Here is a 115,343-nt window from a genome sequence, read left to right as displayed (position 1 = left end):
GTTCGCGCTGGTGATCGGACTGATCTGATGAGCGAAGTCCTCATTCTCCCCGGATTATTCGGCTCTGGAGAGGGGCATTGGCAACATCACTGGCTGCAGGATCAGCCGGGAAGCCGTCGCGTCGCCCAGGACGACTGGGATCATCCAGACCTCGACAGCTGGCTGCCGCGATTGGAAGGCGCGCTTGAAGCGGCCGGTGATGCCTACTTGGTCGCCCATAGTCTCGGATGCCTGCTCGCCGCCCGGTTGGCCGGTCGAAGCGCTGCCCGGCGCGTGAAAGAGGCCCTGCTCGTGGCTCCCTGCGATCTGCCGGCCACGGAAACTCTGCATCCCGGGCATATCTCGTTCGGCGGCATGCCGACGGCGCCCCTGCCATTTCCGAGCATCGTCGTCGGCAGCATGAACGACGTTTACATGACGGTCGATCGGCTGGCTCTGTTTGGCCGCCTGTGGAAAGCCGAGACCAGGAATATCGGCCTTGCCGGCCACATCAATATCGCCAGCGGTTTTGGCCGCTGGCGAACCGGCTACCGGCTGCTGGATGCCTTGAAGAAGCGTGCCGGCGATCGAAGGCGCAATGTTTCTCCGCGGCCGGCTTTTGCGATGTGAACGGAAGCGGAATGTCCGATGTGATCGACGATCTCCTGCGCCTCAGCGAAGATCCGGATGCCGACCCGAGAAGCCGGCGCCGGCAAATTATGGAGCGCTTGGTGCAGACGCTGCTCGCCATGGTCGATGCCGAAATCGGGCCGAAAGAGACGCGACATCGCCAGTCGATCATCCATCTGATGACGATCATCCGCGACATGACGGGCAGGATCGCGGAGGCCGACGACCCGACATTTGCGGCGATCGTCAGGGAGGCCGCGATGCTGATCCGCAGCCTGCAGCGGCGCCGGACAGATGCTGCCAAGCAGCAATAGATTATTACAGCAATTTCGTAGTGGAGTTATCAGGGCGCCATGAACATGTCTCTTAATTCTCAGCCGGAGGCGGCTCTGCTCGCTGCCCTGGGTGGGCGCTGCATTGTGCTCATCGGCATGATGGGCTCGGGCAAGACATCGGTCGGCCGGCCGCTGGCGGCGCGGCTCGGGCTCGATTTTGCTGACGCCGATGCCGAAATCGAAGCGGCGCATCGTATGACGATCCCGGAAATCTTTGCCCGGCACGGCGAACCCTATTTTCGCGCCGGCGAGCGGCGGATGCTCGCGCGGCTCCTGGCCGAAGGGCCGAAAGTGGTGGCGACTGGCGGCGGCGCCTTCATGAATGCCGAGACCCGCGCGCGAATCGCGGAGCAGGGGGTGTCGATCTGGCTGAAAGCCGATTTCGACGTATTGATCCGCCGCGTGCGCCGGCGGGCCAACCGGCCGCTGCTGCAAATGCCCGATTCCGAAGGCGCCCTGCGCAAATTGATCGATGACCGTTACCCAATCTATGCCCTGGCCGACGTGACGGTGGTGTCCGACGACGGCCCGCACGAAATGGTCGCGGCGGAAGCGGTGCAGGCTTTGATGTGCTATTTGAACGTCCACCCTGCGCCGTAGGCCCGTGCGCTGGTCTTTCGGGCCGGCCCGAAGGGGAGCTCGTCGCAGACGAGCTCCCGTCGATACAGTGTGACGGGAAGCCGCTAAGCCGCTAAGCCGGTTTCCCTCAGAGCTTGCCTTTCCAGGGCACGAGGAACGCCTCCAGGAAGCGGATGGCGGCCGAGAAGGCGAAGGCGCAGATCGCGATGATGCCGATGCCGACGAAGACGACGTCGGTTGCCAGGAACTGCGATGCCGACATGATCATGAAGCCGATCCCGCGCGTCGAGGCGATCAATTCGGCGGCGACCAGCGTGCCCCAGCCGACGCCAAGGGCAATGCGGATGCCGGTGAGGATTTCGGGCAGGGCGGAGGGCAGGACGATATCGATGAACAGCTGCAGCCGGCTCGCGCCCAGCGAACGAGCGGCGTTGACGCGCTCGATCGGCAGCGAACGGACGCCCGCCTGGGCCGAGAGGCAGATCGGCGCGAACATCGCCAGCACCAGCAGCGTGATCTTCGACGTTTCGCCGATGCCGAGCCAGATGATCATCAGCGGCAGGTAGGAGAGGGGCGGAAGCGGCCAGTAGAACTCGATCGGCGCATCGAGCACGCCTTTCGCCCAGCGGTTCAGACCCATGAGCAGTCCGAGCGGAATGCCGGCGGAGATGGCGATGAGGGCTGCGACGACGATGCGGAACAGGCTCGCAAGGATGTGCTCGGACAGCGACGCGCCGGCGTAACCTTCGCGATAGATGGCGCCGATCTGTGTCAGCACCTCGTCCGGACGCGGCAGGAACAGGTGCGGCACGACACCCAGCGCGGAGACGAGCCACCACAGCAGCAATATCGCCAGGGCGGTGGCAACGCTGATCACCACCGTCGATTTCTCGCCGGCGCCGAAGCTTGCCATCTTCACCAGCTTGACGTGGCGGTTCTCTCTCTGCGCCGCAACCGGCGATGTCTGCGCTATATCGCTCATGCGGCACTCCTCAAATCTTCGCTGCTGTGGAGAATGGCGCGGATCTCCTCGCGCAGCTCGGCAAATTGCGGCGACGCCTTGATCGACCGGGCGTCGCCGGTCTCGGCGAAGCGACGGATGAAATCGAGATCGAAGCGAGCGACGACGCGCCCCGGCCGAGGCGACATGACGAGGACCTGCGTGCCGAGAAACAGCGCCTCTTCGATCGAATGGGTGATGAAGAAAATCTTCTTCGCCGTCTTGTTCCAGACGGAAACCAGCAGTTCCTGCATCTGCTCGCGGGTCAGGCTGTCGAGCGCGCCGAACGGCTCGTCCATAAGCAGAATATCCGGATTGGTCGCAAGAGCCCGGGCGATGCCGACCCGTTGGCGCATGCCGCCCGACAGCTCGTAGGGAAAGGCATTGGCGAATTCGTCGAGACCGACGAGCCGGAGCAGTTCGAGCGCGCGCGCTTGCCGCTCCTTGCGGTTGACGCCGGCAAATTTCAGGCCGAGCGCGACATTGTCGGCCACCGATTTCCAGGGCAGCAGCGAATCTTTCTGAAAGACGACGCCGCGATCGGCGCCTGGCCGTTCGACCGCGCGGCCGTCGAGCGTGATCCGGCCGTCCGACAGCGGAAGGAAACCGGCAATTGCGTTGAGAAGGGTTGATTTGCCGCATCCCGAGGCGCCGAGCGCCACCACCAACCCCCGTTCGGGAATATCGAAGGAAACGCGATCGAGCGCATGGACGGTTCGCCCGTCGCGGGCTGCGAAGAAAACGCTGGCGTGATCGACTTTAAGCATGGTGCCGCTCGCAGGTTCGATGCCGGCGCGACAGGCGCGCCGGCATCAGGGAGGATCAGTTGCTGACGGCGGTAAGCGCGTCTGCGGTGACGAAGGTGCCGTAATTTTCCAGCACGCCGGAGATCTTGCCCTGTTCCTTCAGGAACGATGCCGTGTCCTTGAGGATCTTGCCGGCGCCCGCCTTTTCGCCGCCGCCGAGCCAGGCGTCCGACGCCTGGACCTCGGGCGTCAGCAGCGTCAGGTTTTTGAGCGCCGAGGCCTGCTGCTCGGCCGTTCCGCCGAGAAGCTTGGCGAGCGACTTGGCGTTATCGCTGTCGGAACCCCAGGCGGCTTTGTCCGATGCGAAGGAAGCGTAGTATTTGTTGATGACCGAGGCGAAGCCCTTCAGGAATTCCGGGTTGTCGGCGGCAAATTTCGAGGTTGCCACCCAGGCCGAGAATGTCGGCGCACCCTTGTCCGCGACGTCCTTGGAGGTCACCAGAACCTTTCCGTTCTTCTTGAGTTCGGTCAGCGCCGGATCCCAGACGAAGCCGCCATCGATATCACCGCGGTTATAGCTCGCGACGATCTCGGGCTGCGGGATTGCGAAGACCTGGACGTCCTTCTCGGTCAGGCCGAGCGATTTGATCAGCGCCAGAAGCTGATAGTGGTCCGTGGAAACGGGCGCGGCGGCGAGCTTCTTGCCCTTCAGATCGTTCAGGCTTTCGATGCCCGAGCCGTTGCGGACGACGAGAGCCTCGTCGATGCCGGAGATGGAGGCGAGGTAGAAGGCCTTGACCTCCAGCCCGCGCGAGACCGCAGCCGCAAACGGGCTGGAGCCGACATAACCGACCTGGACGTCGCTGGACGCGATGGCGGCAAAGATTTCGGCGCCTGAATTGAACCTGCGGAAATCGATGTCGTATCCGGTATCCCTGGCGAATTCGCCGTTGGCGATCGCCACCGAAGACGGCAAGGCATCGGTTTGATAGCCGACGACGACCTTCTTGTCCGCCGCCTCAACGGCGATTGCCGTTGCAAGAGTGCCGACGCCCAAGGCAATCGCGGCAACCAAATTCTTGAAATTCATCCTGAGCCCCTTTGTTTGCGGGCCACTCGGCCCCTTGATCCACCTTCAAAAGGGTAATCGTCGAGAAGGGGCTGGCGGGAGGAATAACAAACTATATTTATAGACTATAGAGATAATTGTTTTCGTGATTCTGCCGCTTGAGTGATCCCCGGGTCGGGGTGCGACAAGAGCCGGCGTTTCGGAGCTTCGGGGAGAATGCGTTGATATACGATGTGATCGTCGTCGGTTCCGGTTTTTCAGCGATCGCTGTGACCTGCAATCTCATCGAGCAGCTTCCCGCTTCGGCGAAGGTTGCCGTCGTCGGCGACGATCCCGGTTTCGGGCGCGGGACGGCATATAGGACGGAGCTCTATCTCCATCGGCTCAACGTTCCCGCCGGCCGCATGAGCCTGCTGCCGCATCATCCCGACGACTTCGTCCAGTGGCTGAAGGCTCATGGACGCCAGCTGCAGGCCGGCGATTTCGCCTCGCGCAGCGATTACGGGCTTTATGTCAGGGATACGCTTGCGCGGCTGCTGCGCAAGCGGGAGGGGCGCTGCCGGGTCGATTTCATCAAGGCCAAGGCGACAGGATGCGTGGAGCGTTTCACGAGCACGCTCGCCTTCCACCTCGGCAATGGCGACGAGATTGCCGGGAGGAATGTGGTGCTCTGTCTTGGCGTCGGAAACGCGAACCTTCCGGTCGATCCGGCTGGCGTCCCGCCATTTTTGCGATCGCGGATCGTCGAGAACCCGTGGCGGCTCTCCTGGCTGAGGCGCGTCGCACCGTCCGATGTCGTCTGCATCCTCGGCTCCGGCCTGACGATGATCGATCAGGTTCTCGCGCTTCGCGCCCATGGCCACAGAGGCAGGATCGACGTGCTTTCGCGGCGCGGCTTGGCGCCGCTCGGACATGCAAGGACGCCGCCGGCGCCCCTGCCGATCGACGTTCACGCGCTTCCCGCCACGATCAGCGGCCTGTTGAAGATCTTGCGGGAAAAGAGCAGGGAGGTCGCCGACTGGCGGAGCGTGATGGACGGCCTGAGGCCGGTGACGCAGGCTCTCTGGCAACGGCTTTCGAACGAGGAGCGGGCACGATTCCTCAGCCATGCGCTTCGCTGGTGGAATATCCACCGGCACCGGGTCGCGCCCGACGTGTTCGCCGGGTTCGAGAAATTGGTCTCGGACGGAACCGTTCGCTTCCACGCGGGCTTCATGAGATCGCTCGAGGCCAGGGAAGGCAGGCTCATTGTTGGCTACAGGGTCAGGGCCAAGCGTGAGATCGCCGAGATCAAGACGGACTGGCTGGTCAACTGCACGGGAATGGAGCGCGCCGGGATCAGCCATTCGCCGCTTCTGAAGGAAATGAGCCGGTTTCAGCTGATCGTTCCCGATCCGCTCGGCCTCGGCATTCAGGTGGATGCGGCTTCCGAGGTGACTGCTCCGTCCCGGATCTCGCCAGCGCGGCTGTTTGCCGTCGGCGCCTTGACGGCGGGACAATTCTGGGAGATCACCGCCGTCCCTGACATCCGGCTGCAGGCGAAGGCGGTGGCCGAAGAGATCGTCGGGGCGAGACCCAATTCCGACGAATAGGCTGACAATCTCGGGATCGGCACGGTGCTGTTGAATTGCCGGCCGCCGACAGCTACAGTATTTGGTAGGCCATAATACGATTCCTGAATTCGGCTGCCGCAGTAAAGCTTGAGCCTGCGAAGTCAACCCAACACTGAGGTACGGTATGAGCGGTGCTCTGAAGGACGCAGCAATCAGGGTCGAGCGTCCTGCGAAGACATTGCGGGAACTGGCACTCGACAAGGTCCGCGAGGCCATCGTCAACGGATACTTCCGTCCTGGAGACCGGCTTGTCGAGCGCGACCTCTGCGCCCAGCTCGGCGTCAGCCGAACGGTGGTGCGCGAGGTTCTGAGACATCTGGAATCGGAAGGGCTCGTCGCCAATCTGCCGAACAAGGGACCGATCGTCGCCCAGCTGGATATCGAGGAAGCCAAACAGATCTATGAGATCCGCGGTGCGCTCGAAGGCATGGCGGCGCGGCTCTGCGCAGAACGCGGCAGCCCCGAGATCGTCGCCGCGCTCGATGAATCCCTGACCGCAATCCGCAACAGCTATCGCGACCACGATATGGCCGGCGTGCTGGCCAATACCTCTTCCTTCTATCAAACGCTGTTCACCATGGTCGACAGGCATGTCGCCTGGGGCGTCGTCAACCTCCTCACCGTGCGCATCAACCACCTGCGCTCGATGACGATCAAGACGGAACGGCGCGGTATCGAAGGGCCGTTGCAGATGTCGAAGATCGTCGATGCCATCCGCCGCGGCGACGGCGAGGGAGCCCAGCAGGCGGCGATGGATCATGTCGCAGCGGCAAGTGCCATTGCCGAAGCGGTGCTGTCCGCTCAGAAGCCCGCCGGATAGGTCAGGGCGCTGCTGCGGTCTTCGCAGGAGACGGTAGCGAGGCCGTGTGCCGCATCGCCATTTGTCGATGCCTGTTAATGTTCAGGGCCTCGTCGGCGGAACGTGATCGCGAATAGCGGAAGATTTCGGCAAAATCGCTGCCTGAGCATCGGCACGAATATGCGCGTTGCAAAACTCAGGCGCAAGATTCCAACTTTTGTTGGGATTTGCGCGACAGGTTATAGGCTTTCCGTGTCTTCCCGAACCTTTAGAATACGGTCGATAAGACCCCATTCCAATGCTTCTTCCGCCGTCATGAAACGGTCGCGATCCATCCCGCGCTCAAAGTCTTCATAGGAGCGTCCGCAATGCTCCGCGTAGAGCCGCGTCATGCGCTGCTTGGTCCTGAGGATTTCTTCGGCGTGAATCAGCATGTCCGAAGCCTGCCCTTGGAAGCCACCGGAGGGCTGGTGAATGAGGATACTGGCGTTGGGCAATGCAGCTCTTTCGCCGGCCTCGCCTGCCATCAGCAGGAACGATCCCATTGACCGGGCTGTCCCCATACAAAGCGTATGAACCGGCGCGCGGATAAAGCGCATGGTGTCATACATTGCGAGGCCGCTGGTCACGACACCGCCCGGCGAATTGATGTAAAGATTGATCGGCTTCTTTGGATTCTCGGCCTCAAGAAACAGCAATTGCGCGCAGACCAGAGCGGAGACGGTATCGTTAACCTCGCCGTTGAGGAAGATGATGCGTTCGCGCAAAAGCCGGGAGTAAATGTCAAAAGACCTCTCCCCTCTGCTGGATTGTTCTATCACCATAGGGACGAGTTGCATCGCTTCGCGCATCGGCGAACTCCAATCTTCCAGAAATCAAAGGGGAGAGCTTGCCGCGTCAGGCGGCGAGCATGAGGGGCGGACTGTTGCTGTTCGCGGCCGTTTCCGCCATCCGGTCAAGCCTCGCGTCGGTTAGCTCGTGGATAATGCGCAGGCGGGTGCCGCCGGTCGCGTTCGGGACGATCGTGAACGTCACCGTGCTTTCAAGGAAAGGTGGAGCGTCGTCGCGCAGGCTATAACGGACTTCCTCGCCAGGTGTGATAGTGGCCGGTTCGGGATCGGCTAAAGCGTCTTTTGGCAACCAGTTTTCCCGAAATTCGGGGATGCTGATTGCACGCCAGACCTTTTGCGGCGGTTCATCCAGATCGAATTCCAGTTCGATGCCGTCCTTCTGCTCGGTGGCCTTTCCGTCGTTCATTGGTCCATATCCTTCAGCAAGACCTTGAGAGCTTCGATGCGGGCAGGCCAGTAGGCACGATATTTCGCCAACCATTGTGCGATGAGAGCCAGTCCCTCCGGGTCGACTTCATAATTCACGAAACGCCCCTGCCGTTTTTCCCTCACGAGCTTTGCGCTCCGCAAAACCGAGAGGTGTTGCGACATTGCCGGCTGACTGATCTCCATGCCCGCGCGCAAGGCGCTGGCGTTCATGCCGCCCGCCGCCAGTTTCTCGAAGATCGCGCGGCGGGTCGGGTCGGCCAAGGCTCGGAAAATGTCATTCTCGATCATGCAGACACATAAGCATAGACTTATGCGATTCGCAAGTCTGCTTCGCCACGGGCTTTTCCGTTGTCCCGCAACACACCGGCCCAATTCCAAACGGAATTCGCGAGCATGATCCGCGCAATTCACGAGGATCCATACTCCCCGCTTGACACACCCAACTTTTCTCAATGTGATGGTATGCCATATTAAATAATATATAAGGCGGCATCATATGAACTGAGATGGCTGTCGCGGCCCTGTCGTCGGAACCTGTGCCCGGTCAACTGACAAGCCTTTGTTTTAAATAAATATTTTTTGGGCGTCATCTACGCATGAACGAACTTGACACTCTTATATTATGGTATACCATAATATGGAATCGAAAATTAAGGTATCTCATGACCATTCAAATTCGCAAGACGGGACTGCAAATCGAAACGACGCTGATCGAGGGCGGCAAGGCCGCGGCGGTGCCGCTGAAGCTGTTTACTGCCTTCGCGGTGGTGAAGAACCCTTGGGCGGGCCGCGGCTTTGTCGAAGATCTCAAGCCCGAGATTCACGCCGGCGCTCCGGTTCTCGGTGAGTTGCTGACCAGGATGATCATCGATGCCGTCGGTTCCGGTGATGCCGTCGAAGGCTACGGCAAGGCCGCCGTCGTCGGTTTGGACGGTGAGATCGAACATGCCTCCGCGCTCATCCACACGCTGCGCTTCGGCAATTTTTATCGCCAGGCTGTCGGCGCCAAGTCCTATCTCGCCTTCTGCAACACGCGCGGCCCCGCCAACGCGCCGGTCATGATCCCGCTGATGGACAAGAACGACGAAGGCCGCCGTTCACATTATCTGACCATCCAAACGGCGATCCCCGACGCGCCTGCCGCCGACGAGATCGTCGTGGCGCTTGGCGCTTCGGTGGGCGGACGTCCTCATCACCGCATCGGTGACCGCTATCAGGATCTGAAGGATCTTGACCAGGACGTCGCCAACCCTGCGGGCGTTTGAAAGGGTGGGCTCTGAGATGCTGACAGCCGGATCGATCTCAGGCGCCGCTGCAGCAAAGAGCGCGGCCGGTGACTTGCCTCGAAAGAAGACGGCAGGCGGAACGGCCTATCACGAGGCCGGCAGCGGTGAGCCGCTGGTCCTCATTCATGGTGTCGGCATGCGGCTCGAGGCCTGGGCGCCGCAGATCGCCTTTTTGTCGGCCGGCCATCGCGTCATCGCCGTCGACATGCCGGGACATGGTGAGAGCGCAAAGCTGCCGGCGGGCAGCCGTCTTGAGGAGTTCGTCGCCTGGTTCGGGCGGTTTCTCGACGAAATGGCGATCGACAGGGTGAATGTTGCCGGCCATTCCATGGGTGCGCTGGTATCGGGAGGGGCGGCGGCGACGTTCGGCGAACGGATCAGCCGTGTCGCTTACCTCAACGGCGTCTACAGGCGCGACCAGCAAGCAAAGGCTGCCGTGCTCGCACGGGCCGCGGCCATTCCGGTAACGGGCGTCGACAAGGAGGGTCCCCTGGCTCGCTGGTTCGGCGATGATGCAGACAGCGTCGTTGCCCGCGAACTGACGCGGAAATGGCTGAGCCTGGTCGATCCGGAAGGCTATGCGGTCGCTTACGCCGCTTTTGCCGGCGGAGACGACACCTATGCCGATCGCTGGAAAGACGTGGCTGGTCCGGCCTTGTTTCTGACAGGCTCCGACGATCCAAACTCGACGCCTCTGATGGCAGGGCAGATGGCGGCGCTTGCGCCCAAGGGCTGGGTCCGCATCGTCGAAGGCCATCGTCACATGGTGAACCTGACCGCGCCTGATATCGTCAATTCGCTGCTCGCCGAGTGGCTGTCGTTCGGGGAGGATGAACGATGACAATCCAGACTGTCGACCCAAGAGCATTGCGCGATGCCTTCGGAGCTTTTCCGACCGGCGTGACCGTCGTCACCGCCTGCGACGGGGAGGGGAATCCGATCGGTTTCACCGCGAACTCCTTCACCTCGGTCTCGCTCAATCCGCCGTTGCTGCTCGTCTGCCTTGCCAAGACCTCGCGCAATTTCGCCATCATGACCGGAGCGCCGCATTTCGCGATCAATGTGCTCTCGGAAACGCAGAAGGACGTGTCGAACACCTTTGCGCGGCCGGTCGAAGACAGGTTCGCGGCGGTCGAATGGGCCAAGGGATCGGCGGGCTGCCCGATCTTCTCGAATGTCGCGGCCTGGTTCGAATGCGCCATGGAACAGGTCATCGAGGCCGGCGACCACGTCATCCTGATGGGCCGCATCGAGGCTTTCGACAATAGCGGCCGCAATGGTCTCGGCTATGCCCGTGGCGGTTATTTCACGCCGACGCTCGCAAGCAAGGCGGTGTCTGCGGCAGCTGAGGGCAATATCGAACTTGCGGCCGTCGTCGAGCGCCGCGGAGAAGTTCTGCTGCTGGGCGACGATGTACTCTCCCTGCCAAGCGTCGATGCCCATGACGGCAACCCGACCGATGCTTTGCAAGAATATCTGGAGACGCTCACCGGGCTGAAGGTCAGCATCGGCTTTCTCTATTCGGTCTATGAGGGCAAGAGCGACGGCAAGCAGCACATTGTCTATCACGCCGTTGCCGGCGACGGCGAGCCAGCCGGCGGCAGGTTCGTAAAACCTGACGCCTTGGCTGCAGCAAAGTTCAAGACCAGCTCGACCGCCGATATCGTCAACCGCTTCACGATGGAAAGCTCGATCGGCAATTTCGGCGTCTATTTCGGCGACGAGACCGGCGGCAAAATTCATCCCATTCCAGCCAAGGGCGCAAAAGCATGAAATTCTCCCTCTTCGTCCATATGGAGCGGCTCGACGCCAGCCAGAGCCACAAGAGCCTCTATGAGGAATTCGTCGCGCTCTGCGAGATCGCCGACAAGGGTGGCATGCATGCGATCTGGACGGGCGAGCATCATGGCATGGATTTCACCATTGCCCCCAATCCGTTCGTGACCATTGCCGATCTCGCCCGCCGCACGTCGCGGGCAAGGCTCGGGACGGGAACGGTGATCGCCCCATTCTGGCATCCGATCAAGCTTGCCGGCGAAGCGGCGATGACCGACATCATCTGCGACGGCAGGCTCGATATCGGCATTGCCCGCGGCGCCTACTCCTTCGAATATGAGCGTCTGCTGCCCGGCCTCGACGCCTGGGGCGCCGGCCAGCGCATGCGCGAGCTCATCCCGGCGATCAAAGGAATCTGGAACGGCGACTACGCCCATGATGGGGAGTTCTTCAAGTTCCCCGCGACCACCTCGGCGCCGAAGCCGCTGCAGCAGCCGAACCCGCCGATCTGGGTTGCCGCGCGCGATCCGAATTCGCATGAATTTGCCGTCGCCAACGGCTGCAACGTTCAGGTGACGCCGCTCTGGCAGGGTGATGACGAGGTCCAGTCGCTGATGGACCGCTTCAACGATGCCTGCGCCAAGAACCCCGATGTCGAGCGGCCGAAAATCATGCTGCTGCGCCACACCTATGTCGGCTCGTCGGAAGAAGACGTCGCCCAGGCCGCCCATGAACTCAGCGTCTACTACAACTACTTCTTCGCCTGGTTCAAGAATGAGAAGCCGATCAGCCAAGGCCTGATCGAGCGGATCCCGGACGAGCAGATCCGCGCAAACGCGATGCTGTCGGACGACGTCATGCGCACGAACAATGTCGTTGGCAACGTGCAGACCGTCATCGACCGGCTCAAGGCCTATGAAGCCCTCGGCTACGACGAATATTCCTTCTGGATCGACACCGGGATGAGTTTCGAGCGCAAGAAGGCGTCGCTCGAGCGTTTCATAGCCGAAGTCATGCCGGCATTTCAGGAGTAGGACCATGCGGCGTTTCCAGCATTATATCGACGGCGAATTCTCGGACGGCGAGGCTTCCTATCCGAGCATCGATCCGGCGTCCGGCACGGTCTGGGCGGAAATGCCCGAAGCGCGCGAGAATGATGTCGACCGAGCTGTGAACGCTGCCGACAGGGCGCTCTCCGAAGGCCCCTGGGCGAAGATGACGGCCACCCAACGCGGCAAGCTGCTTTACAAGCTCGCCGACCTGGTTGCCGCCAACGCCCCGATTCTGGCGGAGCTGGAGACGCGCGACACCGGCAAGATCATCCGCGAAACATCCGCGCAGATCGCCTATGTTGCCGAATATTATCGTTATTATGCCGGCATATCAGACAAGATCGAAGGCTCTTACCTGCCGATCGACAAGCCCGACATGGACGTCTGGCTTCGCCGCGAGCCGATCGGCGTTGTCGCCATGGTGGTGCCATGGAACAGCCAGCTCTTCCTGTCGGCGGTCAAGATCGGCCCGGCGCTTGCGGCCGGCTGCACCATGGTGGTCAAGGCCTCGGAAGACGGGCCGGCGCCGCTTCTCGAATTCGCGCGGCTGGTACATGAAGCGGGCTTTCCCGCCGGCGTCCTCAACATCATCACCGGCTTCGGCGCCTCCTGCGGCGCGGCACTTGGCCGTCACCCGAAGGTCGCGCATGTCGCCTTCACCGGCGGCCCGGAAACCGCGCGGCACGTCGTGCGCAATTCGGCCGAAAACCTCGCCTCCACCTCGCTCGAACTCGGCGGAAAATCACCCTTCATCGTCTTTGCCGACGCCGACCTCGAAAGTGCGGCCAACGCCCAGGTCGCGGGCATCTTCGCGGCGACGGGGCAGAGCTGTGTTGCCGGCTCGCGGCTGATCGTCGAGCGCAGCGTCAAGGACAGGTTCGTCGCGCTGCTGCGTGAGAAGGCGGAAGCGATCCGGATCGGCGCGCCGCTCGATATGGCGACCGAAGTCGGCCCGCTTGCCACCAAGCGCCAGCAGGACAATATCGGCGCCCTTATCGAGAGATCGATCGAAAGCGGCGCCCGCCTCGTCACCGGCGGACGCAAGATCGATGGCGACGGCTATTATTTCCCGCCGACGATCCTCGATTGCGACGAAGTCGCGTCGCCCTCGCTGATCGAGGAATTCTTCGGGCCGGTCCTCTCTGTCGTCTCGTTCGAGACCGAGGCCGAGGCGCTGAGGCTTGCCAACGACACCCGCTACGGCCTGGCTTCCGGCATTTTCACCCAGAACCTTACCCGGGCGCACCGGCTGATGAAGGGCATCCGCGCCGGCATCGTCTGGGTCAACACCTACCGCGCCGTCTCGCCGATCGCGCCCTTCGGCGGCTTCGGCCTTTCGGGCCACGGCAGGGAAGGCGGCATGGCCGCGGCGCTCGATTATACCCGCACCAAGACGATCTGGCTCCGGACCTCCGACGATCCGATCCCCGATCCTTTCGTGATGAGGTGACGCGATGTTTTACGAGGTCCGCACCTATCGGCTGAAGAACGGAACGATCCCGCAATATCTCAAGGTGGTCGAGGAAGAAGGGATCGAAATCCAGAAGAGCCATCTCGGCACGCTGGTCGGCTACTTTTTCTCGGAGATCGGGACGATCAACGAGATCGTTCACATCTGGGCCTTTACGAGCCTGGACGACCGGGAGGCGAGACGCCAGCGGCTTCTGGCCGATCCCCGATGGCAGACCTTCCTGCCCAAGATCCGCGACCTGATCGAGGTGGCGGAAAACAAGATTATGAAGCCGGCAAGCTTCTCTCCCGGGGAGCGAGGCGCGCTGACGGCATAAGGCATACCCGTAGGACAAACCACAACAGGGATAAGGGAACATGAAAACGACATTTGCTTTCGCGGCGGTTGCCGCATTCGTGGCGGTCTCCGCGTCAGCGCACGCCGACAGCATGGTCTTCTCGAGCTGGGGCGGAACGACCCAGGATGCGCAGAAGGCGGCATGGGCAAGCCCGTTCACCGAGAAAACAGGCATCACCGTCGTGCAAGACGGCCCGACCGACTACGGCAAGCTCAAGGCCATGGTCGAGGCCGGCGAAGTCAACTGGGATGTCGTCGACGTTGAAGGCGATTATGCAGCCCAGGCCGGCAAGAACGGCCAGCTCGAGAAGCTCGACTTTTCCGTCATCGACAAATCGAAGCTCGATCCGCGCTTCGTCACCGACTATTCGGTCGGCAGCTTCTATTATTCCTTCGTCATCGGATGCAATGTCGATGCCGTCAAAGCCTGCCCGAAGACATGGGCCGACCTGTTCGACACGACGAAATTTCCCGGCAAGCGCACATTCTACAAGTGGTCGGCTCCCGGCGTGATCGAAGCGGCGCTACTTGCCGACGGCGTGCCTGCCGACAAGCTTTATCCGCTCGATCTCGACCGCGCCTTCAAGAAGCTCGATACGATCAAGTCGGATATCATCTGGTGGTCTGGCGGCGCCCAGTCGCAGCAGCTGCTGGCCTCTGCCGAGGCGCCCTTCGGCAGCGTCTGGAACGGCCGCATGACGGCGCTTGCGGCGACCGGCATCAAAGTTGAAACCTCCTGGGAGCAGAACATCACCGCTGCCGATGCGCTCGTCGTGCCGAAGGGCGCGCCGAATGTCGAGGCCGCGATGAAATTCATCGCGCTGGCAACCTCGGCAGAACCGCAGGCTGCCCTTGCAAAGGCTACGGGATATGCGCCGATCAACCTCGACTCCGCCAAGCTGATGGACCCGGAAACCGCCAAGACGCTGCCGGATCAGCAGACCGCAAGCCAAGTCAATGCCGACATGAACTACTGGGCTGATAATCGCGATGCCATCGGCGAGAAGTGGTACGCCTGGCAGGCGAAATAGTCCGAAACTGGAGATGAACGGGCACGGCGAAAATTCGCCGTGTCTCCTGCAGCGGCGGTACCCGTCCATTGGACCTCGCCGCTGCGGAAATTGACGGGTGGGAAGGACTGTCATGTCGACGTATAGCGACGCCTCCGGCGCAATCATGCCTCTGCCGAAGATACGCAGGGCAACAGGACTTGGCGGGGTCGTTCCGGCTCTTGCCTTCGTGGGCGTCTTTTTTGTCGCGCCGGTGGCGATACTGCTTCTGCGCAGCGTATTGGAGCCCGTTCCGGGCCTTGGAAACTATGCCCAGCTGATCGGCTCTGCCACCTATCTCAAGATTTTCGCCAATACCTTCATCGTCTCAGGTTTCGTCACCGTGATTTCGCTTGCGATCGGATTTCCCGTCGCCTGGGCGCTGGCAATCATGCCCGGTCGGCTGAGCACGGTCATCTTTGCGATCCTGCTGCTCTCGATGTGGACCAACCTTTTGGCCCGCACCTATGCCTGGATGGTGCTTTTGCAACGCACCGGGCTCATCAACAAGATGCTGATGGGAATGGGCCTGATCGACCAGCCGCTGGCGCTTGTCAACAATCTGACCGGCGTGACGATCGGCATGACCTATATCATGCTGCCTTTCATCATCCTGCCGCTCTACGGCGTGATCAAGAAGATCGATCCGTCGACGCTGCAGGCGGCAGCCCTTTGCGGCGCCAATCGCTGGCAGTGTCTGATACGTGTTCTCCTGCCGCTCGCCATGCCCGGCATGGCGGCAGGCGCACTCATGGTCTTCGTCATGTCGCTCGGCTATTTCGTCACGCCGTCGCTTCTCGGCGGTACCGCCAACATGATGCTTGCTGAGCTGATCGCGCAGTTCGTGCAGTCGCTGGTCAACTGGGGTATGGGCGGTGCGGCGGCGCTGGTGCTCCTGGTCGTGACGCTCTCGCTTTATGCCATGCAGCTGCGTTTCTTCGGCAATCAGAACCCGGGAGGACGTTGATATGCTGCTCAATTTCGACCGTCTCGGCTGGTGGAAATACGTCCTGCTCGCTATCACGCTTCTGACCGCAGCCTTTCTGCTGCTGCCGATCGTCTTCATCGCGGCACTGTCCTTCGGTTCCTCGCAGTGGCTGATCTTTCCGCCGCCGGGCTGGACCTTCCAGTGGTACAAGGAACTCTTCGCTGATCCGCGCTGGCTGGAATCGGCTTTGACGAGCTTCAAGATCGCCGTCATCGTCACGGTTCTGTCGGTGCTGCTCGGGCTCGTCACATCTTTCGGCCTGGTGCGCGGTTCGTTCATGTTCCGCGATGCGCTGAAGGCGCTATTTCTGACGCCGATGATCCTGCCGGTCGTGGTTCTCGCCGTTGCCCTCTACGCCTTTTTTCTCAGGATCGGCCTTGGCGGCACCTTGATCGGCTTTGTCATTTCGCATCTCGTGCTGGCACTGCCCTTCTCGATCCTATCCATATCAAGCGCGTTGGAGGGCTTCGACAAGTCGATTGAGGACGCGGCCGTGCTTTGCGGCGCCTCACCCTTGGAAGCGAAGATCAGGGTCACTCTTCCGGCGATCAGCCATGGACTGTTTTCGGCCGCCGTCTTTTCGTTCCTGACATCCTGGGATGAGGTGGTGGTGGCGATCTTCATGTCCAGCCCGACCCTGCAGACGCTGCCGGTGAAGGTATGGGCGACGCTGCGGCAGGACCTGACGCCTGTTGTCGCTGCCGCATCGACCCTTCTCATCCTTTTGACGATCATGTTGATGGCGCTGGTTGCCGTCGTACGTAAGGTACTGAAACAATGAACGAACCATTCCTTCAGATCCGCGGAATACGCAAGGAATACGGCCCAGTGGTCGCCGTGCACGACGTCAATCTCGATGTCCGGCGCGGTGAATTCCTGACTTTCCTCGGTCCGTCCGGATCCGGCAAGAGCACGACGCTCTACATCCTGGCCGGCTTTGAAAACCCGACCAGAGGCGACATTACGCTCGAGGGCAAGACGCTGCTCGCCACGCCGTCGCACAAGCGCAATATCGGCATGGTGTTCCAGCGCTACACCCTGTTTCCGCATCTGACGGTCGGCGAAAACATCGCCTTTCCGCTGAAGGTCCGGCGCAAGTCCAGGGCCGAGATCGACAGCAAGGTGAAGGAGATGCTGCGCCTCGTCCGGCTCGAAGGCTTCGAGGATCGCAAGCCGGCGCAAATGTCCGGCGGTCAGCAGCAGCGTGTCGCCCTTGCCAGGGCTCTTGCCTATGATCCGCCGGTGCTGCTGATGGACGAGCCGCTGTCGGCGCTCGACAAGAAGCTGCGCGAGGAAATCCAGCATGAGATCCGCCGCATCCATCAGCAGACGGAAGTGACGATCCTTTACGTCACGCACGACCAGGAAGAGGCGCTGCGGCTCTCCGACCGCATTGCCGTCTTTTCCAAGGGCGTCATCGACCAGATCGGTACGGGCCCGGAGCTCTACGCCAATCCCAAGACGCGCTTTGTTGCCGAATTCATCGGCGACAGTGATTTCATTTCATGCGACCTGGTGTCGTCCTCCGACGGACAAGCCACCATAGCGCTCGGAGGCGGAACCATCTTCAACCAGATTCCGGTGCATGGAAAAGGGACCTCCGGCGCAAGGGCGGCGCTGATGCTGAGGCCGGAGCGCATTCGGTTGTCGCGCGCGAGAGCCGCCGGCGCGGGCCTTGCCGCGACGGTCAGCGACATTACCTTTCTCGGCAACAACATCCACGTCTCGACGGAGACGGCGACAGGCGAGGCGCTTTCGGTTCGCTTGCCGTTCGGTCATGAGGCTATTGCCGGGCTCAATCGTGGAGATATAGTCCATCTCGATTTCGATCCCGGCGCCGCTCACGTATTCTGTTGAAAGTTGTCCCATGAAACTCAATGATCCCTCGCTGTTCCGCCAGGCATGCCCCATCGCCGATCGCTGGATCGAAGCGGAAGGTCGCGCGTCGGCAATGGTCCGCAATCCGGCGACAGGTGAGGTGTTGGGTGCGGTCCCTGATTTCGGTGCGACGGAAACCGAAGATGCCATCCAGGCCGCCGCCTTCGCCCAGAAGCTTTGGGCGAAGAAGACCGCCGGAGAGCGCGCTGCCGTTCTCAAGACTTGGCATCGCCTGATGATCGAAAACCGTGACGATCTGGCAATGATCCTGACGCTGGAGCAGGGAAAGCCCTTGGCTGAAGCCAAGGGGGAAATCACCTATGGTGCGAGCTTCATCGAATGGTTTGCCGAAGAAGCACGACGCATCAACGGCGAGATCGTACCGGGGCATCAGCCGGACAAGCGCATCCTTGTGCTGCGCCAGCCGGCCGGCGTGGTGGCGGCGATCACGCCGTGGAACTTTCCGAACGCGATGATTACGCGCAAGATTGGGCCCGCGCTTGCCGCCGGCTGCGCCGTCGTTCTCAAGCCAGCGCTGCAGACACCATTCTCCGCAATCGCGATCGCCGTCCTCGCAGAGCGCGCCGGCCTGCCGGCGGGGCTCCTCAACATTGTCACGGGTGACGCAGCCGCAATCGGCGGGGCGCTGACCGCCAGCCGCGACGTTCGGGTCCTGACGTTCACCGGCTCCACCCGGACGGGCGAGCTGCTTTACCGGCAATGCGCGCCGACGATCAAGAAGCTCGGCCTCGAGCTCGGCGGCAATGCACCCTTCATCGTATTCGATGACGCCGATCTCGACGCGGCGGTCGAAGGAGCAATCATCGCCAAATTCCGCAACAACGGCCAGACCTGCGTCTGCGCCAACCGGCTTTATGTCCAGGACGGTGTCTACGAGGCATTTGCAGCCAAGCTGGCCGAGGCCGTTTCGCAGTTGAAGGTCGGCAACGGTCTGGAGCGCGACGTCGTGCTTGGCCCGCTCATCGACGACAATGCCGTTGCCAAGGTCGAAAGCCATATTCAGGACGCCGTGGCAAAGGGTGCCGGGATCGTAACGGGAGGCAAGCGCCACGCGCTTGGCGGCCATTTCTTCGAGCCGACCATTCTGCGTGACGTTGCTGCCGGCATGCAGGTGGCGCGTGAGGAAACCTTTGGGCCGCTTGCGCCGCTTTTCCGGTTCCGCGACGAGCAGGATGTCATCGAGCAGGCAAATGACACCGAATTCGGACTTGCCTCCTATTTTTACGCGCGTGATCTGTCGCGGGTCTTCCGCGTGGCCGAGGCGCTCGAATATGGAATGGTCGGGGTCAATACCGGTCTCGTGTCCACCGCCGAAGCGCCGTTCGGCGGCGTCAAGATGTCGGGTCTTGGCCGCGAAGGCTCCAGGCACGGATTGGACGAATATACCGAGCTCAAATATGTATGCCTAGGCGGCATTGCCTGATTTCGATCGGCGACTGTGCTTCGCCGCAAAGAAAGATCGGCATGCATCTCGTCAGCATCTCGATGTATCTCACATCCCGGCCGCTCGCGGAGGCGACGGCCGAGCTCTGGTCGTTCCTGAGGCATTATCTCTCGCAAGCAGGTCTCACTGGCCTGCCTGAAGCACTCGATCAGACGGTTCCCTATGACGAAGTCTGGCTGAGGCCGGATCTTCTTCTGTCGCAGGCATGTGGCTATCCTTTTGCCACGAGTCTGCGCGGCCGGGTGCGGCTGGTGGCCACTCCCATATATAGCCATCCCGGCTGCGATGGGCCGCTGATGCGCAGCTTCATCGTTGTCCGGAAGAATTCTCCCGTTCGCGTGCTGGAGGATTTGCGCGGTACCACCGCTGCGATCAACGCTCCTGACAGCAACTCCGGGAGCAATCTCTTTCGCGCCGCCGTCGCTCCGCTTGCGCGCAACGGCGGCTTCTTTGGCCGGATAATCGAAACAGGCAGCCACGGCGGCAGCATTGCCGCCGTTATCGAGGGCAGGGCAGAAAGCGCGGCCATCGATTGTATCACTCTTGAGAATATCCGCCGGTTCGATCCCGCCGAGGTCGAGGGTATCCGTATCATCGCCGAAACGCCAAAGGCTCCCGGTCTGCCATTCATCACGCACGGCAATGCATCGAGCCAAATAATCCTCCTCCTCCGACGTGCTTTGGATGCTGCCATCAGAGAGCCGTCATTGGCGACCATGCGCGCCACGCTTGGACTCGTTGATTTTGCCGTCCTTTCCGACGCCGACTACGAGCCGCTTTTATCGTTAGCTGTCGACACGTTGCCCCAACTGAGAGCGTGAGTTTTTCAATGCCTATTGGCCTCGGCGGAATGACGCGGGTGCCGCGTCAGCCCCGGCCACTGCGATAATACCGATTTCCACGGCGAATTCCGGCGCGGCAAGTCTTGCCTCGACGGTGGCGCGCGCCGGCGCATGGCCGGATGGCACCCAGTCGTCCCAGACGGCATTCATGTCTTCGAATGTCGACATGTCGGCAAGCCAGATCGTCGCGCTGAGGATTCGTGTCGGATTGCTGCCAACGCCGTCCAGGAGTCGAGTGATCCGTGTCAGGATATTGGTCGTCTGCTCGCGGATGGACGCGCCCGGCGCGTCGACTGCGACCTGGCCTGCGAGGAAGACGAAGCCGCCACAGGTGACGGCCTGGCTCATCCGTTTTCCGGTCTCGTAACGTTCGATCTGCATGCTCGCCTCCTTCATCAATCCCTGTGCGCAATCTTCTGGCGTTCGGCGCGTCGCTGCAGCCATTGGATGGTGGCGAGGAACAGCGTCGAAAAGAGGATGAGGAGAGTGGCGACGGCGGCGATCGTCGGGCTCAGCGTTTCCCGCACGCCGCTCCACATCTGCCGCGGCAGCGTGCGTTCCTCGGAACCGGCGATGAAGAGCGCAATCACCACTTCGTCGAACGACGTCACGAAGGCGAAGAGGGCGCCGGAGGCCACGCCCGGGGCGATGACCGGCAGCATGATGCGCAAGGTCGCCTCGACAGGGGTCGCGCCGAGACTGGACGCCGCCCGCATCAGATTGTGATCGAAGCTTGCAAGCGTGGCGGTGACGGTGATCACCACGAAGGGCGCTCCGATCGCCGTATGCGCCAGCACCAGCCCGGTCAGGCTGTTGAGCAGCCCGACGGCAGCGAAGGCGTAATAGATGCTGACCGCCGACACGATGACCGGCACGATCATCGGCGAGATCAGAATGGCGGTCAGCGTTGCCCGCGCCGGACAGGAGGGCCGGCTGAGGCCGATCGCGGCAAGCGTGCCGAGAAAGGTCGACAGGACAGTGGCGCAGACGGCGACGATGCTGCTGTTCCTCAGCGCCAGCTGCCAGACGTTGGAATCGAAGAATTCGCGGTACCATCTGAGCGACAAGCCGGGCATCGGGTAGGTGAAGAACGGCTCGGCGTTGAAGGAGAGCGGCACGATCGCGACGATCGGCGCGATCAGGAACAGGATCACCAGGCCGCCGGCCAGCCACAGGAGGATGGAAAACAGTCGCGGGAAAGACAGGAAGTTGGTCATCAGCCTATCCTCAGCCGGTCGATGCCGACGATGCGATTATAGACGGCGTAGAGGATGAGCACCGCCACCAGCAGGATCGTGCTCAAAGCCGCCGCCATGCCCCAATTGGTGACCTGGTTGGAATAATAGACGATGAAATAGCTCACCATCTGGTCTCCCGGCCCGCCGACCAGCGCCGGCGTGATGTAGTAGCCGAGCGCCAGGATGAAGACGAGCAGGCCGCCGGCACTGACTCCCGGCATGCTCATCGGCAGGTAGATGCGGAAGAAGGCCGATATGGGCGGCGCGCCGAGCGACGAGGCGGCCCTCACATAGACCGGCGGTATGCTCTTCATGACGCTGTAGATCGGCAGCACCATGAAGGGCAGCAGAATATGGGTCATGGCGATCAGGACGCCGATGCGATTGTAGATCAGGTCGAGGGGTTGCGACGGATCGACCAGGCCCAGCCAGATGACCGCCGAGTTGATCACGCCGCGCCCCTGCAGCAGCACGACCCAGGCGCTGGTGCGCACCAGAAGCGAGGTCCAGAACGGCAGCAGCACCAGGATCAGCAGCGTATTGGCAACGGCGCCTTTTGAGCGGGCGATCAGGGCGGCGAGGGGATAGCCGAGGAACAGGCAGATCACGGTGACCGACGCGCTGACGACGAAGGTGCGGATCAGCACATCGACATGCACGGCATTCTCCGCCGAGACCCTGCCGATCGAGCCCGAGGCGTCGCGCTCCAGATCGAGCGAGGCGAGCAGGTAGTAGTCGGTGAAGGGCGGCGACGCGTTCTTGATGATCGTCCAGTAATGCGGGGTCTCCCATTTGGGATCGATGGCAACGAAGGCGGCCTTGTAGGGCGGCTCGGCGTTGCGGATGGTGCGCGCGGTCTTCAAGAGCATCGAGCGCATGCCCGTCTCGTAATAATTGAGACGTTTGGCCACCTCGGCGATCTGATCGCGGGGTGATTGTTTCAGATCGGCAGCGAAGGCGGCAAACAGCGCTTCGTCCGGCGCGGATCCTCCATCCCAGGCCGAAAGCGCTGACATCGTGTAGGGCAGGGCGGCGGACGCCGCCCTGTTGTCGACCGCGCGGGTCAACAGCAGGGCGATGGGCAGGACGAAGACGAGCAGCAGGAAGACCAGCAGAGGCGCGACCAGCAGCAGCGCTTTCAGCTGCGCCTTGCTTTTCGCATTGCCGAGGCTATTCACCCGTATGTCGGCGGCAATCATCGAGCCGTCGCCTTCATTCATTGTCGCGGTCACCATCGCTCATGCCTTTTGCGGTAGAGAAAGGGGCGGACGAAGCCGGGGGACTATTCGCCCGCCCGACGAGGTTACTGTGCGAGCCACTTGTTGAAGCGTTCGGTCAACTCCTCGTCATGGTCGGCCCAGAACTCCGAGGAGACGACAAACGCGTTCTTCGTATTCTCCGGTGCTGTCGGCAGATCGGCGAGAATGTCCGGCGGAACCTTGGCGATGGCCGCCTTCAGGGTCGGGCCATAGGAGATATATTTCGACTGCTGCGCCATCACGTCGGGATTGACGGTGAAGGCGACGAATTTGTCCGCCAGTTCCTTGTTCTTCGAACCTTTCGGCTCGGCCCAGAGATTGAAGTCCATTCCTTGGCCGTCCCAGACGATCTTGAAGTTCTTGCCGCTGTTCTTGACGGCATCGTAGATGCGGCCATTCCATGCGGTGGTCATCACGACTTCGCCGTCGGCGAGAAGCTGCGGCGGCTGCGCGCCTGCCGTCCACCAGACCTTCACATCCTTCTTGATCGTGTCGAGCTTCTTGAAGGCGCGGTCGACGCCCTCCGGCGTCCCGAGCACGTTATAGACCTCGGCGGGTTTGACGCCGTCGGCAATCAGGGCGAATTCCAAGGTGGTCTTCGGCGACTTGCGCAAGGCGCGCGGCCCAGGGAACTTGGCCGTATCGAACAGATCGGCCATCGTCGTCGGCCCGCCATTCGGGAATTTGGCGGCATCATAGGCATAGATGGTGCCGAAAACGATCGTCGCGACGGCGCAATCCATCGCGGCGCCGTCGATGAAGGCGTCCTTGCCGCCGAGCTTCGAATAGTCGATCGTTTCCAGCCAGCCTTCGTCGCAGCCTTGCAGCGCATGGCTGGGTTCGACATCGACGACATCCCAGGTCACCTGGCCGGTTTCGACCATGCCCTTAAGCTTGGCGGTCGAGCCGTCCCATTCGTCCTGGAGAATCTTGGTGCCGGTTTCCTTGGCGAAGGGCTTGAAGAAGGCCTCCTCCTGGCTCTTCGTATAGGCGCCGCCCCACGATGTGACGGTCAGGGTGTCCTCGGCAAATGCGGCTCCGGCGGTCGCAAGAGCGATGACGGAACTGAGAAGCATGCAGTTTAAACGCATCATGATGGTTCCCCTTTTTGTTGCTGCGTTTACGAAAGAATGAGCACCTGGTTCAGGAGAGCGCGAGCGCCCGGCAATCCTCCGACGCCCAACCGATGATGGCGGTCGAACCGAGCGAGCGAACCGGTATATTCTGCGCGGCGGCGACCTTGATGAAGACGTCGTCGCAGCCGCAGGCGGCGACACGTAAGCGCACATGGTCGCCGTGATAGATGATTTCCTTCAGCATGGCGGTGAAACGGTTCGCAAGGTCTGCCGCCGGCGCCAGCTGGATCCGCTCCGGCCGCAGGACGAGGGTTGCCCGCGCGCCTTCCTTCAAGCCTTCTCCGGCCTGGCCGATGATGATCGAGCCGTCAGGTGCGCGGATCCGGCAGAGGGTATTGTCGATCGCGACGACTTCGCCCGATATGGCATTGTTCTCACCGATAAAGGTTGCGACGAAGGGATTTGCCGGCGTTTCGTAGAGCGCATGCGGGGCCGCGATCTGCTGCAGAATGCCATCATTGAACACGCCGACCCGATCCGACATGGTCAGCGCCTCGCCCTGGTCGTGGGTGACGTAGACGACATTGATGCCGAGGCGGGCGTGCAGATGCTTGATCTCCAGCTGCATATGTTCGCGCAACTGCTTGTCAAGCGCGCCCAGCGGCTCGTCCATCAGAACCAGCTGCGGCTCGAAGACCAGCGCGCGGGCGAGCGCAATGCGCTGCTGCTGTCCGCCTGAAAGCTGGTTGGGCCGCCGCGTTTCAAAACTCGCCATGCGCACCATGTCAAGTGCGCGGCGAACCCGCTCGGTAATCTCCGCCTTGCCGAGCCGGCGCATCTTCAGCGGAAAGGCGATGTTCTCTCCGACCGTCATATGCGGGAAGAGGGCGTAATTCTGGAAGACCACGCCGATATTGCGCCGATGCGGCGGAACGCTGTCGATCCTGTTGTCGGCAAGGGTGATGGTCCCGCTGCTCGGAGCCTCGAAGCCGGCCAGCATCATCAGAGTGGTCGTCTTGCCGGATCCGGAAGGGCCGAGAAGGGTCAGAAATTCGCCCTTGGCGACGTCGAGATCCAGCCCGCGTACGACATAGCTGACGCCGTCATAGGATTTACGCACGCCTTCGAAAGCGATGAAGCGTTCGCTCATGAATTCCTCCTGTTGGCATCGGCCAGGATCCCTGCCTCTTTGTCTCGATGCCGGGTCATATTGTCTAGGTCAATTTCCCTTTGTCAAGACACACAAATAATTTTGTATGGGAACGGCTGCGGGCCTCGAAAATATCGAGAAAGCGTGTTATGTCGCAGGAAATCAAGCTGAATGGCGACGGCGGCGTTGCGTTCAGTCGTGGAACCGTACACGTATTTTCAGGAATTGTATGTCTGAACGATCGGAAATGAACCAGACAAACCAGGAGCGGGAAACGCGCATGCCGGCCTATCTCGAACTCGCCCGCGAGCTCGAGGCAAGGATCCGTTCGGGCGCCCTGCCGCTCGGCAGCCAGCTGCCGCCGCAGCGCGACCTCGCCCGGGAGCGGTCGCTCAACGTCTCGACCGTCACGCGCGCCTATCGCGAATTGCAGAACCTCAATCTTGTCATGGGCAGCACCCGGCGCGGTACGATCGTCACCGGCGACGGCGCCATGCCGCGGGTCGACCGGGCGGCGAGCCCGGCCGGCATCATCGACCTGACGGTCAACCGGCCGGCCGTCGACGATTTTCAGCAGCGCCTCGCCCAATCCCTCCCGGCTCTTTCGTCCGACCCGCGCTTCCGCCAGATGCAGGAATACCAGCCGCCGGAGGGACCGGCCTGGGCGCGCCTGGCGGCGAGAAAATGGATATCGCTCAACGGCTTCGACCCGTCCGAAGACGATATCGTCGTCACCAGCGGTGCCCAGCACGCTCTTCTGGCTGTCATCAGCAGCCTGATCGAGCCCGGCGACACCATCGTCTGCGATCGGCTGACCTATTACGGCCTGATCGCGCTTGCCCAGATGTTCCGCTTCCGCATTATCGGCATCGGTAGTGACGAACACGGCATGTCGGCGGCGGAGCTTGACGATATCTGCAGCCGAGAGCGGGTGCGCGCCGTTTTCACCGTCCCCTCCATGCACAATCCGACCGTCGTCACGATGAGCGAGGCGCGCCGGCGGGAACTGGTCGAGGTCGCGGAAAAACACGATCTCGTCATCATCGAGGACGATGTCTACGGACCGATGCTCGGGACCCGCGCAAGCGCCCTGATCACGCTGGCTCCGGCCAGGACCTACCATATTTCCGCATTGTCCAAGGCTTTGGCGCCGGGGCTGCGCGTCGGTTATCTGACCTGCCCGCCCGGGCGAGCGCTGCTGTCGGCCGAGGCGGTGCGTACCACCGCCTGGATGCCCTCTCCACTGCCGCTGCTGCTAGCGACCCGCTGGCTGGAGGACGGCACGGCCGAAGCGATCCTGAAGGCCCAGCTTACGGAGCTGCGCGCGCGCCATGCGATCGTCACGACGATCCTTGCCGGCCATTCCTTCTCCGCCGATCCGCGCTGCATGTTTTTGTGGCTCCGGCTGCCGGCGCCATGGCGGTGCGAGGATTTTGCCGCCAATCTGCGCGCCCATGGGGTTGCCGTCATGGCCGCCACCGCCTTTGCCTGTGACCGCCAGCCGGTCGAGCATGCCGTTCGCGTCAATGTCGGCTGCGCGTCGTCGCGGGACGAACTTGCAACGGCGCTGCGCATCATTGCCGCCACGCTGAACGATCGTCCCCGCGCTCTGGCAGGCCTAGTCTAGGCGATGAACACGCCGCTTCCCCACCTTCAGCCCTTGCCCGACGCCGAGCGCCGGCATGTGGCTGTGGTCGGTGCCGGACTGGTCGGCCTCTGCACGGCCCTCTGGCTGCAAAGAATGGGGCACCGGGTCACGATCATCGATCCGGCGCCGCCCTTGGGCGATGCATCCTACAGGCAGGCCTGTTCCTACGGGAATGCCTGCACCTTTGCCCCGCACGGCGTCGTTCCCGTCGCGACGTCAGGCGTTATCTGGAGTGTGCCGGGAATGCTGCTCAATCCGCTTAGTCCGCTGGCGATCGTCTGGAGATACCTGCCGCAACTGGTCCCTTGGCTGCGCGCCTTCCTGGCATCGAGCACGAAAGCAGAGGTCGAGCGGATCGCCGGCACCCTGGCAGCGCTGCTTTCCCACGCCGAAGCCGCCTGGCAACCACTTGTGATGCAGGCAGGCGCCGAAGGGCTGAAGCGGCATGACGGCTGCCTGTATCTCTATAAGACCGAAGCGCAATTCCGGGCGGCTGACGCTGAAAACGCGCTGCGTGAGCGTCATGGCGTTGCCATGGACCGGCTGGAGCGGGTCGATATCCAGAACATGGAGCCTAATCTTGCACCGCTCTACCACAAGGGCGTGCTGTTCCGTGACGCCTATGTGTTTCCAGTCCCAAGCAGCTCGCCTTCGCGCTCGCCCAGGCTGTTATAAACGGCGGAGGAGAGATCGTCCGCGGCGAAGTCTCGGGGATCGAGCCGCGTGACAATGGCATCTGCCTGCGGATCGCGGATAAGGAATTCCTTGCGGACCATGCGGTCGTCGCCGCCGGCGCCCATTCGCGCAAGCTGACGGCATCGATAGGCGATCGCGTCCTGCTCGACACCGAGCGCGGTTATCACGTCCTGTTCCCGCAAGCGGGCCATCTGCTGTCGCGCCCGGTCTGCTATCCCGAACACGGCTTCTACATGGTGCCGATGGCGGATGGATTGCGCGCGGCCGGAACCGTCGAACTCGGCGGCTTTACCGCTCCGTTGAACCCCAAGCGGACCGCGATGATCCGTGACGGCGTGAAAATGCTCCTGCCGGCAGCCGGACAGGGCAGCGACGAGTGGCTGGGTTTTCGCCCGTCGATGCCGGATTCACTTCCGGTGATCGGCAGCTCCCGCCGTTTGCCCCGCGCCACCTATGCCTTCGGCCACGGCCATCTCGGTCTGACGCTGTCGGCTCTGACCGGCTATCTCGTTTCCCAACTGGTCGCGGGACAGACCCCGGCTATCGATCTGGCGCCCCTGCGTCCCGACCGGTTCTGAACCGGTTTCATCTGAATTTTCCTCATTTCGCCGATATCCGCGTTTGAGCTTGCCGTGCAGAAGCTTGCGGGACGCTTCCTTGCCTTCGACCGCCGTATCGAAGAGGTCGATCTTCATCTGTCCCTTCGTCCCCATGCGTCCCCAGCAACGCGTGAGCGAGCTGCCGCCGAACAGGGTCGGTTCGACCGCCAGAAGATAGAAGCGCGCTATGTTTCGCACCGGATCTACATGAAAGAGCAATGTCGGATGGGTCGCCGGGGTCATGCCGCAAGAATCTCGTACGGCGGCCGACGCGTCCAATGAATATGCTGAATCGATCGGGCGGCAGCGATTCTTTCGTGTGATGTTTCACTGCGTGGAGCTGATGGCGCGCTGCGCCATCCTCAGAACCGATGTTCCGCTCCCTCGACCGGATTTGCCCAGACCATCATACCAGGCGCAAACGGCGTCTCGCCTTCGGCGCGCACGACCATCTCACCGAGGTCGGGAACGTCGAGGTAGAGGATTGCATCGGCGCCGAGCCGTTCGATGTGGCGGACTCTGCCCTGCCATTGCCCGGCATTTTCCGAAAGCCGGATATGTTCCGGCCTTATGCCGTAGGTCGTGCAATTCAATCGTCGCGCCGTCTCGCCGCCATAGAGGTTCATCTTCGGGCTGCCGATGAAGCCGGCGACGAAAGGGGTCGCCGGATTGCGATAGAGCTCCATCGGACTGCCGACCTGCTCGACCGAACCGCCGTTCAGCACGACGATTTTGTCGGCCATCGTCATGGCTTCGACCTGGTCGTGGGTGACATAGATCATCGTCGATTTCAGCCGGGCGTGGAGATCGGCGATCTCAAGACGCATCTGGGCTCTGAGCGACGCGTCGAGATTGGAAAGCGGCTCGTCGAACAGGAAGACCTTGGGATCGCGGACGATCGCCCGGCCGATGGCGACGCGCTGCCTCTGGCCGCCGGAGAGCGCTTTCGGCTTTCGCTCCAGCAACTGGGTGAGCTGCAGCGTTTCCGCAGTCGCTGCGACCTTGGCGGCAATTTCCGCCTTTGGACGGCGGGCGAGTGAAAGGCCGAAGCCGATATTCTCGGCAACCGTCATATGCGGGTAGAGCGCATAGCTTTGGAACACCATGGCAATGCCCCGCTCGGAGGGTTCGGCATAGGTCACGTCCTTGCCGCCGATGGTCAGCATGCCTGATGTCGTCTCCTCCAGGCCGGCGATGATGCGCAGCAGCGTCGATTTTCCGCATCCCGATGGGCCGACGAATACGACGAATTCGCCGGAGGCCACCTCCAGATCGATACCTTTGATGACTTCAAGGGCGCCAAAGCTCTTGCGAACCTGTTTGAGTGTGAGTTCAGCCATTCTGCTACCCTTTGACTGCGCCTGATGTCATGCCCGCGACGATCTGCCGGTTGAAGAAGATGAAGACGATCAGCGGCGGGATCGTCACGAGGAGGATGTTCATGAAGAGGAGATTGTACTGGCTCGAATACATGCTCTGGAAATTATAGAGCGTCAGCTGCACCGTCACGTTCTCCTTGCCCGGCAAGTAGTAGAGCGGGTTGGTGAAGTCGTTGAAGATCGCGATCGATTGCACGACGATATTGGTCACGGTCACCGGCTTCAGAAGCGGCAGGACCACCCGGAAGAAGATCTGCCGGGGTTTAGCGCCGTCGATCAGCGCCGCCTCATCGAGATCGCGCGGGATGGTCGAGATGAACGAGCGGTAGAGCAATACCGAAAAGGAGAGGTTATAGGCGACCTGGATCAGGATCATCCCTGTCATCGTCTTGAAGAGGCCGATCTCCTGCAGCAGGCCGATCGTCGGAACCACGGCCGGCGGCATCATCAGGCCCATGAAGAGGGCAACCGATGCGACCTTGTTCCAGGAGGTCCTGCGGCGCTGCATCACATAGCCTACCATCGCCGACAGCAGGATGAGGATTGTGACGGAAGCGACGGTGATCAGCGTCGAATTGAAATAGGCAAGCACAAGCTGATAATCGCGCGCCTTGAAGACGGCCACGAGATTGTCCCAGAAGAGCCATCGCTCCGGCAATTCGAAATCGAGACGGGAGGCTTCGGATTTCGATTTCACCGCCTGCAGAGCGACGAAAACGAAAGGCATGACGAAGATGACCGCGGCAACGGCAAGCGATATCGCGCCGGTCATATAGGGACGGATGCTTCTCATTCTTCGACCCCGCGCCTGTTGAACCATAAAGTGAGTGGCAGGATGATTGCGGCAATCAGCGCGAACAGGATGACGTTGCCGGCGGTCGACAGACCATAGAAGCCTGCCTGATATTGCTTGTAAATGACCGAGGCGATCACGTCGGAGGAGAAACCAGGCCCGCCGCGGGTCATCGCCCAAATCAGGTCGAATGAGCGAAGGCCGCCGATCAGCGACAATGTCACCACCGTGACGGTGGCTGGGCGCACAAGCGGCAGGGTGACCCGGAAAAATTGCTGCAGGCGCGTCGCTCCGTCGATTCTTGCCGCCTCGTAGTAATCGGGGCTGATCGCGGCGAGACCGGCGATGAAGATCAGGGTAGCGAGGCCGACACCCTTCCACAGGTCGACCAGGGCTACCGAAAACAGGGCGAGCGCCGGATTGGTCAGCCAACCCGGTCCAGGAATGCCGAGCGTCTCGAGCGTGACGTTGATGATGCCCTTCGTCGGATGCATCATCACTGCGAAGGTAATGCCGATGCCGATCGTCGAGACCAGGACAGGAAAGAAGACCAGTGTTCTCAGGAAGCCGCGGGCGAAGATATTGCCGGTCAGCAGCACGGCCAGCAGCAGCCCGCAGACCGTCTTCAGCCCGGAAGTCGTCACAGCATAGATCAGGGTGTTGATCAGTCCCTTGATCAGGAACGGCTCGGAGAAGAATTGCTGAAAATTTTCGAGCCCGATGAATTCGGCCGTCGACAGATCCCAGCGCGTCAGGCTGAACCAGAGAGACGAGACCGTGGGAACCAGAAACAGCACGCCGTATATGATGGCAGCCGGAATGAAAAACCACAGCGGGTAGGGCGACTTGCGCGAGCGGGGGCGTGTCTCGGTCATGACTACCTCTTCGATCGGGTGGAACCTCGCCCCATCAGGCGCGAGGTTAAATGGCCCGAAAGACCGCTACCAGTTGGGCAGACCGAGCTGCTTGGCCTGTTTGCGCACATCATCGTCATAGAGCTTCGCCGCGTCGGCGGGCTGGCGGATGCCGGAGCCGACTTCGACGGTGATCTGCTCGAGTGACGGCCCTTTGACCGGCGAAACGAATTCCAACGCCGGCGTCGTTTTGCCCTCCGTCTCGAAGTAAGGGAGCATGTCCTTTACGACAGGGGGCACATCGGCGGGCAGACCGCAGCCATCGACCAGCGAGGGACCCTGAACCGTGTTGGTCTCGACCATGATCTTGCAGCCCTCGCCGCCCCCGGCGAAATCCACGAACTTCTTCGCTTCTTCGATATGCTGGCTGGCGGCGGGAATATAGAGGGCAGGCGGCATCCACACCGTCAGGCCATTGACAGCGGCGTCGTCGCTCGGCTGCGCAAAGAAACCGACATCGCCGAGGTTTTCCGGATAGTTCTGCTTGAGCACGCCGACCGCGAAGCTCAGCATCGGGTAATGCGCCGCCTCGCCGGTCGCGACCATTCTCAGGCCGTCGTCATAGCTTGCCGCGCCAAAGTCCTCGTTCATCAGGCCGGCGTCGTGAACATCCTTCAATCGCTCGAAGCCTTTTATGGCCGCCGGCGTCTCGGCATATTTCGCCTTGTTGGCGGTATAGTCGGCGGCGAAATTCGGCACGGCGGCATGCAGATTGTAATAATCGGCCAGAACGAAGAGCTGCGAGGTCCAGGTGTCTCGATAGGTCTGCGCGACGGCGACTTTGCCCGCAGCCTTTATCTTTTCGTTGTTCGCCATGAAGTCCGCCCATGTCTTCGGAACGAAGAGGCCGAGGTCCTGATAGATCTTTCTGTTATAGAGTATCCCGCCCGCCATCGCTGTGCCGAAGGGAACGCCGTAAAGCTTGCCACCGGCGCGGACGACGGATTTGAAACCGTCATCCACCTTTGCCTGCGAGGGAAGGCCACTGAGGTCGACAAGCGTCTGGGCAGGCTTCAGCGCCTGCAGCAGCGAGCCGGAATTATAGAGGAACACGTCTGGCATTTCGCCGGTCGCCAGACGCGTCTTGACGATGTTGTCACCTTCACCGCCGCCCGGCCGCTGTTCGATTTCGATCGTTATATCAGGCGCCTTGGCCTGATAGGCGGCAACCAGCGCTTCGGCGGCTGCAACCGTATCGGGACTGTTGTCGATCAGGAATGACAGGGTGACTTCCGCATGCGACGGGTTGGCCGCTGCCAGCGCCAGAAGCGTGGATGCGCCCGCGAGAATGAGCCTTATCCGATGTGTCATGACGTTCCTCCTCTGAACGGTGTGACCTGTATGCTCCTCAGGAATCGGGTAGGGAAAAGACCAGCCGGTGCGTGCCCGGGGGAAGAACCGTCTCCTCGATGACAGGCTCCCCATTGAGCGACGGGTTCTGGTGCCGCCGTCCGGGCCGGAAGCGGCCGACGCAGCCCTCCGGCAGGGTCAGCACATAAGTGACCTCGCTGCCGGTGCAGCGCCAGCCGGCCTCTATGCGCCCCTGGCTGATGTCGTGATGGGCTGATACCGGGGAAAGCGAGGGGATCGGCGCGGGATCGACGATGACCTCAGCAAATCCCGGCGAGTCCGGGCTTGGCGAAATGCCGGCGACGCATTCGAACAGCCACTGGCAGACGGCGCCATAGGCGTAATGATTGTAGCTGTTCATATCGGGCTCGTAGATGGTGCCGTCCGGCGCCATCGAATCCCAGCGCTCCCAGATCGTCGTCGCTCCCTTCGAGACCTGGTAGAGCCAGCCCGGCACGTCCTCCTGCAGGAAGACCTTTTCGGCGAGGTCGTCCATGCCGAGCTTCGTCAGGGCCGGCAAAAGGGCTGGCGTGCCGATGAAGCCGGTGCCGATCTTGTAGTCGGCATCGATGATCACCTGCCGGAAATGCTGCCGGGCCGCGTGATCATGCTCGACCGGTATCAAGTCGTAAAGGAAGGCGAGTGAATAGGATGTCTGGTCGTTGTGGGCGAGCCGCCCCGCCGGGGTGATGAACTCGCTGGCGAAAGCCTGTCTGATTTCTCCGGCGCGCCGCTTCATCTGCTCTTCAAGCGCGTCTTCACCGAGAACGGCGGCAATCTTTGCCAGAAGATCTGTCGAGATGAAGTGGTAGAGGGTGGCGGCGCAATCGTCGGCAATCGTCGGGCGCGGCTTCCTGTTGTCGCCGACCGGCTGCAGCCAATCGCCGAAGGTGAAGCCGCGCGCGCCCCAGTGCGACGGCGGGTGCACGATCGGACCGTTCGAGATCGACCAGACGAAATCGACCCAGCGCACCATTGAGTCCAGGCACTCCGAAAGAACCGCCCGGTCGCCGTAATGGGTGTAGAGAACCCAGGGGATGACGACGATTGCGTCGCCCCAGCCGGTCGAGCCGGCATAACCCGGAAAGTCGGCGGGATGCAGACGCGTCGGGTCCGGCGAGAAATGCGAGATGGCGCCGTCCTCGCGCTGGTCGGCCATCACATCGCGCAGATACTTCCTGAGGAAGGACTGGTTGTCGCTCAGCCAACATGCCGTTGCGGCAAACACCTGGGCGTCGCCCGTCCAGCCCAGACGTTCGTCGCGCTGCGGGCAATCCGTGGGCACTTCGACGAAATTGGCCCGCTGCGACCAGATGGTATTCTGGACAAGTCGATTGACGAGAGGGTTGCCGGAGGTGAAGCCGCCGGCCGGCTCGGGCACTGAGGAAATCGGGATGGAGGCGATCGAGAGAATCTCGGCGTTTCCAGTGATCGTCACCCGGGCGTAGCGAAAGCCATGGAAGGTGAAATGCGGCGCGTAGGTTTCGTCGCCGTCTCCGCGCAGCGTGTAGAGCGTGTGCGCCGCGGCCGTGCGATAATTGCGATTGTCAAAATGGCGATCGGGGCCGAGGACTTCCGAATGCTCCACCCGTACAGTGGCGCCGGCAGTGCCGCGGACCGTATATCTGACATAGCCGCCGGCATTCTGGCCGAAATCATAGACGGTCCTACCGTGATCGTCGATCCAGCTTTCTACCGGGGCGAGCGGCCGTAATTCCCGAACCGCCGCCGTTTCATGGGCGACCAGCAGTCCTTTGTCGAACGGCAATCGCTCTGTAGCGTGCGTTTCCATGGCGTCTTCCAGTCGTGCGTCGTAAATCTCGCCGAAATAAATCCCCGACTTTAGAATGGGCAGAGGACCGCTCTGCCAGGTCGCATCGGTGAAAAGAATGGGGCCGCTGGGGCCGACCAAGTCCGCAATGGCGCCGATCCTGTCGCCCCAGCAGTTGGGAATAGCCTTGGCGCCCCACATGATGGGTGAGCGGTACCATCCGTCGGCGAGCCAGATTTCTATCCGGTTGGGGCCGGGTTTCAGCAGTTTCGAGATGTCGTAGCGCTGATAGGCAATGCGGTCGTCGTAATTCGTCCAGCCGGGCGTCAGCACGTCGTTCCCAACGCGGGTGCCGTTGATGAAGCAGCGATAGAGGCCGAGCGCCGAGATGAAGAGTTCGATCGGAAGGCCGGCACCTTCGTGATCGAAGGTCTTGGAGACGAAGCTTGCGGCCGTTCCCTGGCCGCGGTCCGACAGCGGTGCGATCATCTCTCCCGACCAGGCGCGAGAAACAGAATTGCCGTTAATGGCTGCCGGCTGAAAGGTCATCAAGTCCTCCCGATGAAGTGTAGAACGTTCTCCATATAACGTTCTACATTTTCTTCGGAAGCGCAATAGAAATTTCATCGCCAGTCTGCCATGGTGATTCTGCGGGCGGATTTGACGGTCCGCAGCCGCGAGCGCAGAGATTTCATGCCAGTCGAAAACAAACAAAAGCTGCAACGAAACGAGCGCGTGACGATCCGCACAGTGGCCACCCATGCCGGCGTATCGGTCGCAGCAGTGTCCAAGGTGATGCGCAACGCTTACGGCGTCAGCGAATCGTTGCGGGCCAAGGTAACTGACGCGATCGAGGCGCTCGGATATCGTCCCTCGCGGGCGGCGCGCGGATTGCGCGGGCGCAGCTTCACCATCGGCGTGCTTCTGATCGACATCCGCAATCCCTTTCTGCCGGAAGTGATTGCTGGGGTGAACGGAGTGCTGGCGCCTTCGCATTATCAGGCGATGATCGGCGTCAGCGACGCGCGCGTGCAGTTGGAGACGTCATTGATCGAGTCGATGATCGACTACAAGATGGACGGCCTCATCCTCGTTGCACCGCGCTTGCCCTCCGAGATCATTGCAAAATTCGCCGTCCAGATCCCCATCGTCACTGTGGGTTATCACGATGCCGGCGCCACGGCCTTCGACACCGTCAATGCCGACGATCAGCGCGGCGCCGAGATTGCGGTGGAGGCGCTGCTGGCCTGCGGTTATCGCGACATCGAAATGCTCAGTCTCGGCGAGCGTGAAGGGCACGCGGTTTCCGTCGTCCGCCAGCGGGAGATCGGCTTTCGCCGGGCGATGCAGCGGGGTGGGCTCGGCGCGGCGCCGATCGGAAAGATTCCTATCGCTTCACCGAGGCGGGAAGACGCGATGCGAAAATTCCTGGCGAGGAAGGACAGGCCGCGCGCCGTGTTTTGCTGGAGCGATCTCGATGCGATCACGCTTCTGAGTCTGGCGATGGAGATGGGCGTGCGCGTGCCCGAGGACCTCGCCGTCGTCGGATATGACAACTCCTCGACCGCAGCACTTGGCCTCGTCAATCTTGCTAGCATCGACCAGTCGGGCAGGGAACTCGGCCAGATTGCAACCCGGGTCCTCATCTCCCGGATCGAGGGCCGCACCGCTCAAGAGCATATTCTCCAAGTGCCGTCGCTGGTCAGCCGCGACAGCCTGACCCGGTCCAAGGATACGAAACACGACGGATGAAGAGGCCGGCAGCAGCTATCGAGCTTGCCGGCCCATCGGTTCAGGCCGCTTGAGAAATCCTCGAGGGACGTGTGGCCGCGGCCTTCTCGACCATGGCGGTGACCTCGGCCCGCCGCGCACCCGACAGCGGCAGGCGCGGCATCCGGACGCGTTCAGAGCCGCGGCCCATGATCTGCTCGGCGAGCTTGATCGACTGCACGAGGTCGTGCTCGGCATCGAGATGCAGAAGCGGCATGAACCAGCGATAGATCTCGCGGGCCTTCTCCCAATCGCCGCGTTCGGCGGCGGCAACAAGCTGCACGGATTCCTCCGGGAAGGCGCTGGTCAGGCCCGAGACCCAGCCCTTGGCGCCGAGCATCAGACCCTCGAGGGCGACGTCGTCGAGGCCGGCAAAGATATCGAAGCGATCGCCGAAGGCGTTGATGAGGTCGGTGAAACGGCGCGGATCCGGCGCACTTTCCTTGACGGCCTTGATATTCGGCACGTCGGCCAGCACCTGCAGCACATCGACGCCGATATTGACGCGATAGGCCGGCGGGTTGTTGTAGAGCATGATCGGCAGCGAGGTGGCTTCGGCGACGGTGCGGAAATGCGCGATCAGCTCCTCCGGCTTCGGCACATAGACCATAGCCGGCAGCAGCATCAGGCCGTCGGCGCCGAGCTTTTCGGCGTCGCGGGCATAGGCGACGGCGCGCCGCGTGTCGAATTCGGAGACGCCTGTCACGACGGGAGCGCGACCGTTGACGACCTCGACGGCGGCTTTGAGGATCGTGCGCTTTTCATCAGGATCGAGCGAATTGTTCTCGCCGCATGTGCCCATGACAATCAGCCCGTTGACGCCGTCATTGACGAGTGCGTCCTGGACGCGCTGGGTCGCAGGCAGATCCACGGAAAGATCTTCGTTGAACTGTGTCGTTACGGCGGGAAATACGCCCTTCCATCCTGTCGTCATCGCTTGAACCCCGTTGAAGTCAGGAGCGTTATATACAAACTGTCGACAAGACTCAACCGGCTTTATCGGGACCGTTGCGGAAACCGGCCGAAACGCAATACAAGGCTTCAGGACAGAGGCAGGACATATGCAGAATGACACGGAAAATGTGCGGGTGCGCGGCTCCGGCACGCAGAGCGTCTATGTGACGCTGCGCCGCGAGATCCTGTCGATGGCTTTGGAGCCCGGCAGCCCGCTCGATGAGGTCCGGCTGTCGGAGCGTTTCGGGATGTCGCGGACGCCCATTCGCGAGGCGCTGCTGCGGCTTGCCGCCGACGGCCTCGTCACGACCTTGCCGAACAGGAACACGATCGTCGCGCCGATCGATTTTGCAAGCCTGCCCACCTATTTCGAAGCGCTGACGCTGATGTACCGGGTCACGACGCGCGGGGCGGCCGAGAGGCGGAACGGCGAAATCATGAAGAGCATCCGGCTGCACCAAAAGCATTTTGCCGATGCTGTCGCCGCGCGCGACGCCTATGCGATGATCGAGGCGAACCGCGAATTTCACGTGGCGATCGCCGAGCTTGCCGGCAATGCCTATTACACGGCCTTCTTTGCCAAACTGCTCGACGAAGGCCGGCGCATCCTTCGCCTTTACTACTCGACCTTCGACGACCGCCTGCCGCGCCAGTATGTCGACGAACACGAGGAAATCATCGCCGCGATCGAAGCTGGCGATGCCGAGCGGGCCGACCAGCTGGCCATCGCCCACGCCGGCCAGATCGTCCGCCAGATCCAGGACTACCTCGCCCGCAACCTCGACCGGCCAATGGCGATCAGCTTGTCCTGAAGCGGCTGGCGGGCGGCAACAATTCGTTTGAACACTTGTTGGGACTGAATGCGAGGCGCAGCATAGGAGTGGCGCAAGCGACTAGCGGCGTACTTTTGAGAGCTCGCAGCGAAAAGCGTCGCTCGGTTGCAAAGCCTTTTGCCTCTCTCGGTAAACTGAGTTAAGTCGAGTTTTCGTGCACGTACTATTGAAGATTTGGAGCATCCGGGTGTCTACGAAGCAGCGCATCATATTAGCGGCCAAAGCGGTCCTGCCAAAGCCCGTGGTTGAGGCGATCAAGAGCCGTAGAGCACCTAGCCGCAAGAACCTGGTTGCATGGGATGGAACGAAAGTTCAGTCCGATGTGGAGCGGTTCCGATCCTCGCGGATGGTTGCGGATCAGATTGAGGGAATGCTCTCCCCATTTTCGATGGCCGCAATGGATAGTTTGCTATCACTTCAAGCATCAAATCCCGAAATCTCAGGGGACATTGTTGAATTTGGGACCTATAAGGGGCGCTCCGCTGCAATCTTAGCGCCGCGGGTCAGGCCATCAGAAAAGTTTGTTCTGGTTGATGTGGCCAATTACCTGGAAGTGGAAAAAATACGGGCGATAAATCCCGGCATGGAATTTGTTCTCTGCAGGTCGGAGGAGTTTCGCTCGCGCTACCCGGACTATAAGAAGCTCCGGAAGAATTGCCGGCTTATTCATGTCGATTTTAGCCATGCTTATAGAACCACATTTAAAGAAATCAAAATGTGCAATGAACTATTGTCGCCAGGTGGCATTGCTGTTTTTGACGATTACACAAATCTGAATTATTCTCAGGTTCTCCCGGCAATATATAAATATATTTACACAGCAAATCCAGATTTGGCTGTATTTATGGTGACGGATATTAAAGCCTACGTGTGTAGGAAAAAGTATTTGAATTATTATTTATCCTTTGTTCTGCAAGGTGCAGTGCCGTCGATGGTGGCGCGAGGCATTGAAGATGCGATGATATCGCGGACCGACTGGGACAAGGAATACCGCGCCATCTATTTGCGTACGCGTAGTCCCAGCGAAACAGGTCCTCATTACGGCGAAGAAATTTACGGAAGACTTTACGAAGGCCCCTAAGCCTATAAACTGAGGCTCCATTTCAATTGGAATTGGACTAAAGCTATAATGGCCACGTCTTCCGTGAAGAGTGTTCGAGCACGGAACCAGACTGGGTCATGCCGCCCAAAGGGAACCGACATCCGGCCTGGGATTGTAAGGGTTGCATTCGCGCGCGGCCTTTTAACAGGCGCAGATAGTTCCGACGTATTGGGACCCGCAAGATAGCCCCCAAATTCTTCAAAGCGTCCCTCTCGCTGGTAGCAGCAGAAATTTGGCTGCCCTTTTGTTCAACAGCGGCTAATCTTGAATGCCAGCCGCACCCCCTGCCTTGAGCTTGACCTCGATGACCGGGACCACGACTTTGGGGCGGCGCACTGGCAACACGAATGTCAGTTCGTCCTCGCCGACGGGGAACTGGGTGTTCGCCCATAGCGTATTGCTTGATGGGCGCAGCCAGGTGACCTCGCTGGCATCATGCAGGAACTGTGCATATTCGATCTTGCCCGCCAGGGCATCGAAATGCAGATGCTTATAGGGCCAGTTGAAGAGGTGGATGTAGAGGCGGTCGCCGTTCTGGGTGAGGCGGCAATCGGGCGGAGCGGTGAAGTCGGACTGGGTGCAGCCGACGATGCTGCGCTCGTGCAGCGCCATCCATTCCTCATAGGCGGCAAGGGCTGATAGTGCGCGGTGATCGAGTGTGCCGCGCGCCGTCGGGCCGACATTCATCAGCAGATTGCCGCCGACCGCAACAGTGCCAATCAGCATCTGCACCAGTTGCTCGGTGCTTTTCCACGTGTCCTCGTCGCGATGATAGCCCCAGGAGCCGCTGAGCGTCTGGCAGGCCTCCCAGACGACGCGCCTGCCGTCGCGTTTCGGCCAGGCGCGCGGCATATATTGCTCCGGCGTGACGATGTCGGGCTGCAGGCCGGCGAGATCGAGGCGGTTGTTGATAATGATGTCGGGGGCAAGCTCGCGCACCAGGCGCACGAGTTTCTCGCTTTCCCAATCCCGATGACCCTTGCCGACCAATTCTCCGAGCTTCCACTGCGGGTAGCTGAAGTCGAACCACAGGATGTCGATCCGGCCGAACTCGGTCAGCAGCTCGCGTACCTGCTCGCGCATGAAGGCGGCATAACGCTGCATGTCCCGGCCTTCGTTGATCTCGAGCGCATCGGGATGATTGCGCTGCGGGTGGCGCGGGTCGACGGTGAAATCGGGATGGTGCCAGTCGATCAGAGAATAGTAGAAGCCGATCCTCAGGCCCTCGGCGCGGAAGGCGTCGACGAAGGGGCGCAGCAGATCCTTGCCATAAGGCGTGTTAGTCACCTTGAAGTCGGTGGCCTTGGTATCCCAGAGGCAGAAACCTTCATGGTGCTTGGTCGTCAGCACCACATATTTCATGCCCGCGGCCTTGGCGCGTCTCGCCCATTCGCGGGGGTCGTAGAGATCGGGGTCGAAATGCTCGAAATATTTCTGATAATCGGCGTTGTTCAGCTCTTCGCGGCTTTTGACCCATTCATGGCGGGCCGGCAGGGCATAGAGACCCCAATGCACGAACATGCCGAACCGGTCGTGAATGAACCAGGCCTTCTTTTCCTCGGGCAAGGCCAGTGACTGCAGATTGCCGGCATCCATGGGATATTCCTCCTGTTGATCGTCGGATCATGTCGTTTCGCGGACGATGAGTTCGGGCACGATGACGATGCCGTGCTGACGGTTTTTGGTGGCGATGCGGCTGAGCAGCAGGCGCACGGCTTCCTCGCCCATTTCCCGCTTCTGCACGCGCAGCGTCGTCAGCGCCGGAGACAGAAGCTCGGCTGCCGGAATGTCGTCGAAACCGATCAGGGCGATCTGCTCGGGGATCGAAATACCGGCCGCCCGGCAGGCCTTCATGGCGCCGATCGCATTGAGATCGTTGTAGCAGATGAGGGCATCGATGCCGGGTGCCTCCGCCAGCAGTTGCGCCGCCGCCGTCTGGCCGCCCGATGCCGTCGGATCGCAATAGATGATGCCCTGGGCCTTGAGCCCGTGGGCCGCCAGGGTCTTGCGGAAGCCGACGAGACGGCTCTTGCCGCCGTAGGAACTGCGCGGCCCGGCGATGATCGCGATTTTGCGGCGCCCGCGTTCGACCAGATGGTCGATGGCCCGCGACGCCCCGGTCTCGTAATCCGTCACGATCGTTCCGGCGACTTCGGGCGGCGCCTCGCGGTTGATGAGCACAACCGCGCGGTGGGGCGCCAGCGCCTTGTGCAGCGCGGCGTCGGGCAGTCGCGCGCTGCAGACGATGATCCCGTCGACCCGATGCCTGAGCAGCGCCTCGATGAGTTCTTCCTCCCGTTTGCTGTTTTCGACGACGTTGGACAGAAGCAGATTGTAGCCGGCCGCGCTCGCCGCATCCTCGGCGCCCCGGATGACCTCGGGAAAAAACGGGTTGGTGATGTCGGGAACGAGAAGGCCGATGGTCTTCGAGCGGTCGGACCGCAATCCGCGCGCAAAAGGATTGGGGCGGTAATTGAGTTCGTTCGCGGCCGAAAGAATGCGCTGCGTGGTCTCGGCACTCGCTCCGCCTTGGTCGTTCAGCACGCGCGACACCGTCATCGGCGACACGCCGGCGGCGCGAGCGACATCGGCGATGGTTATCTTGGATTCTGAGTCTTTGGGGCGGCTCAATGGGTTGTCTCTGAGAAGGGGCGGGAAACTTACGATAACGATAACTAACATAATTTCGTGAAAAGCCAAGGCTGCCTCGGCCTATCACGTGACACAGAGAATCTCTTTGACAAAGAATTACGGTAACGATAACGTTATGAAAAGAGGAGAATACGTTAACGATAACCTAGAGCGACATCATCGGGAGGAGAGAATGCAGCACGCCAGAATTCTACGACGGCAGGTCGTTTCGACCGTTGCCGCGGCCATCCTCATCGGTGCCGGCTGGGCCGGCGCCGCTTTCGGCTTTCAGGAGGCGCCGGAACTCAAGGCGCTCGTCGATGCCGGCAAACTGCCGCCGGTGGAAAAACGGCTGCCGAAGGAGCCGCTGGTGCTGACGCCGCTTGAATCGGTCGGCACCTATGGCGGCACCTGGCGCACGGCCACCTTCGGCGGCGGTGACAGCGAGATCGAGCGTTCGATCGGCTATACCAGGCTGGTCCGCTGGAATCCGGAATGGACCGAGGTGATCCCCGACATCGCCAAGAGCGTCGAGGTCAATGCGAACGCCACCGAATATACCTTCACCCTGCGCGAAGGCACACACTGGTCGGATGGCGAGCCCTTCACGGCCGACGACCTGGTCTGGTGGAACGAGAACGTGCTGCGCAACACGAAGATCACGCCGGCAGCACCGGACTGGCTGACGGCCGGCGGAGAGCCGGTCAAGGTCGAAAAGCTCGCCGACGACAAGGTCGTCTTCAAATTTACAGCACCGAACGGCCTGTTCCTGATGAACATGGCGACCGTGCGCGGCTCGGATATCCTGGCGGCGGCACCCGCGCATTACCTCAAACAGTTTCACAAGGATTTCAATCCCGATGGCATCGACGCCCTGGTGAAGGCGGCCGGTGCGACCGACTGGGTCCAGCTCTTCAACAACAAGATCGGATTCCCCGGCCGCTGGCGCGATCTCGGCCGTCCGACCCTCGATGCCTGGGTGCTGACTGCGCCCTATAATGGCACGACCCAGGTCGTCGCCGAGCGCAACCCCTATTATGCCAAGGTGGATACATCAGGAAACCAGCTGCCCTACTTCGACCGCATCACCATCGACGTGATGCAGGATACGCAGGCAATCATCCTGAAGGCGATCAGCGGCGAAATTGATATGCAGAACCGCTTCATCGAGACGACGGACGCCCGCACGGTGATTGTGCAGAACCAGCAAAAGGCCGGCTACGGCCTGTTCATCGCCCGGCCGGCCTGGTCGAACGCCCTGCTGATCACGCTCAACCAGACCCACAAGAACCCGGCCTTGCGCGCCGTCTTCTCCAATAAGGATTTCCGCATCGGCCTCAGCCACGCCATCAATCGCGAGGAGCTCAATCAGCTGATCTATGCCGGGCAGGCCAAGCCCTATCAGGCAGCACCCCGCGAAGGCACGGCGCTCTACGACGAGAAGATGGCGACGCAATATCTGGAATATAACGTCGACCTCGCCAATCAATATCTCGATAAGGCCGGCCTGACCAAGAAAGACGGCGAAGGCTATCGCCTCGGTCAGGACGGCAAGCGCATCACCTTCGCGATCGATGCGCTGACCGGAAGCCCGATCCAGGTCGACGCCCTCGAACTGATCCAGCGCTATTGGCGGGCCGTCGGCATCGACATGCAGCCGCGCCCGGCCGAACGCTCGCTGATCTTCTCCCGCCTGCAGAACAACGACAATGATGGCCTCGGATGGGTCGGCGGCGGGGGTTATGACTTCCTCGGCCTGCTCGATCCCAAATGGTATTTCCCGCACGAATATGAATCGAGCTTCGCCACCGCTTGGGGCCTCTACTACCAGAACCCCAAGGATCCGAACGCTGAGGAACCGAGCCCGGCCGCCAAGAAACAGATGGATCTCTACCGGCAGGTGCAGGAAGCGCCGACGCTCGAAAAGCAGCTTGAAGCGATGAAAGAGCTGCTGGCGATCACCCGGGACGAGTTCTACGTCATCGGCACCAATCTCGAGCCGGATCGCGTCGGTATCGTCAAGACCAATATGCACAACGTTCCGAAGGTCATTCCCAGCACGTCCTTCTACATGACGCCGGGACCGGCAAAGCCTGAGACCTTCTACTACCAGCAATAAAAAAGACATCCGATCGCCGGAATGGCGTCCGTGGCGCCATTCCGGCAGCAGCCCCGCCCCATCACCCAGACCGAGCGGCGATCGCCGGTTGAAGGAGCTTGAATATGGCCGGCTTCATCATCAGACGTCTGCTTTACATGATCCCGATGATGTTCGCGATCTCGGTCGTGACCTTCATCATCATCCAGCTGCCGCCGGGCGATTTCCTGACCGCGATGACCGCGCGTCTTGCCTCGCAGAACGAGACCATCGATCCCGGCGTCATCGCCGGCCTGCGCGAGCGCTATGGCCTCGATCAGCCCTGGACGGTGCAATACTGGAAATGGATCAGCGGCATCCTGCTGCATGGCGATTTCGGCCAGTCCCTCGATTGGAACAAGCCGGTCAGCGAATTGATCTGGGCACGCATGGGCCTGACCATGGTGGTCTCGGTCACCACGCTGCTCTTCGTCTGGGCGGTGGCCTTTCCGATCGGCATCTATTCGGCCGTTCGGCAATATTCGCTCGGCGATTACTTCGCCACCTTCTTCGGCTTTCTCGGCCTTGCCATCCCGAACTTCCTGCTGGCGCTGGTGTTGATGTTCGTCTCGGCACAGTATTTCGGCCAAAGCGTCGGCGGGCTGTTTTCGCCCCTCTATATCAACGCTGCCTGGAGCTGGGCCAAGCTCGGCGATCTCATCTCGCATATGTGGATCCCGGTCGTGGTGCTAGGCACCGGTGCGACGGCGGCGCTGATCCGCATCATGCGCGCCAACCTGCTCGATGAACTCAACAAGCCCTATGTCGACATGGCGCGCGCCCGGGGCCTGAGCGAAATGCGGCTGCTGCTGAAATATCCGGTGCGGGTGGCGCTCAACCCCTTCGTCTCGACGGTCGGCTGGGTGCTGCCGCACCTGGTCTCGGGTTCGGTGGTGGTCTCCATCGTCCTCAGCCTGCCGATCACCGGACCGCTACTTCTCAACGCCCTGTTTGCCCAGGACATGTATCTCGCTGGCACCTTCATCCTGCTGATGAGCATGCTGACGCTGATCGGTACGATGATCTCAGACCTGCTGCTCGCCTGGCTCGATCCACGCATTCGCAATGGCTGAGGAGCGATACCAATGACCGATCAAGCCATCGCACTGATACCTGAACGTGTTCGCAATTCCGACGCGGTCGCAGGCCAGTGGAAACTCATCTGGCGCCGCTTCCGCCGCCACCGCCTGGCGCTTGGGGCCGGCGTCGTCATCCTGCTGATTTACCTGGTCGCCCTCTTTGCCGAGGTTATCGCTCCGGTTTCATCGCAGACCTACGATTCCCGCTACACTTATGCGCCGCCCCAGCGGCTCAAAGTCGCCGGCTACGACGCGGCGGGCCGGTTTCATCCGCTCTACGTCAACGGCTATTCGATGAAGGTCGATCCGATCGCGCTCAGCCGCAATTATGTGCCCGATCCGGCCGTCGTCATTCCCATCGGCTTCTTCGTCAAAGGCGAGCCCTATCGGTTCTGGGGACTATTCGATTTCGATCGTCACCTGATCGGCCCGATCGAGGCGGGCAAACCCTTCTACCTGTTCGGCGCCGACCGGCTGGGGCGCGACGTCTTCAGCCGAACGGTGCACGGCACGCGCGTTTCCATGTCCGTCGGACTGATCGGCGTGGCAATCAGCCTTGTCCTCGGCATCATCCTGGGGGGCATTTCCGGTCTTTACGGCGGCTGGGTCGACGATGTCATCCAGCGCTCGATCGAACTCATCAACTCGATCCCGACCATCCCGCTGTGGATGGGCCTTGCGGCTGCCGTGCCGATCAGCGCCGATCCGATCCTGGTCTATCTCTGGATCACGATCATCCTGTCGCTGATCGGCTGGACCGACCTGGCACGTGTGGTGCGCGGCCGTTTCCTGTCGCTGAAGACCGAAGACTTCGTCATCGCCGCCCATCTCGATGGCTGCTCCAGGATGCGCATCATCTGGCGGCACATGGTCCCCTCCTTCATGAGCCACATCATCGCCTCGGTCACACTCGCCATCCCGACGATGATCCTTGCCGAAACCGCTCTTTCCTTCCTCGGCATCGGCCTGCGACCGCCGGTGGTCAGTTGGGGTGTGCTGCTGCAGGAGGCGCAGAACATTCTCGCGGTCACGAGCGCACCCTGGCTGTTTCTTCCGGGCCTGGCGGTGATCGTCACCGTGCTCGCCCTCAATTTCCTTGGTGATGGATTACGCGATGCTGCAGATCCCTATGAATACTGACGCCAATTTCGCCGCGGCCGGCAGCCGGAAAGGTGATCGCGACCCGCTGATCGAGGTCGACGAGCTCAGGACCCATTTCTTCGGCGGCGCGGGCACGGTCAGGGCGGTCGACGGCGTCTCGCTCTCAATCCCGCGCGGCAGGACGGTCTGCGTCGTCGGCGAATCCGGCTCGGGCAAGAGCATCACCGGCCGCTCGATCCTCAACCAGGTCCCGCGCGGCGGGCGGATCGTCTCGGGCGCGATCCGCTACCGGCCCGATCCGGCAGCCCCCGCGATCGATCTCGCGGCGCTCGATCCGCGCGGCCGCGATATGCGGGCGATCCGCGGCGCCCAGATCGGCCTGATCAGCCAGGAGCCGATGGCCGCTCTTTCACCCGTCCATACGATCGGCAACCAGATGATGGAGGTGATCCGCCTGCATCTGAAAATGGGAAAGAAGGAAGCGCGCGAGCATGCGATCGAGACGCTGGCCCTCGTCGGCATTCCCCGGCCGGCCGAACGGATGGAAAGCTATGCCTTCCAGTTTTCCGGCGGCATGCGCCAGCGCGTCTGCATCGCGCTGGCGCTCGCCTGCCGTCCGAAACTGCTGATCGCCGACGAGCCGACCACGGCGCTCGATGTGACCACCCAGGCCAATATCCTCGATCTCCTCGCCTCGCTGCAGGCCGAATTCGGGCTCTCGGTGCTGTTCGTCACCCATGATCTCGGCGTGGTGGCCGAAATCGCCGACGAGGTCGTCGTCATGTATGTCGGCCGGGTGGTGGAAGCAGGTAACGTCGACACGATCTTCCATGCGCCCGTTCATCCCTACACCAAGGCCCTGCTGCAATCGGTGCCGCGCATGCACGGGCAACCGACCGAACGGCTCGCGACCATCGAGGGCATGGTGCCCTCGCGTTTCGACCGGCCCGAAGGCTGCAGCTTTCATCCCCGATGCAGGCAGGCGAGGGCGGGGTTGTGCGATCAGAAAGACCCCGAGTCCGTCGTCATCGGTGACGGGCACGTCGCCAGCTGCCTACTTTACGAGGGAAGACAATGATGGCCGATCCCATGACGCAGCCAAGCCCGCTGCTCGAACTGAACGATCTCAGGATGCATTTCCCCATCCGCAAGGGCGCGTTCCGACGGGTCGTCGGCCACGTCAAGGCGGTTGATGGCGTCTCGCTTCGCGTCGATGACGGCGAGACGCTCGGCATTGTCGGCGAATCCGGCTGCGGCAAGTCCACACTCGCCCGCACCGTGCTGCGCATCTACCAGCCGACCAGCGGCGAGATCCGCTATCGCGATCGCAGCGGCGGCACGGTCGATCTCGCGGCCCTGTCCGGTCCCGCTCTCGATGAAGTCCACCGCGACCTGCGTATCGTGTTCCAGGATCCGCAATCCTCGCTCAATCCGCGTCTTCCCGTCATCGACATTATCGGTGAGGTATTGAGCGTCAACGGCATCGCCAAGGGCCGGGAACTCGAGCACCGGGTCGCCGAGCTGATGCAGAGTGTCGGCCTGCGGCCCGAATATATGCGCCGCTACCCGCATGCCTTTTCGGGCGGCGAACGCCAGCGCATCGGGATTGCCCGGGCGCTGGCGTCCAACCCGCGCCTTGTCATCGCCGATGAGGCGGTCTCGGCGCTCGATGTCAGCGTGCAGGCCCAGACCATTAACCTGTTGCAGGATCTGCAGGAACAGTTCGGCCTGACCTATCTCTTCGTCGCCCACGACCTCTCGGTCGTTCGGCACATCTCGGACAATATTGCCGTCATGTATGTCGGCCGCGTCGTCGAAAAGGCGCCGACGGAGCAGATCTTTTCTCGCCCGCGCCATCCCTATACCGAAGCGCTGCTTTCGGCCGTGCCGATCGCCGACCCTAGACTGCGCCGCCACGGCAAGCGCATCCGGCTGGCGGGCGAGGTCGCCGACCCCGCGCATCCGCCTCCCGGCTGCGCATTTCATCCGCGTTGCCGCTACGCAACCGAGCTTTGCAGGCAGGAGGTGCCGGCCCTGCGCGCCGTGACGGCCGATGGGCACGCGGCCGCCTGTCACTACGCCGAATCCCTGTCGCTTAATCCCTTTGCCGACCGTATCATTCCGGAGTTCAATTGATGCCCGAATTCATTCCACGCTCCGAGCAGCGTCCCATTGTGGATACCTCCTCAAGGACGCTCGATCTCATCTACTTCGATCTCCTCGCGCTTCCGTTGGATGGCCGGGAGACGCGGCGGCTGCCCTTGCACGAAAGCCTCTACGTCGTGCTGTCGGGGCAGGTGGATATCGAGGTGGATGACGTCAGCTTCGGGGCGGTGGGCCGGCGAGCCGATATCTGGGAAGGCGATGCGGACTCGGTTTACGCGCCCGTCAACGCCAACGTCCGGGTATCGGCTCGTGGCGGCCCGGCCGAAGTCGCGATTGCCGGCGGCATCTGCGACAGGCGCTACGCCCCGTTCCGCGTCACGCCTGAGGAGGTCGACGCGGTCAATGTCGGCTCGCCCGATACGCACAGCCAGCGGCGGATCGTCCACCTGCTCGGCCAAAGGCAGAACGGGCGCTGCGGCAATCTGCTGGTGAGCGAGCTCTATGCCGACGAGGGCTGCTGGTCGGGCTATCCTCCGCACAAGCACGACACCGAAGATGGCGACGCCGAGACCCTGCACGAGGAACTTTATCACTATCGGTTCCTGCCGGAGACCGGCTTCGGCAGCCAGATTACTTATGACGACGACGGTCCGGTCAAGATCCTGATGACCCGCAACGGTGACACTGTCCTGGTCGATCGCGGTTACCACCCGACCGTCACCTCGCCCGGCCACCGGGGCTACATCTTCACCATCCTCGTCGGCAAACATCGCCGCGGGCTGATCCAGCGCTTCGATCCCGCCCATCAGCATCTGACCAAAACCATCCCCGGCATCGATGCGATGCGCGACAAGTTCAAATAGTCAGGCCATTGGCCGCCTGTGCCGGCAGCCGTCACCGCCAGATTTCCGTCCTAGGAGAGACGATCCATGCGTGAACGTACGCGAATAAACGTTGATGCCAGCCAGGCCGTGCGCCCGTTCAACCGGTTCTGGCGCGGCACCGGCTTTTCGCCGGCCGAGCTGCTGCTCGAACCCGAAATGCGCCAGATGCTCGCCTATATGGGCGGCCTGCCCAACGAGGGCATCCGATATCTGCGCGTCCATTATCTCTACAATCTGCTGCGCTCGACCGGCGGCGCGGGTTATGACTGGTCCCTGCTCGACCGGGCGCTCGACGTGATGATCGAACACCGCCTGAAGCCGTTCTTCGAGCTGATGGGCAATCCCTCGGGCCTCTTCACCGACTATGAGGACATGGATCAGGTCAAGCGCTGGCGGGATCTGGTGACGGCGACGGCGGCTCGCTACGGCGCGCGCTACGGGATGGACGAATTGCACACCTGGTACTTCGAAACGACGAACGAGGCCGATTCCGGCTGGTGGACCTATGGGATCAAGGGCTACACCAACTATTACGACGCCTGCGTCGCGGGGCTCGATGCGGTCGATCACAGCCTGCCGATGGGTGGCCCAGGTACGGCCCGCACGCTCTCGCCGATCTTTCGCGCCCTGATGGCCCATTGCGACAGCGGCACCAGCTGCCTGAGCGGCGACGGCCCGCCGCGCCTTGACTACATCTCGATCCACGAGAAAGGCGTCAACGGCAGCAAGGACGACCTGACCCCGAAAACTCATGCCATTGTCGACCGCACGCTGCTCGTCGTCGATTATCTCAAGCAGCACCATCCGCGGCTTGCCGGCCTGCCGATCATCAATGACGAATGCGACCCGCAGCTCGGCTGGAGCGATCATCACAGCTGGCACGGCAAGGCCTATTATGCCGGCATCATTGCCCGCATCATCGAACAGCACGACCGGCGCGTCATCGCCCCGAAGGCGGCGAATTTCACCTTCCTCAGCAATGATCACGCCTTTATCGGCGGCTGGAGCCAGCGCACGATCTTCGCCTATTTCGGCTCGCGCAATTTCACCAAGGCGCAGTGGGAGCATAAGACCGATCTGGACAGGCTGGTGACCGACATCGACACGGCACCACCCTTCGACATCATCAAAAAGCCCGGTCTCACGTCGATGGAGTTGCTGGCGACGCTCGGCGACACCGTCTGCAAGGTAACGGCCGAGCCGCCGCTGGCCCCCGACCAGGATGGATTGGCGATCCTGCCGACGCGGCTGCCGGGCGGCGGTGTCTCGATCAGCCTTATTCATAGCGTCGATGCCATCAACCGTTCGGGCCGGACCGCCGTGCGCCTGGAGGTCAACGGGCTCGCTCTCGGCCGCCACGCGCTGTGCCTGCTGCGCATCGACGAGGAATTCACCAATCCGATGGAAGTCTGGGAGGCCCAGCGCGACGAAAGCAATCCGCGCGGACCCTTCGAGCCGGTGGGCGCCCCGCCCGAACCTGATGAAGCGCAGTTTGGCGAACTGCGCCGCGCCCAGGAACCGGCTTTGCTGCATCCGATCAGTGTCGTTGAATGCGACGAGGGCCGGATCAGCGTCGATCTCGACGTACCGTTGCCGTCGCTGACGCAGGTGCTCGTCGTCCCCGACACCGGCGCGTCTCCGGCCGCACCCACCGGCCTCACCGTCGAAGGCTACCGTGGTCTCGGCGGCCGGGAGGAGCGCATGCTGTTCTGGGCGGCCGGCGATGCGAGCCCCGCCATCTTCTACGATGTCCTCGTCAGCAGGGATGGCGAGACCTTTGAAAAGGTCAGCCCCGCGCCGCTGATCGCGACGGCATTCCTGCACATGTCGCCGCCGGCGGGCGCGCAATACGCGGTGCGCGCCCGGGATGCATTCGGCCGCCACAGCGAGCTCTGTGTTTCTCGTCGATGAGCAATGCAACGATGGATATCGCCTATTTCACCAAGACCCTGGAAGGCCTGCCGCTGGAGACAGCGGCGGAGATCACGGCGGGGCTGGGCTTCGACTGTGCCGATCTTCTTGTTCGCGAGGGTCACGCCGTCTCGCCCGACCGGCCGGAGGAAATCGTCAAGGCGGTCAAGCTTTTTGCTGCGGCCGGCCTGCGCATCCCGATGGCGACCATCGACGCCAAGCAGCCGGACGATGCCGCGTCCCGGCTGCTTGCTTGCTGCGGCGAGGCCGGCATCGGGCAGATCCGGCTCGGCTTCTGGCGCTATGATCCGTCGCGGCGCTGGCAGGTGCAGCTCGACGAAGCGCGACGCGACCTCGATGGCTTTGAACACCTCGCCGACAAATTCGCCATCAAGCTCACCGTCCAGCTTCACGGCGGAACCCTGCACGCCTCGGGTGCGCTGGCGGCGCAACTGCTGGCCGGGCGCGATCCGCTCAGGATCGGCGCTTATCCCGATCCAGCCAACCAACTCATTCGCGAGGGCAGCGAAGACTGGCGTCTGACCCTCGACCTTCTCGAACCCTGGTTCTGCTGCATGGGTGTCAAGAATTGCGGCTGGTTTCCCGGCGCTTATGGAACCCAGGGCCAGCGCGCATGGCATTCGGACTGGTATGGGCTCGACGAGGGTATGGTGCCCTGGAACGATATCGTCCCGCATCTCATCGCCACCGGATTTGCCGGCGTGCTCTCGATGCATTCGCAATACCGCCTTCCCCGGGACCAGGCGCTCGCCAAGGCTCGCGCCGATCTCGCCCATCTCAGGCGCCTCGTCGCCGCAGCGAAAGAGTAGAACCATGAGCGAACAGGCCCCCATCATCGCCGTCCTTTTGACCGAAAAGACCCGCCGCATGATGCTGGACGATGCGGCGACCGCCCGGTTGAACGGCCTCGGCGAGGTGCGCTGGCCGGCCGGCGCCACGATCGATGCCGCCGATGCCGACCGGTTGCTGCAGGGCGCTACGGCTTGCCTGACCGGATGGGGCACGCCGCCCTTCGATCCCGCCCTGCGCCAGCGCCATCCGCAACTTGCCCTCGTCGCCCATTCGGCTGGCAGCATCCGCACGCTCGTTCCCGCCCGTCTGTTCGACGACGGCCTGCGCGTGAGCCATGCCGCCTCGAAAATCGCCGCCTCGGTTGCCGAATTCGTCGTCGCCGAAGCGCTGCTCGCCATGCGCGGCATTCACCGGCTGCATCATCGATTGCGCAGAGGCGGTGAATGGCTCGATGTCCGCGCCGCCGTGCCGCAAAGATTGCTCGGCGCCAGAACGGTCGGTATTGTCGGGGCCGGATATGTCGGGCGGGCAGTCATGCGCCTGCTCGTCCCATTCGGCTGCCGCGTGCTGGTCGTCGATCCCTATCTCGACGACGGCGAGGCCGCAGCGCTCGGCGTCGTCAGAACAGGATTGGACGACGCGCTTGCCGAGAGCGATGTGATTTCCCTGCATGCGCCCGTCCTGCCCGAGACGCGCCGCATGATCGGCGCCCGCGAACTGGCGCTGCTGCGCCCAGGCGCGCTGTTCATCAACACGGCGCGGGCCGAGCTGGTCGACGAAGCCGCATTGCTCGCCGAAATCAGGTCCGGCCGCATCGAGGCGGCTCTCGATGTCTTCGATCAAGAGCCGCTGCCTCAGGACAGTCCGTTCCGCGACCCTCAGCTGACCAATGTCACCATTTCGCCGCATGCCGCCGGCCACACCGAAGAGGCACATTTCGCCCAAGGGCGGGCCATGATCGACGAGATCGGCCGGCTGCTGCGCCGTGAACCGCTTCAGCACGAAGTGTCGCGCGCCATGCTCGAGCGGATGGCATGATCATGGACAGAAGCATCGGAGGTTCCGTGACCGCGCCGCGTGTCAGAATCGTCGAGATCGACGCCTTCGAGCGCGATATCAGGGTGCGCCTGCCGTTCCGCTTCGGCGCGGCAACCCTGGAAAAGGCGCCGCAGGCCTTTCTCAGGGTGCGCGTCGAGGACGAGGCAGGGAAAACCGCCATCGGCGCCGCCGCCGAAATGATGGTGCCGAAATGGTTCGACAAAAACCCGGCGTTGACGCCGGCGCAGAATGTCGATCAATTGCGCGGCTCTATCCGCGTCGCCACGGCTGCGTCACGGGAACCGTCCGCCCCGATGACATTGTTCGCCGCCGCCCGTCTGAACGAGATGGAAACCGCCCGCCGCCTGCCGGGAAATCCACTGGCCGCCGGTTTCGGTCCTTCGCTGATCGCGCGCGCTGCACTCGATGCCTATTGCCGTCTTGCGGGGTTTTCCTTTTTCGAGGCGGTGCGCCGCAACCTCATCGGCATCGGCGGCCCGATGCTGCCCGGCGATATCGACGCGGATGCAGTGTCGGCTGTGCTGGCCGGCTTTCGTCCCGCCGGTTCCATCTCGGCCCGGCATACGATCGGGCTTCTCGACCCGATCACCGAGAGCGAGATCGTCGATCCCGTCGATGACGACCTGCCGCAGAGCCTCGAGGCGGTGATCGCGCGCTATGGCAATCGCTGGTTCAAGATCAAGCTTTCGGGCGCGGTCGATGCCGATATCGACCGGCTGGCGCGCATCGCCGCCGTGTTGGACCGCTTGGCCGATTATCGCGTGACGGTCGACGGCAACGAACAATTCGGCGCCGCCGAACAGCTGCTCGCATTGCTGGCGCGGATCGAGACCGTGCCCGGGCTGGCCAGGTTGCGCGCGGCCATTGCCTTCGTCGAGCAGCCGTTCTCGCGCGCGATCACCATGGAAACGCCGCTCGGGGATCTGGCGGCGCGATTGCCCTTCCTGATCGATGAGAGCGACGATGGCGATGGCGCCTTCGCGCGTGCCCGGACACTTGGTTATACCGGCGTCTCCTCGAAGACCTGCAAGGGCATTTACCGCTCGCTGCTGAAAGCGATCCGCATCAAAACGGCAGGTGTGCCGGCGTTGTTTCTCTCCGGCGAAGATCTGACCTGCCAGGCCGGGCTTGCCGTGCAGCAGGATCTGGCGCTGGTTTCGCTGCTCGGCCTCTCACATGTCGAGCGCAATGGCCATCATTATGTGGCCGGCCTGCAGGGCGCGCCGCAGGTGGAGAAGGTGCGTTTTGCCGCTGCCCACCCCGATCTCTACGAGCAGGGGCGGGACGGGCCGCTGCTGTCGATCCGCGACGGCCGGATCGCCATCGCTTCGCTCGGGGCCGTTGGCTACGCGAGCGGCGCTTTACCCGATTTCGGGTCGATGAAGCCATTGTCATGATGACGAAAAAGCGCGAGCGGTTTCGTTCGATATCATGAGGTCAGAACAGCTTTGAAATGTTTATGTTACTCGTCCGGCGCGCTCCAGGATGCGGAGCGCAAGCTTCAGATGCGGCATATCAAGCATGCGCCCGTCAAGCTGGATGGCGCCTGCATCAAGGTTCGCGGCAAAGGCGGCCGCGACCTTTTCCGCCCAGGCGATCTCGGATGCATCCGGCGTGAAGGCGTGGTTGATCGTTTCCACCTGGCTCGGATGGATGGCCATCATGCCGGAGAAACCGTCGCGCCGGGCGCGGCCGACATAGGCCCGCAGTCCATTGAGATCGCGAAAATCGGGATAGACGGTATCGAGCGCCGGAACGGCTGCGGCATGGGCTGCAAAGAGCGTGAGCGAGCGGGCAAGCTCGTAAGGCGGCGTGTAGCGGCCATCCGTCCTGCGGGCTGTCGCGGCCCCGATTGCAGCCGGCAGATCCTCGGCGCCCCAGGTCAGGCCGCAGAGCTTGTCCGAGACATCGCGATAGCTGCCGATCTCGAAGATCGCCGACGGCGTTTCGGTCGCGATCGGCAGGATGGGAAGAGCCGTCGCGAGAGCGCTTGCAAGCTTGCGCACCGAAGCGGCGCCTTCGGCCTTCGGCAGCATCAGCGCGAAAGGCTGGATACCGCTCAGGGCCGTGAGGTCGTCCTCGAATTCCGGCGAGGCGAGGGGATTAATGCGGATGAGGAGCTTGGTCTCGCCGGCATGGCGTTGCACGAATTCATGCACGCTGTGGCGGGCCCTTGGCTTGTTGGCAGGCGCGACGGAATCTTCCAGATCGAGAATGACGGCATCGGCGCCCGATGCGAGCGCTTTTTCGAAACGTTCCCGCCGGTCGCCGGGCACGAAGAGCAGCGAGCGCAGCTTCATGATGGCGTCCCCTTCAGCATGGCGGTACGCAGGCACTGGCAGACGATCTCGTCACGCTGGTTCAGCGTTATATGACGGAAAGTGACGATGCCGGCATCGGGGCGGGAGTTCGAGCGGCGCAGCTCCATCACCTCCGTTTCCACCCGAAGCGTATCGCCGATGAAGACCGGTTTCGGCATCGTCACCTTGTCATAACCGAGATTGGCGACAAGCGTGCCGAGCGTGGTGTCGCCGACCGAAAGGCCGACTGTCAGCGCAAAGGTGAAGGTGCCGTTGACGACGATCCGGCCAAACTCGGTGCCGGCCGCATATTCGGCATCGAGATGCAGCGGCTGCGGATTGTGGGAGAGCGTCGTAAAGAGCAGGTTGTCGGTCTCGGTGACGGTCCGGCGGATGTCATGGGCGATGCGGTCGCCGACCGCCCATTCGTCGAAATAGCGGCCGGCCATCACTCCTCTCCCTTCATGACGGTGACGACCAGCTGGTTTTCCGAAACACGGACGCCGGGGGAAACCTGCAATTTGCCGACGATGCCGTCGAAGGGCGCCCGCAGCGAATGTTCCATCTTCATGGCTTCGACCGTCAGCAGGCGCTCTCCCTTGGCGACACGATCGCCCTCAGTGACCTCTACCGAAATGACGAGGCCCGGCATGGGCGACAGGATGGCGCCATCGCCCACACCGTGATTCGCCTCGACCTCGCCTGCGTGAGGCAGGCCGATCGACCAGGCATTGCCAGCATCGAAAAGCACCGTCGTCTCGTCCATCTCGACGGCATTCGCTTCGAGGTCGGTGCGTGCGCGTCCCCAATGGAGATGACCGTCGATGCGCACCCGCACGCGGCTATCGCTTGGCCCTGCGATGCGGAAGCCGGTCAGCGCAGACCAGGGATCGCCATCCATGTCCTTCGAAAGTGCCGTGGCCGCCCTGTCAACGACGGTTTCATCAGGCTCGCTGGCCACGAGGCCTTGCCCGTGGCGGTCGAGAAAGCCGGTATCGATCTTTGCGGCGCGAAAATCCGCATCATTGGCGATGCGGGCGAGAAGACCGGCATTGGATTTGACCGGCCAGACCTCGATGCCGGCACAGGCGGCGGCGAGCTTCGAAAGCGCCGCGTCACGATTCGGCCCATGCGCGATGATCTTGGCGATCATCGGATCGTAGAAGGCGGTGATCTCGTCTCCCTGCTCGACGCCGCTGTCGACACGAACCGCCTGCGGCAGTTTGAGATGGTCGAGACGGCCGGTCGAGGGCAGGTAGCCGGCGGCGGGATTTTCGGCATAGAGCCGGGCTTCGAAGGCCCAGCCGTTCATGGTGATCTCGTCCTGGCTTTTCGGCAGCGGCTCGCCACTTGCGACCTTCAGCTGCCAGAGGACCAGATCCTCGCCTGATATGGCCTCGGTGACGGGATGCTCCACCTGCAGGCGCGTGTTCATCTCCATGAACCAGATGCGGTCGGGATTGAGGCCCGAGGAGGCGTCGGCGATGAATTCGATCGTGCCGGCGCCGACATAGTTTACCGCTCTTGCAGCCTTGACCGCCGCATCGCAGATCGCCGCGCGGGTGGCGGCATCAAGGCCGGGGGCGGGGGCCTCTTCGATGACCTTCTGGTGCCGGCGCTGCAGCGAGCAATCGCGTTCGAAGAGATGGACGCAATTTCCGAGCTTGTCGGCGAAGACCTGGACCTCGATATGGCGCGGATTGGCGATATAGCGCTCGATCAGAACGCGGTCGTCGCCGAAGGCGGCAGCCGCTTCGCGCCGGCAGGAGGCGAGACCTTCGGCAAAATCCTCAGGCCGGTCGATGCGGCGCATGCCCTTTCCGCCGCCGCCGGCGACGGCCTTGATCAGCACGGGGTAGCCGACGATATCGGCCTCGGCCGCCAGCCGCTTTTCGCTCTGGTCCGGGCCGAGATAACCCGGAGTCACCGGGACGCCTGCCGCCTGCATCAATTGCTTGGCGGCGTCCTTCAGCCCCATGGCGCGGATGGCGGCCGATGGCGCGCCGACCCAGATCATGCCGGCCTTTTCAACCGCTTCGGCAAAATCGGCATTTTCCGACAGGAACCCGTAACCGGGATGGATGGCGGCAGCGCTTGACTTTCGGGCGGCCTCCAGGATGCGTGCCTCGGAGAGATAGCTTTCGCGGGCCGGCGGCGGGCCGATGGCAATCGCCTCGTCGGCTTCCCTGACGAAGGGCAGGCCGGCATCGGCCTCCGAATAGACGGCAATGGTGCGGATGTCGAGTATCTTCGCCGTGCGGATGATGCGGCGGGCGATTTCGCCCCTGTTGGCTATCAGAAGACTTTCCATCATGCCGCGCCTCACATCCTGAACAGGCCGAAGCGCGGCCCTTTCGGGATCGGCGCATTTAGGCAGGCGGAAAAGGCGAGACCCAGCACATCGCGCGTCTGGCGCGGGTCGATGATGCCATCATCCCAGAGGCGGGCCGTGGCATAATAGGGATTGCCCTCCGCCTCGTAGCCGGCGCGGATCGGCGCCTTGAAGGCCTCCTCCTCATCGGCCGGCCAATCCTCACCGCGCGCTTCCATCGCGTCGCGGCGGATGGTGGCGAGCACCGAGGCTGCCTGTTCGCCGCCCATGACGCCGATGCGGCTGTTCGGCCAGGTGAAGAGGAAACGCGGGCGATAGGCGCGGCCGCACATGCCGTAATTGCCGGCCCCGAAGCTGCCGCCGATGATGACGGTGACTTTCGGCACGGTGGCGGTCGCAACCGCCGTCACCAGCTTCGCCCCGTCCTTGGCGATGCCGCCGGCCTCATAGCGGCCGCCGACCATGAAGCCGGAAATGTTCTGCAGAAAGAGCAGCGGCACGCGGCGCTGGCAGGCAAGCTCGATGAAATGCGCGCCCTTCAGCGCGCTTTCGGAAAAGAGCACGCCGTTATTGGCGATGACGGCGACGGGCATGCCCCAGATGCGGGCGAAGCCGCAGACGAGCGTTGTGCCGTAGAGCGGCTTGAACTCATGCAATTCCGAGCCGTCGACAATGCGGCCGATCACCTCGCGCACGTCATAGGGCGAGCGCACGTCATCCGGAATGAGGCCGCAGAGATCTTCAGGATCAAGCTTCGGCGGCCGTGGAGGCTGAATGTCTATATCGACCGATTTGACGCTGTTGAGGCTGGCGACGATATCGCGTACCAGAAGCAGCGCATGTTCGTCGTTTTCGGCGACATGGTCGACGACGCCGGAACGGCGGCCATGGGTTTCGGCGCCGCCGAGCTCTTCGGCCGAAATGATTTCGCCGGTCGCGGCTTTGACCAGCGGCGGGCCGGCGAGGAAGATCGTACCCTGATTGCGCACGATCACCGTTTCGTCGGACATGGCGGGAACATAGGCGCCGCCGGCGGTGCAGCTTCCCATGACGCAGGCGATCTGGGCAATGCCTTCGGCCGACATCTGCGCTTGGTTGTAGAAGATCGCGCCGAAATGATCGCGGTCGGGAAAGACCTCGGCCTGATGCGGCAGATTGGCGCCGCCGCTATCGACCAGATAAAGGCAGGGCAGCCGGTTCTGCAGGGCGATTTCCTGTGCCCGCAGATGTTTCTTGACCGTCATCGGATAATAGGCGCCGCCCTTTACCGTCGCGTCATTGGCAACGATCATCACCTCGCGGCCGCAAACGCGGCCGATGCCGGATATGATGCCGGCGCCCGGCGCCTCGCCGCCATACATGCCGTTGGCCGCCAGCGTGCCAATCTCCAGGAAGGGACTGCCGGCATCGATGAGCAGCTGGATGCGGTCGCGGGGCAGGAGCTTGCCCTTGGCCGTGTGACGTTCACGGGCCGATTGCGACCCGCCCTCGCGCGCTTTCGCCGAACGCTCGCTGAGCTCGTCGGTCAGCGCCTTGTTCTTGATGGCATTGGCTTTGAGGGTCTCGCTGTCGCGATCGATCGCGGTCGAAATCACCGTCATGATGCGATGAGCTCCCGGCCGATCAGGTAGCGGCGGATCTCGTTGGTGCCGGCGCCGATATCGTAGAGCTTGGCGTCGCGCAGAAAACGCTCGACCGGCCATTCCTTGGTATAACCGGCGCCGCCGAGCGCCTGGATCGCCTCCAGCGAAACCTTCACGGCGTTCTCGCTGGCAAAAAGGATCGCGGCGGCCGCGTCGGTGCGGGTCGTGCGGCCGGCGTCGCAGGCGCGCGCGACGGAATAGACATAGGCGCGCGCCGAATTCAGCGCGACATACATGTCGGCAATCTTGGCCTGCATCAGCTGGAAATCGCCGATCGGTTTGCCGAACTGCTTGCGATCGCGCACATAGGGCAGCACGACATCAAGGCAGGCCTGCATGATGCCGAGCGGGCCGCCGGCAAGTACGGCGCGCTCATAGTCGAGGCCGGACATCAGGATCTTCACGCCATCTCCCTCCCGGCCCATCAGCGCCTCGGCCGGTACCTCGCAATCCTCAAAGACCAGCTCGGCCGTATCGCTGCCGCGCATGCCAAGCTTGGAGAGCTTCTTGGAGACGCTGAAGCCGGGCATGCCCTTCTCGATGATGAGGGCGGAAATGCCTTTCGGGCCGGCGGCGGGATCGGTCTTGGCATAGACGACCAGCACCTCGGCATGCGGCGCATTGGTGATCCAGAATTTGGTGCCGTTCAGGATGTAGCGGTCGCCTTTGCGCTCGGCCCGCAACCGCATCGAGACGACATCGGACCCGGCGCCGGCTTCGGACATCGCAAGTGAGCCGACATGCTCGCCGGAGATCAGCTTCGGCAGATGGCGGCGCTTCTGTTCCGGCGAGGCCCAGCGGCGGATCTGGTTGACGCAAAGATTGGAATGGGCGCCATAGCTCAGGCCGACGGAGGCCGAGGCGCGCGAAACCTCCTCCATCGCGACGACATGCTCGAGGTAACCGAGACCAGCGCCGCCGAATTCCTCCTCGACGGTGATCCCATGCAGGCCGAGCGCGCCCATCTGAGGCCAGAGCTGGCGTGGAAACGTGTTGCTTTCGTCGATCTCCGCTGCCAGCGGAGCAATATGATCGGCGGCAAACCGCGCCGTCGTGTCGCGGATCGCATCCGCGGTTTCGCCGAGCGAAAAATCAAACATGGCACTCCTCCCGCTAAAATATGTAGCGCGGGTTGCGGCAGGTTCAAAGTGCTGTTGGTTGAATGGTATTTGGAAGCGCTAATGGAAGGTGGTGCGGCAAGCCCGCCCGTACCTCCCTCATGCCTGTGCTTGTCACAGGCATCCAGCCACCGCGCGTCCGCGCGGTGAATGACTCATTTTTTGAAGGCGTCTCTTGCGCCCAAGGACTTGGGCGCGCTGGATGCCCGTGACGAGTACAGGCATGAGGGAACGTGTTGGACGGCCAGCGCCAGATCGCAGCGCTGATCAAGATTCTATGCTACCGCTCGCGATCTTGTTCACCCGCCTCCTCTCGCCGGAAAGCCTCCGGGCTCTTGCCCATCCATTTCCGGAAGGCCCGGAAAAAGGCGCTGGGCTCTGAATAGCCGAGCTGCACGGCGATCTCGCCGATGGTCTTCGCTGTGTTCAGCAGCAGGTCGACGGCGAGATCACGGCGGATATCGTCCTTGATGGCGGCATAGCTTTGTCCCTCGTCGTGCAGGCGGTGGCGCAGCGTAGACGGCGGCATGCGCATGTCGGCGGCGAGTTCCGCGAAGCTTCGCCAGGTAGAGGGCGTGGCCTGGCTCAAGCGGCGGCGCACGGCGGCGGCGATGCCGGCGTCGTAACGGTAGCGCACCAGAATATTGGCGGGTGCGCCGCGCAGGAATTGTTTGAGCGCCTGCTGGCTGCGGGAGATCGGCAGGTCGAGCATGGCGCTGTCGAAGCCGAGGCGGCTGATTGGTTGGGAGAAACGTACGGGCGCGCCGAAGAAGAGCCGATAGTCGGCTTCCTGCTTGGGTTCGGCGCAGCGGAAATCGACGAGGCGGATCGGAATACGCCGGCCGACCAGCCAGCAGATGATGCCGTGCAGGATGATCCAGTAGGTCCGATAGGCGAAGGCCGAACGCGGGCCGCCGGCATCGCTGAGCTCGACTTCGGCGAGACCATCGCGGATGACGAGCCGCCCTCGGGGATCGTCGAGCACGACATCGAGGAAGCGCAGCGCCCGGCGCAATGCGTGACCGAGCGTCGGCGCATGCAGCACGCAATGGCAGAGCAAAGTGAAGCTGCCGCTGCGCATCGGCCTCGCGCCCATGCCGAAGAATTCGTCGTCGAGTTCGGCAGCGATTGCCAGCCACAGCGCGCCGTAGGTCTCCGCCGAAACCGGCTGGTCGATCGTCGATGCCATGCCGACGCGGGCGAGGATCGGTGCGGTCGGCTTGCCGAGTCGCCGCAGGCTGTCGAGCGCCTCCTCGACGAAACCCGGCGCGATCATGCGTCGCTCGATCTCGGCCATCGGATCCTCGCTATGGCAAAACTGGCCGAAATTATGGAGCAGTTCTGTCATCGCTTGCAATAGCCGGAACGAATAGAATCCTGCCTGCCGACACTATCTGGAGGAGATGGACCGGCGGCGAGGAGAAGAGATCCATGCTGATCCGAGGATCAAGTTTCATCGTCACCGGCGGCGGCTCTGGGCTCGGTGCCGCAACAGCGCGCATGCTCGTCGATGCCGGCGGGCGCGTGACGATCGCCGATCTGAATGCGGAAGCGGGCGAAGAGATCGCCCGGGAGTTCGGCAGCGAGGTTCGCTTCGTCAATGCCGATGTGAGCGATGGTGAGGACGGAGCGGCGGTGGTCGCCGCTGCGGTGGAAGCCTTCGGGGGCTTGCGCGGATTGGTGAATTGCGCCGGCGTCGCGCCGGCCGAAAAGGTGATCGGCCGCGACGGGCCGCACCGGCTGGAGAGTTTTGCGCGCACGCTCGGCATCAATCTCGTCGGCACGTTCAACATGATCCGGCTTGCCGCCGCCGCGATCCGGAACATGGAGCCGGATACGGAAGGCGAACGCGGCGTCATCGTCAACACGGCTTCGGTTGCCGCTTTCGACGGACAGATCGGTCAGGCGGCCTATGCGGCCTCCAAGGGCGGGGTGGCGGCGATGACCTTGCCGATCGCCCGCGAACTGGCCCGGCACGGCATCCGCGTCGTGTCGATTGCGCCCGGCATTTTCGAGACGCCGATGATGGCTGATATGCCGGCGGAGGTGCAGGAAGCGCTCGGCAAGAGCGTGCCCTTTCCGCCGCGGCTCGGCCGGCCGGCGGAATTTGCCGGGCTGGTGCGCCATATCTTTGAAAACAGCATGCTGAACGGCGAGGTCATCCGCCTCGACGGCGCATTGCGGATGGGCGCGCGTTAAGCGTCGCCCGAGGAGGAAAGATGACATTGCAGGACCCTATCGTCATCATTGGTGCGGCACGCACCCCGATCGGCAGCTTTCAGGGAGAGTTGAAGGAGGCGGCAGCGCCCGAGCTTGGCGCAACAGCGATCCGCGCGGCACTTGAGCGCAGCGGCGTCGAGGCCGAGGCGATCGAGGAGGTCGTCTTCGGCTGCGTGCTGCCGGCGGGGCAGGGGCAGGCGCCGGCGCGTCAGGCGGCCATCCATGCCGGTCTGCCGTATTCGACCGGCGCCAGCACCGTCAACAAGATGTGCGGCTCCGGCATGAAGGCGGTGATGATGGCGCATGACCTGATCGCCGCCGGCAGTGCCTCGGTGGCGGTCGCCGGCGGCATGGAAAGCATGACCAACGCGCCCTATCTCCTTGACAGGGCCCGCGGCGGCTACAGGCTCGGCCATGGGCGAGTCGTGGATCATATGTTCCTCGACGGGCTGGAGGATGCTTATGACAAGGGGCGCTTGATGGGCAGCTTCGCGGAGGATTGCGCCGAGGCCTATCAGTTCACGCGTGAGGCGCAGGACAACTACGCCATCGCCTCCCTGACGCGGGCGCAGAAGGCGATCGCGGAGGGCAGTTTCGAAAGTGAGATCGTGCCGGTCACGGTGAAATCGGGCAAGGCCGAGCAGGTGGCGCGCCGCGACGAACAGCCGGGCAAGGCCAAGCTCGACAAGATTCCGACGCTGAAACCCGCCTTCCGCGAGGGCGGCACGGTGACCGCCGCCAATTCCAGCTCGATCTCCGACGGCGCGGCAGCCCTGGTGCTGATGCGCCGCTCGCAGGCAGAGCGTCGCGGTCTGACGCCGCTCGCCACGATCCTCGGCCACGCCACGCATTCACAGGCGCCCAATCTTTTCGCCACAGCCCCGATCGGCGCCCTGCAGAAGCTCTCCGACCGCACCGGCCTGGCGCTTTCCGACGTCGATCTCTTCGAGATCAACGAGGCTTTCGCCGTCGTCGCGATGGCGGCGATGCGCGATCTCGATCTGCCGCATGAGAAGGTGAACGTGCATGGCGGTGCCTGCGCGCTCGGCCATCCGATCGGCGCGTCGGGTGCCCGGATCCTGGTGACGCTGCTTTCGGCGCTGGAGCGCTATGATCTGAAGCGCGGCATGGCCGCGCTCTGCATCGGCGGCGGCGAGGCGACGGCCGTCGCCATCGAGCGGCACTAGCGGGGAGGGCAGCCACATGATCCTTTCCGACCTTCAGCAGCAGATCTCCGATCTCGCCCGCGACTTTGCCCGCGACCGGCTGGCGCCGGGAGCGGCCAAACGCGACCGGGAGCATCTTTTCCCGCGCGACGAATTGAGGGAGATGGGCGAACTCGGCCTGCTCGGCATGCTGGTGCCGGAGGCCTATGGCGGCTCGGATACGGGCGTTCTCGCCTATGCCGCGGCACTCGAGGAGATCGCCGCAGGCGACGGACCCTGTTCGACTATCATGAGCGTGCACTCCTCCGTCGGCTGCGTGCCCATCCTGAAATTCGGCACCGAGGAGCAGCGCCAGCGCTTCCTGCCGAAATTGGCAAGCGGCGAATGGATCGGCGGTTTTGCGCTGACCGAGCCGCAGGCGGGTTCCGACGCCTCGAACCTGAAGACCCGGGCGCGGCTTGACGGCGACCACTACGTGATCGACGGCGCCAAGCAGTTCATCACCTCGGGAAAGAACGGCAATGTCATCATCGTCTTTGCCGTCACCGATCCGGATGCCGGCAAGAAGGGCATCACCGCCTTCATCGTGCCGACGGAGACGCCGGGCTACGAGGTGATCCGCGTCGAGGAAAAGCTCGGATTGCATTCCACCGATACCTGCCAGATCGCCTTCAACGCCATGCGCATTCCCGTCGATTTGAGGCTCGGTGCGGAAGGCGAAGGCTATCGCATCGCGCTCGCCAACCTCGAAGGCGGGCGGATCGGTATTGCCGCGCAGGCCGTCGGCATGGCGCGGGCGGCTTTCGAGGCGGCGCGCGACTATGCCAAAGAGCGAACGGCCTTCGGCAAGCCGATTTTCGAGCACCAGGCCGTCGCCTTCCGCCTTGCCGATATGGCGGTGCGGATCGAGGCGGCGCGCCAGCTGGTCTTCCATGCCGCCGCCTTGAGGGAGGCGGAGCTGCCATGCCTGTCGGAAGCCTCGATGGCGAAGCTCTTTGCCTCGGAAATGGCCGAGCGCGTCTGCTCCGACGCGATCCAGATCCATGGCGGCTACGGCTATATGGCCGACTATCCGGTCGAGCGCATCTACCGCGATGTGCGCATCTGCCAGATCTATGAGGGAACGAGCGACGTGCAGCGCATGGTGATCGCCCGCAATCTATAGAACCATACCGGCCCTGTTTCCGGGGAGGGACGCACGGCCGGCAAAGGGAGGAAACAAAAGACATGGTGGATTCCGCTCGTTTGAGCCTGCACGTCCCCGAACCCGCCGTCCGCCCCGGCGGCCAGCCCGACTTTTCCAACGTCAAGATCGCCAAGGCCGGTTCGGTGCCGCGGCCGGAGGTGGATGTCGCCTCGGAGGAAATCCGCGATCTCGCCTATTCGATCATCCGCGTCTTGAACCGCGACGGCGAGGCGGTCGGCCCCTGGGCCGGGTCGCTCTCCGATGAAGAATTGCTGACCGGGCTGCGCAATATGATGAAGCTGCGCGCCTTCGACGCCCGCATGCTGATGGCGCAGCGCCAGGGCAAGACCTCTTTCTACATGCAGCATCTCGGCGAGGAAGCGGTCAGCTGCGCCTTCCGCAAGGCACTCAAGAAGGGCGACATGAATTTCCCGACCTATCGCCAGGCCGGCCTCTTGATTGCCGACGACTATCCGATGGTCGAGATGATGAACCAGATCTATTCGAACGAGAGCGATCCGCTGCACGGCCGGCAGCTGCCGATCATGTATTCCTCCAAGGAACACGGCTTCTTCACCATTTCCGGCAATCTCGCCACCCAATATGTCCAGGCCGTCGGCTGGGCGATGGCCTCGGCGATCAAGAATGACAGCCGGATTGCCGCGGCCTGGATCGGCGACGGTTCGACGGCGGAGTCGGATTTCCACTCGGCGCTGGTCTTTGCCTCGACCTACAAGGCGCCTGTGATCCTCAACATCGTCAACAATCAGTGGGCGATCTCCACTTTCCAGGGCATTGCCCGCGGCGGCTCCGGCACCTTTGCCGCCCGCGGCCTCGGCTTCGGCATTCCGGCGCTCAGGGTCGATGGAAACGATTATCTCGCCGTCCATGCCGTCGCCCGCTGGGCGGCCGAACGGGCGCGGCGCAATCTCGGCCCGACGCTGATCGAACATGTCACCTACCGCGTCGGCGCGCATTCGACCTCCGACGATCCGAGCGCCTATCGGCCGAAAACGGAATCGGAGGCCTGGCCGCTCGGCGATCCGGTGCTCCGGCTGAAGAAACATCTGATCGTCAAGGGCGCCTGGTCGGAGGAGCGGCACGTGCAGGCGGAAGCCGAAATCATGGACGAGGTGATCGAGGCGCAGCGCCAGGCGGAGGCGCATGGCACGCTGCATGCCGGCGGCAGGCCCTCGGTGCGCGACATTTTCGAGGGCGTCTATGCCGAGATGCCGGCGCATATCCGCCGCCAGCGGCAGAAGGCGGGGTACTGACATGGCCAGGATGACGATGATCGAGGCCGTGCGCAGCGCCATGGACGTCTCGATGGCGAAGGACGACAATGTCGTGGTCTTCGGCGAGGATGTCGGCTATTTCGGCGGCGTCTTCCGCTGCACCCAGGGCCTGCAGGCAAAATACGGCAGGACGCGTTGCTTCGATACGCCGATCAGCGAATCCGGCATCGTCGGCACGGCAATCGGCATGGCGGCCTATGGGCTGAAGCCCTGCGTCGAAATCCAGTTCGCCGATTACATGTATCCCGCCTATGACCAGCTGACGCAGGAGGCGGCGCGCATCCGCTACCGCTCCAACGGCGATTTTACCTGCCCGATCGTCGTGCGTATGCCGACCGGCGGCGGCATCTTCGGCGGCCAGACGCACAGCCAGAGCCCGGAAGCGCTCTTCACTCACGTCTGCGGGCTGAAGGTTATCGTGCCTTCCAATCCCTATGACGCCAAAGGCCTGCTGATCGCGGCGATCGAAGATCCCGATCCGGTCATGTTCCTGGAGCCGAAGCGGCTCTATAACGGCCCCTTTGATGGTCATCACGAACGGCCGGTCACACCCTGGTCGAAACATGATCTGGGGAGGTGCCCGACGGCCATTACACCATCCCGATCGGCAAGGCCGAAGTGCGGCGCGCCGGGTCTGCGGTGACGGTGGTTGCCTATGGCACCATGGTGCATGTGGCGCTTGCCGCCGCCGAAGACGCCGGCATCGACGCCGAGGTCATCGATTTGAGAAGCCTCCTGCCGCTCGACCTCGATACGATCGTCAAATCGGTCACCAAAACAGGGCGCTGCGTCGTCGTGCATGAGGCGACCTTGACCTCGGGTTTCGGCGCCGAGGTCGTGTCTCTGGTGCAGGAACATTGCTTCTATCATCTCGAAGCGCCGGTTGTGCGCGTCGCCGGCTGGGACACGCCCTATCCGCATGCGCAGGAGTGGGACTATTTTCCCGGTCCCGGCCGTGTCGGGCGGGCCCTTGCCGAAGTCATGGAGGCCTGAGCCGTGGGCGAATTCATCATCAAGATGCCGGATGTCGGGGAAGGGGTCGCCGAGGCCGAGCTTGTCGAATGGCACGTGAAGACCGGTGATCCGGTTCGCGAGGATATGGTGATTGCCGCCGTCATGACCGACAAGGCGACGGTGGAAATTCCCTCTCCCGTCAACGGCACCGTCATCTGGCTAGCCGGCGAGATCGGAGACCGTATCGCGGTGAAGGCGCCGCTGGTGCGGATCGAGACGGCCGGTGATGTCGGCGAATCTGACGAGGCTCAGCCCATACGGATCTCGCAGGCGCCGGTCGCCGAAACGCCCAAGGCCGAGATTGCCAAGCCCGTCCTGGCGGCGACAACTCCTGCACCTGCACCTGCACCTGCACCTGCACCTGCACCTGCACCTGCACCTGTGCCTGCTCCCGCGCCTGTGCCGGTCGAAAAGCCGATCGCCGCGCCCTCCGTGCGGCTCTTCGCCAGGGAAAGTGGCGTCGATCTCAGACAGGTGCAGGGAAGCGGACCGGCCGGTCGGATCCTGCGCGAAGATGTCGAGCAGTTTCTGTCTCAGGGAACAGCTCCCGCGGCGACCAGGAACGGATTTGTCAGGAAGACGGCGACTGAAGAAATCAAGCTGACCGGCCTGCGCCGCCGCATTGCCGAGAAGATGGTGCTGTCCACCTCGCGCATTCCCCACATCACCTATGTGGAGGAAGTGGACATGACCGCACTCGAGGAGTTGCGCGCCACCATGAATGGCGACCGCCGGCCGGATCATTCGAAGCTGACGGTTCTGCCCTTCCTGATGCGGGCGCTGGTCAAGGCGATTTCCGAGCAGCCCAACGTCAACGCCACCTTCGACGACGATGCCGGCATCATTACCCGCCACAGTGCCGTGCATATCGGCATCGCCACGCAGACGCCTGCCGGTCTGACGGTGCCGGTGGTGCGGCATGCGGAAGCGCGCGGCATCTGGGATTGCGCCGCGGAGATGAACCGGCTGGCGGACGCGGCGCGCTCCGGGACGGCGACGCGCGATGAACTTTCCGGCTCCACCATCACCATCAGTTCGCTGGGCGCGCTCGGCGGCATCGTCTCGACGCCTGTTATCAACCATCCCGAGGTGGCGATCATCGGCGTCAACAAGATCGCCACGCGGCCGGTCTGGGACGGCGCGCAATTCGTGCCCCGCAAGATGATGAACCTTTCCTCCAGCTTCGATCACCGCATCATCGACGGCTGGGATGCGGCGACCTTCGTGCAGCGCGTCCGTACGCTCCTCGAAACGCCAGCGCTCATTTTCATCGAAGGCTGATCCATGAAAGAGATTGTCTGCAAGCTCCTCGTCATCGGCGCCGGCCCGGGCGGTTATGTCTGTGCCATCCGCGCCGGGCAGCTCGGCATCGACACCGTCGTCGTCGAAGCCGGCAAGCCGGGCGGCACCTGCCTGACGGTCGGTTGCATTCCCTCCAAGGCTTTGATCCATGCGGCCGAGGAGTTCGACGCCACGCAAAAAATGCTCGCCGGCAAAAATCCGATGGGCATCCGTGTCGAAGGCACCTCGATCGATCTCGCGAGGACGATTACCTGGAAGGACGGCATCGTCGGCCGGCTCACAGGCGGCGTCTCGGGGCTGTTGCAGAAAGCCCGGGTCAAGATCGTCCACGGCCGGGCCCACTTTCGCGACGGCAAGACGGTGGAGGTCGAGACTGAAACCGGCCAGCAGATCATCCGCGCCGAGACCGTGGTGATCGCCACCGGCTCCGATCCGGTTGAGCTTGCCAACCTGCCATTCGGGGGTCGAGTCATTTCCTCGACCGAGGCGCTGTCGCTGACCGAGCTGCCGAAGAAGCTGGTCGTGGTCGGCGGCGGTTATATTGGGCTGGAGCTCGGAATGGCCTTCTCCAAGATGGGATCTGATGTGACGGTGGTCGAGGCGACGTCGCAGGTGCTGCCGCTCTATGATGCCGAACTCGTGCGTCCCGTCATGCGCAAGCTTACCGAAGGCGGTATCCGTGTGCTGACCGGCGCAAAGGCGACGGGTCTTGCCGACAATGGTGAGGCATTGATGGTCGAAACCTCCGATAGCCGGCGAGAGAGCCTGCCGGCCGACCGCATCCTCGTCACCGTCGGCCGCCGGCCGCGAACGGCGGGCTCCGGTCTCGAAGAGCTCGATCTCGATCGCGCCGGTCCCTATCTCAGGATCGATGATCGCTGCCGCACCTCGATGCGCGGCATCTATGCGATCGGAGACGTGACCGGCGAGCCGATGCTGGCTCATCGGGCCATGGCGCAAGGCGAGATGGTGGCTGAGATCATCGCCGGCAAGAAGCGTGCGTGGGACAAGCGCTGTATTCCCGCCATCTGCTTCACCGATCCCGAGATCGTCAGCGCCGGCCTCTCGCCGGCGGAGGCGCAGGCGCAAGGCTACAAAATCCGCACTGGGCAGTTTCCATTCAGTGCCAATGGGCGGGCAATGGCGATGGTCTCGGAGGAGGGCTTCGTGCGCGTCGTCGCCCGTGCCGACACCAACCTCGTTCTCGGCTTGCAGGCGGTCGGAGCAGGCGTTTCCGAACTGTCGGCGTCGTTTGCCCTGGCGATCGAGATGGGCGCGCGCCTGGAAGATGTCGCCGGGACCATCCACGCCCATCCGACCCGCAGCGAAGCGGTCATGGAGGCAGCGTTGAAAGCTTTGGGAAGCGCCCTGCATATCTGAAAGGAATGGCGTGCGCCTGGCATGGCTGGTGGCCGGACCATTTCTCGGCCACAGACCCTTTAGACTCCAACATAGACATGGCTAATTCGATGCTTCGGAATTTTGCTATCAGGCCGGACGATATCGTCAGCTTCAACCTCTATCGATTAACTGGACCTGGGTCGATGCTGAAACCGTGCGAAATGTCCTCCGCCAAGGTGATCGAGTTTGTTCTTGGTTTCGAGCCCAGCATAGAGAAGGCGGCACCTCGACCATAATGGCCGAACAATTAGCACAGGACTTATATTGCGTTGCAGCAAGTGCATAGCTGCGCTGCGATTTGAGCGCTGGCGGTGGGGGCAGCCTCTGATATCTTCAGGTCAACGAAGCAATGCACCTCCTCCCGCAAAGCTTCGTGTTTCAGGCGACCTATTCCTCCTCCCGGAGCTGTCACGTTGTCCGTGGCTTAACGGTTGACGGATAATCGGACGCCATGAGCGCGCCGACCATCAGCTACAAGAACCACCGTTTCCCACCGCAGGTCATCGCCCATGCGGTCTGGCTGTATTTCCGGTTTCCGTTAAGCTTGAGGCTTGTGGAAGAAATGCTGCTGGAGCGCGGCATTGTCGTGTCCTACGAAACGATCCGGCGCTGGGGCCGAAAATTCGGTGCGGCCTACGCAAAACAACTGCGCAGAAAGAGACCCTCGCGAGAGGATATCTGGCATCTGGACGAGGTGGTCGTCTCCATCGGCGGCAGAAACCACTGGCTTTGGCGAGCCGTCGACCAGGACGGATATGTTCTCGACGAGATCGTGCAAGTCCGTCGCGACACCAAGGCTGCCAAGCGATTGTTGATCAGACTGCTGAAGAAGCAAGGCATGGCGCCAAAGAGGATTGTCACCGATAAACTGCGCTCATACGGGGCGGCAAAGCGAGATGTGATGCCGGCTGTTGAACATAGATCACACAAGGGCCTCAACAACCGTGCGGAAAACTCCCATCTGCCGCTGCGAAAACGAGAACGAGTGATGCAAGGCTTCCGATCCGTCGGCGGCTTGCAACGATTTATATCGGTGTTTTCAGCAGTCAGAAATCATTTCGTCCCGTCGCACCAGAAGCACTCCGCCCTAGCCACCCACGTTCATCGGATCCGCGCTATGGCGCAATGGAAGGCCGTGACCGGCGCAACAGCCTGAGTTTAACTGAAAGCACCTCCTCCGGCCTCAGTGAAACAACGTGACAACGCCGGGAATACCTCTGTTCTCGTCCGTCTGTCAGGAAAGATGCAATGGACGCCTGCTGGATGTTGGCTGGCTTCAACCCAGCTCTTTGATCGCCCGCGCCAGCAGCGCAACCGTCCTCTCGGATGCGGGCTATAGACAACGAACAGGCGGCAAGGCGCGATCGCCGTTTGGGCGTAATGGCTCGAACCTTCAATTGCAATGCCATGTCCGGTGTAGAGTAGTCACAATCACTCGATCGTCGATTTCTTTCGGCAACCTGAAGTGCACCAATCGGGACAGCGTCGTAGCGAAATTCTGCGTCATGGCCGTCCTCCAGAGCGAAATGTCCGCCATTGCGAAGCCAGGCGACGAGCCGCTGGCGCCTCTTCGGCGAAAGAATGCTGCTGCCGAAGCGCATCGTCAGCGACAAACTCTATCGCTACGAAAACGAGAGCGGATGATGCAGTGCTTGCGATCGGTCGGCGGCTTGCAGCGTTCATCTCGGTCATTTCAGCAATCAGAAATCTTCTCGCCCCGTCGCACCAGAAAAGCTCAGCCCCGCCACTCCCATTCATCGCATGCGCGCAATAGCGCATTGGAAAGCCGTGACCGGTGCAACTGTGTAAATTCATCGGCAAAGGCCTTGTCGGGGATTGAGCGGACAATGTGACATCTCCGCTCATGTATATCCCGCCAAGACTTGCCGGCTAAATCCCGGACTGCGCGGCGGTTATGCCTGTCTTGTTCGAGGATCGCCTGGTACGAATCTTGCGCGCGGGCGTCACCAATGATGCTGCTGCATCGGCGAGTGCCTCGCGGGCAGCTAAGGTCAAGGTGGTGGCAACGAAATCCGCCTCCCGAAGCGTAGGCGGATGCCTTTCCTCCTGGTTTTCCACCCAAAGGACCGCGCCGACGCGAATGGCCGGGTATATGCGCTTGAACCGACGAATAAGTATGCGGGCGTGCCTTGCCGAGCCCTCGTTGAGGAAGCAAACCACGATGGCGTTCGATTGTTTCGGAACGAGGCTCATGGCGCGACGATTGGGGATGTCAGAATGCCTCGCTGCGACCACCTCGGCTCCCTGTACCTGAAGAACCTGGGCGAGCATCGCAGCCGACGCGTCGTCGAGCGGGCCCCTGCCTCCGATGCAGAAGACGGTCTTGCCACGTCCGTCAGGCAGTTCGCTTTCATCTTCATTGCCTTCCTTGGGGTGAGTGCTGGGCCGACCTGACACTCCCTTCTCCTTCTGTTCTTCTTCTTTTTCCTCCTCTTCCTCTTCTTCCTGCGCAATTTCTCCAAGGTTCGAGACCAGTGTGATGGCGGTCCCGAACACCTGTTCCATCTGCTCCGCGGTCAAGACGCCTCGACGCCTATCCTTCTCCGCGAGTAGAAGGGCGGGGATGGCAACCTTGCCATAGTAATCTTCCAGATAATCCTCCTCTAAAAATTCCTCAGCGTAATCGGTCGCCTCGTCGGGATCGCCGGCAAGAAGCCGCTGGTACAGCCGTTCCTTGGGATCGAGCACCGGGTCACTACCAAAAACCACCTCAAGGAACTCGAACTGCGGGACGTACCGCCCCAACACTGCAAGACACACGGTCAACGGCGTGGACAGTACAAGACCGACCGGCCCCCACAGCCATGCCCAAAAAATCGCCGCGACGATGATTGCCAGCGGAGAGAGTCCGGTACGAGAACCATAGAGCCAGGGCTCGATGACATTGTTGCTGGTCAATTCCAGCACGACGAAGATGGCCGCAACCCAGAGAACAAGGCTCCAGCCAGGGTCGACCGCAAAGGCCAGGAAAAGCGGCAGAACTGTCGCGATTACAGGCCCGATATAGGGGACAAATCGAAGGACGATGGCCAGCATCCCCCACAGCGCTGGATTTGGAATGCCAACCGCCCACAGTCCGAGCGCCAATGGAACGCCGTAAGCGCAATTCACCACTAACTGCATGAGAAGGTACCGCGCAACGCGGCTACCCGCCTCCTGGATGGCTTCTGTTGTGCGATGCAGATCGCCATAGCCAACGAGCCGGATAAAGCGATCGCGAAGTTCTTCCCGCTCTAACAGCATGAATATTACAACGACGACGATCAAACCCAATGAGGCGATGGGGCCAAGCAGAGGACCAATCAGGCTAGTAAGCGTTTCAATTGGTCTGCTAGGCGCGAATATTTCGACGAGCACGGGCTCCCTTGGTCTTGATCCGGTAACTGGGCGTTCCTCGGCGTTGCTGAGCTCACGACCGACGCTCTCAACGACTGACGTCAGGCGCCGCACAATACCGCTATCCGTTCCACTTTCCTGGAGAGACCGAATTTTTGCTATGATGTTGCCCTGGTAGGCCGGAAGGTTTTGGGCGACTTCGGCAATGTGTCCCGCTACGACAAGCCCGAACAGGACGAGGACAAGAAAAGCCAGCACGACAGTGACTATGACTGCCGGAATACGGGGCAGGCCAAGCTTTCGAAGACGAGAGGAGATGGGAGCCAGTGCGAACGTCAACAGGACTGCGATTGCTAGAGGAAGCAGTACTTCCTTGCCGAAATACAGAATAGCAATAACAGCGAGTACACTCGCGAAGGCAGGCATGCTTGAAGGGGAGGATGGCGAGGTCGAATAGACGCGACGGGGGCCGAGGTCATTTTCCAATTCCGCCGCCTCCGCGATCTTGGCGTTGCTCGATGACATTGATGTGTCGGTCGCGCTTGCCAAGTCTTTGCAATTAGGGCGCAGTGTGGCCTCGGCAATGGTTGTGACGTACCTCACTTGACGGCCTGTAGGGCATCGTGTGCGGAGGTGACCGCATGGGCAGAGTCGCCCAGCAAAAAGCCGCAACAAATTTCGACGACGAGCACTGCCGGTTTCTTTCACGATAGTTGACCCCATGCAGATATGCTTCTTGGCCATGTGGGCGAGCGAGCTGCCGAGAGAGGTTGGGATAGAGGCCGCCAATATCTACCATCACTTTCCCAGCAAAGCCCGCGGTGGCGGCCGCAATCGCGGGAGGTCTGATTGTCATGGGGGAAAATCGTCAAAAGGGCACCTGATTGTGGCCCTAGTGAAGTTGGATCGTCCTGACAGCGATCTGCCGGCTTGTGCAGCCGTCGAGGCACACTATCTCAGGTGTAAGCCCAATCTGGAGCATCGCCATGGATCGAAGCGCGCCCGATATACTGGCGAAAGTCTGCATCGAAATTCTTCCGCCGGACCGCGATGAAATGTTTGCTGCGGACGCAACGATGTGTCCGTGTTGTCGAAAGTTACGTCCGGCAGCGAGCATGGATGACGATGGCTGCGGGATTTGCGACGAATGCCTGGCGCCATGACCGCCGACGGCAAAACACCTCCACCTATTCTGGAGACGTTCGAAGACGCGCTTGCGAAGTTGCCGGACGGCTATGTCGACGGGTATTTTGGCAATCGACCATGGGGGGTGACCGTCAAGCGGTCGCAGGATGACAAACGGACCTGGCTCTATGGTGAGGAGCTTAGCGGAGCAGATATCGTCAGCTTCAACCTCTATCGATTGGCTGGGGCGGGGTCGACCCTGAAGCCGTGCGAAATGTCCTCCGCCAAGGCGATCGAATTCGTTCTCGGTTTTGAGGCCGGCACAATGAAATCGCCGTCCCGACGGATGACGGCTGAAAAATAAGCACTAGCTCCATATTGCCTTGCAACACATGCATGGCTGCACCGCGATGTGAGCGCTGGTGGTCGGTGCAGTAACTGGTATCTTCAAGTCATCGAAGCGACGCACCTCCTCCCGCAGAGCTTCGTGTTTCGGGCGACCCATTTCCTCCCAAGGGGGGCCTGGCGGAACAGCGGCACTCCTCCTCCCGGAGGGCAGACTGTGACTCGCCAAGCAAGGGCAGAATTGGGTGCTTCATGATCAGGCCTAACACCTCCCCGGGTCCCTGCTCGGCTTTTTCATCTGCGTCTTCTTCGCGTCGATGGCAACAACGCGACCGATTGTTGCGGTTCGAAACGAATCTCAATTTAAGGACTTAACGCGTCGATGCCTTCCCGTATCCCAAGTTCCGAAATCGCTGCCGGATCTGGATTGGGCCGAGCAGTCGTCGCGTTGGTCGTCCCGGTGCGGTCTCAGTAGCATCGAACACACTCCGGCCCGGCAGGACCCTCAGCATCCGTCACCGGGCGCTGTACTTCGCGTCGAGATCATCCATGGCCTTGACATTACCGGCAGAGCGGCCGTTCTCGTCGAAGGTCTGGGCAAGAAACGCATCAGCGATCGACTTCGCCAGCTCGGTTCCGATAACGCGGGCTCCCATGGTGATGATCTGCGCATTGTTGGAAAGCGCGGCACGCTCGGCCGAATAGGTGTCGTGTGTCAGGGCGGCGCGGATGCCCGGAACCTTATTGGCCGAGATGCAGACGCCGATGCCGGTACCGCAAACGAGGATCGCCTTGTCGTACGTGCCGTCGATGACGCCTGAGGCGACGCGATCCGAGAGGTTGGCGTAGTAAGGATCGGCACCGGCGCTGGTGCGCGAGACTTCGTACACGTCGAAGCGGTCCTTCAGATGGTCGGCCAGAACCTTGGCGAGGCCTTCGCCGGCGCTGTCTCCTGCAATTGCAAGCTTCATTTTCTTTCTCCTCAGAGTTTGGCGGCGCATCTGGCCAGGATGTCGAGGTAACCTTCGACATTCCAGGCCGAACGGCCGATGAAGAGCCCGTCGATATGCGGGCTCGAGATCAGTTCTTCACAGTTCTGCGGGTTGACCGACCCGCCATAAAGGCAAGGGATTTTCCGGCCCAGCACGGCCTCGGCAACGGTGATGATTTCGGACTGGCGGGCATCCGCATAATCCGCGCTCGCCGGGATGCCCTTCTCGCCGATCGCCCAGACTGGCTCGTAGGCGAGCAGGATTTCGGCACCCTTCTGGGCCCCCGAAAGTTTCGAAAGCGCGCTGCGCACCTGGGTTGCGAGGATGTCGGGAGCCTTACCGCTTTCGCGATCGGAAAGCGTCTCGCCAATGCAGATCAGCGGAATGAGGCCGTGGCGAACGGCTGCTTCGGTTTTCAGACCCACTGTCTCGTCGGTCTCTCCAAAATGTTCGCGCCGCTCGGAATGGCCGAGCTCGACGAGATCGAGATTGCAGTCCTTCAGCATTACCGGCGAGACTTCGCCGGTCCAGGCACCCTGATCGGCCCAATGCATATTCTGCGCGCCGACCATCACCGAGGTCTTGGCAAGCGTCGCCTTGACCTCGCGCACGGCCGTGAAAGACGGAATCACGAAGCGCTGGATACGCGGGTCGCGCGCGGCATCGGCAGCTTCGAGGCCGCGGGCGAAATGCTCGGCTTCAGCAAGCGTCTTGTTCATCTTCCAGCTGGTGCCAATCCAGAAGCGCGGCTTTTCGGTCATGTCGGATCCTGCGTTGATGCGATGGTGAGCGTAATGCCCGCCTGCTCGAATTCCTCCAGGACAGCAGCATCCGGTGCGCTGTCGGTGACAATCACGTCGAAATCGGCCAGATCTGCCATGACATGCAGGGCTGTGTGGCCGATGCGCTGGTGGTTGACCAGAAGGCAGGTCCTGGTCGACGACGCGATCATCGCCCGTTTGGCGCGCACGACGTTGTCGTCCATGTGATAGGCCAGCCTGCCGCTGACGGCAGGCGTCGAAATGAAGGCAATGTCGGCCCTCAGCCGCGACAGTGCCTCCTCGGTGACGACGCCGAGATAGGCGTTGAATTTCGCCGAATATATGCCGCCGAGCGCGATCAGGGTGATGCCGGTTTCGCCTTTCAGCCGCTCCATGATCGCCGCGTTGTTGGTGATCAAGGTCAGCGGCCGCTTCTGCAACAGCATTTCCCCGAGGACGGCCGCCATCGAGCCGTCGTTTACCATCACCGTCATCCCCGGCTCGACCAGTTCCAGCGCGGTCTCAGCCATAGTCAGCTTGGCTTCATTGCCCTGGCGTTCGCGAATGCGGAAGTCGCTTTCGAACTGCGTTCCGGCGTCAATGGTCGCGCCGCCGCGAACCTTGCGCAGGATGCCGGCCTGCTCGAGATCGTCAAGATCGCGATGGATCGTCATCTTTGACACGGTGAAGCGATCGGCGAGGTCGTCGAGATCCACGGTTTTGTTTTCGACGAGCAGATTGACGATCAACTGCTGCCGCTCTTCCCGCCTCATCCCGGTCTCCACGCTCGTCTGATGTTAAAATAACGGAGCCTGCGTGATAAGCAACATCTATTATGTTATTTTGCGATAAAATATTGTTGTGTTGCCATAGCTACTTCAGCAGCGCCTGCGCGGTTCGTTCGTCGGTGATCAGCCCGAAAAGACGGCGGCTATGCAAAATTGCCCGGATTGCCGGCACTTTCGACTGTCCGCCCGCCAGCGCCACGAGCCGCTCCTTCTTGGTCTTGGGAAAAGACGCGGAGAGCGTGCGCGCCGTCAGCGCGGTGTCGAGGATATTGCCGTCGGCGTCGAAAAAATGACCGAGGATTTCGCCGACGCCGCCTGCGGCGGCAATGGCGTCGATTTCACTGGGTTCAACCATGCCGGACAAGACGAGCTGCGCCTCGGCATCGACAGTGCCCAGGCCGACGAGCTTCAGATCGGCATTATTGGCAAGATCGAACACCTCCTTGACGGCACGCTGCGCCTTCAGCACTTCGCGGTCCTCGCCAGTATTGGCGAAAAAGGGAACCGGCATGACATAAGCATGGGTGCCGGTCTTTTCGGCGATGCGATGCATCACGTCATAGGGATTGGCGCCGTAATTTCGTGTCAGGCCGCCTAGCAACGAGACGAAGCGCAGGTTCTTCGCGCTCACCCTCGGCATATATTGGACGGCGGCGGAAAGCGTGCGGCCATGCCCAAGGCCGATGACCGTATTGTCGCCGCGCTCGATCTCGCGCTTGAGATAGCCGGCGCCGGCATGGCCGAGCGCACGCAGCGGTAAGCCTTCCTCGCCGAGATCGGGTGCGACCTCGCAATATTGAAGCCCGAACCGTTCCGCAAGACGCATCTCCAGCTCGACGCATTCGACGATATCCCCGTCGATGGTAACTTTGACGACGCCATCGGCAACCGCTCTGGCGATCAGGCGATGGGCCTTTACCGACGGCACGCCGAGGCGGCGCGCAACGTCGGACTGCGTCAAGCCACCGGCATAGTGAAGCCAGGCAGCACGCACGGCAAGCGTATCATCGGCGTCCGTCATCACGGCTCCTTTTCGAAGGTCATGCGGCGATTCCGCCGTATCGCAGTGCTGCTTTTTAAAGATCTGCACATCAGATGTTCAAGTCGGCGATGCCGGTGTCGATATACGGTGCCCAGAAGGCGACACTTTCGGCGATCTGCGGAATGACTTGGCGATCGTTCGGCTCGCGTTCCTTGAAGGAGAGTTCCAGGCAGATTTCATTGTCCTTCGCCCCACCTTCGGCCAGCGCCTGGAGCAGAGATACCGGCTGGATGCGTCCCTTGGCGTTGAATTCGGCCGTAAAGGGCCGGTGCCCGCCTTTGTCCATCAGGCTCTGTTTGATGTGGATGATCGGCGATACCGGCGGGACAGCGCGCGCCCATGCATAGGGGTCGTAGTCGTCGGGGTCGGCGGAGGTGATGTCGCCATGATCGATATCCGCCATCATCCACATCGGGATGGCCATTCCGGCAGCCGTCAACCGCTCCTGCAGCGACAGGCAGGCGCCGATCGTCTCGCCAAATTCGCGGCCGATGCTCATCGGCTCCCAGAACATGTAGGAGAGGCCTGCAGCGCGCGCGTGCTTGGCGACATCGGCCCAACAATCGATGGCGATCTTGATCAGTTCCTCGCGCCTGGCCGGATCGTCGAAGTCCTTGTAGGTGAAGATCGCAAATTGCGTGCCGATCGAATGGCCGCCGAGATCGGCGGTGATGTCGGCAAAGGCCTTGAACCAGTCGAGGTAGTGGCGGCGCACATCGGCATCCGGATGTCCAAAATGGTTGAGGCGCCCATAGGGGCCCGTCATGCCCGAGGTGACCCGTACGCCGGTGCGTTTCAGCGCAGCGCTCATCGTGCGCGTCAGGCGGCGGATGACGGGTGCCTGCCAGCTCGGATTGATGAACTCATGGGTCAGTTGGAGGTCGCGGATCCGCAAATCACGCGCAACCGTATCGATCAGATCGTCTGGATCGGCGAAGCGGTTCACCAGCGGATTGGTGTTGAGCGAAAGGGTCAGCGGCATGGCGGCATCCTTCAGGCGGCGGCAAGGCGGGTGGAAGCAAACCACTCGCCAAAGGCCGCGCGTTCCACTTCGTTCAGATGGAGGTAGTGCTTAGTGCGGCGATAGAGGATGTCGTCCGCCGTTTCGGCCCATTCCGTTGCGACGAGATAGCGGGCCTCGGCCTCATAGAGCTGTCCGCCGAAATGCCGCCCGAGCCCTTTCATGCTTGTCGCGCCGGCAACCACATTCCTGGCGCGAGCGCCGTAGAGACGGCCGTAGTGATGCACGAGTTTGCGCGGCATCCAGGGATAGATATCGCGCAGGCTGTTGGCGAAGCTCTCATAGTCGGCATTCGGAATTTCGCCGCCGGGCAGTGGCGCTTTCTCAGTCCAGTCGCCTCCCATATTTGGGAAAATATGCTTGAGACGCTGCATGCCGCGTTCGGCGAGCTCGCGGAATGTGGTGATCTTGCCGCCGAAAACGTTTAGCAACGGAGCGCCGCTTGTCTCGTCGAGATCGAAGACATAATCGCGGGTAACGGCGGACGGGTTGCCCTTACCATCGTCAAACAGCGGGCGCACGCCGGAGAAGCTGTGCAGCACATCGTGGCGGCGCAGCTTTTCCTTGAAGTAGCGATTGACCGCCTGGAGTAGATACTCGATCTCCGTCTCGTCGGCGGCGACATCCTCGGCCCGGCCTTCGTAAGCGATATCGGTCGTCCCGATCAGCGCCTTGTCACCCTCGTAGGGGTCGATGAAAATGACTCGTCTGTCGTGGTTCTGCACCAGATAGGCATTGGCGCCCGGCCAGAACTTCGGCACGATGATGTGGCTGCCCTTGACGAGCCGGACATTGCGGCTGGAGTTCGAACCGGTGACGCGATTGATGATGTCCATCACCCAGGGGCCGGCGCAGTTCACCAGACATTTGGCACGGAAGGTTCGCATCTCTCCCGTGGAGTTGCTTTTCGTGACCACAGTCCAACCGCCGTTCTCGCGAAGGGCCGAAACGACCGGCGAGCGGGTCAGCACCAGAGCGCCGTTTTCCGCTGCGCTCACCGCATTCAAGGTCACGAGGCGGGCGTCGTCGACCCAGCAATCGGAATATTCGAAGCCGCGTGTGTATTGATCGAGGATCGGCGTGCCTTCCGGATCGCGGAGCAGGTTCAGCGTGCGGGTCCCGGGCAGCTTCTTGCGGCCGCCGAGATGATCATAGAGAAAGAGGCCGAGCCGCACGAGCCATGCGGGGCGATCCTCAGGACTGTGTGGCAGGACGAAGCGCATCGGCCAGATGATATGCGGCGCGGCATTAAGCAGCACTTCACGCTCGATCAGCGCCTCACGCACCAGGCGGAATTCATAATATTCGAGGTAACGCAGACCGCCATGCACCAGCTTGCCCGAGCGCGATGAGGTTCCCTGGGCCAGATCGTCCTTTTCGCACAGCACGACCTTCAGGCCGCGGCCCGCAGCATCGCGTGCTATCCCCGCGCCGTTGATGCCTCCTCCGATGACGAAGAGATCCAGGAGTTCGGGTTCGGTCATGTCATGCTCCTTCGATGCCTGCTGCATCAGAATTACGCGCCCGCCGGCGACGTCGTTGCGGCTTCGGCAAGCTTGTCCCAGGCGGGTGCCATTGCCTGGCGTACATCGGTATAGGCAGAAAACAGCCGGTCGAACCGGTGGGCCTCGCTGGCATCCGGTATTTCCGGATCGCCGAGCAGCGGAGTCACCCAGTCGGCAATGCAATCGTCCATGCCGGAATAGACGCCGACGGCCACCGCGGCCATCATCGCCACGCCGGCCGCCCCCGTCTCATCGCGGCGCGACTGGCGGATCGGTGCGTTGACGGCGGCCGAAAGTGAACGGCGAAGACCGACTGAGCGTGTTGCCCCACCGGTGACCCGCAGCTCCTCTGGCATCGCGCCCATCGCCGCGTAGCAGTCGCGGGTAGCAAGCCCCAACCCTTCGATCACGCTGCGCAGCAGGTCGGGGAAGCCGTGACGCATCGAAAGCCCGGTGAAGCCCGCGCGCGCATTGGCGTTGACGAAAGGCCCACGTTCGCCCGCTTCGGAAATGTAGGGATGGTAAAGCACCGACCCCGGTCGGCTTTCTGCAAACCAGCCGTCGATGCGCGCAATGAGGTCTGCATGCGAAGCAAGCTTGCCGGCCTCGGCCATGAGATAGGCGGCGACATCGAGGATCCAGTCGATGTTGATTGTGGCGCCCATATTGGTCTGGACCTGAGTGACGATGCCGGGGATGGGCAGGGCGATCACATAGCCAGTGCCCTCACGATTGAGCTGAACGTCGGCAACCGACTTGGCGCGCAAGTGCACGCCGGTCGAGCCGATCGTCGAGCAGGCAGCGTTGCGAGCGCCGCTGCGCACGCCTGCGCCAAGCGCCGTCATCACCATGTCGACATAGCCGAGGCAGACCGGCGTTCCGGCAAGAAGCCCGCAGGCCTTCGCCGCCTCCGACGTCAGCGGGTGGCTGATCTCGCTGCCGTCGATAATTTCGGGCAGGAGCCCGCGTCTGTGGTCAAGGCCGAGCGCGTCGATCACCACTGCATCATACTGGCGGGTTCTGAAATTGCCGAAGGTGAAACTCGCCTCCGATGGATCGGTTGCCCGCACGCCTGTGAGGTTGAGATAGAGCCAGTCTTTGCAGTGCAGCGCCGCTTCAGCCCGATCGAGAAGGTCCGGCGTGAAGCAGTCCATATGGGCCAGTTGCGCACCCTGCTGGCACGTGTTGAGACCGGTGCCTGTTGCCTCGAAGCGGGCACGGTTCTGCGCTCCGCCGGCGAGCGACGTGACCGTCGGCGCGGCGCGCGCGTCGAGCCACAGCCAGGCATCGGCAACCGGCCTATTGCCGCGGCCGACGAGCCAGGTGCCGTCGCCCTGTCCGGTGACGGCGATGGCTGCGGTGCGGGATGCAAGATCAGGGACCTTTTCGCCGAGGTCACGCAACGCGCTGGCGCAATCGAGCCAGGTCTGATCCAGCGACTGCGTTGCCGAGCCATCGTCTCCGGTGGTGTATCTGTTGCGAACGGAGGCCATGGCAATCTGGCGTCCGGACAGATCAAAGGCAACGGCCTTCATGACCGAGGTCCCGGCATCTATGCCAATGATGATCTTCTGGGCTGATGTCATCGCGGCCTATCTCGCCGCCACCGCAAGCGCCACGGCGGGCAATACGCGCATCAAATCCATGTGAAGTCCTCCGATCCCTAAAGTCATCTGGGGTGATGCATCCGGCTGCCAAACTTCGGCCCTTCCACGAGCAACGGCAAGCGCGCCGCCTTTGGCAGATCCCAGATCCGGCGCGCAGCCGAAACCTTCTAGCTTCGTTCGAAAACATAACATAAAGATACCGCAATGTCAGTAAGATTTTTCTAGCGATGTAATTTTTTTCAACTAAAATAGAGGAGTAAAGACCTTACTTCCGTGCCGCCGAGCTATTGCGCGCAGCATCGAAAACGGCAATGCGCGCAATGCTCGATCTGTAAAATTTTGCAGGAAAAGCAGATAGATGTTGCCGTAATTCGGTAGAATGACAAGTGTGAAGGCGTCTGCGTTTGCTCTCACTTTTTGCTGCACCGCAGCGCGATGAATAAGATGTGATGTCGTGCATCTCAGTCGAGTTGGCGCGAATTGCCGTTGACAGCTAATAAAATATATAACATCATTTACGGCATAAGTAACATACTTCTATCACGGAAGTGCGTTTCCTGATGGAGAATTTGCAGGCCCAGGCGGTTGGAGGAGACAGCCGCCGGTCTTGTTGAGGAGGCTTCCAATGCGAGTTTTCGTCCAGAGTTGCGCTCTTGCGGGTGGCCTACCGGTTTCTGCTCCGGTGCGACGCAATGCTTCAGCGCGCCTGCGATCATCATCGCGCTAGCCCCCCATCTCGCTATTCCAAGCCAAAGGCCTTCCGACATGAGTACCCCGCCCGATTATGCAATATCAAAGCCGAGCAGCGGCAATCGCGGGCTCCTTGTCAGCGCGGCGTTGGCAGTCATCGTCGTTGCAGCGATCGCGTTCGATACGACGGTCGTCAGGATCGGTTCCGAAAACGATGTCCGCCAGCAGGCATTCTCTCCGGAAACCTTCGGCGCCGAGCAGTTCCCGAAGATCAAGGCAAATGTCGAGGAGCGGGCTGCTACGGCCGCCGATCTCGCGGCCGCCATTGCCGCCGACAAGAAGGCGGCGGCCGAGAAATACGGCACTGCGACGAGCACCGGGCCGGTCATTCCCGTCACGCTGACCGGCGTTTTCGGCGCCCGCAAGTCGAACACCAACGAAATGAAGATCGATGGGTTGCCTCCCGAGACGGTGGTCCGTGTCCAGACCGGACCTGCGGTCAACGGCACGGACCTCCGCGATGCAACCGGCACCATCGAATTCGGCCAGTTTACCAACCAGATCCAATATCAGGATGCCGGGTCGGCCATCAATAACGAGATGAAGAAGGCGGTTTTTGCGGGCCTGGATGCCGACGCCCTGGACGGAAAGCAGGCGACCGTCGTCGGCGTCTTCAAGCTCATCAACCCAAAGAACTGGCTCGTCACGCCAGTGAAGGTCGAGCTCAAATGAGCCAGCCGCAACGCAGCAACGGGGCGAAAGGCGAGGTCGTTCTCGCAGCCCGCAACATCGCAAAATCCTACGGCAGCGTTCACGCCCTCAAGGGAGTGAACTTCGACATTCATCGCGGCCAGGTCACAACGCTGTTCGGAGAGAACGGCGCGGGCAAGTCGACCTTGATGAAGATCCTTTCGGGTGTCGCGCAGCCAAGCTCCGGCGAGATCATTCTCGACGGCTCGGCGATCAGCTTTAGCTCGTCGACCCATGCGCGCGAGTGCGGGATCTCCATCATCCATCAGGAGCTCAGCCTCGCCCCAAATCTCAGTGTCCGTGACAATATTTTCATGGGCCGGGAGATCATCAAGGGTGGTGTCGTCGACTTTGCTGAAGAGGAGCGTCAGACCCGGGCGCTCATGGAAGAGCTCGAGGAAGACATCGATCCGCAGACGCGCGTCGAGGATCTTCGCCTCGGCCAGCAGCAGATCGTCGAAATTGCGCGGGCACTCTCCATCAATTCGCGCATCCTGATCATGGACGAGCCGACCTCGGCGCTGAGCGCGACGGAGGTGGAAGTGCTCTTCAAGGTCATCCACGACTTGACAAGCCGCGGCGTGTCGATCGTCTACATCTCGCATCATCTAGAAGAGGCGCTACAGATCACCAATCACGCCGTCGTTCTGCGCGACGGAAACATGACGGCCTATGCCGAGCGCAAGGATATCGATCTCGAATGGATCGTCCGCAACATGGTCGGCGAGAATTTCGACCTTGGCAGCCCGCCGCAAGGTCACCGGTTCGGTGACGTCTCGCTTTCCATCGAAAACCTCAGTGTCCCCGGTCCCTCCGGCGCTGCCTATAATGCAGTCGATCGTCTGTCTCTCAAGGTGCGTGCCGGCGAGATCGTCTGCATCTACGGGCTGATGGGCGCCGGGCGCACGGAACTGCTCGAGTGCATTGCCGGACGTCTGCGCGCAATTGGCGGACAGGTTCTGCTCGAAGGACAGGACGTCAGTGGGCTCAGCATCGCGGGGCGCATTGCCAGCGGTCTCGTGCTTGTGCCCGAAGATCGCCAGCGCGACGGCCTCGTCCAGACGATGACGGTCGGCTCCAATCTGTCGCTCGCGAGTATCCGCGCCTTCACCAAAGGGCTTTTCACCTCCGGCCATAGGGAGCGCGATCTCGTCAATGACGCGATCCGGCGGGTGCATGTGAAAACCGATGGCGGTGCAGCTTCGATAGGCTCGCTCTCCGGCGGCAACCAGCAGAAGGTCGTCATCGGCAAGATGCTGGCAACCCATCCGAAGGTCATCCTGCTCGATGAGCCAAGCCGCGGCATCGACATCGGCGCCAAGGCGGAAGTTTTCAAGTTGCTCGCGGAGCGCGCCAAGCAGGGATTGGCGGTCATCTATTCGACGTCCGAAGTCAATGAATGCCTGAGTATCGCGCACCGCATCATCGTCATGCATCGCGGCAGGATATCGGCCGAGTTCGGCTCGGATGTCACCAAGGAAAAGATCATGGCCGCCTCCGGCGAAGCCGTCGTCGCGCACTAGCCTGGATTATGGAGCACTGATTATGTCAGTCACGAACGTCACCGAAAAGAAATCATTTTCCAGCGGGCAGAAGCGCAATGCCAATATCGTGCGTCTCATCCTGGAAGGCCGGGCCTTCTTCGCGCTGATCGTCATCATCGCGGTCTTTTCGTTCCTGTCGCCCTATTACTTCACGCTGAACAACTTCCTCATCATGGCGTCGCATGTCGCGATCTTCGGCATTCTGGCGATCGGCATGCTGCTCGTCATCCTGAATGGCGGCATCGATCTGTCGGTCGGCTCGACACTTGGGCTTGCAGGCTGCATCGCCGGTTTCCTGATGCAGGGGGTCACGCTTACCTATCTCGGCGTCATCCTCTATCTGCCGGTCTGGGCCGTCGTCGTCATCACATGTGCGCTCGGTGCGCTGTTCGGTGCGGTCAACGGCGTCTTAATCGCCTATCTCAAGGTGCCGGCCTTCGTCGCCTCGCTCGGCGTGCTCTACGTCGCCCGCGGTATCGCGCTGCTGATGACCAACGGCCTGACCTACAACAATCTCGGCGGCCGCCCGGAACTCGGCAATACCGGCTTTGACTGGCTCGGCTTCAACCGCCTCGCTGGCATTCCGATCGGGGTCATCGTGCTTGCGGTTCTCGCCATCATTTGCGGCATCGTGCTGAGCCGCACCGCCTTCGGCCGCTGGCTCTACGCCTCAGGCGGCAACGAGCGGGCCGCCGACCTCTCCGGCGTCCCGGTCAAGCGCGTGAAGATCATCGTCTATGTGCTTTCGGGCGTCTGTGCTGCGATCGCCGGCTTGGTCCTCTCCTCGCAGCTGACCTCCGCCGGTCCGACGGCAGGCACAACCTACGAGCTGACGGCGATCGCAGCCGTGGTCATCGGCGGCGCGGCGCTGACCGGCGGCCGCGGTACGGTTCGCGGCACCATGCTCGGCGCCTTCGTTATCGGCTTCCTTTCGGACGGCCTCGTGATCATCGGCGTCTCGGCCTACTGGCAGACGGTATTCACCGGCGCTGTGATCGTTCTCGCCGTCCTCATGAACAGCATCCAATACGGCCGCCGGGTCAAATCGTCCTGATGACTGAGACCGAAACTTATCCACGACGGCAGGCTGGAGTCCACGAAGCCGATTGGGGAAAGCACTGCCGGATCCCCGGCAATAAACTGAACTCACAAATGGGAGAGAGACTATGTTTAAGAAAGGCATGCGCATACTTCTGGCCGCCGCGGCCGTAGCACCGCTTCTTGCAACCTCCGCTTGGGCAGCGGGCATGATGACGATCATCGTCAACGATCCGTCGAATCCCTATTGGCTGACGGAAGGCAATGTCGCCAAGGCAACCGCCGAAAAGCTGGGCTACACGGCCTCGGTTAACGCCCACAAGGGTGACACCAATACCGAAAGCAACCTGATCGACACGGCGATCACCAACAAGTCGGTGGCGATCATCCTCGACCCGGCAAACGCCGACGGTTCTGTCGGTGCGGTCAAGAAGGCCGTTGCTGCTGGCATCCCGGTCATTCTCGTCAACGCCGAAATCAACCAGGAAGGCCTGGCCAAGGCGCAGCTTGTTTCCAACAATGCACAGGGTGCCGCCCTCGGCGCTCAGCAATGGGTCGAAGCGATCGGCGACAAGGGCAACTATGCCGAACTCTTCGGCGCGCCGTCCGACAACAACGCGGCAACGCGTTCGAATGGCTACGAGACCGTTTTTTCGCAGTATCCGGATCTGAAGAAGGTCGCCAAGGAAGTTGCCAACTGGGACCGCACCCAGGGCCACAATAAGATGCAATCCATGCTGCAGGCCAACCCGGATATCGTCGGCGTCATCTCGGGCAATGACGAAATGGCGCTCGGTGCAATCGCCGCGCTCAAGGAAGCCGGCAAACTCGCCAATGTGAAGGTCGGCGGCTTCGACGGTTCGCCGGATGCCGTTGCTGCCATCAAGGCGGGCGAACTCCAATATACCGTTCTCCAACCGGTTGCCGTCTTCTCCGAAGAAGCCGTCAAGCAGGCAGACAACCTGATAAAGACGGGTAACACGGGTGCCAAGAGCGAGAAGCAGCTCTTCGATTGCCTGTTGATCACCAAGGACAACATCGACAAGTACACTGGCCCGTTCGTTCTGGCCCAGTAAACGGAGGAGGGCGCTCGCAAGAGCGCCCTCATTTTCGTGCTGGAAGCGACGGTCGGTAGTTCAATAGGCGGTTGCGTTTCGCTTTTTTTGCCTTGGCGCGGCAATCACTGTACGAAGCTGGGATCCATAATTCAGCAACAGGGGTGACCCGTGACACAGAAGACCAGCCGGGACGACGATCTGTTGGACCAGCTCACCAGCGACAGCCGGCAGACGCGCCAGATCGCGCGCCGCCGCATGATTGCAGAGGCCGTGATGGGTGAAGGCTCGATGCGGATTGAAGACCTGACCGACCGCTTTGGGATCAGCCTGATGACGGCTCACCGCGATGTCGATGAACTCGTCAGCCGGGGCCTCTTCAGGAAGACGCGCGGCATCGTCACGGCGGCGGCGACCAATCTCATCGAATCAAGCGACGTCTATCGCTCGAACCGTCAGTCGGCCGAAAAGAAGCTGATCGCCGAGGCGGCAATGCAATTCGTTGAACCGGGCCAGGCGATCTTTTTCGATGACTCGACCACGGTTCTTCAGATGGCGGCACATCTCCCGTCGAAGGCGCCGGTCACCGCAATCACCAATTCCCTGACGCTGATGAATGCGCTGACGGGCCTGCACGACGTGACGCTGCTCGCCCTCGGCGGCCAGTATTACAATTGGTGCAATGCCTTCATGGGTCGCATGACCATCAACGAGATCAAGGCCCTCAGGGCCGATGTCGCGTTCATCTCCATGTCGGCGATCAGCGATGGCACGGTGCTGCACCAGTCTCCGGAAACAGTTGATACCAAGCGCGCCATGTTCGACTGTTCGGTAAAACGCATCCTGCTTGCCGATCATACCAAGTTCGAACGGCGTGCGCTCCACAGTTTCGCAGCACTGGATGAATTCGACGTCGTCATCGTCGACGACAAGACCCAGCCGGTGCACATCGACCGCATGCGGTCCAGAGATATCAACGTGGTCATCGCCAGGGGCGCCGGAGGGCGCTCCTGACGGCGCCGACCCGTTGTTCCTCATGAGGTAAACTTGAATGCCGACACTGCTCGGGATCGATAGTGGCTTGACAGTCACCAAGGCCGTCATCTTCGATATCGACGGCACGCCGCTTGCAGTCGCCCGTCGCCGCGTCACGCAGTTCATTCCGAAGGCACGCCATATCGAGCGCGACATGGATGAATTGTGGAACGCGACGGCCGATGCCATCCGCGAAGCGATTTCTCTCAGCGGACGGCCGGCAACCGACATAGAGTGTATTGCCGCTACCGCGCATGGAGATGGCATCTACCTGCTCGATCACGCCCGGAAGCCGCTCGGCCGGGCCATTCTCTCACTGGACAGCCGGGCAGGGGCGATCGTCGACCGGTGGACGCAGAGCGATGTCGCCGACCTGGCGATTGAACTGACGGGCCAGATCCCGCACGTCTCCGCGCCATCGGCATTGCTTGCCTGGATCCGCGAAATTGAGCCTGAGCGCTACAAGCGCATCGGCCATTTCTGCAGCTGCAAGGACTGGCTGAGGTTCTGCCTCACCGGGGTCATCGGTACGGACCGCACCGAAGCGAGCACCTCCTTCACCAATGTCAAAACGCAGAACTACAGTGAGGACGCCCTTCGGCTGTTTGGTTTGCAGGATCTCGACCACGCCCTGCCACCGGCCTCGCGCTCCGACCAGATCGTCGGACGCGTGACCCGTGAAGCCGCGCAGCTGACGGGCCTTGCCGAAGGAACGCCTGTGGTCGCCGGTCTGCACGACGTCACGGCCTCGGCGCTCGGGGCAGGGGGCTATGCCAAGGGCGTTGTGGCAGTCATTGCCGGAACCTATTCGATCAACGAAACGCTTTCGTCGGAACCGCGCGTCGACCGGCGCTGGTTCTGCCGCAACGGGATTGCGCCCGGCATCTGGAACAGCATGTCGATCTCCCCTGCATCGACAGCCAATTACGAATGGTTTCTGCACACGCTCTGCGCTGCCGAACGCAAGAATGGCGAAGTGCAAGGCAGCTCGATCCACTCCCTGCTGGCGCCCGAGATCGACGCCGCCTTCGACCGCCCCTCGACCGCGCTCTTCCATCCCTATCTGTTCGGCTCGCCTTATGGCGCAGCAGCCAGCGCCGGCTTCTTCGGGCTCGGTGGATGGCACGACCGCGGCGACATGCTGCGTGCCGTGCTTGAAGGCATCGCCTTCAATCATCGCATCCATGTCGACGCGCTTCGTGACGGCTTTGCCTTCGATCAGGCGCGGCTCGCCGGTGGTGTCTCGCGCAATCCTGCCGTCGTGCAGATGTTTGCCGATATACTTGGCATGCCGGTCACGGTCACCGAAACCGATGAGGCGGCCGCCTGGGGTGCTGCGCTTTGTGCCGGGTCTGGCGCTGGTGTCTTTGCCGATCCGCAGAGCGATCCGCGCGACACGGCCTCCATCGCGAAAACTTGCCGGCCGGATGCGGCGCGCAGCGCGGATTATGAAAAGCGTTACCGGGTATTCCGCGACATTGCCGACGCGATGATCCCCCTTTGGCCTAGGATTGCCGCGCTTGCGCCGGAGCAATCGGCAAACTGAAAAGACAAATGCCTGCTGCAGTGGGCGATTTAGGACGATGAGCATGACCCCCGATTTGCAGCAGCGCTTCTCGAATCTCGACGAGAACGATATCGACGTTTTGATCATCGGGGCCGGCATCAACGGTGCCGGCCTGTTCCGCGACCTCTCGCTACAGGGTGTCAATTGCCTGATCGTTGACAAGGCCGACTTTGGCTCCGGCACGAGCGCCGCACCATCGCGGCTCATTCACGGCGGCCTGAAATATCTGGAAACGGGCGAGTTCGGACTGGTGGCGCAGTCGACGCTTGAGCGCAACCTGCTGCTGAAGAATGCGCCGCATTGCGTCGAGCCGCTGCCGACCTTCATTCCCGTCTTTTCCTGGACCCGCGGCATCTGGGCGGCGATCCGGACGCTCCTTGGGTCGAAGACGGCGCCACGCAGCCGTGGCGCGGTTCTCATCAAGATCGGGCTTCGGCTCTACGACTTCTTCGGATCGCGCGACCAAGTCATGCCGCGCCACCGGCTGATCCTGAAGAAACAGGCGCGCAGGGAAATGCCGCATATTACCCCTGCCATCGTCGCCGGCGGCATCTATTACGATGCCAAGATCAGCAGGCCGGAGCGGCTCGTCTATGAGCTCGTGCGTGATGGTCTCGAGGCGAATGCGGGGAGCCTCGCGGCGAATTTCGCGACACTGGCCGCCGTTTCAGACGGGCGTTTGACCTTCCGGCAGCCTGATGGTCGCGAGTTCGGCGTCGCTCCTAAGCTGGTCATCAATGCGGCAGGTCCTTGGATCGATCACGTCAACACGTTGCTCGGCGCTCCATCGCGGCTGATCGGCGGCACGAAGGGTTCCCATATCCTGCTTGACCATCCCGAATTGGTGCGAAGCCTCAACGGCCACATGATCTATTTCGAGGCCGACGACGGCCGCATTTGCCTGGTCTACGACTATCTCGGGTTGGCACTGGTCGGGTCGACCGACATTCCGGCGGGTGATCCGGATAATGTCTACTGCGAGGAGCCGGAAACCGAGTATTTCCTCGAAAGCATCCGCTCGCTGCTGCCGACGCTTCGCTTCGATCGCGATCAGATCGTCTACAGCTATAGCGGCATCCGCCCGCTGCCGGCATCTGATGCAACCGCACCGGGGCTGATCAGCCGCGACCACTCCGCGCCGGTGAAGGAACCCGAGGACGGTAGACCTTTTCCGGTCATTTCGCTGGTCGGAGGCAAGTGGACGACGTTCCGCGGCTTTGCGGAAGAGGTCGCCGACACCGTTCTCTCCCAGCTGCAACGCCGCCGCAGCCAGTCGACACGCTATCTGGCGATCGGCGGCGGCAAGGCCTTTCCGGCTGATGCTGAGCAGCGTCACGCCTGGATCAGCGATGCCGCGGCGCGCAGCGGCGTTGCCGTCGAGCGTGCCGGCGAACTGCTCGGCCGCTACGGCACGACGGCTGTGGCCCTGCTTTCTTCCCCTTCAAGCTATTCCGACGAACAGCGCCTGACGGGTGCTGCATGTTACAGTCTCCGGGAGATCGACTGGATCGCCCGGAATGAACTCGTTATCCACCTGTCGGACATCGTGATGCGCCGCACGACGCTTGCGATCGAGGGTCGGTTGACGCTGGAAGGCTTGCAGGAAATCGCCGGCGTTGCCGAGGCAGCGCTCGGCTGGGACGGCGAACGCACGGCAAGCGAAATCCAGGAGGTTGTCAGCCAGCTGAGCCGTTTCCACGGCCAAACGCTGACGGGCAAGCCTGCCGCCGCCGAGCCGGAAAAGGCAGCCCGCCCGGCGTTGGGCTAGAGCGTTTCAGGAGAAAGCCGGATCGAGGGAACCGGATTTATAACGCTTCGCCATTTCCGAAACGGGAAGGGGCGCGATGCGGCCGGCCATGCCGGCAGTGCCGAACTGTTCGAAGCGCTCCTTGCAGAGCTTGGTGAGCGCCGTCATTGCCGGCTTCAGATATTTGCGCGGGTCGAATTCGCTTGGGTCCTCCTGCAGCACGCGGCGGATCTGACCGGTCATCGCCATTCTGCCATCGGTGTCGATATTGACCTTACGCACGCCGTTCTTGATGCCGCGCTGGATTTCCTCGACCGGCACTCCCCATGTCGGCTTCATCTGACCGCCATACTTGTTGATGATCTCCTGCAGCTCGATCGGGACCGAGGACGAGCCATGCATGACGAGATGGGTGTTCGGAAGCTTGCGGTGAATTTCTTCGATGATGTTCATCGCCAGCACTGAACCGTCCGGCTTGCGAGTGAACTTGTAGGCGCCATGCGATGTGCCCATCGCGATGGCAAGTGCATCGACCTTGGTTTCGCGCACGAACTTCACAGCCTCGTCCGGATCGGTCAGCAGTTGGTCATGCGAAAGCTTGCCCTCGGCGCCGTGGCCGTCCTCCGCCTCGCCCATGCCGGTCTCCAGAGACCCGAGAACGCCGAGTTCGCCTTCTACCGAGATGCCGCCGAAATGCGCCATATCGGTCACCATCTTGGTGACACCGACATTATAGGCCCAGTCGGCGGGCGTCTTGGCGTCCGCCTTCAGCGAACCATCCATCATCACCGAGGTGAAGCCCGCCTGGATCGCCGTCATGCAGTTGGAGGGATCGTTGCCGTGATCGAGATGCACACAGACCGGAATATGCGGATAGATTTCTACGACAGCATCCATCATATGCTTGAGCATAATGTCATTGGCATAGGCGCGGGCTCCGCGCGACGCCTGCATGATAACCGGCGCATGACACGCGTCCGCGGCTTCCATGATGGCGAGCGCCTGCTCCATATTGTTGATGTTGAAAGCGGGAACGCCGTAGCCTTCCTCAGCAGCATGGTCGAGCAGTTGCCTCAGCGTAATGCGTGCCATCCAAGATTCCCCCATATTGATGGTCGATCGAAACGCCGCCACCTCTTCGAAACTAGAGCCCGGGCGTGAGCCGTTCAAGCATCTTATTTTAATAGGCAAATGGCATAGGAGGGGGAAGGCAGCAAGCAGCAATAACAATATCACAAACAGCGTGATATTTCTGAAGAGTTGTTTCGCGTGCACGAGCCGAATGAAAATCGGAGTGTGCTGAAGAGACAGCGCGCCATGCGCCTTGCCGGTGACGGCGAGAACTCTTCAGCCAGACACCCGAGCGGCCGCTGAATCCAGAATATCCGGTAAACCGGGTCAGATGAGACCGTATTTTTCAGTCTTATTGCCCAGGAACGGCAAGCCTTTGTCCATGGCCTCTTCCATATCGCGTGCAACGGGGCGCCAGACGGCCAGGCCCCTAGGCTAAATCGATGAAGAAGGTGGCGTTCCAGCGATGTGGGCTACGGCGCGCTGAACGATCTCGACATGCGTTCCCGGGTTCGCCGCTTCGAAATCCGTCGCCACCTTCTTCAGTGCGCCATTGGCAGCGTTGTTGTCGAAGTTGAGCGCCCAGAGCGTGATGTGCTCGGCAAGAACCGGCGTCGCGGCGAAAGACGCCATGGCGATTGCGACGATGGTCGCAGTCTTCAATTTCGCGAATAGGGTCAGCATTACCGTCTTCCTCTTGATAAGCCGGCTCCTTGTCGCAGATGATCATTTACATCTCACCTAGTATGATGAGCTAGCCATTATGAGGTTGCGCGAATTTCGCGATGGAGGCGATGATGATGGCCGCCGATGCAGCGCCGGGATCGATATGGCCGATCACCCGGTCTCCCAGTCGCGATGCCCGCCCCTTTGCCGCTGTCATGTCCCGGGTCGCGTCGCAGCCCTGGCGCGCGGCCTGCTCCGCCAGACCGAAGCATTGCTGAAGGGATGCTCCCGATGCCACGGCATCGAGCGCTGCATCGGCCGCAGGCTTCCAGGCATCGACCATGGTCTTTTCGCCGGGCTCCGCCTTGCCGCGATCCTGAATGCCTTCAGCCATCGCTGCAAAAGCGCGCACGAACTCCTCATCGCCGAGTTCCTGCCTATCCTTCACGGCGGCTCCGGCGCGCATGAAGGCTGTTGCATAGAGTGGGCCTGACGATGCACCGACCGCGTTCAGGAACGCCTTTGCCGCCGCATTGAAGGCGGCCGTCGGCGCAGCCTGCGCGGGATCGAGCGCAGCGACCGCCTTGACCGCGGCCTCACAGCCGGCATCCATGGCGAGGCCGTGATCGCCGTCGCCGATCGCGCCGTCCAGTTCGCACAGATGGTCGCGATTCGCCGCGATATCGGCGGCGATCAGGGCAAAGAGATGCTGCAGGTCTTTGGTCGTGATCGCCATCATCACCTCCTGAACATGGCGCAATTGCAGGGATGGTCGATCAGCCGTTGAAGCTCGTCGTCGAGATGCATGAGCGTGACTGAGGCGCCTGCCATTTCGAGCGAGGTGCAGTAATTGCCGACGAGCGAGGTGTGGATGACGAGCCCGGCCTCGTCGAGCCGCGCCTTGACGCGCCGCATCATGATGTAGAGTTCCATCATCGGCGTGGAGCCGAGCGAATTGACGAGGACGGCGACACGATCGCCCCGCTCGGCTTTCATCTCCCTGAGAAGATCGTCCATCAGCTCGTCGGTCACCGCATCGGCCGTCTTCAGCGGCCCGCGCGCCACGCCGGGCTCGCCGTGGATGCCCATGCCGATCTCCATCTCCTCCTCGCCGATCTGGAAGTTCGGTTTCAAGGTCTGGGGCAGCGAGCAGGGCGAGAGCGCCACGCCCATCGTATAGGTGCGCGCATTGGCATGGCGGGCGGCGCGCTCGGCCTCGTCGAAGGAATAGAGAAGATCGCAGGCAGCGCCGGTGGCCTTGAAGATGAAGACATTGCCCGCCACGCCGCGCCGCCTGTCCTTTTGATCGGCCGGGGCGGACGCGACATCGTCGGTGGTGAGCACGGTGCGCACCGCGATGTCGTCGAGCGCCAGCATTTCCGCCGCCATGTCGAAGTTCATCACGTCACCGGCATAATTGCCGTACATGAAGAGCACGCCGACGCCGCCGTCGACGGCCTTGGCGCAGGCTATGATCGGATCGGGCGGCGGCGAGGCGAAGACATTGCCGACCGCGGCGGCATCGGCGAGCCCCTTCCCGACATAGCCGAGGAAGGTCGGCTCGTGCCCGGAGCCGCCGCCGATCACCAGCCCGACCTTGCCCTTGCGCGGCCCGTCTCGGGCAATGATGGCCCGCGGCACGCCGTCCACGGCATAGAGGTGTTCGGGATGCGCCGCGAGAACGCCCTGCAGCATCTCATCGACGGCATCCGCGCCTGCATTGATAAGCTTCTTCGTCTTCACGCCGATCCTCCCCAGAACGAGCTCCGACTGCATAGATGCGGCGGGCGGGCCAGAGGTCAATCCGCCAGCGGCAAGGCGGCCGTCGCGAACGGCGCGAGCTGCACCTCTCCATCCAATGCGCTGCCACCGACCCTTCGCTCTTCGCCTGTGAGATTGACCATGTAGAGCTTGGCGCCTGCTGCATCCCGCGCCACGAAAGACAGTACTTCGGGGGGTGAGGACGAGACGCATTCCTGCCAGGAGGCGCCTGCGAGTGCCGACAAGGTCTGCACCGTGTTGAAGAGCGGCCGCCGCCCGCCTCGTTCGACGGGTTCATCAGCACCAGCGATCAGGCCGAAAGGACCGGTCAGCGCCGAAAGCGTCAGGCATTCGAGACCGGCATCCAGCACCCGGATCGCATAGCCGAGCGCGAAGGCTTCTGCGAAACGGCCGTTGTGGCGGGGGTCGCGGTTGGCCATCGGAATGCGTCCACCGGCGGGATTGTCCATCGTGCGGCTGCCATAGGGATTTTGCCGCATCGGGATCGTCGACGGGCCGATGCGATAAGGCTTATCGCCATAAATCGCACGGACGGAGCGGGTGATGAAGGGCAGGGCTTCCAATGTCTGCATGACGCTGAGATCGTCAGCCGCATGCACGATCGGATTGGTGCAATGGCTGACAAAATCGATCTCGCCCGCCGACACACGTTTGCGATTGAGCTCGGTGAAATAGCTCAGCATACCACCGCCGATGCGAATGCTAGGGAAGGCAGCGCGGGCCGCGGCATAGACCTCCTCGAGGGGAGGGCAGTCCGGCCATTGGCTGCCGGGGGCGTCGACTGTCGGTCGACGGAAGGCGAGATCAGGATCGCATCCGGCTTGAAACCCGCCTGCTGCATCTGGCGGGCTATCTCGGCCGCCTCGCTCGCCGGCGACGACTTGCAGGGAAGCGCGAGCTCCAGCGTCGAGCGGCCGCGGTGGACAGCGGCGATTGCGGCAAAATTCTCAAGCGCGTCGATGCCGTGTCCCGCATTTGGATCGAAATGGAAGAGAAGCTCGCGCGGCGTGATCTCCGATAGTAGAGACTTTGCCGAGAGCGTCGCATCGGCCTCCTCCGGCGTCACGATCAAACCGATATTAGGCATGGCGCCGGTCCGCGTACCCAGTTCGAGCCTGATCGCCGCGCCCGGCATCTGGGACGAGGAAGGTTTCTCGGTACGGCCGGTATCCCGGATGATCAGCGACGTCCTCTGCCGGACGGCTTCGCCGGCCGGGATCTGATAGGGCCATGGCAGGGCGAGCGGCCGGACGTAGCTCTTGTAGGAGGCGTCGGACCAGTTCCTCTGATCCTCCATTTCGAAGGTGTCGCCTTCCATCCGGCATTCCGCCGCAAACCCGGGGATGACGTCATGGGCGATGGCGCGCATTTCCTTGAACGGCTGCCAGGGCTCGATGAGATCGGGAAAACGCGTCGCCACGACGCGGCCGTCGACATGTTCGACCGTCGCCGGCGAACCGGCGACGCCGACGATCGGATGCAGGATGCAGAAGCCGCAGCGGTTGGTCTCGAAGCCGGTCTCGGTGACGGCTTCGGCCTCGAAGTCGAGCCGGTCCTGAGCTCCCGTAATATGGACGTCAATGATGAGCTTCGCTTCGCTAGGCCCTTCGCAACGGGACTGGTAGGTGACTTCGAAACGGTCGCCATCTTGCTCGATCTTGAGATCGGCAATCTCAGGGCTGTAGGTGCCCCAGTCCCGGTCGCGAACGAGATAGGAAACGGCCCGCAGGACCTCGATCCCGTCATAGCGGATCCTGCGGAGGTTGCCGTCGGCGAGATCGGCTGTCAGCTTTCCCGCCGTCAGGCGAACAAGCCGCTTCTCCTGTGCGCGGGTGCCGTAAAGCTGGAACGCATCCGTCGTCATCGCAGCATCGCCCCGACATCGATCGTCTGGCCGCGCGCAGCGCTGTCATAGGCCGCCTCGACGAGGGCGAAGGTCTTCAGATTGTCGGCGCCCGAGGTCGAGTGCTCCGCGCCGCGCCTGAGCTGGTCGACCCAATGCTGCTCTATCGCAAAGACGCTCTCCTGGATATTGTGCCAGGGCCGCGAGGCCCAAGACAGCAGTTTCGGCGAGACATCCATCCTGGTCGTGCCCCTGGCGTTGGTGATCTTAAGGCCGTAGCCCTGGCTGAGGCGGATCGTGCCTTCAGAGCCGTCGAGTTCGATCAGTGTCTCGGGGAAGGGCTCTTTCGAAAGCTTCGTGGCGTAGCTGACGTCGACGACTGAGGTCGCGCCGTTCTCATGGTCGAGCAGAATGGTCGCCACATCCTCGCCCCTGATCTTGGGATTGACCCGCTTCGTGCGGGCCGTCAGCGCGCTGACATCGCCGAGGATATAGCGGGCGATATCGAGCGTATGGATGCCGAGATCTTCGATGATGAAACGCTCGCCTTCGGCGAGATAGGGCTGGCCGGAAAAAACGTCATAACCCGAGCGGAAGGAGAAGCGGCCCCAGAAGGGCGTGCCGATGGCGCCGGCATTGAGCGCCTTCCGCACCGCCTGGATCGGCGTCTGCCAACGGAAATTCTCGTGCACCATCAAGGCCACGCCGGCAGCCCGGCAGGCCTCGACCATCGCCTTGGCATCCGCCAGCGTCATGGCGAATGGCTTCTGGCAGATGGCCGGCACCTTGTTTCGGGCGGCCATTTCCACCAGCGCACGGTGGCTCTGAACCGTCGTGGCGATATCGACGAAATCGAAGCCGCCATCGGCGAACATCGCTTCGGCATCGCTGTAGCGCCGCTCGATGCCGAACTGATCGCCGACGATCTTCAAACGCTCGGGATCGCGGTCGCAGATCGCGACGATGCCGGCGCCGTCGACATCGTTCCAGGCGTGCATCTGGTTGATCGCAAAGAAGCCGCAGCCGATCAACGCGCCTTTCAATCCGGTCATTTCAACCTGCCTTTGCCATCTGCATGAGGGTGACGCGCTGCTGCAGGCGGCGCTGCGCCTGATCGACGACCACGGCGATGATGATGACGAGGCCCTTGATGACCATCTGCCAGAAAGAGGAAACGCCCATCATAACCAGACCGTCGGAGAGAATGCCGATGACGAAGGCGCCGATGATCGTGCCGCCGATCGTGCCGCGACCACCCGACATCGAGGTGCCGCCGAGCACGGCTGCCGCGATCGCATTGAGTTCGAAGCTTTCGCCGGTCGCCGGATGCGCGGCCATCAGCTCCGAGGAGATGACGACGCCGACGATCGCCGCGCAAAGGCCGGAGAACATGTAGACGAAGATTTTCACGAAATCGACGCGGATGCCGGACATGCGCGCCGCCCGCTCATTGCCGCCGACGGCGAAGATGTGGCGGCCGATCGGTGTCGAACGGGCGACATAGGCGGCCGCGAGTGCCAGCACGATCAGGATCCAGATCGACACCGGCAGGCCGAGAACACGGCCCGCGCCGAAGAAGTCGAAACCGGTCGTGGCATATTCCGGCCGGCCGACAAGGTTCGGAAAGGTCTGTCCATCAGACGACAGCAGCGCCAGGCCGCGGGCGATGTAGAGCGTGCCGAGCGTGGCGATGAAGGGCGCGACGTTGAGCTTGGTGATCAGCAGGCCGTTGATGAGACCGATGACAAGGCCGATTGACAGCGTGATCAGCACGATCTCGAAGAGGTTGAAATAGATCGTGTAGCCGATCGGCAGTTCGATGCCGTAGAGGATCAGCCCGCCGGCAACCATGCCGCAGAGCCCGACGATCGAGCCGACCGAGAGGTCAATGCCACCGGTGATGATGACGAAGGTCATGCCCATCGCGAGGAACGCGTTCAGCGCCACATGCTTCGACATCAGGATCATGTTCGCCGTCGAGGTGAAGTTCGGCGCGAAGATCGCAAAGAAGATAATGACGGCGAAGAGCGCGATGAACGTCCTGAGCTTCATCAGCGTCAGAAGCGCAGAGCCGTTGGCGCCCTTCGGCGCAAGAGTTGAGGTAGCCGCCATCATGATGCGAGTTTCCCTTGATGTCCGTGTCCCTTGGCCGAGGCCGCGATAATGGCGTCTTCCGTCGCTTCGTCCCTGTCGAAGACGGCGACCAGTTGGCCATTGCTCAAGACCGCGATGCGGTCGGATAGCGCCATGACCTCTTCGAGGTCGGAGGTCGAAAACAAGATGGCGAGCCCGTTTGCCGCCAGCCGGCGCATGGTGCGGAAGACGTCGGCCTTGGCGCCGACATCGATGCCGCGGCTCGGCTCGTCCATCAGTAGCACCTTCGGATTGGTCATCAGCGCCTTACCGATGACCACCTTCTGCTGATTGCCGCCGGACATGGAGGTGACCTCGAAATCCGGGTTCGGCGCCTTGATGGACAGATCGCGGATCGCCTCCCGAATGGCGCTCTTTTCCGCGCCGCTGTCGATATGGAAGAGCCGGGTGAAGCGCGACAGGCTTGCGAGTGTCAGGTTGGAGGCGATGGAGAGCACCTGCACCAGCCCCTCGCGCTGCCGGTCTTCCGGGATCAGCGCCAGGCCGCGGCGGATGCGCCGCGTGGTGTCGCGGGCGCGTACCTCCTTGCAGTCGATGAAGATCTTGCCGCTCGAATGCGTGTGGCGCCCGATCACGCATTCGAAGAATTCGCTGCGCCCGGCGCCCATCAGGCCGTAGATGCCGAGGATCTCGCCCGCCTTGACCGACAGGGAGACGTCGTTGACCGCAAGCCCGCCGGTCGGCCGGGGCAGGCTGATGTTTTCGGCGCGGAAGACTTCCTTGCCGACCGAATGGGTGACGGATTTCGCGAAATCCTTGGCGTCCGAGCCGATCATCGAGCGCACGATCCAGCGCGTGTCGATATCGCGCACCATGGCATGGCCGGTGATCTGGCCGTCGCGCAGCACGGTGATGTAGTCACCGATCCGCATCAGCTCTTCCAGCCGGTGCGAGATATAGACGATCGCTACGCCCTGCGCCTTCAGCTCGGCGATCACCTTGAACAGGATCTCGACCTCGGCCGCCGACAGCGCCGAAGTCGGCTCGTCCATGATCAGGATGCGGGCATCGAGCGACATCGCCTTGGCGATCTCCACCAGCTGCTGCTGGCCGATCGGCAGGTCCTCGACCATCGTGTCCGCCTCGATGCCGGCATCGAGACGCCGCAGAAATTCATTGGCCTTTTCGACCTGTGCCTTGTGATCGATGCCGAGCAGGCCGCGGGTGATCTCGCGGCGCGCGAAGATGTTTTCGGCGACCGACATGTTGGCGAAGAGGTTGAGCTCCTGGAAGATCATGCCGATGCCGTTCGCCTGCGCGTCGGCCGGGCTGTCGAAGGCAACCGGCTTGCCGTCCAGGATGATGCGGCCGAGCGTCGGGCGCTCGACGCCGGCGATGATCTTCATCAGCGTCGATTTGCCGGCGCCGTTTTCGCCGACGAGAACATTCACCGCGCCGCGGCGCAGCTCCAGATTGGCGCGCTTGACGGCGACGATGCCGGAATAGACCTTCGACACGTCGTCGAGGCTGAGGATGATATCGTCCTGAATTGTCTCCGCCGCCGTCATGATCCCACCTTCAGTTCCGAAGGTGTGACGAGCGGCAGTTCGCCGCTCCTCGGCAGCGGGAAGGCGCCGATCACAGTTACCGTCTTGCCCGTGAGGCCGTCGCGCGGAACAGCGGAGAGGAAGGCGGCATTGGCTTTCTCGTTGAATGCCTTGCCGAACTGCGCCCATTCGATCTGGTTCTTGAACTCGTTGAAATTGACGAAATCGAGCGTGTCGCGAAGCGCTGTGCCGCGCAACGCCGGCCCGATCTGCACCTTCGCATCGGCCTTTCCGTCGCCGTCGCCGTCGACATCGAGGGTCGCCGCGCGCGAGGCCGTGTCGGCCGCGACGACCGTGCCGGTTATCTTCACCGCATAGGTCCAGGGCGAGCTGCTCTGCTTGCGCGGATTGCCGTATTTTTCGCCCGCAGCATCCGGGCTCGTGGAAACGAGCTGCATGACGTCCCTCAGCTCGCCGGCGCGCTTTTCGAAATAGGGCACGACCTGAGGCTGCCAGATCGCCTCGACCTTGGCATTCGGATCGAAAGCGGTCTTGGCCGCTGCCGCCGCCTTCTCCTCCGCGGTCGGCGTCTTGATAATCTTGCAACCGGGCAAGGCCGCCGCCACGACGGCAGCGAACAAAGCGCCCTTCATTCTCAACATGCGGGTGAACCTCGGCGTCTTGCGAAATCAATTGCAGGGGGCGCGGGTCGCGCCCCCTGCAAATCGCGGCGGATCAGTTCGTCAGGGCGAAGGTTTCGAGCTTGCCGGCATTGTCGGCATTGATGAGAACGCAGTCCATCAGCTGTTTCTCTTCCTTCGGCGTCGTCTTGTTCTTGATGTAGGCGTCGGCCTGCTCCACGGCGAGCTGCGCCTGCGCATAGGCGGGCTGCAGTACGGTCGCCTTGATGCCGCCCGACTTGATGGAGTTGCGCACATCGTTGGAGCCGTCGAAACCGACGACGATCACATCCTTGCGGCCGGCGGCCTGCAGCGCTGCGATCGCGCCCATCGCCATCGTGTCATTGCCCGAGATGACGCCCTTGATATCGGGATTGGCCTGAAGGATGGTTTCCATCTTCGAATAGGCTTCCGTCTGGCTCCAGTTGGCCGACTGCTTGGCGACCGACTTCAATTCGGGATAATCGTCGATGACGTCGTGATAGCCCTGCGAGCGGATGCCGGCATTGGTATCGGACTCCTTGCCGACCAGCTCGACATAATTGCCCTTCTCGCCCATCAGCTTGACGAATTCCTGCGCGCCGAGCTGCGCGCCCTGATAGTTGTTCGAGACGATCTGGGCGACGGCGACGCCGGTTGCATTGATCTCGCGGTCGATCAGGAAGGACGGGATGCCGGCATCCTTGGCCTTCTTGACGGCGGCGACGGAAGCGTCCGCGCCCGCATTGTCGAGGATGATCGCCCTGGCGCCGCGCCCGATCGCCGTATCGATCATCTCCGATTGCTTGTTGGCGTCGTCGTCATGGGTCATGACGAGCGTCTCGTAGCCGAGCTCCTTCGCCTTGGCTTCGGCGCCGACGGCTTCGGCCTTGAAGAACGGGTTGTCGTGCGCCGGGGTGATGATGGCGATGAGATCGGCCGCGAAAGCCGGCATGGCCGTGCCGAGCGCCAGCGCGCTGGCAAAGGCTGCGAGTGTCAGTCTGCGTGTCAGTTTCATACTTTCCTCCCTGTTGTGAATGACGCTCCGTCTCCCCGGAGCGGTGCCCCGTCTCCGGAGCGGTTTGCGGGGGAGGATTTGCCTCCCCCGGGGCCGGTTCAGGTGATGCGCCGGATGCTTTCGGCGATCTCCTGCGGTTCGAAGACTTTCTTCCAGTCGTCGCGCATCAGCGCCGGGATGCCGAACTCGATCGCCTTGTTGCAGGCATCCGAGAAGACACCGTCGACCTCCTTGAAGATGACTGCGCCGAGCACATTCATATGGCCGAGCAGGAAATCGCGGGCGGCTTCCGCCGGCACGCCGCGGGCAACGCATTCGTCCATCGCCTGGCGCATGATGACGAGCAGCGAGGCGCAGACGGTTTCGGAAAGGCCGGGCTCGAGCATGGCGAGCTGATCGACCGTAACCCGGTGCGAACGCATGACCGGCGCCCAGATGACCTTGGCGATTTCCTCGCCGAGCGCATAGGCGCTGTCGGGACCCTGCATCAGCGCCGAGACGATGTGCTGCTTGGCGAAGAGGCCGCCGAAATGATCCTTCTTGGCCTCCATGTCCGTCTCGTCGTTGAAGATCGGCGGATGGCAGGGATGGGTGACGAAATAGGTGAGGTCGTCGCGCTTCGGCAAATGGCCTGCGAAGGGCGCCGCTGCATCGAGCGCCACCACCATGGTGCCGGGCGCGAGCTTGTCGACGATGCCGGCCGCGACCTTGCCGATCGCCGTATCCGGCACGGCGAGGATGACGACGTCGGCGCCGTCCAGCGCGGCATCGACAGGCACGCAATCAAGGCCGAGATCGTTCCTCAGGCGGGCCTTGCCGGCATCGCTCACCTCGACATGGCGCACTTCGAAGCGCGAGCCTTTGAGATTTTTGGCAAGCCGGTATCCCATTTTGCCGCCGGCGCCGAAGAGAGCAATCTTGGTCATGGTTTTCCTCACCTTTTCAGTTCTGGATAGGATCATATACTGGTATGATGAGTCAATCACCATATCATTAGTCGGGCGTTTTAGCCCTGATGTTTTTCCGCATCGAGCCGGTCGATGGCCTGCACGTTGCCGGCCGATGGGCCTTGGGGGTCGAATTCGGAGGCGAGCCACACGTCGACGATCGATTTCGCCAGTTCCGGCCCGATGACGCGCGCGCCCATGGTGATGATCTGGGCGTTGTTGGATTTCGCCGCGCGTTCGGCCGAATAGGTGTCGTGGGTCAGGGCTGCGCGGATGCCCGGCACCTTGTTGGCGGAGATGCACACGCCGATGCCGGTGCCGCAGAACAGGATGCCGCGCTCATGCTCGCCGTCGACGATCGTTTGCGCCAGCCGCTGGGAGAGATCGGCATAGAAGCCGGACTGGCTGAGATCGTGCACTTCGAGATCCGCCTTGCCGGCGAGATGGGCGGCAATGACATCCAGGAGCGGTTTGCCGGCGCTGTCGGCGCCAATTGCGATCTTCATGGCAGTTTCCTTTCGCTCGCCATCTGGCGTGGAGATGAGCGGTCGATCGCCGCGCTGACGCGGGCGAGAATGTCGAGATAGCCTTCGACGGACCAGGCGGAGCGGCCGATGAACAGGCCGTCGATATCAGGCTCGCCGATCAGTTCCTCGCAATTGCCGGGATTGACGCTGCCGCCGTAAAGGACCGGCACCGGGCGGCCGAGAATGGATTTCGCCACCTCGGCGATCTTGCCGTGCCGCTCAGAGGCGTAATCGGCCGTCGCTGGAATACCGTTGACGCCGATCGCCCAGACCGGCTCGTAGGCAAGCAGGATCGGAGCCTCGCCGGCCTCGGTGTCGACGCCCCTTAGGGCGGCCTCGACCTGCCGCCGCAGCACGGCGTCGGCTCGGCCTTCGTTGCGCTCCTGCAGGGTCTCGCCGATGCAGACCAGCGGCGTCAGGCCGTGGCGGATCGCGGCGGCAACCTTGAGGCCGACGGTCTCGTCGGTCTCGCCGAAATGTTCGCGCCGTTCGGAATGGCCGAGCTCGACGAGATCGAGCCGGCAATCCTTCAGCATGAGGGGCGAAACTTCGCCGGTCCAGGCGCCGGCATCCTCCCAATGCATGTTCTGGGCGCCGACCTTCACCGATGTTTCGGAAAGCACGCGCTTGACCTCGCGCAGCGAGGTGAAGGAGGGGATGACGAAGCGCTGCACGCGCATATCGCGCTCGCCATCCGCATCGGCGAGGCGGCGCGCGAAGGCGAGCGCTTCGTCAAGCGTCTTGTTCATCTTGAAGCTGGTGCCGACCCAGACGACCATCAGTTCTTCCTTCCGTCACGGATCTGCGCGAAATAGCCGTCCGTGCCGACCTGCCCGCCCTTCAATGCGATGTGCAGACCGTTGGTCGGCTGATAAACGCCATGTGCAAGGCAGAGCGGCGAGCCCGGCGTCTGGGGCAGCGGCAGCAGCGTCGTCAGCGCATCGATCTTCAATTGCCGCAGCGCGTGGCTCGACGTGTCGCCGCCGGCGACGACCGCGCGCGACAGCCCTTCCGCCTCGATCAGCCGGCGCAGGATCGTGCCGAGCGCACTGCCGAGCCGATGCCGGGCGCCCGGAAGCCTGTCGATATCGGCGCCGCGGTCGGCCGATGGGCCGAGCGCCGTGGAGAGGATCACGCTCCTGCCTTCCTTCAGCTTCTGGACACCGGCCTGCACCGCTGCATCCACCGCAGCTTCGCCATCCGAGACCAGTGCGAGCGGATCGAGCGCAATGCTTTCGAAGCCGTTTTCGACGGCGGTGCGGATCTGGCGCTCGGTCGTCGGCGAGACGCTGCCGGAGACGACCGCGAGGCGATCGACCGCGCCGATATCGGGAAATTCAGCGCTGTCCTGACCGATCACGCCGGCCTGCCGCCAGACGCTGAGCAGGGCGTATTCGACGCCCGAGGAGCCGGCGACGAAGCTTCCCGAGCGGTTGGTGACACGCAGCATCTGCCGGCCGGCCGCCGCCTGCGTCGCCTCGGAATCGACATCGAGGAGCAGAATGCCTTCCGGATGCGACGTCAGCTCGTCGATCCGCCGGTCGGCATCGGCCACGGCGATCGCCACGAGATCGGCAAGCAGCACGGGCAGGGAAGTCTGCTTCGACAGGTGCAGCGCGAGATCCGCCTCAGCCATCGGCGTGACGGGATGGCGGCTCATCACGGGATGGCGGTCGATGCGGAAGACGCGGCCCCGATAGGCGGCGAAGAGATTGCCGAAAGCGGTATAGCGCTTCAATTGCGGCGCGCCGACGATGACGGGCACGATGGATTGCCCGAAAGTCGCGCAGCCGATCTCAATCGCCTTGCCGATATTGCCGATGCCGGGGCTGGAATCGAAGGTCGAGCAGACCTTGTAATGGCAGATCGAAGCGCCGAGCGATTTCAGCCAGTCGAAGGCCGGCGCAAGGTGCTCCTCCATCCATGCCGGCGTCTCGCTGCGGCTCGTTCCGGCAATGCCGATGGCGCGGCAATGGCTGAAACGGGCAAGCAGCTCCGGCCTGGGAATGTCGAGGAAGAGCACGGTTTCGACGCCGTTCGAGGCCAAAGCCTCCATGACATCGGTGGAGCCGGTGAAATCATCCCCATAATAGCTGACGAGAGGTCCATCCATCGCCGTCACGCGCCCTTGCCGTCGCTGAATTTCGCAATCGAGGCGGCGAGCTCCGGATGGTCCTTGGCGTAGACCTCCAGCGGAATGCCGGCGACCGCCGCCTGCCAGGCCTGCTGCACGGCGCGCACCCCGGCCGCAGGCCCCCCGGGATGGCTGACGATGCCGCCGCCGCAGAGATAGAGAAGATCGACGGTGCGGCCGGTGCGCAGGTAGGTCTCCGGCGCCTGCCCGCCCCACTGGCCGGAGCCCGCGACCGGAAGCGGGCAATCGGCGGTATCGAACAGCGGCGTGCTGACGGCCTTGAAGGAGGAGACGAAGCTGTCGTCCGGCTCCCAATATTTGACCCTGATGCCGTTGATCTGGAACTGGTCGACGCCGAGCAGCCGCCAGAACTGCTGATAGACCTTGAAATCCATGCCGGCGCCCGGATCGCGCGTCAGCACGTCCCAGCCATTGCGATGCGCATGCAGCACCAGGCTGGAGCGCTTACGCAGGAAGCTCATGCCGCCGAAGCCGATCGAGTTGATATTGACGACGGCGCAATTGCCGCCGGCCGCCGCGACGATATCGTGGTTGCGCATCATCTCGTCGGGATCGGCATGCGAGATGCCGAAGGCATACATGACCTTCTTGCCGGTCTTCTGCTCGTGATCGAGAATGCGCGGCATGATCGCGGCGACGCGCTCCTTGAGCGGCGAGTAGGCCGGGCTCATCAGCTTCTCGTCGTCCTTGATGAAGTCGACGCCCGACTCGATCAGTTCGCCGACGAGCGCCGCCGTCTCATGCGGCCGCAGCCCCAGCGCCGGCTTGACGATGGTGCCGATGATCGGTCGGCCTTCAACGCTGGTGAGGCGACGGCTGCCCGGTATGCCGAACTGCGGCCCGGGATGGGCATTCTTGAAAGCTTCGGGCAGCTTCATGTCGACGATGCGGATGCCGGTCATGCCCTTGATCGAATAGACGCCGCCGATCGCGATGGTCATGAGCGCTGAAAGATCGGTGCCGATCGCCTCCAGCGGGAAGGCAATGTCGACATCGGCGCGGTGAAGCAGCGTGCCGGGCGCTGCCTCGGGCCAGGTCGGATGGCGCGCATTCTCGAGCGGGCGGATCGCAAAAACCCGGGCGGCGACGCGTGATTTCAGCTCCTCGGTCTCGCCCGGAACCGGCACGAAGGTTCCGGTCGACTGGTCACTGGCGATCTTCTCAGCCATCGCCTCGACGCTGCCGGCCGTTTCGATGCGGTAGGTCAGGGTAATCATCATGAACGGACGGCTCCTCCTCTCGGCCAACGCAGATTGTCATGGCGCCAACTTGTGATCTGGTATAATGAGTATTCCAACTGATGAAAAGCGGAATCTTCGGCGGCGCAAATTTTCAGGCGCGAGCTTTGTTCTCGGCGCGGAAAACTGTTAGGAGGAAGCATTTTGAGCCAGCGAGATCTCATGACCCAGCCCATCGAACAAATCGTCCGCCGGAAACTCTCCGACGAAGTGTTTGATCGACTCGAGCGGATGATCACCTCGGGCGAGCTTCAGCCCGGCGATGAGATGCCCTCCGAGCGGGTGCTGATGGAGCGCTTCGGCGTCGGCCGGCCGGCGATCCGCGAGGCCATGCAATCGCTCGCCAACAAGGGTCTCGTCAGCATCTCGCACGGCGAGCGCGCGAAGGTGCTGCGGCTCACGGCAAAATCGATCTTCCGCCAGGTCGATCTCACCGCCAAGATCATGCTGTCGCAATCGGCCGACTCGCTCGAGCACCTGAAAAGCGCCCGCATCTTCTTCGAGCGCGGCATGGCCCGCGAGGCCGCACAGCGGGCTTCGGCAAATGATATAAAAGACCTCAGGGCAATCATCGAGCGCCAGCGCGACTCACTCGGCCGGGCCGAAGAATTCATAGATGCCGATATGGAGTTCCACACCCGCATCGCCCAGATCTCCGGCAATCCGATCTACATCGCCGTCAGCGAAGCCATGCTTGCCTGGCTGAAGGAATATCATACCGAAATGCTGATCTGGACCGGCAAGGAAAAGTTCACGCTCGCCGAACATGATGAGATAGTCGATCGCCTCGAAGCTAATGACGTCGACGGCGCCGAAATGGCAATCCTGAAACATCTCGAGCGGTCGCGCGCGCTCTATGCCAAGTGAAACCTAAAAACAAAAGTCGCATCGAGAAAAACTACGAAGGCGGCCCGGAACGCCGCAGTTCCATAAATAGGCGATCCCACATGATTGAGATTGTCGGTTCAGATAAATTCAAGAGCAACTAAAAAGAAACGAGAGGGGCGAAGGCGGCTCAAAAAGCGCAATGGCATTTGTCATTCATCTGCATACCATCTCACCGAAAAGTGCAGATAGCTATGGCTGCAAATGTGCGCGCTGTCGAGCACTCCGTCCGCGTAAGCGAGCTTTTCGTAGTCAACTGAATGCTGCCATTGAGCCGATCAAAAAGCTTGACCCCCAGCTCCTCTTCCAGACCGGATATCCGGAGCGAAATGGCAGGCTGGGTGATGTGAAGCCGATTGGCCGCGCGACCGAAACTGCCTGACGCGATGGAAACGAACGTTTCCATTTGCCTGAAATCCATCGCCGCCCTCATTTACAAAACTTATGGGATACAGGCGGCATGACATCCGCCGTGCTGGATCGACATGCCGATTACGGGGCTGAGCTTGGACGCCCTGGGATGTGACTTAGAATAGATTTGGAGAAGCCGCCATCGACGCAGAGGTCTTGACCGGTAATGTAACTCGCAAGTGGGCTTATCAGGAACTCAATCGCATTAGCAATGTCTCTTGGATCGCCGATCCTCGAAAGTGGGATTAGATCCTCTCGTGCCCGCTTGATCGCTGGATCGGCGTACATCTTTGCAGACATTGGAGTGTGCGTCATTCCTGGAGAGACTATATTTGAGCGGATGCCATCGGGCGCCCATTCTAGAGCGAGGGTTTTCGCAAGCATAGTTAGCGCCGCTTTGGTTGGACTGTATGCACCTGATCCCGCATGGGGGACTTGTCCCGACATTGACGATGTGAAGCATGCTGCGCCTCGGCTCTGTTTCAAATGCGGGTAGCAGTACTTGGCCAGAAGCCATGCCCCGCGAAGGTTGACAGCGAACATCTTGTCCCAATCGGCAACCGTCAGATCACAGATGTTTCCGGGACTCGCCACGCCGGCATTGGCAACGAGAGCATCTAGACCACCGAATTCCGATACCGCCGTCTTTACGAGCCTTGGGGCCACATCAACATCGGCCAGGTCTCCGGATAGCTCAATAGCATCGCCTCCCAAGGCGCGCACCGAACGCGCGACATCCTGTTGCCCTTCGGATGAACCAAGGCCACAGACGGCGATCTTTGCTCGCTCGCCTCTTGATGCTGCGGCTTCGGCGATCCGGATGCAAACCGCAGCGCCAATTCCGCGACTTCCTCCACTGACTAAGACTCTCATAGACGCTTCTCCGATTGAACAATTCAACATTATGGAAACCGATTCCAATTCGCAACCTAATTCTAGACATACATCGAGTTCTGCAATTTCAGCCCACATGCTGAGCGAGATGTTGCCGTAACCAGGTGAATGTCCTTCATTGTCACACCAGGTGCGGGTAGATCCCCACTGGTATCCAGCTCTTTTAGGTGGATTACCGCATTAAGCTCATTCCAGCCACCGAAGTTCCCGAAGATTCGCGCGCATGGAGAGTGATCGCGCTAGGGATTCATCAATCAATCCCCCAGCCCCTTTTCTTGAGCTCCTGCAGTCCTTTGTTAATTTCCAACAGCGGTTCTTCTTCGCGAATAATCTCGAGAACGACGCGATCGATGCTGAAAACTGAATCGACGGCGCGCCCCAAACCCTCAAAATCTACGACCCCCGTGCCGATAGGATCGTGCCCCCACACGTCCGTTCCCGTATCCGAGATATGGACGAGACCTATGTGCGAGTGATGTGATAGAAGACTGGCTACGGGATCCTCGCCGATAAAGGCCGCGTTTGCGACGTCATAGACGATGCTCAAGTTGTCGCTCTTGATTTCGTCAACAACGCCCACGAGTTCACCGATCGTCGGTCTGAAACAATATGGGGTATTCTCCATGAGTAGCCGCACGCTGGCCTGCTTCGCAACCGGCAGAAGCACGTCGAGACTTTCATATAACCACCCAAGAGCTTGAGGAACCGTAGGGGAAATCATTGGACGACGTGTCCCTGGAGAGATCACGACGTCCGTCACTCCCCAATCGACTGCAAGCTGGATAACATCTCTAATATGGTCCGAGCTTTTGCGCCTCATGTTTGCGGCCGGGCTGGCGAGGTTGATGTCGTATCCGCCAGCGTTCAGCGACCTGACGGTCGCGCCATGATCGTCGAGCTGCTTCTTCGCATCAGATCGCAATCTTGCGGACATCTCGTCCGGCCAGCAGTGAGGGGAACTTACGGGAACCTCAAATACCTTAAAGCCATGTCTGGTAAGCTCAGCCATCGCCTCCACCGCAATGGAGTTCCAAAGATAGGAAAAAGTGTTGATGATCATTGATGTCTCCCTGTCGCTTGGTGCGAATTCGAAGCTGTGTTGACCGTGGCTTCGGCATTATCCGTGGACAGCCACAACCCAGGTTTGGTTGATAGAAAGTGTTCGCCGCACGTAGACCCTCGATCGTGATCCACGCGCCATAGCTGTGCTCTGCCGATGCGCTCAGGCATGAGCTTCATGTCAGAGCTTGGAAAACCCGAAGAAAGACCGCGTGGGCAATCGGGAAGGGGGTACCGGCTCGTATGCGACAAGGCTTTCACAGTGGAGACGGCATTCAGCTGCATTGCTTCAGCCTCCTTATCTCGCGGCTTCACTAAGCTCGAAATTCAGCACAGCATGCTCGCCGAACTTGATGGACACGTCGCCCGGACCGGAAACCTCGATTGCACCGCAGAGGCTCCCCGTCGTGATGATCGAGCCTGCTCTGAGCACTGTTGCAGCCCTCGATCGATTGTTTGCGTAGTCGCAGAGCCAGGTGAGCGGATCTTTCGTCGGGTGGTGTCCGGCAGCGTCGAAGGCGGCTCGGCCGTTGAGCCGAACTTTGAGAGGAGTGTTCGTGCCGGGCTGAAGGACTGTTAAGGGCAGGGCTGGCCCTCGTACGTACCCCATGTTTCCTAGGCGATCTGCTAGGAAGGCGGGGAAGGAAATGGTGCCGCCTTCCGAAATGCCGCTCCAAACCATTTCAGCGCCAAGGTAGGCGTTGGAAATCGCGGCCTCGATGTCGGCGCGCTCATAGGTTCTATCCGTGCGAACAGGCAGATCCTGGCAAAGCTCAACGGTAATTTCCACCTCGATTTTCATGCCCCTTCGCCAGGCGATTTCCACATCGGGAGGATTAGCCACATAGGGATGAAGCGGAGCGGCGACGGGGTCGCCGCCGGGCGATTTGGCTACTTTCCAGGCGTTGACGTCTGCTCCTTCAAGCTTCGTCAACTGACTCTGTACGTCGATCGCATCCTCAAGCGCTACGGGCACTGCTACGAGCTTGACTGTGAGTACCTGGCTTCCGTCATGACGGAGGCTGTATAGCTGTTGAGCCAATGCAATTACGTCAGGGGTGGCTAGCATAGAAGTCATGTCTGCCTCTTGGTCATTTCAACGGCGTCGCCTGAACGATGAAGGCATCCGGTTCGTCCCGCCATCAGTGCCTTGGACGACGGCGCGCTGGGCGGAAGATCGTGGTAAGAGCAAAACCGACGGCCACCGCTTGTTAGGATGCCTGATTGATCCGCTCGCGAAACGTCTCCGTCCCCTGCTGAATATGGTCCAGAAGATCCATGACTGCCCAGTGCCGCTCGGCGATGTCATAATCCGTTACACGAGAATGGATGCTGTCAAAGGTGCCAAGGCGCTTGTGCCAAACCTTGGCCAGACCAGGATAGCCCATCGGTTCAGCCATCGCTGCGAGCGCCAGGAAGATTTCAAGTTCGCGGCGCAGATCGCTGTCTTCCGAAGCGTGCTTGTAAAGCCAAGCGTAGAGGTCGGGGTGGATATTGGTGAAGACGCCAGAGAAGCCTTTCGAACCAGCGCGAATAGCGGCTGCGGCGATGGCTGCATTGGCGTTAACAATCGCAAAGCCGGAATCGCCGGAGAGCGCGACGCGTCGTTTAACGGTTTCAAGATCACAGGAGACATCCTTCAGCGTTACGAAGCGACCGGTATCGCGGCACAGCTTGAACTCGTCGTCGCTCAAGAGGCGGCGATAGGGAGCCGGGCATTCGTACAGACCGAGGGCCAGGTCGCTGGGGAGCCAGCTCAAGATGGCGTCGAGGCTGGAGCGAAGTGCTTCGGTTCCTGCATTCCTTGTGTCGAGCCTGTTGCTGACCAGGACCAGCGCATCGATCCCTGTTCCGGCCATCGCCACCAGTTCGGCGCGCTGGTCATCGCGACTGTCGCTAATGTTTCCTGACGAAATGACCCGGACACGCCCGGCAGCCAGCGAGACAACTCTCTTGGAAAGCTCAACTCGCTCTTCCAGCGATAGCTTCTGCATCTCGCTCGATTGACAGACGGCAAACAGGGTGTCGGCGCCGTTGGCGATATACCATTCAACCAGCCGCTCAAGACCCTCCCAATCGATCCGGTTATCCGGTGTGAACGGGGTAAGCATGACGGGGACGATACCCTGGGCTTGGATCTTCATGATGAGTTCTCTCTTTCCTGATTGTCAAAGCGCGGTTCCTGCTGGCAGACGCGCCGCAAAACCCGCCATCAGGCGGATCTGCGCCAGCAGCATGTCATTGCCGTCAGACACCGTTGCACCGGCTGCCTTGGCGGCGCGCAATAGGGCCGTTTCGCCGCTTAAGCTGGCGATATCGGCGATGAGCATGTCGGGCCTTATGGCGGAAGCCGGCATAGGGAATTTGCTGTCTCCCTTGACGCCGATCGGCGATGCATTGACGACGATATCGTAGTCCCACCCTGCCGATCCATCGACCGCAACTGCGCATTTTTCACCCCGGAAGGTGTTGACCATAGCCGCGGTGAAGGCGACTGCTTCAGCAGAAAGGTCCATAAGATCGATCTTCGCAGCGCCTTCTTCAGCGAGGGCAAACGCGATAGTGCGACCAGCTCCACCCGCTCCGACAATCAGCACGCGGGCGCCGCGCAGTCGTGACTTTGCCTTGCCAAGACCGTTAACAAAGCCCACACCATCAAAAAGCGCGCCGTGCATCTGGCCGTCCTCGCCGCGCTGCGCGCAGTTGACGGCACCGACTGCCTTTGCTGTCGGCGTGAGGGTTGAACACCTCTTGGCCGCTGCGACCTTATGAGGGATCGTGGTGCTGATACCGCAGAGGTTAGGAATGGCAGAGAAAATATCCCACACTGCCGGGAAACGTTCGGCGGTTATCAGGAATGGCACTGCGTAAATGTTAACGTTCGCGGCGGCAAAGATCGGGTTGATCAGCCGCGGCGTTTGGACCTGGTGGATTGGATCGCCAAACACAGCGTAGACACGTGAGTTGCCGTCGAGGTTAGGAATACTCGCTCGCATAAGTTCACTCCTCGCTGAACAGGCTACGGCAGCGATCGATCGCGATATCCATCACCTCAGCCGGGTCGCGAGACCACCAGTCGGTGGAGAAGATTTCGACCTCAACTGCTCCCTTGTATCCGGCACTTCGGACCATCGAGTAGATGCCGCGCAGATCTATGATCCCATCTCCCATCATGCCTCGATCGGTCAGGAGATGCCGTGTTGGAATCAGCCAGTCATTGACGTGAAAACCAAGAAGCCAGCCTGCGTCGCCCGCTCGTTGGATCTCGGCTGGCAGGCGCTCGTCCCACCAGCAATGATAGACATCGACGACCACTCCGATGCCCGGGCCTAGTGCTTCGCACAGAGAGTTTGCATGAGACAAACTGGAGATGACGCTGCGGTCGCCGGTGACCATAGGATGAAGTGGCTCAATGGCCAGCTTCACTCCAATTTTTCGTGCGCTGTCGAGGACTTTGCCAATTGAATCCTCGATTCTTCGTCTTGCTGAACCCAAGTCCTTTTCATTGTCTCGCAAGCCTCCGGTAAATAGGAAGACATGATCAGCCTCAAATCTGGCGGCCCGCTCGAGCTCTGCTTCGGCCTGGTCAAGGGAACCCGCTGACAACGGCCCAACACGATTGTATCCAGAGACCGTCATTCCGAGATCGTGCAAAACAGAGAGGGCGTCATTTTCCCCGATCTTGGCAATTTCGTCTCCCCATACGGAAACGGTCTGCAGTCCTCGCTCCGCGCTCAGTCGAAGAAAGGTCAACATATCTGCTCTCTCTCGCACAGTGGCGTGGTTGAAAACAATGTCGGTCATCGGCCCTCTTAGTCTTTAAAAATCAACGGTTCTTCGACCGTGGCTTGGTCGGAGACGCGGTGTCAGGATTGCGCGTCGGTCAATTGGCAAGCGGACGAATTTTTTAACTGACACCCAAGCCCCGTCGTATTTGCCGTTTACTCAGACAGCCTTCCCTGCATAACGGCGAACTTCTGGCGCGAGCCACGGCGAAACGTAGCCGCGGTCGGCCTCTTCGATGAGCGATCCCGGCGGAACAAGCTCGTCGATCCGGTCAAGCGTCGCGGACTGGAGAACTGTCTCAAATCCCGCTTCCATGCTCTTGAACTGCTCGAGCGTGCGAGGTCCGAGGATCACAGACGTCACAGCGGCGTGCGCGAGTGGGAATGCCTGAGCCATGTGCATGAGGGACAAACCTGCCTCCGTCGCAACGCGCTCAAGTTCTGGAAGCAGTTCCAGTTTGCGCCTATTGCCCTCGCGCTGCATGTCGAAGCGGGTTTGCAAGATGGGATAGTGTTGTCCCCACTGCCCTTTGACGCGCTCGGCCCTTGATCCTGGCGGCGGTGAGCCATCGGTCTTGTACTTGCCAGTTAACCAGCCGCCGTTCAGCGGGCTCCAGGCGGTAAAACCCATACGGTAATGTTGAACGGCGGGAAGGGTCTCCCTCTCCACAGCCCGTTGAAAAATCGAGTAGGGCGAGCTTTCATTGATGAATCGCGCCGTCTTGTTCAATCGGCTTACGGATTGGGTTTCTGCCAGGTACCAGCTCGGCAATGTCGAACAGCCGATATACCGAACCTTGCCCTGGGCCACGAGATCGTCGAGAGCACCGAGTGTTTCATCAAGATCGGTCTGAAGGTCGGGCCGATGCATTTGGTAAAGATCGATGTGATCGGTGTTCAGTCTTCGCAAACTGTTCTCGACCTGTTTCATAATCCAGTAGCGCGACGCGCCTTGTTCGTTGCGCCCTTCACCGGCTGCCAAACGAAACTTGGTCGCAAGCACCACTTTGTCTCGACGGCCTGCAATCGCTTTGCCGACGATCTCCTCGGATTCACCATGGGAGTAAGTGTCAGCAGTGTCGATAAAGTTGATGCCGCGATCGAGTGCATTGTGCAGGATGTCTATGCACTCTTTCTCGTCAGTATTCCCATCCGATCCGTAGCTCATCGTGCCGAGCATGTACTCGCTGACCTGAACTCCGGTTCTTCCAAGATTGCGATATCTCATGGCGGATGCCCTTCATCAGTTTGAATGTGGCGCATTGGCCCATGGTTCGCGCGCACGATCTGAGATCGCATGGCACAGCACCACCCGTCGGCCTTGAGCGAGGAATTGAGGCCGCCCAAACCAATAATTTTTTGTCGACGCTATTCCGATGACGTCTGTCGA

99 protein-coding genes and 8 pseudogenes are annotated in these 115,343 nt (G+C 61.8%); 49 read left to right on the top strand and 58 right to left on the bottom strand.

Annotated features, from left to right (window positions below; all coding sequences use genetic code 11):
- Positions 1–27 precede the first annotated feature (27 nt).
- The 3 genes from MHI61_RS31120 to MHI61_RS31110 are packed head-to-tail and all read left to right on the top strand — an operon-like array spanning position 28 to position 1,544.
- A complete protein-coding gene (locus MHI61_RS31120) occupies positions 28–609 on the top strand; it encodes an alpha/beta hydrolase (protein ID WP_239793658.1) in 582 nt (193 codons plus the stop codon).
- An 11-nt stretch (positions 610–620) separates the two neighbouring features.
- Entirely contained in the window at positions 621–923 is a 303-nt protein-coding gene (locus MHI61_RS31115; protein WP_239793657.1) for a hypothetical protein, read from the top strand.
- Positions 924–962: 39 nt separating this feature from the next.
- The gene (locus MHI61_RS31110) at positions 963–1,544 is read left to right on the top strand and encodes a shikimate kinase (protein ID WP_345774881.1); all 582 of its coding nucleotides are present in this window, start codon (positions 963–965) and stop codon (positions 1,542–1,544) included.
- Positions 1,545–1,650: 106 nt separating this feature from the next.
- Here the strand turns inward: MHI61_RS31110 and MHI61_RS31105 are convergent, their stop codons facing one another.
- The 3 genes from MHI61_RS31105 to tauA are packed head-to-tail and all read right to left on the bottom strand — an operon-like array spanning position 1,651 to position 4,359.
- Positions 1,651–2,505 (bottom strand): ABC transporter permease subunit, encoded by an 855-nt coding sequence (locus tag MHI61_RS31105; protein WP_239793656.1) that lies wholly within the window; start codon positions 2,503–2,505, stop codon positions 1,651–1,653.
- Positions 2,502–3,290, bottom strand: coding sequence for an ABC transporter ATP-binding protein (locus MHI61_RS31100; protein WP_239793655.1), 789 nt, complete (start codon positions 3,288–3,290; stop codon positions 2,502–2,504). The genes MHI61_RS31105 and MHI61_RS31100 overlap by 4 nt, the downstream gene beginning before the upstream one ends.
- Positions 3,291–3,345: 55 nt before the next feature.
- Entirely contained in the window at positions 3,346–4,359 is a 1,014-nt protein-coding gene (tauA, locus tag MHI61_RS31095; protein WP_239793654.1) for a taurine ABC transporter substrate-binding protein, read from the bottom strand.
- 200 nt (positions 4,360–4,559) lie between these two features.
- On the opposite strand from tauA, the gene MHI61_RS31090 reads away from it, so the two are divergent.
- Positions 4,560–5,930 carry an FAD/NAD(P)-binding protein gene (locus tag MHI61_RS31090; protein WP_239793653.1) on the top strand — a complete coding sequence of 457 codons (1,371 nt, stop codon included), beginning with the start codon at positions 4,560–4,562 and terminating at the stop codon, positions 5,928–5,930.
- A 145-nt stretch (positions 5,931–6,075) separates the two neighbouring features.
- On the top strand, positions 6,076–6,771 hold the full coding sequence (locus MHI61_RS31085) for a GntR family transcriptional regulator (RefSeq protein ID WP_239793652.1): 696 nt from the start codon (positions 6,076–6,078) through the stop codon (positions 6,769–6,771).
- A gap of 218 nt (positions 6,772–6,989) precedes the next feature.
- Here the strand turns inward: MHI61_RS31085 and MHI61_RS31080 are convergent, their stop codons facing one another.
- The 3 genes from MHI61_RS31080 to MHI61_RS31070 are packed head-to-tail and all read right to left on the bottom strand — an operon-like array spanning position 6,990 to position 8,318.
- Entirely contained in the window at positions 6,990–7,601 is a 612-nt protein-coding gene (locus MHI61_RS31080) for an ATP-dependent Clp protease proteolytic subunit (protein ID WP_239793651.1), read from the bottom strand.
- Between the two features lie 46 nt (positions 7,602–7,647).
- Positions 7,648–8,007, bottom strand: a complete 360-nt coding sequence (locus MHI61_RS31075; RefSeq protein ID WP_239793650.1) for a hypothetical protein — start codon at positions 8,005–8,007, stop codon at positions 7,648–7,650.
- A complete protein-coding gene (locus MHI61_RS31070; RefSeq protein ID WP_239793649.1) occupies positions 8,004–8,318 on the bottom strand; it encodes a metalloregulator ArsR/SmtB family transcription factor in 315 nt (104 codons plus the stop codon). Before MHI61_RS31070 ends, MHI61_RS31075 begins: the two co-directional genes overlap by 4 nt.
- Positions 8,319–8,692: 374 nt before the next feature.
- Here MHI61_RS31070 and MHI61_RS31065 point away from each other — a divergent pair, with 374 nt between their 5' ends.
- From MHI61_RS31065 to MHI61_RS31010, 12 genes are all read left to right on the top strand, one after another.
- Positions 8,693–9,295, top strand: coding sequence for an amino acid synthesis family protein (locus tag MHI61_RS31065; protein ID WP_239793648.1), 603 nt, complete (start codon positions 8,693–8,695; stop codon positions 9,293–9,295).
- A gap of 16 nt (positions 9,296–9,311) precedes the next feature.
- Positions 9,312–10,157, top strand: coding sequence for an alpha/beta fold hydrolase (locus MHI61_RS31060; protein WP_097606179.1), 846 nt, complete (start codon positions 9,312–9,314; stop codon positions 10,155–10,157).
- Positions 10,154–11,089: a flavin reductase family protein gene (locus MHI61_RS31055; protein ID WP_239793647.1), complete on the top strand. Its 936-nt coding sequence runs from the start codon at positions 10,154–10,156 to the stop codon at positions 11,087–11,089. Before MHI61_RS31060 ends, MHI61_RS31055 begins: the two co-directional genes overlap by 4 nt.
- The gene (locus tag MHI61_RS31050) at positions 11,086–12,126 is read left to right on the top strand and encodes an LLM class flavin-dependent oxidoreductase (protein ID WP_239793646.1); all 1,041 of its coding nucleotides are present in this window, start codon (positions 11,086–11,088) and stop codon (positions 12,124–12,126) included. The genes MHI61_RS31055 and MHI61_RS31050 overlap by 4 nt, the downstream gene beginning before the upstream one ends.
- Before the next feature lie 4 nt (positions 12,127–12,130).
- Complete coding sequence (locus tag MHI61_RS31045) at positions 12,131–13,594, top strand: aldehyde dehydrogenase (protein WP_239793645.1); 1,464 nt, start codon at positions 12,131–12,133, stop codon at positions 13,592–13,594.
- Positions 13,595–13,598: 4 nt separating this feature from the next.
- Entirely contained in the window at positions 13,599–13,931 is a 333-nt protein-coding gene (locus tag MHI61_RS31040) for an NIPSNAP family protein (protein WP_239793644.1), read from the top strand.
- Between the two features lie 40 nt (positions 13,932–13,971).
- Complete coding sequence (locus MHI61_RS31035; protein WP_239793643.1) at positions 13,972–14,982, top strand: ABC transporter substrate-binding protein; 1,011 nt, start codon at positions 13,972–13,974, stop codon at positions 14,980–14,982.
- A gap of 112 nt (positions 14,983–15,094) precedes the next feature.
- Entirely contained in the window at positions 15,095–15,967 is an 873-nt protein-coding gene (locus tag MHI61_RS31030) for an ABC transporter permease (RefSeq protein ID WP_239793642.1), read from the top strand.
- A 1-nt stretch (position 15,968) separates the two neighbouring features.
- Complete coding sequence (locus MHI61_RS31025; protein WP_239793641.1) at positions 15,969–16,769, top strand: ABC transporter permease; 801 nt, start codon at positions 15,969–15,971, stop codon at positions 16,767–16,769.
- Positions 16,766–17,845 (top strand): ABC transporter ATP-binding protein, encoded by a 1,080-nt coding sequence (locus MHI61_RS31020; protein WP_239793640.1) that lies wholly within the window; start codon positions 16,766–16,768, stop codon positions 17,843–17,845. Before MHI61_RS31025 ends, MHI61_RS31020 begins: the two co-directional genes overlap by 4 nt.
- A gap of 10 nt (positions 17,846–17,855) precedes the next feature.
- Positions 17,856–19,310: an NAD-dependent succinate-semialdehyde dehydrogenase gene (locus MHI61_RS31015; protein WP_239793639.1), complete on the top strand. Its 1,455-nt coding sequence runs from the start codon at positions 17,856–17,858 to the stop codon at positions 19,308–19,310.
- A gap of 41 nt (positions 19,311–19,351) precedes the next feature.
- A complete protein-coding gene (locus tag MHI61_RS31010) occupies positions 19,352–20,152 on the top strand; it encodes a PhnD/SsuA/transferrin family substrate-binding protein (protein ID WP_239793638.1) in 801 nt (266 codons plus the stop codon).
- 12 nt (positions 20,153–20,164) lie between these two features.
- Here MHI61_RS31010 and MHI61_RS31005 read toward each other — a convergent pair whose 3' ends face one another.
- The 5 genes from MHI61_RS31005 to MHI61_RS30985 form a co-directional block, all read right to left on the bottom strand.
- On the bottom strand, positions 20,165–20,554 hold the full coding sequence (locus tag MHI61_RS31005; RefSeq protein WP_239793637.1) for a RidA family protein: 390 nt from the start codon (positions 20,552–20,554) through the stop codon (positions 20,165–20,167).
- Between the two features lie 14 nt (positions 20,555–20,568).
- Positions 20,569–21,390 (bottom strand): ABC transporter permease, encoded by an 822-nt coding sequence (locus tag MHI61_RS31000; RefSeq protein ID WP_239793636.1) that lies wholly within the window; start codon positions 21,388–21,390, stop codon positions 20,569–20,571.
- On the bottom strand, positions 21,390–22,646 hold the full coding sequence (locus tag MHI61_RS30995) for an ABC transporter permease (RefSeq protein WP_239793635.1): 1,257 nt from the start codon (positions 22,644–22,646) through the stop codon (positions 21,390–21,392). Before MHI61_RS30995 ends, MHI61_RS31000 begins: the two co-directional genes overlap by 1 nt.
- A gap of 68 nt (positions 22,647–22,714) precedes the next feature.
- On the bottom strand, positions 22,715–23,764 hold the full coding sequence (locus MHI61_RS30990) for an ABC transporter substrate-binding protein (protein ID WP_239793634.1): 1,050 nt from the start codon (positions 23,762–23,764) through the stop codon (positions 22,715–22,717).
- Between the two features lie 49 nt (positions 23,765–23,813).
- Positions 23,814–24,896 carry an ABC transporter ATP-binding protein gene (locus MHI61_RS30985; RefSeq protein WP_239793633.1) on the bottom strand — a complete coding sequence of 361 codons (1,083 nt, stop codon included), beginning with the start codon at positions 24,894–24,896 and terminating at the stop codon, positions 23,814–23,816.
- 229 nt (positions 24,897–25,125) lie between these two features.
- Here MHI61_RS30985 and MHI61_RS30980 point away from each other — a divergent pair, with 229 nt between their 5' ends.
- Positions 25,126–26,523, top strand: coding sequence for a PLP-dependent aminotransferase family protein (locus MHI61_RS30980; protein WP_239793632.1), 1,398 nt, complete (start codon positions 25,126–25,128; stop codon positions 26,521–26,523).
- 3 nt (positions 26,524–26,526) lie between these two features.
- Positions 26,527–27,818, top strand: a pseudogene (locus MHI61_RS30975) (FAD-binding oxidoreductase).
- Positions 27,819–27,848: 30 nt separating this feature from the next.
- Here the strand turns inward: MHI61_RS30975 and MHI61_RS30970 are convergent.
- The 6 genes and pseudogenes from MHI61_RS30970 to MHI61_RS30945 form a co-directional block, all read right to left on the bottom strand.
- Positions 27,849–28,082 (bottom strand): annotated as a pseudogene (locus MHI61_RS30970) (WGR domain-containing protein); the annotation flags it as partial.
- A 119-nt stretch (positions 28,083–28,201) separates the two neighbouring features.
- Positions 28,202–29,179 (bottom strand): sn-glycerol-3-phosphate ABC transporter ATP-binding protein UgpC, encoded by a 978-nt coding sequence (gene ugpC, locus MHI61_RS30965; RefSeq protein WP_239793631.1) that lies wholly within the window; start codon positions 29,177–29,179, stop codon positions 28,202–28,204.
- A gap of 4 nt (positions 29,180–29,183) precedes the next feature.
- Positions 29,184–30,011: a carbohydrate ABC transporter permease gene (locus tag MHI61_RS30960; RefSeq protein WP_239793630.1), complete on the bottom strand. Its 828-nt coding sequence runs from the start codon at positions 30,009–30,011 to the stop codon at positions 29,184–29,186.
- Positions 30,008–30,886, bottom strand: coding sequence for a sugar ABC transporter permease (locus MHI61_RS30955; protein WP_239793629.1), 879 nt, complete (start codon positions 30,884–30,886; stop codon positions 30,008–30,010). The genes MHI61_RS30960 and MHI61_RS30955 overlap by 4 nt, the downstream gene beginning before the upstream one ends.
- 66 nt (positions 30,887–30,952) lie before the next feature.
- Positions 30,953–32,236, bottom strand: a complete 1,284-nt coding sequence (locus MHI61_RS30950) for an extracellular solute-binding protein (RefSeq protein ID WP_239793628.1) — start codon at positions 32,234–32,236, stop codon at positions 30,953–30,955.
- A 37-nt stretch (positions 32,237–32,273) separates the two neighbouring features.
- Entirely contained in the window at positions 32,274–34,595 is a 2,322-nt protein-coding gene (locus MHI61_RS30945) for an alpha-L-rhamnosidase (protein ID WP_239793627.1), read from the bottom strand.
- A 144-nt stretch (positions 34,596–34,739) separates the two neighbouring features.
- On the opposite strand from MHI61_RS30945, the gene MHI61_RS30940 reads away from it, so the two are divergent.
- Positions 34,740–35,798, top strand: coding sequence for a LacI family DNA-binding transcriptional regulator (locus MHI61_RS30940; RefSeq protein ID WP_239793626.1), 1,059 nt, complete (start codon positions 34,740–34,742; stop codon positions 35,796–35,798).
- A 40-nt stretch (positions 35,799–35,838) separates the two neighbouring features.
- Here MHI61_RS30940 and MHI61_RS30935 read toward each other — a convergent pair whose 3' ends face one another.
- Positions 35,839–36,750 (bottom strand): dihydrodipicolinate synthase family protein, encoded by a 912-nt coding sequence (locus tag MHI61_RS30935; RefSeq protein ID WP_239793625.1) that lies wholly within the window; start codon positions 36,748–36,750, stop codon positions 35,839–35,841.
- A gap of 127 nt (positions 36,751–36,877) precedes the next feature.
- Between MHI61_RS30935 and MHI61_RS30930 the strand changes: the two genes are divergently transcribed.
- Together MHI61_RS30930 and MHI61_RS30925 are read left to right on the top strand one after the other, a co-directional pair.
- Positions 36,878–37,582, top strand: coding sequence for a GntR family transcriptional regulator (locus MHI61_RS30930; protein ID WP_239793624.1), 705 nt, complete (start codon positions 36,878–36,880; stop codon positions 37,580–37,582).
- A 208-nt stretch (positions 37,583–37,790) separates the two neighbouring features.
- A complete protein-coding gene (locus MHI61_RS30925) occupies positions 37,791–38,684 on the top strand; it encodes a class I SAM-dependent methyltransferase (protein ID WP_239793623.1) in 894 nt (297 codons plus the stop codon).
- A 279-nt stretch (positions 38,685–38,963) separates the two neighbouring features.
- Here MHI61_RS30925 and MHI61_RS30920 read toward each other — a convergent pair.
- Positions 38,964–40,304: pseudogene (locus MHI61_RS30920) on the bottom strand (alpha-L-fucosidase); the annotation flags it as partial.
- Between the two features lie 24 nt (positions 40,305–40,328).
- Positions 40,329–41,336: a LacI family DNA-binding transcriptional regulator gene (locus MHI61_RS30915; protein WP_275593103.1), complete on the bottom strand. Its 1,008-nt coding sequence runs from the start codon at positions 41,334–41,336 to the stop codon at positions 40,329–40,331.
- Between the two features lie 193 nt (positions 41,337–41,529).
- Between MHI61_RS30915 and MHI61_RS30910 the strand changes: the two genes are divergently transcribed.
- From MHI61_RS30910 to MHI61_RS30865, 10 genes are all read left to right on the top strand, one after another.
- Positions 41,530–43,455, top strand: a complete 1,926-nt coding sequence (locus tag MHI61_RS30910; protein WP_239793621.1) for an ABC transporter substrate-binding protein — start codon at positions 41,530–41,532, stop codon at positions 43,453–43,455.
- Between the two features lie 104 nt (positions 43,456–43,559).
- Positions 43,560–44,546, top strand: coding sequence for an ABC transporter permease (locus MHI61_RS30905; protein ID WP_239793620.1), 987 nt, complete (start codon positions 43,560–43,562; stop codon positions 44,544–44,546).
- A 12-nt stretch (positions 44,547–44,558) separates the two neighbouring features.
- Positions 44,559–45,692, top strand: a complete 1,134-nt coding sequence (locus MHI61_RS30900; RefSeq protein WP_239793619.1) for an ABC transporter permease — start codon at positions 44,559–44,561, stop codon at positions 45,690–45,692.
- Positions 45,682–46,731 carry an ABC transporter ATP-binding protein gene (locus MHI61_RS30895; RefSeq protein WP_239793618.1) on the top strand — a complete coding sequence of 350 codons (1,050 nt, stop codon included), beginning with the start codon at positions 45,682–45,684 and terminating at the stop codon, positions 46,729–46,731. Before MHI61_RS30900 ends, MHI61_RS30895 begins: the two co-directional genes overlap by 11 nt.
- Positions 46,731–47,789: an oligopeptide/dipeptide ABC transporter ATP-binding protein gene (locus MHI61_RS30890; protein ID WP_239793617.1), complete on the top strand. Its 1,059-nt coding sequence runs from the start codon at positions 46,731–46,733 to the stop codon at positions 47,787–47,789. Before MHI61_RS30895 ends, MHI61_RS30890 begins: the two co-directional genes overlap by 1 nt.
- Positions 47,789–48,622, top strand: coding sequence for a 5-deoxy-glucuronate isomerase (locus MHI61_RS30885; RefSeq protein ID WP_239793616.1), 834 nt, complete (start codon positions 47,789–47,791; stop codon positions 48,620–48,622). The genes MHI61_RS30890 and MHI61_RS30885 overlap by 1 nt, the downstream gene beginning before the upstream one ends.
- Before the next feature lie 66 nt (positions 48,623–48,688).
- A complete protein-coding gene (locus MHI61_RS30880) occupies positions 48,689–50,554 on the top strand; it encodes a glycosyl hydrolase (RefSeq protein WP_239793615.1) in 1,866 nt (621 codons plus the stop codon).
- Positions 50,555–50,565: 11 nt separating this feature from the next.
- Positions 50,566–51,384, top strand: a complete 819-nt coding sequence (locus tag MHI61_RS30875) for a sugar phosphate isomerase/epimerase (RefSeq protein WP_239793734.1) — start codon at positions 50,566–50,568, stop codon at positions 51,382–51,384.
- Between the two features lie 4 nt (positions 51,385–51,388).
- Positions 51,389–52,405, top strand: coding sequence for a hydroxyacid dehydrogenase (locus MHI61_RS30870; RefSeq protein WP_239793614.1), 1,017 nt, complete (start codon positions 51,389–51,391; stop codon positions 52,403–52,405).
- The gene (locus tag MHI61_RS30865) at positions 52,402–53,823 is read left to right on the top strand and encodes a mandelate racemase (RefSeq protein WP_239793613.1); all 1,422 of its coding nucleotides are present in this window, start codon (positions 52,402–52,404) and stop codon (positions 53,821–53,823) included. Before MHI61_RS30870 ends, MHI61_RS30865 begins: the two co-directional genes overlap by 4 nt.
- Before the next feature lie 60 nt (positions 53,824–53,883).
- Here MHI61_RS30865 and MHI61_RS30860 read toward each other — a convergent pair whose 3' ends face one another.
- From MHI61_RS30860 to MHI61_RS30835, 6 genes are all read right to left on the bottom strand, one after another.
- A complete protein-coding gene (locus MHI61_RS30860) occupies positions 53,884–54,726 on the bottom strand; it encodes an aldolase/citrate lyase family protein (protein ID WP_239793612.1) in 843 nt (280 codons plus the stop codon).
- Entirely contained in the window at positions 54,723–55,175 is a 453-nt protein-coding gene (locus tag MHI61_RS30855; protein ID WP_239793611.1) for a MaoC family dehydratase, read from the bottom strand. Before MHI61_RS30855 ends, MHI61_RS30860 begins: the two co-directional genes overlap by 4 nt.
- Positions 55,175–57,040 carry an acetyl/propionyl/methylcrotonyl-CoA carboxylase subunit alpha gene (locus MHI61_RS30850; protein ID WP_239793610.1) on the bottom strand — a complete coding sequence of 622 codons (1,866 nt, stop codon included), beginning with the start codon at positions 57,038–57,040 and terminating at the stop codon, positions 55,175–55,177. The genes MHI61_RS30855 and MHI61_RS30850 overlap by 1 nt, the downstream gene beginning before the upstream one ends.
- An 8-nt stretch (positions 57,041–57,048) precedes the next feature.
- On the bottom strand, positions 57,049–58,659 hold the full coding sequence (locus MHI61_RS30845; protein WP_239793609.1) for a carboxyl transferase domain-containing protein: 1,611 nt from the start codon (positions 58,657–58,659) through the stop codon (positions 57,049–57,051).
- Positions 58,656–59,801, bottom strand: a complete 1,146-nt coding sequence (locus tag MHI61_RS30840; protein ID WP_239793608.1) for an isovaleryl-CoA dehydrogenase — start codon at positions 59,799–59,801, stop codon at positions 58,656–58,658. The genes MHI61_RS30845 and MHI61_RS30840 overlap by 4 nt, the downstream gene beginning before the upstream one ends.
- 298 nt (positions 59,802–60,099) lie before the next feature.
- Complete coding sequence (locus tag MHI61_RS30835) at positions 60,100–61,167, bottom strand: AraC family transcriptional regulator (protein ID WP_097606223.1); 1,068 nt, start codon at positions 61,165–61,167, stop codon at positions 60,100–60,102.
- 83 nt (positions 61,168–61,250) lie between these two features.
- Here MHI61_RS30835 and MHI61_RS30830 point away from each other — a divergent pair, with 83 nt between their 5' ends.
- The 8 genes and pseudogenes from MHI61_RS30830 (at position 61,251) to MHI61_RS30795 (ending at position 70,559) form a co-directional block, all read left to right on the top strand.
- A complete protein-coding gene (locus MHI61_RS30830) occupies positions 61,251–62,018 on the top strand; it encodes a 3-hydroxyacyl-CoA dehydrogenase (protein WP_239793607.1) in 768 nt (255 codons plus the stop codon).
- A 20-nt stretch (positions 62,019–62,038) separates the two neighbouring features.
- Complete coding sequence (locus tag MHI61_RS30825) at positions 62,039–63,226, top strand: acetyl-CoA C-acyltransferase (protein ID WP_239793606.1); 1,188 nt, start codon at positions 62,039–62,041, stop codon at positions 63,224–63,226.
- Positions 63,227–63,242: 16 nt separating this feature from the next.
- On the top strand, positions 63,243–64,370 hold the full coding sequence (locus MHI61_RS30820; RefSeq protein WP_239793605.1) for an acyl-CoA dehydrogenase family protein: 1,128 nt from the start codon (positions 63,243–63,245) through the stop codon (positions 64,368–64,370).
- Between the two features lie 62 nt (positions 64,371–64,432).
- A complete protein-coding gene (locus MHI61_RS30815; RefSeq protein ID WP_239793604.1) occupies positions 64,433–65,665 on the top strand; it encodes a 3-methyl-2-oxobutanoate dehydrogenase (2-methylpropanoyl-transferring) subunit alpha in 1,233 nt (410 codons plus the stop codon).
- A gap of 1 nt (position 65,666) precedes the next feature.
- A pseudogene (locus MHI61_RS30810) lies at positions 65,667–66,679 on the top strand (alpha-ketoacid dehydrogenase subunit beta).
- 3 nt (positions 66,680–66,682) lie between these two features.
- Positions 66,683–67,981, top strand: coding sequence for a dihydrolipoamide acetyltransferase family protein (locus tag MHI61_RS30805; RefSeq protein ID WP_239793603.1), 1,299 nt, complete (start codon positions 66,683–66,685; stop codon positions 67,979–67,981).
- A gap of 3 nt (positions 67,982–67,984) precedes the next feature.
- Positions 67,985–69,382, top strand: a complete 1,398-nt coding sequence (gene lpdA, locus MHI61_RS30800; RefSeq protein ID WP_239793602.1) for a dihydrolipoyl dehydrogenase — start codon at positions 67,985–67,987, stop codon at positions 69,380–69,382.
- Between the two features lie 459 nt (positions 69,383–69,841).
- Positions 69,842–70,559, top strand: a pseudogene (locus MHI61_RS30795) (IS6 family transposase).
- Between the two features lie 734 nt (positions 70,560–71,293).
- Here MHI61_RS30795 and MHI61_RS30790 read toward each other — a convergent pair.
- Positions 71,294–73,285 (bottom strand): AI-2E family transporter, encoded by a 1,992-nt coding sequence (locus MHI61_RS30790; protein WP_239793601.1) that lies wholly within the window; start codon positions 73,283–73,285, stop codon positions 71,294–71,296.
- 622 nt (positions 73,286–73,907) lie between these two features.
- Here MHI61_RS30790 and MHI61_RS30785 point away from each other — a divergent pair.
- The gene (locus tag MHI61_RS30785; RefSeq protein WP_239793600.1) at positions 73,908–74,249 is read left to right on the top strand and encodes a hypothetical protein; all 342 of its coding nucleotides are present in this window, start codon (positions 73,908–73,910) and stop codon (positions 74,247–74,249) included.
- A 496-nt stretch (positions 74,250–74,745) separates the two neighbouring features.
- On the opposite strand, the gene MHI61_RS30780 is transcribed toward MHI61_RS30785, so the two are convergent.
- From MHI61_RS30780 to MHI61_RS30750, 7 genes are all read right to left on the bottom strand, one after another.
- Positions 74,746–75,201 (bottom strand): RpiB/LacA/LacB family sugar-phosphate isomerase, encoded by a 456-nt coding sequence (locus MHI61_RS30780; protein ID WP_239793599.1) that lies wholly within the window; start codon positions 75,199–75,201, stop codon positions 74,746–74,748.
- Between the two features lie 11 nt (positions 75,202–75,212).
- Positions 75,213–75,983, bottom strand: coding sequence for a triose-phosphate isomerase (locus MHI61_RS30775; protein ID WP_239793598.1), 771 nt, complete (start codon positions 75,981–75,983; stop codon positions 75,213–75,215).
- Entirely contained in the window at positions 75,980–76,756 is a 777-nt protein-coding gene (locus tag MHI61_RS30770; protein ID WP_239793597.1) for a DeoR/GlpR family DNA-binding transcription regulator, read from the bottom strand. Before MHI61_RS30770 ends, MHI61_RS30775 begins: the two co-directional genes overlap by 4 nt.
- 100 nt (positions 76,757–76,856) lie before the next feature.
- The gene (locus tag MHI61_RS30765) at positions 76,857–77,792 is read right to left on the bottom strand and encodes a sugar-binding transcriptional regulator (RefSeq protein ID WP_239793596.1); all 936 of its coding nucleotides are present in this window, start codon (positions 77,790–77,792) and stop codon (positions 76,857–76,859) included.
- Positions 77,793–77,862: 70 nt separating this feature from the next.
- Complete coding sequence (locus MHI61_RS30760; protein ID WP_239793595.1) at positions 77,863–78,795, bottom strand: TIM barrel protein; 933 nt, start codon at positions 78,793–78,795, stop codon at positions 77,863–77,865.
- Between the two features lie 11 nt (positions 78,796–78,806).
- Entirely contained in the window at positions 78,807–80,318 is a 1,512-nt protein-coding gene (locus MHI61_RS30755; protein ID WP_239793594.1) for a glycerol-3-phosphate dehydrogenase, read from the bottom strand.
- A 32-nt stretch (positions 80,319–80,350) separates the two neighbouring features.
- The gene (locus MHI61_RS30750; protein WP_239793593.1) at positions 80,351–81,925 is read right to left on the bottom strand and encodes an FGGY-family carbohydrate kinase; all 1,575 of its coding nucleotides are present in this window, start codon (positions 81,923–81,925) and stop codon (positions 80,351–80,353) included.
- Between the two features lie 786 nt (positions 81,926–82,711).
- Here MHI61_RS30750 and MHI61_RS30745 point away from each other — a divergent pair.
- The 7 genes from MHI61_RS30745 (at position 82,712) to MHI61_RS30715 (ending at position 91,393) form a co-directional block, all read left to right on the top strand.
- Entirely contained in the window at positions 82,712–83,368 is a 657-nt protein-coding gene (locus MHI61_RS30745) for a DUF2291 domain-containing protein (RefSeq protein WP_239793592.1), read from the top strand.
- Entirely contained in the window at positions 83,365–84,909 is a 1,545-nt protein-coding gene (locus MHI61_RS30740) for a sugar ABC transporter ATP-binding protein (protein WP_239793591.1), read from the top strand. The genes MHI61_RS30745 and MHI61_RS30740 overlap by 4 nt, the downstream gene beginning before the upstream one ends.
- Positions 84,910–84,931: 22 nt before the next feature.
- Positions 84,932–85,984 (top strand): ABC transporter permease, encoded by a 1,053-nt coding sequence (locus MHI61_RS30735; RefSeq protein ID WP_239793590.1) that lies wholly within the window; start codon positions 84,932–84,934, stop codon positions 85,982–85,984.
- A 112-nt stretch (positions 85,985–86,096) separates the two neighbouring features.
- Complete coding sequence (locus tag MHI61_RS30730) at positions 86,097–87,044, top strand: D-ribose ABC transporter substrate-binding protein (RefSeq protein ID WP_239793589.1); 948 nt, start codon at positions 86,097–86,099, stop codon at positions 87,042–87,044.
- Between the two features lie 150 nt (positions 87,045–87,194).
- Positions 87,195–88,037, top strand: a complete 843-nt coding sequence (locus tag MHI61_RS30725) for a DeoR/GlpR family DNA-binding transcription regulator (RefSeq protein WP_131718461.1) — start codon at positions 87,195–87,197, stop codon at positions 88,035–88,037.
- Positions 88,038–88,074: 37 nt separating this feature from the next.
- Complete coding sequence (locus tag MHI61_RS30720) at positions 88,075–89,604, top strand: FGGY-family carbohydrate kinase (protein ID WP_239793588.1); 1,530 nt, start codon at positions 88,075–88,077, stop codon at positions 89,602–89,604.
- A gap of 37 nt (positions 89,605–89,641) precedes the next feature.
- Complete coding sequence (locus tag MHI61_RS30715; protein ID WP_239793587.1) at positions 89,642–91,393, top strand: glycerol-3-phosphate dehydrogenase/oxidase; 1,752 nt, start codon at positions 89,642–89,644, stop codon at positions 91,391–91,393.
- 6 nt (positions 91,394–91,399) lie between these two features.
- On the opposite strand, the gene fba is transcribed toward MHI61_RS30715, so the two are convergent.
- The 16 genes and pseudogenes from fba to oiaX form a co-directional block, all read right to left on the bottom strand.
- Positions 91,400–92,464 (bottom strand): class II fructose-bisphosphate aldolase, encoded by a 1,065-nt coding sequence (fba, locus tag MHI61_RS30710; protein WP_239793586.1) that lies wholly within the window; start codon positions 92,462–92,464, stop codon positions 91,400–91,402.
- Positions 92,465–92,770: 306 nt separating this feature from the next.
- Positions 92,771–92,872 (bottom strand): annotated as a pseudogene (locus MHI61_RS30705) (sugar phosphate isomerase/epimerase); the annotation flags it as partial.
- Between the two features lie 45 nt (positions 92,873–92,917).
- A pseudogene (locus MHI61_RS30700) lies at positions 92,918–93,127 on the bottom strand (carbohydrate ABC transporter substrate-binding protein); the annotation flags it as partial.
- A 70-nt stretch (positions 93,128–93,197) separates the two neighbouring features.
- Positions 93,198–93,845 (bottom strand): dihydroxyacetone kinase subunit DhaL, encoded by a 648-nt coding sequence (dhaL, locus tag MHI61_RS30695; protein WP_239793585.1) that lies wholly within the window; start codon positions 93,843–93,845, stop codon positions 93,198–93,200.
- 2 nt (positions 93,846–93,847) lie between these two features.
- Positions 93,848–94,852 carry a dihydroxyacetone kinase subunit DhaK gene (locus MHI61_RS30690; protein ID WP_239793584.1) on the bottom strand — a complete coding sequence of 335 codons (1,005 nt, stop codon included), beginning with the start codon at positions 94,850–94,852 and terminating at the stop codon, positions 93,848–93,850.
- Between the two features lie 56 nt (positions 94,853–94,908).
- Positions 94,909–96,755 (bottom strand): annotated as a pseudogene (locus MHI61_RS30685) (hypothetical protein).
- Complete coding sequence (locus MHI61_RS30680) at positions 96,752–97,786, bottom strand: Gfo/Idh/MocA family oxidoreductase (RefSeq protein WP_239793583.1); 1,035 nt, start codon at positions 97,784–97,786, stop codon at positions 96,752–96,754. The pseudogene MHI61_RS30685 and the gene MHI61_RS30680 overlap by 4 nt, the downstream one beginning before the upstream one ends.
- Position 97,787: 1 nt before the next feature.
- Positions 97,788–98,849 carry an ABC transporter permease gene (locus MHI61_RS30675; RefSeq protein WP_239793582.1) on the bottom strand — a complete coding sequence of 354 codons (1,062 nt, stop codon included), beginning with the start codon at positions 98,847–98,849 and terminating at the stop codon, positions 97,788–97,790.
- Complete coding sequence (locus MHI61_RS30670) at positions 98,846–100,396, bottom strand: sugar ABC transporter ATP-binding protein (protein WP_239793581.1); 1,551 nt, start codon at positions 100,394–100,396, stop codon at positions 98,846–98,848. Before MHI61_RS30670 ends, MHI61_RS30675 begins: the two co-directional genes overlap by 4 nt.
- Positions 100,393–101,037 carry a DUF2291 domain-containing protein gene (locus MHI61_RS30665; protein WP_239793580.1) on the bottom strand — a complete coding sequence of 215 codons (645 nt, stop codon included), beginning with the start codon at positions 101,035–101,037 and terminating at the stop codon, positions 100,393–100,395. Before MHI61_RS30665 ends, MHI61_RS30670 begins: the two co-directional genes overlap by 4 nt.
- Positions 101,038–101,110: 73 nt before the next feature.
- On the bottom strand, positions 101,111–102,052 hold the full coding sequence (locus tag MHI61_RS30660; RefSeq protein WP_239793579.1) for a D-ribose ABC transporter substrate-binding protein: 942 nt from the start codon (positions 102,050–102,052) through the stop codon (positions 101,111–101,113).
- A 98-nt stretch (positions 102,053–102,150) separates the two neighbouring features.
- Positions 102,151–102,978 (bottom strand): phosphogluconate dehydrogenase C-terminal domain-containing protein, encoded by an 828-nt coding sequence (locus MHI61_RS30655; RefSeq protein WP_239793578.1) that lies wholly within the window; start codon positions 102,976–102,978, stop codon positions 102,151–102,153.
- A gap of 80 nt (positions 102,979–103,058) precedes the next feature.
- Entirely contained in the window at positions 103,059–103,505 is a 447-nt protein-coding gene (locus MHI61_RS30650) for an RpiB/LacA/LacB family sugar-phosphate isomerase (RefSeq protein WP_239793577.1), read from the bottom strand.
- Complete coding sequence (locus tag MHI61_RS30645) at positions 103,502–104,305, bottom strand: triose-phosphate isomerase (RefSeq protein ID WP_239793576.1); 804 nt, start codon at positions 104,303–104,305, stop codon at positions 103,502–103,504. Before MHI61_RS30645 ends, MHI61_RS30650 begins: the two co-directional genes overlap by 4 nt.
- Positions 104,305–105,639, bottom strand: a complete 1,335-nt coding sequence (locus tag MHI61_RS30640; protein WP_239793575.1) for a four-carbon acid sugar kinase family protein — start codon at positions 105,637–105,639, stop codon at positions 104,305–104,307. Before MHI61_RS30640 ends, MHI61_RS30645 begins: the two co-directional genes overlap by 1 nt.
- Positions 105,640–105,644: 5 nt before the next feature.
- Positions 105,645–106,901: a 3-oxo-isoapionate-4-phosphate decarboxylase OiaX gene (oiaX, locus tag MHI61_RS30635; RefSeq protein ID WP_239793574.1), complete on the bottom strand. Its 1,257-nt coding sequence runs from the start codon at positions 106,899–106,901 to the stop codon at positions 105,645–105,647.
- 180 nt (positions 106,902–107,081) lie between these two features.
- Here oiaX and MHI61_RS30630 point away from each other — a divergent pair, with 180 nt between their 5' ends.
- Positions 107,082–107,786 carry a transcriptional regulator NanR gene (locus MHI61_RS30630; RefSeq protein ID WP_239793573.1) on the top strand — a complete coding sequence of 235 codons (705 nt, stop codon included), beginning with the start codon at positions 107,082–107,084 and terminating at the stop codon, positions 107,784–107,786.
- Between the two features lie 190 nt (positions 107,787–107,976).
- On the opposite strand, the gene MHI61_RS30625 is transcribed toward MHI61_RS30630, so the two are convergent.
- The 8 genes from MHI61_RS30625 to MHI61_RS30590 all read right to left on the bottom strand — a co-directional run bounded on the left by MHI61_RS30625 (position 107,977) and on the right by MHI61_RS30590 (position 115,181).
- Positions 107,977–108,210 carry a LysR family transcriptional regulator gene (locus MHI61_RS30625; protein ID WP_239793733.1) on the bottom strand — a complete coding sequence of 78 codons (234 nt, stop codon included), beginning with the start codon at positions 108,208–108,210 and terminating at the stop codon, positions 107,977–107,979.
- Positions 108,211–108,296: 86 nt separating this feature from the next.
- Complete coding sequence (locus MHI61_RS30620; protein ID WP_239793572.1) at positions 108,297–109,088, bottom strand: SDR family oxidoreductase; 792 nt, start codon at positions 109,086–109,088, stop codon at positions 108,297–108,299.
- Between the two features lie 271 nt (positions 109,089–109,359).
- Positions 109,360–110,169 carry a sugar phosphate isomerase/epimerase family protein gene (locus MHI61_RS30615; RefSeq protein ID WP_239793571.1) on the bottom strand — a complete coding sequence of 270 codons (810 nt, stop codon included), beginning with the start codon at positions 110,167–110,169 and terminating at the stop codon, positions 109,360–109,362.
- A gap of 297 nt (positions 110,170–110,466) precedes the next feature.
- Positions 110,467–111,246, bottom strand: a complete 780-nt coding sequence (locus MHI61_RS30610; RefSeq protein WP_239793570.1) for a 2-keto-4-pentenoate hydratase — start codon at positions 111,244–111,246, stop codon at positions 110,467–110,469.
- A gap of 133 nt (positions 111,247–111,379) precedes the next feature.
- Positions 111,380–112,312, bottom strand: coding sequence for a dihydrodipicolinate synthase family protein (locus MHI61_RS30605; protein ID WP_239793569.1), 933 nt, complete (start codon positions 112,310–112,312; stop codon positions 111,380–111,382).
- A 24-nt stretch (positions 112,313–112,336) separates the two neighbouring features.
- Positions 112,337–113,164 (bottom strand): shikimate dehydrogenase, encoded by an 828-nt coding sequence (locus tag MHI61_RS30600; RefSeq protein ID WP_239793568.1) that lies wholly within the window; start codon positions 113,162–113,164, stop codon positions 112,337–112,339.
- Positions 113,165–113,168: 4 nt separating this feature from the next.
- Complete coding sequence (locus MHI61_RS30595; protein ID WP_239793567.1) at positions 113,169–113,972, bottom strand: sugar phosphate isomerase/epimerase family protein; 804 nt, start codon at positions 113,970–113,972, stop codon at positions 113,169–113,171.
- 141 nt (positions 113,973–114,113) lie between these two features.
- On the bottom strand, positions 114,114–115,181 hold the full coding sequence (locus tag MHI61_RS30590; protein WP_239793566.1) for an aldo/keto reductase: 1,068 nt from the start codon (positions 115,179–115,181) through the stop codon (positions 114,114–114,116).
- Positions 115,182–115,343: the final 162 nt, after the last annotated feature.

The sequence above is a fragment of the Rhizobium sp. K102 genome (genome assembly GCF_022385315.1).
In the GTDB taxonomy this organism is placed as follows: domain Bacteria; phylum Pseudomonadota; class Alphaproteobacteria; order Rhizobiales; family Rhizobiaceae; genus Rhizobium; species Rhizobium croatiense.
This window is presented reverse-complemented; position numbering and strand designations above follow the sequence as displayed.

Bases quoted from the DNA above. Each gene is read 5' to 3' on its own strand.
- MHI61_RS31120 (WP_239793658.1), top strand. From the start codon at position 28: ATGAGCGAAGTCCTCATTCTCCCCGGATTATTCGGCTCTGGAGAGGGG.
- MHI61_RS31115 (WP_239793657.1), top strand. From the start codon at position 621: ATGTCCGATGTGATCGACGATCTCCTGCGCCTCAGCGAAGATCCGGAT.
- MHI61_RS31110 (WP_345774881.1), top strand. From the start codon at position 963: ATGAACATGTCTCTTAATTCTCAGCCGGAGGCGGCTCTGCTCGCTGCC.
- MHI61_RS31105 (WP_239793656.1), bottom strand. From the start codon at position 2,505: ATGAGCGATATAGCGCAGACATCGCCGGTTGCGGCGCAGAGAGAGAAC.
- MHI61_RS31100 (WP_239793655.1), bottom strand. From the start codon at position 3,290: ATGCTTAAAGTCGATCACGCCAGCGTTTTCTTCGCAGCCCGCGACGGG.
- tauA (WP_239793654.1), bottom strand. From the start codon at position 4,359: ATGAATTTCAAGAATTTGGTTGCCGCGATTGCCTTGGGCGTCGGCACT.
- MHI61_RS31085 (WP_239793652.1), top strand. From the start codon at position 6,076: ATGAGCGGTGCTCTGAAGGACGCAGCAATCAGGGTCGAGCGTCCTGCG.
- MHI61_RS31080 (WP_239793651.1), bottom strand. From the start codon at position 7,601: ATGCGCGAAGCGATGCAACTCGTCCCTATGGTGATAGAACAATCCAGC.
- MHI61_RS31075 (WP_239793650.1), bottom strand. From the start codon at position 8,007: ATGAACGACGGAAAGGCCACCGAGCAGAAGGACGGCATCGAACTGGAA.
- MHI61_RS31070 (WP_239793649.1), bottom strand. From the start codon at position 8,318: ATGATCGAGAATGACATTTTCCGAGCCTTGGCCGACCCGACCCGCCGC.
- MHI61_RS31065 (WP_239793648.1), top strand. From the start codon at position 8,693: ATGACCATTCAAATTCGCAAGACGGGACTGCAAATCGAAACGACGCTG.
- MHI61_RS31060 (WP_097606179.1), top strand. From the start codon at position 9,312: ATGCTGACAGCCGGATCGATCTCAGGCGCCGCTGCAGCAAAGAGCGCG.
- MHI61_RS31055 (WP_239793647.1), top strand. From the start codon at position 10,154: ATGACAATCCAGACTGTCGACCCAAGAGCATTGCGCGATGCCTTCGGA.
- MHI61_RS31050 (WP_239793646.1), top strand. From the start codon at position 11,086: ATGAAATTCTCCCTCTTCGTCCATATGGAGCGGCTCGACGCCAGCCAG.
- MHI61_RS31045 (WP_239793645.1), top strand. From the start codon at position 12,131: ATGCGGCGTTTCCAGCATTATATCGACGGCGAATTCTCGGACGGCGAG.
- MHI61_RS31040 (WP_239793644.1), top strand. From the start codon at position 13,599: ATGTTTTACGAGGTCCGCACCTATCGGCTGAAGAACGGAACGATCCCG.
- MHI61_RS31035 (WP_239793643.1), top strand. From the start codon at position 13,972: ATGAAAACGACATTTGCTTTCGCGGCGGTTGCCGCATTCGTGGCGGTC.
- MHI61_RS31030 (WP_239793642.1), top strand. From the start codon at position 15,095: ATGTCGACGTATAGCGACGCCTCCGGCGCAATCATGCCTCTGCCGAAG.
- MHI61_RS31025 (WP_239793641.1), top strand. From the start codon at position 15,969: ATGCTGCTCAATTTCGACCGTCTCGGCTGGTGGAAATACGTCCTGCTC.
- MHI61_RS31020 (WP_239793640.1), top strand. From the start codon at position 16,766: ATGAACGAACCATTCCTTCAGATCCGCGGAATACGCAAGGAATACGGC.
- MHI61_RS31015 (WP_239793639.1), top strand. From the start codon at position 17,856: ATGAAACTCAATGATCCCTCGCTGTTCCGCCAGGCATGCCCCATCGCC.
- MHI61_RS31010 (WP_239793638.1), top strand. From the start codon at position 19,352: ATGCATCTCGTCAGCATCTCGATGTATCTCACATCCCGGCCGCTCGCG.
- MHI61_RS31005 (WP_239793637.1), bottom strand. From the start codon at position 20,554: ATGCAGATCGAACGTTACGAGACCGGAAAACGGATGAGCCAGGCCGTC.
- MHI61_RS31000 (WP_239793636.1), bottom strand. From the start codon at position 21,390: ATGACCAACTTCCTGTCTTTCCCGCGACTGTTTTCCATCCTCCTGTGG.
- MHI61_RS30995 (WP_239793635.1), bottom strand. From the start codon at position 22,646: ATGGTGACCGCGACAATGAATGAAGGCGACGGCTCGATGATTGCCGCC.
- MHI61_RS30990 (WP_239793634.1), bottom strand. From the start codon at position 23,764: ATGATGCGTTTAAACTGCATGCTTCTCAGTTCCGTCATCGCTCTTGCG.
- MHI61_RS30985 (WP_239793633.1), bottom strand. From the start codon at position 24,896: ATGAGCGAACGCTTCATCGCTTTCGAAGGCGTGCGTAAATCCTATGAC.
- MHI61_RS30980 (WP_239793632.1), top strand. From the start codon at position 25,126: ATGTCTGAACGATCGGAAATGAACCAGACAAACCAGGAGCGGGAAACG.
- ugpC (WP_239793631.1), bottom strand. From the start codon at position 29,179: ATGGCTGAACTCACACTCAAACAGGTTCGCAAGAGCTTTGGCGCCCTT.
- MHI61_RS30960 (WP_239793630.1), bottom strand. From the start codon at position 30,011: ATGAGAAGCATCCGTCCCTATATGACCGGCGCGATATCGCTTGCCGTT.
- MHI61_RS30955 (WP_239793629.1), bottom strand. From the start codon at position 30,886: ATGACCGAGACACGCCCCCGCTCGCGCAAGTCGCCCTACCCGCTGTGG.
- MHI61_RS30950 (WP_239793628.1), bottom strand. From the start codon at position 32,236: ATGACACATCGGATAAGGCTCATTCTCGCGGGCGCATCCACGCTTCTG.
- MHI61_RS30945 (WP_239793627.1), bottom strand. From the start codon at position 34,595: ATGACCTTTCAGCCGGCAGCCATTAACGGCAATTCTGTTTCTCGCGCC.
- MHI61_RS30940 (WP_239793626.1), top strand. From the start codon at position 34,740: ATGCCAGTCGAAAACAAACAAAAGCTGCAACGAAACGAGCGCGTGACG.
- MHI61_RS30935 (WP_239793625.1), bottom strand. From the start codon at position 36,750: ATGACGACAGGATGGAAGGGCGTATTTCCCGCCGTAACGACACAGTTC.
- MHI61_RS30930 (WP_239793624.1), top strand. From the start codon at position 36,878: ATGCAGAATGACACGGAAAATGTGCGGGTGCGCGGCTCCGGCACGCAG.
- MHI61_RS30910 (WP_239793621.1), top strand. From the start codon at position 41,530: ATGCAGCACGCCAGAATTCTACGACGGCAGGTCGTTTCGACCGTTGCC.
- MHI61_RS30905 (WP_239793620.1), top strand. From the start codon at position 43,560: ATGGCCGGCTTCATCATCAGACGTCTGCTTTACATGATCCCGATGATG.
- MHI61_RS30900 (WP_239793619.1), top strand. From the start codon at position 44,559: ATGACCGATCAAGCCATCGCACTGATACCTGAACGTGTTCGCAATTCC.
- MHI61_RS30895 (WP_239793618.1), top strand. From the start codon at position 45,682: ATGAATACTGACGCCAATTTCGCCGCGGCCGGCAGCCGGAAAGGTGAT.
- MHI61_RS30890 (WP_239793617.1), top strand. From the start codon at position 46,731: ATGGCCGATCCCATGACGCAGCCAAGCCCGCTGCTCGAACTGAACGAT.
- MHI61_RS30885 (WP_239793616.1), top strand. From the start codon at position 47,789: ATGCCCGAATTCATTCCACGCTCCGAGCAGCGTCCCATTGTGGATACC.
- MHI61_RS30880 (WP_239793615.1), top strand. From the start codon at position 48,689: ATGCGTGAACGTACGCGAATAAACGTTGATGCCAGCCAGGCCGTGCGC.
- MHI61_RS30875 (WP_239793734.1), top strand. From the start codon at position 50,566: ATGGATATCGCCTATTTCACCAAGACCCTGGAAGGCCTGCCGCTGGAG.
- MHI61_RS30870 (WP_239793614.1), top strand. From the start codon at position 51,389: ATGAGCGAACAGGCCCCCATCATCGCCGTCCTTTTGACCGAAAAGACC.
- MHI61_RS30865 (WP_239793613.1), top strand. From the start codon at position 52,402: ATGATCATGGACAGAAGCATCGGAGGTTCCGTGACCGCGCCGCGTGTC.
- MHI61_RS30860 (WP_239793612.1), bottom strand. From the start codon at position 54,726: ATGAAGCTGCGCTCGCTGCTCTTCGTGCCCGGCGACCGGCGGGAACGT.
- MHI61_RS30855 (WP_239793611.1), bottom strand. From the start codon at position 55,175: ATGGCCGGCCGCTATTTCGACGAATGGGCGGTCGGCGACCGCATCGCC.
- MHI61_RS30850 (WP_239793610.1), bottom strand. From the start codon at position 57,040: ATGATGGAAAGTCTTCTGATAGCCAACAGGGGCGAAATCGCCCGCCGC.
- MHI61_RS30845 (WP_239793609.1), bottom strand. From the start codon at position 58,659: ATGACGGTGATTTCGACCGCGATCGATCGCGACAGCGAGACCCTCAAA.
- MHI61_RS30840 (WP_239793608.1), bottom strand. From the start codon at position 59,801: ATGTTTGATTTTTCGCTCGGCGAAACCGCGGATGCGATCCGCGACACG.
- MHI61_RS30835 (WP_097606223.1), bottom strand. From the start codon at position 61,167: ATGACAGAACTGCTCCATAATTTCGGCCAGTTTTGCCATAGCGAGGAT.
- MHI61_RS30830 (WP_239793607.1), top strand. From the start codon at position 61,251: ATGCTGATCCGAGGATCAAGTTTCATCGTCACCGGCGGCGGCTCTGGG.
- MHI61_RS30825 (WP_239793606.1), top strand. From the start codon at position 62,039: ATGACATTGCAGGACCCTATCGTCATCATTGGTGCGGCACGCACCCCG.
- MHI61_RS30820 (WP_239793605.1), top strand. From the start codon at position 63,243: ATGATCCTTTCCGACCTTCAGCAGCAGATCTCCGATCTCGCCCGCGAC.
- MHI61_RS30815 (WP_239793604.1), top strand. From the start codon at position 64,433: ATGGTGGATTCCGCTCGTTTGAGCCTGCACGTCCCCGAACCCGCCGTC.
- lpdA (WP_239793602.1), top strand. From the start codon at position 67,985: ATGAAAGAGATTGTCTGCAAGCTCCTCGTCATCGGCGCCGGCCCGGGC.
- MHI61_RS30790 (WP_239793601.1), bottom strand. From the start codon at position 73,285: ATGTCATCGAGCAACGCCAAGATCGCGGAGGCGGCGGAATTGGAAAAT.
- MHI61_RS30785 (WP_239793600.1), top strand. From the start codon at position 73,908: ATGCCTGGCGCCATGACCGCCGACGGCAAAACACCTCCACCTATTCTG.
- MHI61_RS30780 (WP_239793599.1), bottom strand. From the start codon at position 75,201: ATGAAGCTTGCAATTGCAGGAGACAGCGCCGGCGAAGGCCTCGCCAAG.
- MHI61_RS30775 (WP_239793598.1), bottom strand. From the start codon at position 75,983: ATGACCGAAAAGCCGCGCTTCTGGATTGGCACCAGCTGGAAGATGAAC.
- MHI61_RS30770 (WP_239793597.1), bottom strand. From the start codon at position 76,756: ATGAGGCGGGAAGAGCGGCAGCAGTTGATCGTCAATCTGCTCGTCGAA.
- MHI61_RS30765 (WP_239793596.1), bottom strand. From the start codon at position 77,792: ATGACGGACGCCGATGATACGCTTGCCGTGCGTGCTGCCTGGCTTCAC.
- MHI61_RS30760 (WP_239793595.1), bottom strand. From the start codon at position 78,795: ATGCCGCTGACCCTTTCGCTCAACACCAATCCGCTGGTGAACCGCTTC.
- MHI61_RS30755 (WP_239793594.1), bottom strand. From the start codon at position 80,318: ATGACCGAACCCGAACTCCTGGATCTCTTCGTCATCGGAGGAGGCATC.
- MHI61_RS30750 (WP_239793593.1), bottom strand. From the start codon at position 81,925: ATGACATCAGCCCAGAAGATCATCATTGGCATAGATGCCGGGACCTCG.
- MHI61_RS30745 (WP_239793592.1), top strand. From the start codon at position 82,712: ATGAGTACCCCGCCCGATTATGCAATATCAAAGCCGAGCAGCGGCAAT.
- MHI61_RS30740 (WP_239793591.1), top strand. From the start codon at position 83,365: ATGAGCCAGCCGCAACGCAGCAACGGGGCGAAAGGCGAGGTCGTTCTC.
- MHI61_RS30735 (WP_239793590.1), top strand. From the start codon at position 84,932: ATGTCAGTCACGAACGTCACCGAAAAGAAATCATTTTCCAGCGGGCAG.
- MHI61_RS30730 (WP_239793589.1), top strand. From the start codon at position 86,097: ATGTTTAAGAAAGGCATGCGCATACTTCTGGCCGCCGCGGCCGTAGCA.
- MHI61_RS30720 (WP_239793588.1), top strand. From the start codon at position 88,075: ATGCCGACACTGCTCGGGATCGATAGTGGCTTGACAGTCACCAAGGCC.
- MHI61_RS30715 (WP_239793587.1), top strand. From the start codon at position 89,642: ATGAGCATGACCCCCGATTTGCAGCAGCGCTTCTCGAATCTCGACGAG.
- fba (WP_239793586.1), bottom strand. From the start codon at position 92,464: ATGGCACGCATTACGCTGAGGCAACTGCTCGACCATGCTGCTGAGGAA.
- dhaL (WP_239793585.1), bottom strand. From the start codon at position 93,845: ATGGCGATCACGACCAAAGACCTGCAGCATCTCTTTGCCCTGATCGCC.
- MHI61_RS30680 (WP_239793583.1), bottom strand. From the start codon at position 97,786: ATGACCGGATTGAAAGGCGCGTTGATCGGCTGCGGCTTCTTTGCGATC.
- MHI61_RS30675 (WP_239793582.1), bottom strand. From the start codon at position 98,849: ATGATGGCGGCTACCTCAACTCTTGCGCCGAAGGGCGCCAACGGCTCT.
- MHI61_RS30670 (WP_239793581.1), bottom strand. From the start codon at position 100,396: ATGACGGCGGCGGAGACAATTCAGGACGATATCATCCTCAGCCTCGAC.
- MHI61_RS30665 (WP_239793580.1), bottom strand. From the start codon at position 101,037: ATGTTGAGAATGAAGGGCGCTTTGTTCGCTGCCGTCGTGGCGGCGGCC.
- MHI61_RS30660 (WP_239793579.1), bottom strand. From the start codon at position 102,052: ATGAAACTGACACGCAGACTGACACTCGCAGCCTTTGCCAGCGCGCTG.
- MHI61_RS30655 (WP_239793578.1), bottom strand. From the start codon at position 102,978: ATGACCAAGATTGCTCTCTTCGGCGCCGGCGGCAAAATGGGATACCGG.
- MHI61_RS30650 (WP_239793577.1), bottom strand. From the start codon at position 103,505: ATGAAGATCGCAATTGGCGCCGACAGCGCCGGCAAACCGCTCCTGGAT.
- MHI61_RS30645 (WP_239793576.1), bottom strand. From the start codon at position 104,305: ATGGTCGTCTGGGTCGGCACCAGCTTCAAGATGAACAAGACGCTTGAC.
- MHI61_RS30640 (WP_239793575.1), bottom strand. From the start codon at position 105,639: ATGGATGGACCTCTCGTCAGCTATTATGGGGATGATTTCACCGGCTCC.
- oiaX (WP_239793574.1), bottom strand. From the start codon at position 106,901: ATGATGATTACCCTGACCTACCGCATCGAAACGGCCGGCAGCGTCGAG.
- MHI61_RS30630 (WP_239793573.1), top strand. From the start codon at position 107,082: ATGACCCAGCCCATCGAACAAATCGTCCGCCGGAAACTCTCCGACGAA.
- MHI61_RS30625 (WP_239793733.1), bottom strand. From the start codon at position 108,210: ATGGAAACGTTCGTTTCCATCGCGTCAGGCAGTTTCGGTCGCGCGGCC.
- MHI61_RS30620 (WP_239793572.1), bottom strand. From the start codon at position 109,088: ATGAGAGTCTTAGTCAGTGGAGGAAGTCGCGGAATTGGCGCTGCGGTT.
- MHI61_RS30615 (WP_239793571.1), bottom strand. From the start codon at position 110,169: ATGATCATCAACACTTTTTCCTATCTTTGGAACTCCATTGCGGTGGAG.
- MHI61_RS30610 (WP_239793570.1), bottom strand. From the start codon at position 111,246: ATGACTTCTATGCTAGCCACCCCTGACGTAATTGCATTGGCTCAACAG.
- MHI61_RS30605 (WP_239793569.1), bottom strand. From the start codon at position 112,312: ATGAAGATCCAAGCCCAGGGTATCGTCCCCGTCATGCTTACCCCGTTC.
- MHI61_RS30600 (WP_239793568.1), bottom strand. From the start codon at position 113,164: ATGCGAGCGAGTATTCCTAACCTCGACGGCAACTCACGTGTCTACGCT.
- MHI61_RS30595 (WP_239793567.1), bottom strand. From the start codon at position 113,972: ATGACCGACATTGTTTTCAACCACGCCACTGTGCGAGAGAGAGCAGAT.
- MHI61_RS30590 (WP_239793566.1), bottom strand. From the start codon at position 115,181: ATGAGATATCGCAATCTTGGAAGAACCGGAGTTCAGGTCAGCGAGTAC.